This window comes from Neobacillus massiliamazoniensis (assembly GCF_001048695.1).
In the GTDB taxonomy this organism is placed as follows: domain Bacteria; phylum Bacillota; class Bacilli; order Bacillales; family Cytobacillaceae; genus Neobacillus; species Neobacillus massiliamazoniensis.
On record NZ_CVRB01000003.1, the window covers coordinates 692,060 to 804,444 of the forward strand.

General features: G+C 35.2%; 136 protein-coding genes, 1 tRNA gene and 6 pseudogenes (2 of these 143 running past the window's edge). 36 read left to right on the top strand and 107 right to left on the bottom strand.

What is annotated here, in order from left to right:
- The 4 genes from ppsA to BN1082_RS16040 form a co-directional block, all read right to left on the bottom strand.
- Positions 1-532: the 5' portion of a phosphoenolpyruvate synthase gene (gene ppsA / locus BN1082_RS16025; protein WP_090635675.1), read on the bottom strand. It extends 2,069 nt beyond the left edge of the window; the window shows 532 of its 2,601 coding nt (coding positions 1-532); it begins with the start codon at positions 530-532; the stop codon falls past the left edge of the window.
- Positions 533-827: 295 nt separating this feature from the next.
- The gene (locus BN1082_RS16030; RefSeq protein WP_090635677.1) at positions 828-2,369 is read right to left on the bottom strand and encodes an MFS transporter; all 1,542 of its coding nucleotides are present in this window, start codon (positions 2,367-2,369) and stop codon (positions 828-830) included.
- Positions 2,366-2,827: an SRPBCC family protein gene (locus BN1082_RS16035; RefSeq protein ID WP_090635680.1), complete on the bottom strand. Its 462-nt coding sequence runs from the start codon at positions 2,825-2,827 to the stop codon at positions 2,366-2,368. The genes BN1082_RS16030 and BN1082_RS16035 overlap by 4 nt, the downstream gene beginning before the upstream one ends.
- A complete protein-coding gene (locus tag BN1082_RS16040) occupies positions 2,820-3,341 on the bottom strand; it encodes a MerR family transcriptional regulator (protein WP_090635683.1) in 522 nt (173 codons plus the stop codon). Before BN1082_RS16040 ends, BN1082_RS16035 begins: the two co-directional genes overlap by 8 nt.
- A gap of 689 nt (positions 3,342-4,030) precedes the next feature.
- On the opposite strand from BN1082_RS16040, the gene BN1082_RS16045 reads away from it, so the two are divergent.
- Positions 4,031-4,348, top strand: a complete 318-nt coding sequence (locus BN1082_RS16045) for a hypothetical protein (RefSeq protein ID WP_090635686.1) — start codon at positions 4,031-4,033, stop codon at positions 4,346-4,348.
- A gap of 505 nt (positions 4,349-4,853) precedes the next feature.
- Here the strand turns inward: BN1082_RS16045 and BN1082_RS16050 are convergent.
- A complete protein-coding gene (locus tag BN1082_RS16050; protein ID WP_090635689.1) occupies positions 4,854-5,279 on the bottom strand; it encodes a hypothetical protein in 426 nt (141 codons plus the stop codon).
- A gap of 801 nt (positions 5,280-6,080) precedes the next feature.
- Here BN1082_RS16050 and BN1082_RS16055 point away from each other — a divergent pair.
- Positions 6,081-6,746: a TetR/AcrR family transcriptional regulator gene (locus tag BN1082_RS16055; protein ID WP_090635692.1), complete on the top strand. Its 666-nt coding sequence runs from the start codon at positions 6,081-6,083 to the stop codon at positions 6,744-6,746.
- A 219-nt stretch (positions 6,747-6,965) separates the two neighbouring features.
- Positions 6,966-7,586, top strand: coding sequence for a short chain dehydrogenase (locus tag BN1082_RS16060; protein ID WP_218055163.1), 621 nt, complete (start codon positions 6,966-6,968; stop codon positions 7,584-7,586).
- Positions 7,587-7,822: 236 nt separating this feature from the next.
- Here the strand turns inward: BN1082_RS16060 and BN1082_RS16065 are convergent.
- From BN1082_RS16065 to BN1082_RS16080, 4 genes and pseudogenes are all read right to left on the bottom strand, one after another.
- Positions 7,823-8,078: pseudogene (locus BN1082_RS16065) on the bottom strand (VOC family protein); the annotation flags it as partial.
- Positions 8,079-8,171: 93 nt separating this feature from the next.
- Positions 8,172-8,333, bottom strand: coding sequence for a hypothetical protein (locus tag BN1082_RS16070; protein ID WP_245640456.1), 162 nt, complete (start codon positions 8,331-8,333; stop codon positions 8,172-8,174).
- A gap of 174 nt (positions 8,334-8,507) precedes the next feature.
- Positions 8,508-8,948, bottom strand: coding sequence for a hypothetical protein (locus BN1082_RS16075; protein WP_245640457.1), 441 nt, complete (start codon positions 8,946-8,948; stop codon positions 8,508-8,510).
- A 2-nt stretch (positions 8,949-8,950) separates the two neighbouring features.
- Positions 8,951-9,325, bottom strand: a complete 375-nt coding sequence (locus BN1082_RS16080) for a GntR family transcriptional regulator (RefSeq protein ID WP_090635697.1) — start codon at positions 9,323-9,325, stop codon at positions 8,951-8,953.
- Between the two features lie 245 nt (positions 9,326-9,570).
- Between BN1082_RS16080 and BN1082_RS27660 the strand changes: the two genes are divergently transcribed.
- Positions 9,571-9,717 carry a hypothetical protein gene (locus BN1082_RS27660; protein ID WP_176699828.1) on the top strand — a complete coding sequence of 49 codons (147 nt, stop codon included), beginning with the start codon at positions 9,571-9,573 and terminating at the stop codon, positions 9,715-9,717.
- A 152-nt stretch (positions 9,718-9,869) separates the two neighbouring features.
- On the opposite strand, the gene BN1082_RS16090 is transcribed toward BN1082_RS27660, so the two are convergent.
- The 6 genes from BN1082_RS16090 to BN1082_RS16105 form a co-directional block, all read right to left on the bottom strand.
- Entirely contained in the window at positions 9,870-10,094 is a 225-nt protein-coding gene (locus BN1082_RS16090; protein ID WP_090635702.1) for a hypothetical protein, read from the bottom strand.
- 167 nt (positions 10,095-10,261) lie between these two features.
- Positions 10,262-10,423, bottom strand: a complete 162-nt coding sequence (locus BN1082_RS27665; RefSeq protein ID WP_176699829.1) for a hypothetical protein — start codon at positions 10,421-10,423, stop codon at positions 10,262-10,264.
- 324 nt (positions 10,424-10,747) lie between these two features.
- Entirely contained in the window at positions 10,748-10,903 is a 156-nt protein-coding gene (locus tag BN1082_RS27670) for a hypothetical protein (protein WP_176699830.1), read from the bottom strand.
- Positions 10,904-11,294: 391 nt separating this feature from the next.
- Complete coding sequence (locus BN1082_RS16095; protein WP_090635705.1) at positions 11,295-11,801, bottom strand: GNAT family N-acetyltransferase; 507 nt, start codon at positions 11,799-11,801, stop codon at positions 11,295-11,297.
- Positions 11,802-11,822: 21 nt separating this feature from the next.
- A complete protein-coding gene (locus BN1082_RS16100) occupies positions 11,823-12,413 on the bottom strand; it encodes a hypothetical protein (protein ID WP_090635708.1) in 591 nt (196 codons plus the stop codon).
- A 129-nt stretch (positions 12,414-12,542) separates the two neighbouring features.
- Positions 12,543-12,800, bottom strand: coding sequence for a hypothetical protein (locus BN1082_RS16105; RefSeq protein ID WP_090635711.1), 258 nt, complete (start codon positions 12,798-12,800; stop codon positions 12,543-12,545).
- Positions 12,801-13,114: 314 nt separating this feature from the next.
- Here BN1082_RS16105 and BN1082_RS16110 point away from each other — a divergent pair, with 314 nt between their 5' ends.
- Complete coding sequence (locus BN1082_RS16110) at positions 13,115-14,362, top strand: hypothetical protein (RefSeq protein ID WP_090635714.1); 1,248 nt, start codon at positions 13,115-13,117, stop codon at positions 14,360-14,362.
- 250 nt (positions 14,363-14,612) lie between these two features.
- On the opposite strand, the gene BN1082_RS28260 is transcribed toward BN1082_RS16110, so the two are convergent.
- On the bottom strand, positions 14,613-15,023 hold the full coding sequence (locus tag BN1082_RS28260) for a hypothetical protein (protein WP_245640458.1): 411 nt from the start codon (positions 15,021-15,023) through the stop codon (positions 14,613-14,615).
- A gap of 281 nt (positions 15,024-15,304) precedes the next feature.
- Between BN1082_RS28260 and BN1082_RS16120 the strand changes: the two genes are divergently transcribed.
- Positions 15,305-15,487, top strand: coding sequence for an aspartyl-phosphate phosphatase Spo0E family protein (locus BN1082_RS16120; RefSeq protein ID WP_090635717.1), 183 nt, complete (start codon positions 15,305-15,307; stop codon positions 15,485-15,487).
- Between the two features lie 214 nt (positions 15,488-15,701).
- Here the strand turns inward: BN1082_RS16120 and BN1082_RS16125 are convergent, their stop codons facing one another.
- From BN1082_RS16125 to BN1082_RS16150, 7 genes are all read right to left on the bottom strand, one after another.
- Positions 15,702-16,139 (bottom strand): VOC family protein, encoded by a 438-nt coding sequence (locus BN1082_RS16125; RefSeq protein WP_090635720.1) that lies wholly within the window; start codon positions 16,137-16,139, stop codon positions 15,702-15,704.
- A 181-nt stretch (positions 16,140-16,320) separates the two neighbouring features.
- Entirely contained in the window at positions 16,321-16,665 is a 345-nt protein-coding gene (locus tag BN1082_RS16130) for a hypothetical protein (RefSeq protein ID WP_090635723.1), read from the bottom strand.
- Positions 16,666-16,747: 82 nt separating this feature from the next.
- Positions 16,748-17,371, bottom strand: coding sequence for a hypothetical protein (locus BN1082_RS16135; RefSeq protein WP_090635726.1), 624 nt, complete (start codon positions 17,369-17,371; stop codon positions 16,748-16,750).
- A gap of 197 nt (positions 17,372-17,568) precedes the next feature.
- Entirely contained in the window at positions 17,569-18,195 is a 627-nt protein-coding gene (locus tag BN1082_RS16140; RefSeq protein WP_090635728.1) for a GyrI-like domain-containing protein, read from the bottom strand.
- Positions 18,196-18,235: 40 nt separating this feature from the next.
- Positions 18,236-18,457 carry a hypothetical protein gene (locus tag BN1082_RS27675; protein ID WP_176699831.1) on the bottom strand — a complete coding sequence of 74 codons (222 nt, stop codon included), beginning with the start codon at positions 18,455-18,457 and terminating at the stop codon, positions 18,236-18,238.
- Between the two features lie 146 nt (positions 18,458-18,603).
- Positions 18,604-18,891, bottom strand: a complete 288-nt coding sequence (locus BN1082_RS16145) for a YciI family protein (protein WP_090635731.1) — start codon at positions 18,889-18,891, stop codon at positions 18,604-18,606.
- A gap of 219 nt (positions 18,892-19,110) precedes the next feature.
- A complete protein-coding gene (locus BN1082_RS16150) occupies positions 19,111-19,725 on the bottom strand; it encodes a flavin reductase family protein (RefSeq protein WP_090635734.1) in 615 nt (204 codons plus the stop codon).
- 233 nt (positions 19,726-19,958) lie between these two features.
- On the opposite strand from BN1082_RS16150, the gene BN1082_RS16155 reads away from it, so the two are divergent.
- Positions 19,959-20,372, top strand: a complete 414-nt coding sequence (locus BN1082_RS16155) for a MerR family transcriptional regulator (RefSeq protein WP_090635736.1) — start codon at positions 19,959-19,961, stop codon at positions 20,370-20,372.
- On the opposite strand, the gene BN1082_RS29015 is transcribed toward BN1082_RS16155, so the two are convergent.
- Together BN1082_RS29015 and BN1082_RS16160 are read right to left on the bottom strand one after the other, a co-directional pair.
- The gene (locus BN1082_RS29015) at positions 20,308-20,547 is read right to left on the bottom strand and encodes a hypothetical protein (RefSeq protein WP_483814925.1); all 240 of its coding nucleotides are present in this window, start codon (positions 20,545-20,547) and stop codon (positions 20,308-20,310) included. The genes BN1082_RS16155 and BN1082_RS29015 overlap by 65 nt on opposite strands.
- Before the next feature lie 290 nt (positions 20,548-20,837).
- Positions 20,838-21,218 carry a hypothetical protein gene (locus BN1082_RS16160; protein WP_090635739.1) on the bottom strand — a complete coding sequence of 127 codons (381 nt, stop codon included), beginning with the start codon at positions 21,216-21,218 and terminating at the stop codon, positions 20,838-20,840.
- Positions 21,219-21,646: 428 nt separating this feature from the next.
- On the opposite strand from BN1082_RS16160, the gene BN1082_RS27680 reads away from it, so the two are divergent.
- Positions 21,647-21,814 (top strand): hypothetical protein, encoded by a 168-nt coding sequence (locus BN1082_RS27680; protein WP_176699832.1) that lies wholly within the window; start codon positions 21,647-21,649, stop codon positions 21,812-21,814.
- Positions 21,815-22,020: 206 nt separating this feature from the next.
- Here BN1082_RS27680 and BN1082_RS16165 read toward each other — a convergent pair whose 3' ends face one another.
- The 7 genes from BN1082_RS16165 to BN1082_RS16205 all read right to left on the bottom strand — a co-directional run bounded on the left by BN1082_RS16165 (position 22,021) and on the right by BN1082_RS16205 (position 29,082).
- Positions 22,021-22,290: a CPCC family cysteine-rich protein gene (locus BN1082_RS16165; protein WP_090635742.1), complete on the bottom strand. Its 270-nt coding sequence runs from the start codon at positions 22,288-22,290 to the stop codon at positions 22,021-22,023.
- A gap of 464 nt (positions 22,291-22,754) precedes the next feature.
- A complete protein-coding gene (locus BN1082_RS16175; protein ID WP_090635748.1) occupies positions 22,755-23,357 on the bottom strand; it encodes a hypothetical protein in 603 nt (200 codons plus the stop codon).
- Between the two features lie 978 nt (positions 23,358-24,335).
- A complete protein-coding gene (locus BN1082_RS16185) occupies positions 24,336-24,536 on the bottom strand; it encodes a cold-shock protein (protein ID WP_090635754.1) in 201 nt (66 codons plus the stop codon).
- Positions 24,537-24,855: 319 nt separating this feature from the next.
- On the bottom strand, positions 24,856-25,500 hold the full coding sequence (locus BN1082_RS16190; RefSeq protein ID WP_090635756.1) for a DUF4241 domain-containing protein: 645 nt from the start codon (positions 25,498-25,500) through the stop codon (positions 24,856-24,858).
- Positions 25,501-25,696: 196 nt separating this feature from the next.
- The gene (ltrA, locus tag BN1082_RS16195; RefSeq protein WP_090635759.1) at positions 25,697-27,004 is read right to left on the bottom strand and encodes a group II intron reverse transcriptase/maturase; all 1,308 of its coding nucleotides are present in this window, start codon (positions 27,002-27,004) and stop codon (positions 25,697-25,699) included.
- 1,358 nt (positions 27,005-28,362) lie between these two features.
- The gene (locus BN1082_RS16200) at positions 28,363-28,671 is read right to left on the bottom strand and encodes a hypothetical protein (RefSeq protein ID WP_090635762.1); all 309 of its coding nucleotides are present in this window, start codon (positions 28,669-28,671) and stop codon (positions 28,363-28,365) included.
- 153 nt (positions 28,672-28,824) lie between these two features.
- The gene (locus BN1082_RS16205; protein ID WP_090635764.1) at positions 28,825-29,082 is read right to left on the bottom strand and encodes a hypothetical protein; all 258 of its coding nucleotides are present in this window, start codon (positions 29,080-29,082) and stop codon (positions 28,825-28,827) included.
- 364 nt (positions 29,083-29,446) lie between these two features.
- Here BN1082_RS16205 and BN1082_RS16210 point away from each other — a divergent pair, with 364 nt between their 5' ends.
- The 3 genes from BN1082_RS16210 (at position 29,447) to BN1082_RS16220 (ending at position 31,316) form a co-directional block, all read left to right on the top strand.
- Positions 29,447-29,935, top strand: coding sequence for a DinB family protein (locus BN1082_RS16210; RefSeq protein ID WP_090635767.1), 489 nt, complete (start codon positions 29,447-29,449; stop codon positions 29,933-29,935).
- Between the two features lie 452 nt (positions 29,936-30,387).
- Positions 30,388-30,639, top strand: a complete 252-nt coding sequence (locus BN1082_RS16215; RefSeq protein ID WP_090635250.1) for a hypothetical protein — start codon at positions 30,388-30,390, stop codon at positions 30,637-30,639.
- A 326-nt stretch (positions 30,640-30,965) separates the two neighbouring features.
- Positions 30,966-31,316, top strand: coding sequence for a DUF308 domain-containing protein (locus BN1082_RS16220; RefSeq protein ID WP_090635770.1), 351 nt, complete (start codon positions 30,966-30,968; stop codon positions 31,314-31,316).
- A 386-nt stretch (positions 31,317-31,702) separates the two neighbouring features.
- On the opposite strand, the gene BN1082_RS16225 is transcribed toward BN1082_RS16220, so the two are convergent.
- Positions 31,703-33,040 carry a radical SAM/SPASM domain-containing protein gene (locus BN1082_RS16225; RefSeq protein ID WP_090635773.1) on the bottom strand — a complete coding sequence of 446 codons (1,338 nt, stop codon included), beginning with the start codon at positions 33,038-33,040 and terminating at the stop codon, positions 31,703-31,705.
- A gap of 164 nt (positions 33,041-33,204) precedes the next feature.
- Between BN1082_RS16225 and BN1082_RS16230 the strand changes: the two genes are divergently transcribed.
- On the top strand, positions 33,205-33,378 hold the full coding sequence (locus tag BN1082_RS16230) for a hypothetical protein (RefSeq protein ID WP_245640459.1): 174 nt from the start codon (positions 33,205-33,207) through the stop codon (positions 33,376-33,378).
- 511 nt (positions 33,379-33,889) lie between these two features.
- Here BN1082_RS16230 and BN1082_RS16235 read toward each other — a convergent pair.
- The 5 genes from BN1082_RS16235 to BN1082_RS16255 form a co-directional block, all read right to left on the bottom strand.
- Entirely contained in the window at positions 33,890-34,354 is a 465-nt protein-coding gene (locus BN1082_RS16235; protein ID WP_090636547.1) for a P-loop nucleotide/nucleoside kinase family protein, read from the bottom strand.
- A 365-nt stretch (positions 34,355-34,719) separates the two neighbouring features.
- Positions 34,720-35,091 (bottom strand): hypothetical protein, encoded by a 372-nt coding sequence (locus tag BN1082_RS16240; protein ID WP_090635775.1) that lies wholly within the window; start codon positions 35,089-35,091, stop codon positions 34,720-34,722.
- A 644-nt stretch (positions 35,092-35,735) separates the two neighbouring features.
- Positions 35,736-36,158, bottom strand: a complete 423-nt coding sequence (locus tag BN1082_RS16245) for a hypothetical protein (RefSeq protein ID WP_176699833.1) — start codon at positions 36,156-36,158, stop codon at positions 35,736-35,738.
- Positions 36,139-36,612 (bottom strand): MerR family transcriptional regulator, encoded by a 474-nt coding sequence (locus tag BN1082_RS16250; RefSeq protein ID WP_090635777.1) that lies wholly within the window; start codon positions 36,610-36,612, stop codon positions 36,139-36,141. Before BN1082_RS16250 ends, BN1082_RS16245 begins: the two co-directional genes overlap by 20 nt.
- 580 nt (positions 36,613-37,192) lie before the next feature.
- The gene (locus tag BN1082_RS16255) at positions 37,193-37,447 is read right to left on the bottom strand and encodes a hypothetical protein (protein ID WP_090635780.1); all 255 of its coding nucleotides are present in this window, start codon (positions 37,445-37,447) and stop codon (positions 37,193-37,195) included.
- 182 nt (positions 37,448-37,629) lie between these two features.
- Between BN1082_RS16255 and BN1082_RS16260 the strand changes: the two genes are divergently transcribed.
- Positions 37,630-38,091, top strand: coding sequence for a DUF1569 domain-containing protein (locus BN1082_RS16260; protein WP_090635782.1), 462 nt, complete (start codon positions 37,630-37,632; stop codon positions 38,089-38,091).
- Between the two features lie 217 nt (positions 38,092-38,308).
- On the opposite strand, the gene BN1082_RS16265 is transcribed toward BN1082_RS16260, so the two are convergent.
- From BN1082_RS16265 to BN1082_RS16310, 10 genes are all read right to left on the bottom strand, one after another.
- Positions 38,309-38,470, bottom strand: coding sequence for a DUF3934 domain-containing protein (locus BN1082_RS16265; RefSeq protein ID WP_090635785.1), 162 nt, complete (start codon positions 38,468-38,470; stop codon positions 38,309-38,311).
- Between the two features lie 447 nt (positions 38,471-38,917).
- Positions 38,918-39,118, bottom strand: coding sequence for a cold-shock protein (locus BN1082_RS16270; protein WP_066399688.1), 201 nt, complete (start codon positions 39,116-39,118; stop codon positions 38,918-38,920).
- A 352-nt stretch (positions 39,119-39,470) separates the two neighbouring features.
- On the bottom strand, positions 39,471-40,313 hold the full coding sequence (locus BN1082_RS16275) for a GNAT family N-acetyltransferase (protein ID WP_176699834.1): 843 nt from the start codon (positions 40,311-40,313) through the stop codon (positions 39,471-39,473).
- Positions 40,314-40,508: 195 nt separating this feature from the next.
- On the bottom strand, positions 40,509-40,784 hold the full coding sequence (locus BN1082_RS16280) for a CPCC family cysteine-rich protein (RefSeq protein WP_090635790.1): 276 nt from the start codon (positions 40,782-40,784) through the stop codon (positions 40,509-40,511).
- Positions 40,785-40,956: 172 nt separating this feature from the next.
- Positions 40,957-41,412, bottom strand: coding sequence for a hypothetical protein (locus BN1082_RS16285; RefSeq protein ID WP_090635793.1), 456 nt, complete (start codon positions 41,410-41,412; stop codon positions 40,957-40,959).
- Positions 41,413-41,496: 84 nt separating this feature from the next.
- Positions 41,497-41,649, bottom strand: a complete 153-nt coding sequence (locus BN1082_RS27685; protein WP_176699835.1) for a hypothetical protein — start codon at positions 41,647-41,649, stop codon at positions 41,497-41,499.
- Positions 41,650-41,947: 298 nt separating this feature from the next.
- A complete protein-coding gene (locus BN1082_RS16295; RefSeq protein ID WP_090635798.1) occupies positions 41,948-42,400 on the bottom strand; it encodes a hypothetical protein in 453 nt (150 codons plus the stop codon).
- Between the two features lie 310 nt (positions 42,401-42,710).
- Complete coding sequence (locus tag BN1082_RS16300) at positions 42,711-43,091, bottom strand: VOC family protein (RefSeq protein ID WP_090635801.1); 381 nt, start codon at positions 43,089-43,091, stop codon at positions 42,711-42,713.
- Positions 43,092-43,110: 19 nt separating this feature from the next.
- Positions 43,111-43,521, bottom strand: coding sequence for an SRPBCC family protein (locus BN1082_RS16305; protein WP_090635803.1), 411 nt, complete (start codon positions 43,519-43,521; stop codon positions 43,111-43,113).
- Between the two features lie 288 nt (positions 43,522-43,809).
- Positions 43,810-44,379 carry a dihydrofolate reductase family protein gene (locus BN1082_RS16310; protein WP_090635806.1) on the bottom strand — a complete coding sequence of 190 codons (570 nt, stop codon included), beginning with the start codon at positions 44,377-44,379 and terminating at the stop codon, positions 43,810-43,812.
- Between the two features lie 353 nt (positions 44,380-44,732).
- On the opposite strand from BN1082_RS16310, the gene BN1082_RS16315 reads away from it, so the two are divergent.
- Both BN1082_RS16315 and BN1082_RS28580 read left to right on the top strand, forming a co-directional pair.
- Positions 44,733-45,719: a helix-turn-helix transcriptional regulator gene (locus tag BN1082_RS16315; RefSeq protein ID WP_090635808.1), complete on the top strand. Its 987-nt coding sequence runs from the start codon at positions 44,733-44,735 to the stop codon at positions 45,717-45,719.
- A gap of 256 nt (positions 45,720-45,975) precedes the next feature.
- Positions 45,976-46,038, top strand: a pseudogene (locus BN1082_RS28580) (HU family DNA-binding protein); the annotation flags it as partial.
- A gap of 114 nt (positions 46,039-46,152) precedes the next feature.
- Here BN1082_RS28580 and BN1082_RS16320 read toward each other — a convergent pair.
- The 7 genes and pseudogenes from BN1082_RS16320 to BN1082_RS28930 all read right to left on the bottom strand — a co-directional run.
- Positions 46,153-46,524: a DUF3862 domain-containing protein gene (locus tag BN1082_RS16320; protein WP_176699836.1), complete on the bottom strand. Its 372-nt coding sequence runs from the start codon at positions 46,522-46,524 to the stop codon at positions 46,153-46,155.
- A gap of 390 nt (positions 46,525-46,914) precedes the next feature.
- Entirely contained in the window at positions 46,915-47,097 is a 183-nt protein-coding gene (locus BN1082_RS27690; RefSeq protein WP_176699837.1) for a hypothetical protein, read from the bottom strand.
- A complete protein-coding gene (locus BN1082_RS28925; protein WP_090635814.1) occupies positions 47,039-47,233 on the bottom strand; it encodes a DUF6980 family protein in 195 nt (64 codons plus the stop codon). Before BN1082_RS28925 ends, BN1082_RS27690 begins: the two co-directional genes overlap by 59 nt.
- 101 nt (positions 47,234-47,334) lie before the next feature.
- Complete coding sequence (locus tag BN1082_RS28270) at positions 47,335-47,682, bottom strand: phosphotransferase (protein ID WP_245640460.1); 348 nt, start codon at positions 47,680-47,682, stop codon at positions 47,335-47,337.
- A 226-nt stretch (positions 47,683-47,908) separates the two neighbouring features.
- A pseudogene (locus BN1082_RS28275) lies at positions 47,909-48,097 on the bottom strand (aminoglycoside phosphotransferase family protein); the annotation flags it as partial.
- A gap of 254 nt (positions 48,098-48,351) precedes the next feature.
- Positions 48,352-48,510, bottom strand: coding sequence for an AAA-type ATPase lid domain-containing protein (locus BN1082_RS29020; RefSeq protein ID WP_483814927.1), 159 nt, complete (start codon positions 48,508-48,510; stop codon positions 48,352-48,354).
- Positions 48,484-48,703 (bottom strand): annotated as a pseudogene (locus BN1082_RS28930) (helix-turn-helix domain-containing protein); the annotation flags it as partial. The pseudogene BN1082_RS28930 and the gene BN1082_RS29020, both read right to left, overlap by 27 nt.
- A gap of 140 nt (positions 48,704-48,843) precedes the next feature.
- Here BN1082_RS28930 and BN1082_RS28585 point away from each other — a divergent pair.
- Entirely contained in the window at positions 48,844-48,969 is a 126-nt protein-coding gene (locus BN1082_RS28585) for a hypothetical protein (protein WP_281177022.1), read from the top strand.
- Positions 48,970-49,435: 466 nt separating this feature from the next.
- On the opposite strand, the gene BN1082_RS16350 is transcribed toward BN1082_RS28585, so the two are convergent.
- The 3 genes from BN1082_RS16350 to BN1082_RS16360 form a co-directional block, all read right to left on the bottom strand.
- Positions 49,436-50,995 (bottom strand): carboxylesterase/lipase family protein, encoded by a 1,560-nt coding sequence (locus BN1082_RS16350; protein WP_090635817.1) that lies wholly within the window; start codon positions 50,993-50,995, stop codon positions 49,436-49,438.
- Between the two features lie 256 nt (positions 50,996-51,251).
- On the bottom strand, positions 51,252-52,538 hold the full coding sequence (locus BN1082_RS16355; RefSeq protein WP_090635819.1) for an MFS transporter: 1,287 nt from the start codon (positions 52,536-52,538) through the stop codon (positions 51,252-51,254).
- Positions 52,539-52,668: 130 nt separating this feature from the next.
- Positions 52,669-54,957 carry a glycoside hydrolase family 3 C-terminal domain-containing protein gene (locus BN1082_RS16360; RefSeq protein ID WP_090635821.1) on the bottom strand — a complete coding sequence of 763 codons (2,289 nt, stop codon included), beginning with the start codon at positions 54,955-54,957 and terminating at the stop codon, positions 52,669-52,671.
- Positions 54,958-55,119: 162 nt separating this feature from the next.
- On the opposite strand from BN1082_RS16360, the gene BN1082_RS16365 reads away from it, so the two are divergent.
- The gene (locus BN1082_RS16365) at positions 55,120-56,358 is read left to right on the top strand and encodes a helix-turn-helix domain-containing protein (protein ID WP_090635824.1); all 1,239 of its coding nucleotides are present in this window, start codon (positions 55,120-55,122) and stop codon (positions 56,356-56,358) included.
- Positions 56,359-56,693: 335 nt separating this feature from the next.
- Here BN1082_RS16365 and tnpB (BN1082_RS27980) read toward each other — a convergent pair whose 3' ends face one another.
- From tnpB (BN1082_RS27980) to BN1082_RS27695, 5 genes are all read right to left on the bottom strand, one after another.
- The gene (gene tnpB / locus BN1082_RS27980; protein ID WP_090635827.1) at positions 56,694-56,948 is read right to left on the bottom strand and encodes an IS66 family insertion sequence element accessory protein TnpB; all 255 of its coding nucleotides are present in this window, start codon (positions 56,946-56,948) and stop codon (positions 56,694-56,696) included.
- Positions 56,878-57,066 (bottom strand): IS66 family insertion sequence element accessory protein TnpB, encoded by a 189-nt coding sequence (gene tnpB / locus BN1082_RS28935; protein ID WP_090635830.1) that lies wholly within the window; start codon positions 57,064-57,066, stop codon positions 56,878-56,880. The genes tnpB (BN1082_RS27980) and tnpB (BN1082_RS28935) overlap by 71 nt, the downstream gene beginning before the upstream one ends.
- On the bottom strand, positions 57,063-57,257 hold the full coding sequence (locus BN1082_RS16380; RefSeq protein WP_090635833.1) for a hypothetical protein: 195 nt from the start codon (positions 57,255-57,257) through the stop codon (positions 57,063-57,065). Before BN1082_RS16380 ends, tnpB (BN1082_RS28935) begins: the two co-directional genes overlap by 4 nt.
- A gap of 506 nt (positions 57,258-57,763) precedes the next feature.
- Positions 57,764-58,210, bottom strand: coding sequence for a carboxymuconolactone decarboxylase family protein (locus tag BN1082_RS16385; RefSeq protein WP_090635836.1), 447 nt, complete (start codon positions 58,208-58,210; stop codon positions 57,764-57,766).
- 216 nt (positions 58,211-58,426) lie between these two features.
- A complete protein-coding gene (locus BN1082_RS27695; RefSeq protein ID WP_176699838.1) occupies positions 58,427-58,645 on the bottom strand; it encodes a hypothetical protein in 219 nt (72 codons plus the stop codon).
- Positions 58,646-58,727: 82 nt separating this feature from the next.
- Between BN1082_RS27695 and BN1082_RS16390 the strand changes: the two genes are divergently transcribed.
- Positions 58,728-59,513, top strand: coding sequence for a CsxC family protein (locus BN1082_RS16390; RefSeq protein ID WP_090635839.1), 786 nt, complete (start codon positions 58,728-58,730; stop codon positions 59,511-59,513).
- A 472-nt stretch (positions 59,514-59,985) separates the two neighbouring features.
- Here BN1082_RS16390 and BN1082_RS16395 read toward each other — a convergent pair whose 3' ends face one another.
- The gene (locus BN1082_RS16395; protein WP_090635842.1) at positions 59,986-60,531 is read right to left on the bottom strand and encodes a GNAT family N-acetyltransferase; all 546 of its coding nucleotides are present in this window, start codon (positions 60,529-60,531) and stop codon (positions 59,986-59,988) included.
- 185 nt (positions 60,532-60,716) lie between these two features.
- Here BN1082_RS16395 and BN1082_RS16400 point away from each other — a divergent pair, with 185 nt between their 5' ends.
- Positions 60,717-60,962 carry a hypothetical protein gene (locus tag BN1082_RS16400; protein WP_141650876.1) on the top strand — a complete coding sequence of 82 codons (246 nt, stop codon included), beginning with the start codon at positions 60,717-60,719 and terminating at the stop codon, positions 60,960-60,962.
- 216 nt (positions 60,963-61,178) lie between these two features.
- On the opposite strand, the gene BN1082_RS16405 is transcribed toward BN1082_RS16400, so the two are convergent.
- The 5 genes from BN1082_RS16405 to BN1082_RS16425 all read right to left on the bottom strand — a co-directional run bounded on the left by BN1082_RS16405 (position 61,179) and on the right by BN1082_RS16425 (position 65,519).
- Entirely contained in the window at positions 61,179-62,291 is a 1,113-nt protein-coding gene (locus tag BN1082_RS16405; RefSeq protein ID WP_090635847.1) for a PepSY-associated TM helix domain-containing protein, read from the bottom strand.
- Positions 62,292-62,621: 330 nt separating this feature from the next.
- Positions 62,622-62,852 (bottom strand): hypothetical protein, encoded by a 231-nt coding sequence (locus BN1082_RS16410; protein WP_090635849.1) that lies wholly within the window; start codon positions 62,850-62,852, stop codon positions 62,622-62,624.
- Positions 62,853-63,045: 193 nt separating this feature from the next.
- The gene (locus BN1082_RS16415; protein WP_090635852.1) at positions 63,046-64,326 is read right to left on the bottom strand and encodes a purine/pyrimidine permease; all 1,281 of its coding nucleotides are present in this window, start codon (positions 64,324-64,326) and stop codon (positions 63,046-63,048) included.
- Positions 64,327-64,453: 127 nt separating this feature from the next.
- Positions 64,454-64,903 carry a cyanase gene (gene cynS, locus BN1082_RS16420; protein WP_090635854.1) on the bottom strand — a complete coding sequence of 150 codons (450 nt, stop codon included), beginning with the start codon at positions 64,901-64,903 and terminating at the stop codon, positions 64,454-64,456.
- A gap of 34 nt (positions 64,904-64,937) precedes the next feature.
- Positions 64,938-65,519, bottom strand: a complete 582-nt coding sequence (locus tag BN1082_RS16425) for a beta-class carbonic anhydrase (RefSeq protein WP_090635857.1) — start codon at positions 65,517-65,519, stop codon at positions 64,938-64,940.
- Between the two features lie 167 nt (positions 65,520-65,686).
- Between BN1082_RS16425 and BN1082_RS16430 the strand changes: the two genes are divergently transcribed.
- Positions 65,687-66,118, top strand: a complete 432-nt coding sequence (locus tag BN1082_RS16430; protein ID WP_090635860.1) for an Lrp/AsnC family transcriptional regulator — start codon at positions 65,687-65,689, stop codon at positions 66,116-66,118.
- A gap of 627 nt (positions 66,119-66,745) precedes the next feature.
- On the opposite strand, the gene BN1082_RS16435 is transcribed toward BN1082_RS16430, so the two are convergent.
- Positions 66,746-67,498 (bottom strand): SDR family NAD(P)-dependent oxidoreductase, encoded by a 753-nt coding sequence (locus tag BN1082_RS16435; protein WP_090635863.1) that lies wholly within the window; start codon positions 67,496-67,498, stop codon positions 66,746-66,748.
- A gap of 48 nt (positions 67,499-67,546) precedes the next feature.
- Positions 67,547-68,845 (bottom strand): MFS transporter, encoded by a 1,299-nt coding sequence (locus tag BN1082_RS16440; protein ID WP_090635865.1) that lies wholly within the window; start codon positions 68,843-68,845, stop codon positions 67,547-67,549.
- Positions 68,846-69,321: 476 nt separating this feature from the next.
- Here BN1082_RS16440 and BN1082_RS16445 point away from each other — a divergent pair, with 476 nt between their 5' ends.
- Positions 69,322-70,782, top strand: coding sequence for a LuxR C-terminal-related transcriptional regulator (locus BN1082_RS16445; RefSeq protein WP_090635867.1), 1,461 nt, complete (start codon positions 69,322-69,324; stop codon positions 70,780-70,782).
- Positions 70,783-71,190: 408 nt separating this feature from the next.
- Here BN1082_RS16445 and BN1082_RS16450 read toward each other — a convergent pair whose 3' ends face one another.
- Positions 71,191-71,934, bottom strand: a complete 744-nt coding sequence (locus BN1082_RS16450; RefSeq protein WP_090635870.1) for an SDR family NAD(P)-dependent oxidoreductase — start codon at positions 71,932-71,934, stop codon at positions 71,191-71,193.
- Between the two features lie 360 nt (positions 71,935-72,294).
- On the opposite strand from BN1082_RS16450, the gene BN1082_RS16455 reads away from it, so the two are divergent.
- The gene (locus BN1082_RS16455) at positions 72,295-72,729 is read left to right on the top strand and encodes a tyrosine-type recombinase/integrase (protein WP_281177028.1); all 435 of its coding nucleotides are present in this window, start codon (positions 72,295-72,297) and stop codon (positions 72,727-72,729) included.
- Between the two features lie 1,110 nt (positions 72,730-73,839).
- Here BN1082_RS16455 and BN1082_RS16460 read toward each other — a convergent pair.
- Positions 73,840-75,114, bottom strand: coding sequence for an IS110 family RNA-guided transposase (locus tag BN1082_RS16460; protein ID WP_090635876.1), 1,275 nt, complete (start codon positions 75,112-75,114; stop codon positions 73,840-73,842).
- 421 nt (positions 75,115-75,535) lie between these two features.
- Between BN1082_RS16460 and BN1082_RS16465 the strand changes: the two are divergent.
- A pseudogene (locus tag BN1082_RS16465) lies at positions 75,536-75,780 on the top strand (hypothetical protein); the annotation flags it as partial.
- Here BN1082_RS16465 and BN1082_RS16470 read toward each other — a convergent pair.
- The 7 genes and pseudogenes from BN1082_RS16470 to BN1082_RS16500 form a co-directional block, all read right to left on the bottom strand.
- A complete protein-coding gene (locus BN1082_RS16470) occupies positions 75,764-76,054 on the bottom strand; it encodes a hypothetical protein (RefSeq protein ID WP_090635878.1) in 291 nt (96 codons plus the stop codon). The pseudogene BN1082_RS16465 and the gene BN1082_RS16470 sit on opposite strands and share 17 nt — an antisense overlap.
- Before the next feature lie 217 nt (positions 76,055-76,271).
- Entirely contained in the window at positions 76,272-76,823 is a 552-nt protein-coding gene (locus BN1082_RS16475; RefSeq protein ID WP_090635881.1) for a hypothetical protein, read from the bottom strand.
- Positions 76,824-77,183: 360 nt separating this feature from the next.
- Positions 77,184-77,639: a hypothetical protein gene (locus tag BN1082_RS16480; protein ID WP_245640463.1), complete on the bottom strand. Its 456-nt coding sequence runs from the start codon at positions 77,637-77,639 to the stop codon at positions 77,184-77,186.
- Between the two features lie 235 nt (positions 77,640-77,874).
- Positions 77,875-78,330: a hypothetical protein gene (locus BN1082_RS16485; protein WP_090635884.1), complete on the bottom strand. Its 456-nt coding sequence runs from the start codon at positions 78,328-78,330 to the stop codon at positions 77,875-77,877.
- Between the two features lie 194 nt (positions 78,331-78,524).
- On the bottom strand, positions 78,525-78,779 hold the full coding sequence (locus BN1082_RS16490) for a hypothetical protein (protein WP_090635886.1): 255 nt from the start codon (positions 78,777-78,779) through the stop codon (positions 78,525-78,527).
- Positions 78,780-78,821: 42 nt separating this feature from the next.
- Positions 78,822-78,989, bottom strand: a pseudogene (locus BN1082_RS27045) (sunset domain-containing protein); the annotation flags it as partial.
- A gap of 159 nt (positions 78,990-79,148) precedes the next feature.
- Entirely contained in the window at positions 79,149-79,301 is a 153-nt protein-coding gene (locus BN1082_RS16500) for a type II toxin-antitoxin system CcdA family antitoxin (RefSeq protein ID WP_090635890.1), read from the bottom strand.
- A gap of 95 nt (positions 79,302-79,396) precedes the next feature.
- Here BN1082_RS16500 and BN1082_RS27700 point away from each other — a divergent pair, with 95 nt between their 5' ends.
- On the top strand, positions 79,397-79,570 hold the full coding sequence (locus tag BN1082_RS27700) for a DUF8096 family protein (RefSeq protein ID WP_090635892.1): 174 nt from the start codon (positions 79,397-79,399) through the stop codon (positions 79,568-79,570).
- Positions 79,571-79,575: 5 nt separating this feature from the next.
- Here the strand turns inward: BN1082_RS27700 and BN1082_RS16510 are convergent, their stop codons facing one another.
- From BN1082_RS16510 to BN1082_RS16540, 6 genes are all read right to left on the bottom strand, one after another.
- On the bottom strand, positions 79,576-79,830 hold the full coding sequence (locus tag BN1082_RS16510) for a hypothetical protein (protein WP_090635895.1): 255 nt from the start codon (positions 79,828-79,830) through the stop codon (positions 79,576-79,578).
- A 430-nt stretch (positions 79,831-80,260) separates the two neighbouring features.
- Positions 80,261-80,479, bottom strand: a complete 219-nt coding sequence (locus tag BN1082_RS16515) for a hypothetical protein (protein ID WP_090635898.1) — start codon at positions 80,477-80,479, stop codon at positions 80,261-80,263.
- A 301-nt stretch (positions 80,480-80,780) separates the two neighbouring features.
- Positions 80,781-81,350 (bottom strand): recombinase family protein, encoded by a 570-nt coding sequence (locus tag BN1082_RS16520; protein ID WP_090635900.1) that lies wholly within the window; start codon positions 81,348-81,350, stop codon positions 80,781-80,783.
- 581 nt (positions 81,351-81,931) lie between these two features.
- Positions 81,932-82,372: a hypothetical protein gene (locus BN1082_RS16525; RefSeq protein ID WP_176699839.1), complete on the bottom strand. Its 441-nt coding sequence runs from the start codon at positions 82,370-82,372 to the stop codon at positions 81,932-81,934.
- 238 nt (positions 82,373-82,610) lie between these two features.
- On the bottom strand, positions 82,611-82,868 hold the full coding sequence (locus tag BN1082_RS16530) for a hypothetical protein (RefSeq protein ID WP_090635905.1): 258 nt from the start codon (positions 82,866-82,868) through the stop codon (positions 82,611-82,613).
- A 584-nt stretch (positions 82,869-83,452) separates the two neighbouring features.
- Positions 83,453-83,782, bottom strand: coding sequence for a P-loop NTPase family protein (locus BN1082_RS16540; protein ID WP_090635910.1), 330 nt, complete (start codon positions 83,780-83,782; stop codon positions 83,453-83,455).
- Between the two features lie 1,005 nt (positions 83,783-84,787).
- Here BN1082_RS16540 and BN1082_RS16550 point away from each other — a divergent pair.
- On the top strand, positions 84,788-85,594 hold the full coding sequence (locus BN1082_RS16550; protein WP_090635915.1) for a CsxC family protein: 807 nt from the start codon (positions 84,788-84,790) through the stop codon (positions 85,592-85,594).
- 520 nt (positions 85,595-86,114) lie between these two features.
- Here the strand turns inward: BN1082_RS16550 and BN1082_RS16555 are convergent.
- From BN1082_RS16555 to BN1082_RS16580, 6 genes are all read right to left on the bottom strand, one after another.
- Entirely contained in the window at positions 86,115-86,507 is a 393-nt protein-coding gene (locus BN1082_RS16555) for a terminase small subunit (protein ID WP_090635918.1), read from the bottom strand.
- Positions 86,508-86,573: 66 nt separating this feature from the next.
- Complete coding sequence (locus tag BN1082_RS16560; protein ID WP_245640464.1) at positions 86,574-87,107, bottom strand: ERCC4 domain-containing protein; 534 nt, start codon at positions 87,105-87,107, stop codon at positions 86,574-86,576.
- Entirely contained in the window at positions 87,107-87,523 is a 417-nt protein-coding gene (locus tag BN1082_RS16565; RefSeq protein WP_090635921.1) for a hypothetical protein, read from the bottom strand. Before BN1082_RS16565 ends, BN1082_RS16560 begins: the two co-directional genes overlap by 1 nt.
- 150 nt (positions 87,524-87,673) lie before the next feature.
- The gene (locus tag BN1082_RS16570; protein WP_090635923.1) at positions 87,674-90,049 is read right to left on the bottom strand and encodes a bifunctional DNA primase/polymerase; all 2,376 of its coding nucleotides are present in this window, start codon (positions 90,047-90,049) and stop codon (positions 87,674-87,676) included.
- A gap of 12 nt (positions 90,050-90,061) precedes the next feature.
- Positions 90,062-90,256, bottom strand: coding sequence for a helix-turn-helix domain-containing protein (locus BN1082_RS16575; protein ID WP_090635925.1), 195 nt, complete (start codon positions 90,254-90,256; stop codon positions 90,062-90,064).
- Position 90,257: 1 nt separating this feature from the next.
- Positions 90,258-90,452: a hypothetical protein gene (locus BN1082_RS16580; protein WP_090635927.1), complete on the bottom strand. Its 195-nt coding sequence runs from the start codon at positions 90,450-90,452 to the stop codon at positions 90,258-90,260.
- 133 nt (positions 90,453-90,585) lie between these two features.
- Here BN1082_RS16580 and BN1082_RS16585 point away from each other — a divergent pair, with 133 nt between their 5' ends.
- Both BN1082_RS16585 and BN1082_RS16590 read left to right on the top strand, forming a co-directional pair.
- The gene (locus BN1082_RS16585; protein ID WP_090635931.1) at positions 90,586-91,761 is read left to right on the top strand and encodes a hypothetical protein; all 1,176 of its coding nucleotides are present in this window, start codon (positions 90,586-90,588) and stop codon (positions 91,759-91,761) included.
- 29 nt (positions 91,762-91,790) lie between these two features.
- On the top strand, positions 91,791-92,969 hold the full coding sequence (locus BN1082_RS16590; protein WP_090635934.1) for a tyrosine-type recombinase/integrase: 1,179 nt from the start codon (positions 91,791-91,793) through the stop codon (positions 92,967-92,969).
- 131 nt (positions 92,970-93,100) lie between these two features.
- Here BN1082_RS16590 and BN1082_RS16595 read toward each other — a convergent pair.
- Positions 93,101-93,172, bottom strand: a tRNA-Val gene (locus tag BN1082_RS16595).
- Positions 93,173-93,468: 296 nt separating this feature from the next.
- On the opposite strand from BN1082_RS16595, the gene BN1082_RS16600 reads away from it, so the two are divergent.
- The 5 genes from BN1082_RS16600 to BN1082_RS16620 all read left to right on the top strand — a co-directional run bounded on the left by BN1082_RS16600 (position 93,469) and on the right by BN1082_RS16620 (position 98,097).
- Entirely contained in the window at positions 93,469-93,693 is a 225-nt protein-coding gene (locus BN1082_RS16600; RefSeq protein WP_090635936.1) for a WYL domain-containing protein, read from the top strand.
- A 104-nt stretch (positions 93,694-93,797) separates the two neighbouring features.
- Complete coding sequence (locus BN1082_RS16605) at positions 93,798-94,520, top strand: alpha/beta hydrolase (RefSeq protein WP_090635938.1); 723 nt, start codon at positions 93,798-93,800, stop codon at positions 94,518-94,520.
- A 121-nt stretch (positions 94,521-94,641) separates the two neighbouring features.
- Entirely contained in the window at positions 94,642-95,154 is a 513-nt protein-coding gene (locus tag BN1082_RS16610) for a YjcG family protein (protein WP_090635940.1), read from the top strand.
- A 6-nt stretch (positions 95,155-95,160) separates the two neighbouring features.
- A complete protein-coding gene (locus tag BN1082_RS16615; RefSeq protein WP_090635942.1) occupies positions 95,161-95,583 on the top strand; it encodes a GNAT family N-acetyltransferase in 423 nt (140 codons plus the stop codon).
- Positions 95,584-95,787: 204 nt separating this feature from the next.
- Positions 95,788-98,097: a UvrD-helicase domain-containing protein gene (locus BN1082_RS16620; RefSeq protein WP_090635945.1), complete on the top strand. Its 2,310-nt coding sequence runs from the start codon at positions 95,788-95,790 to the stop codon at positions 98,095-98,097.
- Between the two features lie 98 nt (positions 98,098-98,195).
- On the opposite strand, the gene spoVIF is transcribed toward BN1082_RS16620, so the two are convergent.
- The 7 genes from spoVIF to BN1082_RS16655 form a co-directional block, all read right to left on the bottom strand.
- Positions 98,196-98,453 carry a sporulation-specific transcription regulator SpoVIF gene (gene spoVIF / locus BN1082_RS16625; RefSeq protein WP_090635947.1) on the bottom strand — a complete coding sequence of 86 codons (258 nt, stop codon included), beginning with the start codon at positions 98,451-98,453 and terminating at the stop codon, positions 98,196-98,198.
- Between the two features lie 128 nt (positions 98,454-98,581).
- A complete protein-coding gene (locus BN1082_RS16630; RefSeq protein ID WP_090635950.1) occupies positions 98,582-98,722 on the bottom strand; it encodes a YjcZ family sporulation protein in 141 nt (46 codons plus the stop codon).
- A gap of 107 nt (positions 98,723-98,829) precedes the next feature.
- Complete coding sequence (spoVAE, locus tag BN1082_RS16635; protein WP_090635952.1) at positions 98,830-99,186, bottom strand: stage V sporulation protein AE; 357 nt, start codon at positions 99,184-99,186, stop codon at positions 98,830-98,832.
- A 4-nt stretch (positions 99,187-99,190) separates the two neighbouring features.
- Entirely contained in the window at positions 99,191-100,216 is a 1,026-nt protein-coding gene (spoVAD, locus tag BN1082_RS16640; RefSeq protein WP_090635954.1) for a stage V sporulation protein AD, read from the bottom strand.
- Entirely contained in the window at positions 100,217-100,696 is a 480-nt protein-coding gene (gene spoVAC, locus BN1082_RS16645; protein ID WP_090635956.1) for a stage V sporulation protein AC, read from the bottom strand.
- 20 nt (positions 100,697-100,716) lie between these two features.
- Positions 100,717-101,187, bottom strand: coding sequence for a YhcN/YlaJ family sporulation lipoprotein (locus BN1082_RS16650; RefSeq protein WP_176699840.1), 471 nt, complete (start codon positions 101,185-101,187; stop codon positions 100,717-100,719).
- A 320-nt stretch (positions 101,188-101,507) separates the two neighbouring features.
- Positions 101,508-101,864 (bottom strand): DUF1360 domain-containing protein, encoded by a 357-nt coding sequence (locus tag BN1082_RS16655; RefSeq protein WP_090636559.1) that lies wholly within the window; start codon positions 101,862-101,864, stop codon positions 101,508-101,510.
- Between the two features lie 140 nt (positions 101,865-102,004).
- On the opposite strand from BN1082_RS16655, the gene BN1082_RS16660 reads away from it, so the two are divergent.
- On the top strand, positions 102,005-102,517 hold the full coding sequence (locus BN1082_RS16660) for a CotY/CotZ family spore coat protein (protein ID WP_090635958.1): 513 nt from the start codon (positions 102,005-102,007) through the stop codon (positions 102,515-102,517).
- 39 nt (positions 102,518-102,556) lie between these two features.
- Here the strand turns inward: BN1082_RS16660 and BN1082_RS16665 are convergent, their stop codons facing one another.
- Entirely contained in the window at positions 102,557-103,027 is a 471-nt protein-coding gene (locus BN1082_RS16665) for a CotO family spore coat protein (RefSeq protein WP_090635961.1), read from the bottom strand.
- A 110-nt stretch (positions 103,028-103,137) separates the two neighbouring features.
- Positions 103,138-103,905, bottom strand: coding sequence for an enoyl-ACP reductase FabI (gene fabI / locus BN1082_RS16670; RefSeq protein WP_090635963.1), 768 nt, complete (start codon positions 103,903-103,905; stop codon positions 103,138-103,140).
- Between the two features lie 327 nt (positions 103,906-104,232).
- On the opposite strand from fabI, the gene prpE reads away from it, so the two are divergent.
- Positions 104,233-104,973 carry a bis(5'-nucleosyl)-tetraphosphatase PrpE gene (prpE, locus tag BN1082_RS16675; RefSeq protein WP_090635965.1) on the top strand — a complete coding sequence of 247 codons (741 nt, stop codon included), beginning with the start codon at positions 104,233-104,235 and terminating at the stop codon, positions 104,971-104,973.
- 20 nt (positions 104,974-104,993) lie between these two features.
- Here prpE and BN1082_RS16680 read toward each other — a convergent pair whose 3' ends face one another.
- From BN1082_RS16680 to BN1082_RS16695, 4 genes are read right to left on the bottom strand one after another with little or no spacing between them, the layout of a single operon-like run.
- Complete coding sequence (locus BN1082_RS16680; protein WP_090635967.1) at positions 104,994-105,899, bottom strand: RluA family pseudouridine synthase; 906 nt, start codon at positions 105,897-105,899, stop codon at positions 104,994-104,996.
- Between the two features lie 16 nt (positions 105,900-105,915).
- Positions 105,916-106,710, bottom strand: a complete 795-nt coding sequence (locus BN1082_RS16685; RefSeq protein ID WP_090635970.1) for an NAD kinase — start codon at positions 106,708-106,710, stop codon at positions 105,916-105,918.
- A 32-nt stretch (positions 106,711-106,742) separates the two neighbouring features.
- Positions 106,743-107,381, bottom strand: a complete 639-nt coding sequence (gene yjbM, locus BN1082_RS16690) for a GTP diphosphokinase (protein WP_090635972.1) — start codon at positions 107,379-107,381, stop codon at positions 106,743-106,745.
- Positions 107,382-107,400: 19 nt separating this feature from the next.
- Entirely contained in the window at positions 107,401-107,763 is a 363-nt protein-coding gene (locus BN1082_RS16695; RefSeq protein WP_245640465.1) for a UPF0738 family protein, read from the bottom strand.
- Positions 107,764-107,880: 117 nt separating this feature from the next.
- Here BN1082_RS16695 and BN1082_RS16700 point away from each other — a divergent pair, with 117 nt between their 5' ends.
- Both BN1082_RS16700 and BN1082_RS16705 read left to right on the top strand, forming a co-directional pair.
- Positions 107,881-108,468, top strand: coding sequence for a CYTH domain-containing protein (locus BN1082_RS16700; protein WP_090635979.1), 588 nt, complete (start codon positions 107,881-107,883; stop codon positions 108,466-108,468).
- Positions 108,469-108,687: 219 nt separating this feature from the next.
- On the top strand, positions 108,688-109,551 hold the full coding sequence (locus tag BN1082_RS16705; RefSeq protein WP_245640466.1) for a ClpXP adapter SpxH family protein: 864 nt from the start codon (positions 108,688-108,690) through the stop codon (positions 109,549-109,551).
- Between the two features lie 1,126 nt (positions 109,552-110,677).
- Here the strand turns inward: BN1082_RS16705 and pepF are convergent.
- Positions 110,678-112,385, bottom strand: the 3' portion of a protein-coding gene (gene pepF, locus BN1082_RS16710; RefSeq protein WP_090635980.1) for an oligoendopeptidase F. The gene runs 110 nt beyond the window's last position; the window shows 1,708 of its 1,818 coding nt (coding positions 111-1,818); its start codon lies beyond the right edge, outside the window — the gene reads right to left on this strand; it ends in the stop codon at positions 110,678-110,680.

Here is a 112,385-nt window from a genome sequence, read left to right on the forward strand (position 1 = left end):
ATAAATAAACTTGACTGTGGTCAAATCCATTTTGCATACGGTAGATTACCGCGCGATCCGTAAATAGGGAAGCCCAACATTTGCTGATATGCTGCAAGATGGCTTCTTTTCCGATGATATTTAAATAGGTGTCTTGTTGACCAGCAAAAGAGGCATGTGGTAAATCTTCAGCAGTAGCACTAGAACGCACTGCATAAGCATGTTCATTGCCAAACTGGGAGAGATAGTCAGCAACTGCTTGCACAACATCGGAAGGAATTTCTACTTCCATAATAATTTGTCTAATCTTCCTGCTGATTTCACCAATTTGATCTCGATCCTCTATTTTTAGCGTTTTTAGTTGATCCAACAAAGCTTGAAACGTTTCGTTTTGTTCGATGGCTTTTTGATATCCTACTGTTGTAATACAAAATCCTTCTGGTACATGTATTCCTTGAATTTTTGATAATTCCCCTAAATTTAACCCTTTTCCGCCAACGAGCAAAAGCTGTGTTTTTTCTATCTCCTGAAAACCGAGAACCAATGAACTCATTCACATCTCTCCTAACCATTAAGGTTCTTTTGATTTTAGCAGGAGTAAACGAGAATAAAAAGTCTATATTAACCATTTTTTTAATGCTATAATTAAATTAGGAAGAGTTCAAAAAAAATAGCTAGACCTTACCATAAAGTAAGCTAATGACCAGGTTTATCCCCTCGAAAGCAGTTTAATAATTTTATATTCTTTGTTGCGTCAGGAAAATGCGAATTTATAACATTAAGGTAATCCATATATAAAAGCCTAATTTCTCGTTTACAACACGAGAAATTAGGCTTTAGTTAATTTATTAACTGCTTTGGTTATCCGTAGATCCTGTGCTGAGATTTACATGTCTAAGCATGGTCACAATGATTACTGCTACAACAAACAGTAGAACAGCACTTACTACTGCAACAGTGTTCATACCAAATGTGAAGGCTTCCCGTGCTATAGTTAGCAGTGAATGGCCTAATGAATTTGGAATATCTTTTGAAACTTCTATTGCTCCTGCGATGTTGTCCCGTGCTATTAGTGATGCTCTATTCGGTAGTTCTTGTGGAATTGAGTCGGCCATCCGATTTCTATATACTGCAGTACTGATACTACCTAAAACAGCAAGTCCCAAGGCGAAACCAAATTCGGCGCTAGTCTGAGATAGCCCACCAGCTGATCCTGCCCTCTCAGGTGGCGCTGATCCAATAATCATATTAGGAGATAAGGTCATCAATGGACCTGAGCCAATGGTGGTGAGAGCATAACCGATTACTAATAAAGTCAATCCAGTATTCATTTCCACTTGAGAAAGCAATAAGAGACCTGATACAGAAACGGCAAGTCCTCCCCCAATCAAATAGGCAGGGCGAATTTTCTGTGCAATCATAGGTGATATAAGAAAACTAATCATTTGTGTGCATACTGCAGGAAGCATCCATAAAGCTGTTTGTAAGGGGGGGAGCCCTTTAACTAACTGAAGGTACTGCGTGACAAGCAGCATGATGATACCCAAGAGCATAGTCCCCGCCAGTTGTCCTCCAATCGCTGTGCTTAAGATTCGATCTGAAAATAGTCTTAGATCAAGCAATGGGTTTGTTAACGTACGTTGTCGCTTTACAAAAACGACACTGATCCCCAATCCTGCCAGGATTAACAAGAAGTTCAACAGATTCCACCCATAATTAGCTATTTCCTTGAAACCATAAATTAAAGGTAAAATAGAAGCCAAAGATAGAAAAACGCTAAATAAGTCGAGCCGACCGGCATTTGTATTACGGTATTCAGGTAGAAGTACTGGACCTAGCAAAACTAACACGATCATGGCAGGTACACCAAGCAAAAATACCGACCCCCACCAATAATTCGCTAGTAGAACACCTCCAATCAACGGACCTATTGCGGCCCCTCCCATGAATCCGGCCATCCAGATACTAATAGCGATTCCACGTTGTTTAGAATCGGAGAACATGGTGCTAATCAGAGCTAACGTGGAAGGGGCAATGGTAGCCCCAGCAATTCCGAGCAAAGCTCTAGACATAATTAACATCTCAGGATTTATAGAAAACGCTGACAGAACGGAGGCCAAACCGAACGCCGTTGCCCCAATCAATAGCAACTTGCGCCTGCCGATGCGGTCTCCAAGTGTGCCCATTGTAATTAGGAATCCAGCAAGCATGAATCCATATATATCCATGATCCATATTTGTTCAACACTGCTAGCCTTTAAGTCTATACTAAGGTATGGTAGCGCTAGAACAAGTACAAATAAATCGATGGACACAAGCAAACTGGCAAAGACCAAGACAGCAAGACCAAGCCATTCCTTAGCGTCTGCCTTCTTTTGAATCACTTTCATTGATTTTTCTCTGTCATAGACTCGTGTTTCAACACTTCACCCAGCTTATCCAACATGATCTTCGTACCATGTTCTCGGGCTTCTACTGAATCATGTCCATCGAGGAAAGTGCCCTGTTCAGTAAATATCAACCGAGTCTCTGATTCCTCTTGTTTAAATTCAACAGTGGTCACCGATACAGAGATACGTGTTTCACCCATATCCATGGTGTAAGTATAGACAATGCGCTGATTCGGTACAATTTCTTCATACCGTGCGTTAAATCTGTAAACAGGTCCCCCTGGTGGCCCACCTTGGTTAGTCTCCAGTCCTCCTACACGGAAGTCAAATTCTTTTGCCTTCTGAAACCATTGGGACTTAATAGTTGGGTCCGACCATGCCGCAAAAACACGATCACGATTGGTATTATAAACTCTTTCTACAACAAAGGTATCATGCGTAGCAAATCGATTATTCATTATTTGTTCCTCCTTTTTCCGCATCATTCGGATATCTGACAAGAAAATTGCCGAGTCGGTCTAAATGGCGCTCTACGTTCTTTTGTCTTCCAATAAAATAGGATTGATGACTTTTTTTCATCATACCAAGTAACTTTGTAAAATCTTCAACCGTTACAGTTTTGTTTTTTTGCAAAAGACTTGAGATATTTTGTAGTTCTTTTAATAATTTTTGCTGCTTACTGATATTTTCCTTCAGACGACTTATTTGAAGAGATATCACTTCTTCTGGATTATAGTCCTCCTTATCTAGAACAGATTTGACTTCCTCTAGTGATAGTCCTAATTCCTTTAAGGCAAGAATTTGCTGCAATCGTAAAAGATCTGACTCATTAAATAGCCGGTATCCTCCTTTTGAATAGTCTGATGGAGAATACAAACCAATTTGGTCATAATAACGCAAAGTCCGAATTGTTAATCCTGTCAACTTAGCAAATTCTCCAACTTTCCAGTTATTCTCCTTAGAAATAATCATCCCCTCGTTTCGCGCGTATCTTTTACCGGTATTTCCATAATAAACCATTACGTTACGTTAGAGTCAAGGCTAATAAATTATTATTTCATAATCTTATTTCTACTTTGGAATAAGGTTGGTTAACAATTATCCTCTGATAAGGGGGTAGAACCAGCATCTGAGACTTAAGGGCAACGTAACCATATGATGGAAATGAGCGACAATAAAGTTATTTAATTTTAAAACCGCAAACACACATAACCCCGTCTTAAAACCAAGACGGGGTTAAAATAAAGTTGTTTTATTCCACAATTGCGCCCTTTAATGGAATAACTGGAATTAAAAATTTTTTATTAGGGGTCCAAACAACTAAAAGCTCAAAACATACGTTAAGAGATTGTTTAAAAAACCAAGGATTGCTGAACACCATATTAATATAGGATTTATTAAGGACTATTCCTTTTAAAATGTCCAATAACTCATTCCATAATCAATGTTCAATAACTATTACGATATTAAGTTCCTGAACGTGTCTAATGCGATAGCGTATAAAAACACATAAATTCGCTTGTCGAATTTTGCGATTTCCGCGAAATGTTGTTGAGACCCCTTATTAGCCAGTAATTAAAATGTTAGCATTTTGTAACTGTACTACTGTTGATGTTAGGAATCCGAAAGTATAAACTTTACTTACTTGAGGAGTGATTAAGATGGGAACAGTATCAGTGGATATGCTAAAATTCAAGAAAAAATTATCGACGATTGAGCAATTTGCAATCAAAGATTTCTTGTTTAAATGGGTAGGTGAACCGATAGAAGGACTAGATGATTTTCTGCCACTTGAGTACACAGAAGGCGTCTTTGCGAAGATGGAGACAAAACTGGTACCAGGCTTACTCATTCATGGGGATGAACATTTCAGATATGCGACCATAACAGAATCTAATCAAATTGTTATAGCAGTTTTAGATTCGAATGAAGAGTTAAAACATAGAATTATTTCTCTAGACGAGCTTTTAATTATGTAAGCACTTTTAAGGTGCTTGCCGCAAGCTTTTCTCTACCCAATTTGTTTACTTCCCTGTAAAGTTTTTAATTAATGCTTCAGTTTTATTAAAAAAGATTATTCAACCATCTGCAATGTGTTTACAAGCCTTTGCAATCTCTTCTAAACTTTAATATATGTCCAATTTCCTTTGAAGATGTTGTTGAAGAAAATGGCCCTAAACATAAAGAAAGAGCACAATTCTTGCTAAAGAATCGCACACGATTGCGGAAAATCAAGATAATTATTATTATGACAGCTACTTTAGCTTATTGAACCCGTTAATTCAGTAACCCGTCAAAATCTTAGGTGATTAAATAACCATTGCTGGTAAGATGCGTCTTGGCTTTTGTTTAGGCTGGTTCAAATGCTTCTTAATTCCGCTAACATATCAGCAATTTCTTTTTTCTTATCTGTAAGTTCTTCATCAGGGATCGATTAAAAGTAACGATTAGAGTAGAAAAGAAAGAACTGTCCCTTTAATCTTTTCAGACTTTTAACAGAAGTTTATCCAATTCACGTACTTGATCATATGCTTTTAATAGATATTCAGGGACCAGTATTCTTCCTAATCCCCAAGCATTCTCTTCGATTTCTGCTAACAACTGTTCCTTTTCTTCTTCTTCACCATAAATGAGAGTCTTTAAAACTCGTGTATTTTTCCTAAATTCTAAATAATAACCGAGCTCATGATAAAGAATAATTTTAACAAAGTTTTCATCTGTTTCTCTAATTTTAAAGTTAATTTTGGCGTTATATCCGTTAATTTGTATATAGTTAAACTTGATCGTATTTGTCGATACGTTATAAGTCATCGGTGCAGATAGTTTATCGCTGAATTCAACATTCATATTTAGTTTGAGCTCTTGTAATGTATTTTTAACTATCTTCTCAATATCCCATATATAAAGCATTTTTCTTTACCCCTTCCTAAAAAACATTTTCATCAATCGCAAGAAACCTTTACTTGCTTCAATTTATTATATCCTCACCAAAAAGTGGTTTAATCTATATTGAAGCATTTTATCTTTTTTAGTAATTTCTTAAGCGAGTTTTTAAGTAAGCTTCCTCAGATCCACACAATATGTCATTCTGATTTTAATCTTCTATATGTAACCCTTCTGTTGAATTAAACTACATAAACAAAGTAAATATAAAATTGTTACGTTGAAGTCGTTTTAATATTATAATACGCTGCATAATGTAACAAGAGCCATTTATCATAATTGTTATTGAACTAAATGGGCCGATTGTTGAAAAAAAGCTAATGACGATTGTTCAACTAACCTGCCCCTTTAGCACAAAAAGGAAATGAGCTGCCGCTGCAACTCATTATGTTCTTGAACTCTTGCACCCGTTAGCTTAAGAACATTACTTCACAAACTTTTTCAAGTTTTAAGCTCTTTAAAGAATATTGCATATTACTTTGCATCCTTTTATACGTTGGTCATATAAGCAAATGGATATGCTATCCTACCAGGGCGTGGCACCTTTTGTATTAATTCTATGTTTTTATCCAATTAACGAACACTGTACTTTACGAACGGTGTTCGGTGTGTTATAAATAGAACAATTAATCCAATAATATATAAGTTGTGATAGATGTTAGGAGGAAAAAACAAAGTTGAAAAACGAATTGCGATTATTGCACATGTAAAATTTTATAACTCAACGTGCTGAATAATAATAAAAAACACATTTAATAAAGGAGAATTATGGAAGGGGAACCGAATATGACGGATAGTCGCCGTTCGCGACCAGCAAAAGGACCACTAAGCAAGGAAATCATTGTGAAGACTGCTTATGAACTTTTAGAGTCTGAAGGTATATCAGGTCTTAGTATGCGTAAAATTGCGAAGGTATTAGATACAGGGGCATCTTCTCTATATGTATACGTTAAAAATGCCAATGAATTAAGAGCGTATGTATTTGATTATGGGCTAATGAAAGTTGAAATAACAAATTTGAAAAATGAATCGTGGAAAAAAGAACTATTCGAACTTTTACATTCATATTTTCGAATTCTATTCGACTCTCCTGGAATGTCGGAATTAGCTTTAATGACTATTCCAATTGGTCCAAATTCTTTAGCTATTACTGAACAGATTTTGCATCAATTAAACGTAGGTGGAGTAGATGCAAAAGCATCAGCATGGGGAGTGGATATTTTACTGTTATATGCTGCTTCATTCGCATATGAGCAAGTGGCTCGTAAAGATAAGGGAAGAAACTGTAATGCAGTTCGTACTTCGTTTGAAACATTAGATACAGTTCGATATCCAATGATTGTAAGTTTAAAAGAAGATATGTTATCTGGTGAAGAAGAAAGATTCCAGTGGGGATTAGATGTGATTTTACAAGGGATTTTGCATTCGAAATAATAAACTTTATTTATAAAAAATACAGCGCTAGCCCAAGTCATAATATAGCAAATGCTGCTATTCTTCATAGCGTGGTAATAAATTTATTAAAGTAGGAAGGTACTTAAACTCTCATTGGTTTACCTTGTAAGCGATAAGTATTCAAGTTATACCATGACGCCGACAAGATTACTGGCAAGATAGTTGGGAATCTTGTCGAATACGAAAACAATTTGAAAGGTGATAAATTTTATGAAGGTACTTATTATTGGCGGTACAGGAACTGTAGGAAAAGCGGTTATTGAGGAATTAAACGGACGTCACGAAATCATTGTCGCATCTCGTACTGGAGGGGATATTCAGGTAGATATCGAAAATGAAGCGTCTATTGTCGAAATGTATAAAAAACTACCAAAGCTGGATGCTGTTGTAGTTACAACAGGAGGTAGAGGAGGACATGTCGCTCCGCTCACTGAAATGAGCGTGGAAGATTATCGAGTTGGTCTCGATTCTAAGTTACTTGGACAGGTCAACGTAGTCTTGAAAGGAATTGAATTCATGAATGAAGGAGGCTCATTCACACTGATTGGTGGCGCTTCTGGTGCACAAGATGTTGTTCCGCAGCTTAGTAATTTCTTTATGGTGAATGCTGCACTAGAGGGTTTTGTGACTGCAGCAGCAACCGAATTACCTAAATCTCTACGAATTAATGCTGTCTGTCCTACAGTTATAACTGAATCTATGCCAGCTTTTGGTAGCTACTTCAGAGGTTTTTCTTCGGTTCCATCCAGAGAAATCGCCATGGCATTCAGTAAAAGCATCGAAGGGGTGCAAACAGGACAAAACTATAATCTAAGTTAATTTAAGCTTTCAGTAATGTGTATACATTATAAGCTGAACAAAAACGAAGTTTGCAACTAGACTTCGTTTTTGTTTTATATGAACCTTTTTTACATTCCTTCACAAGCTTGAAACTTATTTACATTTATTATAGGAATGCTGCCCATAGGTCAAACAAGAAAAAGGGGTCGCAACTACAACTCCTTGTTTCGCTCAAGCACCCGTTTATTCAACAAAATATGAATAATTACAACCCGTTATTTCTCCCATAGCTCAACCAGTCTACCTTCAGGATCTTTAATCCAAATAAACTTACCAAATTCACTAATCTCTTTTTTCCTTTACAAGAGGTACACCAATTTGTCCAAGATGCTTAATAGTCTCGTTTAGATTATAAACTTGGAAATTTAACATCACTTGCTGTTCTGTTGGGAAGTAAAGGTCATCTTCAGAAAAGAAAGAAAAGATAGTTTCATTCCCTGAATGGGGTTTAATAATAGTCCCATTCCAATTAAACAAATTCCTTCTTCAACCAATCTGCAAAAAGATGGGATCTCCGAAGAATCCCATCTTAAACTAAAGCCCGATTGCTTAATAACTTTTGAACTAATCACTGAAATCCTTAAATAACGTCTCAATCTCTTTGACATCATAAATGTCTCCATCACTTATGAACTTTTCAATTACTACAGTACCATCTTCCATAAACTCGACTTCCCACCGTTGTCCTGGAACAGCGATTTCAACCATAATAGCTTCATCTCTCACTTTATTAAGCTTATAGAATATACTACTGTCTTCCAATTTATTGAGAAAACTTATTAACTCCTTAATCTCCAATAAAATCACCCCGAATATTACAGTTTGAAGAAGAAAAACGTTTTCTTTTTTCAAGTAAAGCACCCGTTAGCTGAAGAACGAAAGAATTTATATCGGTATTTGTTAATTTTCGGTGCATTTGTTCCAATTAAAAGGCTTTAGTTTAAGCCTAGCTGCATTGTTTTCATATACTGACATAACAACCCAAACTTTACCCTTTTTATGCAATTCCTTCAGCACATTATTTCCGTCGATTCTTTTATAAAGAAAATAACCCTTCGTACCTTCTAAGCCATTCTCTAAGAACAATCTCATTGTTCCAATACTTGAACCTACAAATAAATGCTGTAAGGAAATTTTCTCAGAATGGTCATTAAGGTTATCTCCTACTTTTAAATTTAAGTCATCGTGCGTAAATTCTTGATAGCCAGATAAATCAAGGTTAAAGCTTCTAACAGTATCTTTTAACACTCTGTTATCTCTATCAAGGGTAATATTAATACCTTTTAAAGAAAAGTTTTTGTAATTCTTCTTTAAATTGGTGATTTCCAAAATTCTATCCACATTTACCACCCCTCATATATTATTTTGAGCATATCTTGCAGCTCTTCTAAAGTTATGCCAACCAGTTTTGCTGTATCGATTGCTTCTGTTATTTTTTCTTCAATCATTTTTACTTTGGTTTCTAGAAACATTTCCTTGTTAATTGCTGCAACATACGAGCCTTTTCCAGCGACAGTAACGATAAATCCTTCATTTTCAAGTTCATCATAGGCTCTTTTGGTTGTTATAACACTAATTTTTAGTTCCTTGGCTAGATTCCTAATTGATGGGAGCGATTGAGATTCCAACAAATCTCCTTTAACAATATGTTCTTTTATTTGATTCACAATTTGTATATAGATTGGCTCATCAGAAGAGTTTGAAATTAATATATTCACACCATAACATCCCTCACATAGTTATAACTGTATATAAACAGTATATACAGATGTAACACTGATGTCAAATTCTTCTTTTTTCAATTGCTTACTTGAGTTAATTGTTAATTTTATGATATTAATATAGACTTCCAAGCTATTTGGAGATCTATTAACCAAGCATAGGTTTTACTTTTATAGTTGTACTTTTTTAGTAACCGATGAATAAGAAAAAGGACAAACCTCTGACTAATTACAATTTCTGTTTGCCTTATAAGACAAAGGAAGGAAAGCAAAAAGTCATTACTACTCCTGAACAGCGGTTAGGAATCGCTAAAAAGGTTTTCGACATAAAGGATATTTTAAATGCTAAAATAAATGCAAAAGAGGTGCTAATTGCACCTCTTTTTTAATGGTTATTTTTAATTTTGTACTTCAAATCCGAACCCGTTAACTTAATATTCCACGAGGAATATTTGTACTCTCTTCTTCAACTAAACTGCCACGTTAGTCGAATAAGAAAAAGGCTGCCGAAACAGCCTTACTTCCTGAACTCAAGCACCCGTTAGTTGAAAAAGAATGTCTTAATAATAACGAATATATTAAGCCCAGATACAAGGAAAAATAAATAATTAAGAGGCTTTCGTTTTTCTTGCAAACCCATTATCAATAACATTACTCCTAAGCAGAAAAACATATAAGGCATTACAACAAATCTATCTGTTATTAAAGCATATACCGCTAAAACAAGTCCAAGTAACGCAAAAACTTTTTGTAATATTTTTAACAAAGAATTACCTCCTTAATAAGTTCTCCATTTACTTTATTAATAGTTTATTTCTCCATTTATTTTCTTAATCCTTTTTCAACTAATCTGCCTCGTTAGCACAATAAAAAAAAAGCTGCAGCAACGACAGCACTCTTCTTCAACTCTTGCCCCAATTTGTTTAATTCAGGTTAATCTTTTTTCTTAGCTAAAAAATAGGAACTACTCCCCATTATTATTCCTCCGCCAACCGCAAGAAATATTCCGATTCCAGCCCAATAAACTGATAAATATATACCTAACATAAACATTGCTAATCCAATAATAACGAATAAAACTGTCCCCTTGTTCATATTTTTCCTCCCAAAAATCCTTCTTCCATAATCCTGCCCGTTACTTGAATAAGAAAATAAACATACCATATTTTTCCTATAATAACTTAATTCTACAACATCTATAAAAACTCCTTCTTCAACTATCCTGCCTCGTTAGTCGAATAAGAAATAAAGATCGTAGCAGCGATCATTCCTGAACTCAAGCACCCTTAATTTCAATAAGGTCATTCATCAAAAGACGAGTCTAAAACTTCCATAAGCAACAGTCCCATAGCGACCTGAACCAAAATCTCCGTACTCTTTCTGTTTTTTCCCATTTCTACTAAAATAGGTAGTTAGTGACTACTTGAAATACCATAAGCATAGGGAAGTGATCGTGAGAGCTGCCCAAATACCCATGTTTATTTTATTCGAATTCTTGCCAGCTTTATTTGTTACAATGAATGATGCAACTGAACCAACTGCTAAAAGTAATACCATGATTGCAAAATTACTCATGATCTGTTCCCCTCCCCCCTATTTTGAAGATTAAGTATATTTATCCAGATTATAACATCATTTTTCAGAAAATAGAAAGAAATGAAAGACCTCCCATACTTCCGCCCAAAAAATTTCAAAGATGTATAGTGACAAATTTGTTAATACTATTATGCGGGGGCGGACTGGAAATGAAAGTACCCTTTTAGGGGCCACCCAAGGGTACTCTTTTGTTTTCGAATGTAATAAAAAGGGGAGGATCCAATATTATTTACTTTCTGTTCTCTTCTTGAACTATCGCACCCTATAGTTCAAGTGCATTTTTTCACAATCTCTTTTTTTGAAACGGGAACAGACGAAAAACAAAGATATCAACTTTTATACAAGAATACATTCTACACTTAGACCATCATTATATAGTTCTGCAATATCTCAAAGTTACATAACTTTCATTATCCATATTAGCGAAACTAGTTTGTTCCTGGACAAATTGAAATTGTCTTGCCTCATAAAAAGGGATTCCTTTTGCATTTCCTTTGGCAACTGAAACCCACTGCTTTATTGCACCATTACTTCTTTGAATCTCTGTTATGGCTTGTAAAATCTTTGTCCCAATTCCCTCTCCCCGACGGTTTGGGTCTAAATAAAGCACGAATATTTCACTTTGGTCTTTGCTGATAAGACCACCACCTATTGCTCCAACAACGATGTTTTCTTCTGTCGCTACATACCATCCATCCCAGCCACTATTTGTATGTGTTACTTCATTATGAATCCGTTCATAATTGTAAAATTCATTGATAATTCTTTCTATATATTCATTTGAATGTGTTTCCATATATGTATCTCTATAACCTTCTGAACAGACCTTGATAATTCCGTTTATATGTTCAATCTCAGCCTTTTTCACTTCTATCATAAAAAACACCCCATTTTGTCACTAGTCTGTTATGTACTTTGTTTGGACAGAGTTACTTAATGTAGGAACTGAAAGTAATTCGGTTAATCTGCTTAAATATAAATAATGCTTATCACTTCGTAACGATTCAGGTATTGTTACACCTTTATGAATCATTTCTAACATCGGCGAGGTAAGAAGAACTTCAACAATTAGTAAGCCTGATTCTTCAAAGTTTATTTTGAAACCTGCAAATACGTCTTGTTTTATGTCTTTAACTGTTTGAATAACATTTTGTAACTTAATACCGCTAATTGTTATTTTTATTAAAGGAAAACACTTTACCATAGGATTCTCCACTAACTTTCTATTCCTATAATCATAAACGAAATAGAACATATCCTCATATTGTTTCAGTTTTTGTAGTTCATTAGTTAGAAAGTAATATTGGTCAGTAAGTCCAGCAGATAATGGTGACTCTTCTTCACCAACAAATAAGGTCAGATTTTCTGGGGAAGGAATTGATATCGTTGTTATTGAGTTTTTTGAAAAGTTGGAGGCAAATTCCATTATTTCATTTAGCTGATGATTTGATAATTCACCTTTATGGATACCTATCAAGTATTGGTTCATATTAAATACACTCCTTATATACTTACTAATTAAATATGATGTGTATAATGGAAAATCCTTCTTAAACTAAACTGCCATTTACTTCAATAAGAAAAAAACATCCCTTATTAAAGGAATGCACCAGTTAGCTTATTTCACAATGTTATTATATTTTTTTTCTTTATACCTTTTTATCGCATAGTAACTCAAGTAAAATATCACTACATAAATAACCCATCCAAGAATACTGCCGCTATGAATATTAATACCATTAGCACGAAGACACGCTAAAGTTAAAACTGAAAGAACAACAGAAATTAGTGAAGAAATTAATACATCTTTAGAAGTCATATCCTTCTTGGTTGGTTCCCCTTTTTCAAAAAAAAATTCTAAAATTCGCATTAGCATTAATTACACCGCCTTTATTTAAAATAGCTTTAATAAATCCAATCCTTTTTATATTCTTAATTCCCATTATATTGCATTTTTTGATTTTTAAAAATTAATATTATTGTCAAATTACTTACTATCTTTATTCAACTATCCTGCCACGTTAGTTCAATAATTTGAACAAAAAAAGCGTAAATCCTATTTGTGAGGCCCCCTATTATTTATTGCATAACTTCACAAGTTAAGGACACAAGCAAATTCATAACAAAATTGCCCCAACTTAGATAACTTTTTCCAACCCTTTAAGGTATTATAATATTGAGGTGTTTAACATGAAATTTAAATTCGAACCTGCTGGATTAAAGCAAGAAATAAAAGATTTACTTAAGTTTTGTGAAGAGCATAAAATAGATTGTTATTTTGATGGTGAAGAATTTAGTGAGATTGATGATGATGATGATCATCATTATCATGATGATGATGATGATGAATTTTTATTTAATTACGAATTGGATACTGAAGTCTATTTACCACGTGTTGAATATGATATAGATCCTTCTCCGCTTTCTCATATTTTAGAAATAATAGATGAGGCAAAGGATTGTAGATTAATTGACGACTCAAAATTGATAAGTGGAAATAAAGCATTAATTCGAATATCTACTGATAAGAGGTCTGTACTACATGATTTAAATGATATAAGTACAGAAATATTTATTTCTGATAAAAAATTTGAGATTGACATGATTGATGGTATTACAAGTTTTCACATTAAATTAACAATAGAGAATATGTACAATAAATATGTCCCTCCATATGATGATAATGATTTGTTCATTCAAATTATTTCAAACCAACAAATAGAAGAGAAGGACCTAAATATCATTTTTGATTCTTATAGTTTTGAACTTAAGTCGACTTTAAATTTAGAAATTGATGAAAGTCCTTGGGTTTATGAGTTATGGGATGATGAAGATAATGAAGATTTAGATAAAAGCATAAAGCTAAGACCCTTACTTTATGGGAAAGGGGTTCCAGAGTTATTAGCTCTCTACAATTCATCAAATACGAACTCTTTGCCTGAACAGAGAATTTTAACTTATTGTAGGGTTATTGAATATGTTTCCCAAACAGTGATAAGAAAAGATCTTATTGAAAAGACAGTAACAAAGCTGTCTAGTTCGAGAGTCTTGACGCCTGATGCAAACTACGTTTTAGAGTTAGGGAGAATATTTGAAGATCATAGAAGTCAGAAGAAAGATTATCTTGCATTTAAAATAACAATTGGAACCTGTTCTGACCTTTATGAATTAGTAAACTATGCACCTAAATTCCTAAAGAAAACAAACAAAATAAGATTAGAAACCAATAATGATGAACAGCAAAAAGCATTGGACGAAATCGCAAGTTCAATTTCCTCTACTAGAAATATGTTTGCTCATGCAAAAACAAATTATGAACTGAAAGGTGACGAATGTCCTCCTGATCAGTTATTCGAGTTTTCCCTACTAATAGATAAAGTTGCCCAACAAGTTATTAGATGGTTTTCTAGACAACATGAAGATACAAGGATTATATAAAAATAAGACTACACTATAAGTTAAATATATTTAAGATGAATTATTACCGAAGAATAAAGCCTGTACACTAGATTACAAAGTAATCACAGCTACAGGCTTTTTAATAGTGTCTTCAAAAAACTAATTCACCTAATTATTGAAGAAGTCTTATTAAACTATTCTGCCCAGTTAGTGGAACAAAAAAAGAGTAGCCGCAGCGACTCTTTTATAAACTCTCGCACCCAGTTAGTTGTACAACATTATTTAAATATCACCTTTTTAAAATAAACCTTTGGGGAGGACCATAGGATTGTTCTCCCTGAAAATATACTAGTTTATTGGGGATACAAGAAATGATGAATGGCATTCCACACCATATTAATTTTTCTAATACTTCAGCTAGCGGCAACTCTTTCCCGTCCATATCACTTATTATCGAGGTCATTACATAGCACATTTTTCCCGCACCTTGTTTTCTTAGTATCTTTTCGATTACTTCTGGGTCTGAATTAGGTTTTGGTATCTCAAAAATTAAATCTTTACGAAAACAATCTAAAGGGTCTGTTATTCTTGCTATCCTACTATGACGGTACTTGTTTGAAGTTAATTCGAATAAAGTCCTTTGTTGAATGCCTTTTATGAAAAACGTTTTAACAACGATTTCTTCGATTTCCTTGTTCATCCCAACCCCTCCCACAACTTAATGTTACCATAAAACACCATATGTGGCGGGTGGTTCTTATTGAACTAAACTGCCACTTTAGTTGAAATACAAAAAAGATGGGATCTGGCATTAATCCCATCTTTAAGTATATTTAGTTCACATTTTTCTCGAAAGACGACATTAATAACTCATGTCTAATTTTGTAATCATTTGTCGAATCTGTTTCAATATTTTATAAATCTTTTATAATATTTGAGGTGACATTTTAACTATCATTTTCCTAGGAGTTTAGTCTAAGTATGAACAATTGTTTTTTAGAAATATCCCTTTTAAAACTTATAAATGAAAAAAAGAAAAAGCTTATAAAAATAGCTGAGAAGAACGGAATTAACAGTTCATCAACTGTAGCATGTAGCCAAGAGTTAGATAGTTTACTTAACGAATTTAGGAAGTTAAAAACTAATAACAAAATCAATCCATAAGAGATCTTTAGTGGATAATTTTATATTTAATTACTTCGCAATATAGGTCAATTGCGAAGTTAATAAACAACTTCTTCTTCAACAATTCTGCCCCTTTAGTACAAGAAGCAAAAAGATCGCCGCAGCGATCTCCATCTTTAAATCTTGCACCCGATAGTTTAAGAAGAAATGTTTAAAGTTGGAGATCTAAATCATTTAAAGTCCCTTTCAATATTTATCTGATTTTCTCCGCCAACTCTAAAATAATTCCCTCTGGACCACGGACGTAGCATAACTTATAACTTTCTTCATATTGCTGTATCTCACTAAAGATTTCCGTGCCCTTCTTTTTCAACTTTGAAACAATAGCTTCAATATCTTCAACAGCAAAACAAATATGTCGGATACCCAGCGTATTTGCAAAAGGTTGCTGAATATCTTTTTCATCTGACGGCGTATAAAATTTGACTAGCTCTATCCATGCCTGACCATCTGGCATCCCCAATCCTACACATGCCGTTTTAACATCATTAAGCCCAACTATTCTGTCCAATTGTTCTCCATCCAATTCCCATTCCGCTTGCACTTCAAGTCCTAAATCAAGAAAAAACGCTTTAGCCTCTGAAAGATCATTTACGTTTATACTCACATGATCTATTCTATTGATCTTCATATCTCATACCTCCTATGTTCCTGTTATTTTCAATACCTGTGTTCGTGTAAGGTTTGTTTGAAATTCTAATTCGCTTAAAACAGGAAAATATCCTTCTTCAACAAACCTGCCACTTTAGTGCAATAAAAAACGGGCTGCTGTACCAACCCAATTGTTCGACAAAAGCATCCTTATTTGAAAATTAAAAATCCAAACGTGCGTACATTCTAGCCGATGAAGAAGGAGAAAATCTCACTTTATATTTAGTACCAAGTTCTTTCTTCACTTTCTCTGTTAGCTGTTTCCCCATTGTATTGTGTTTATTTTCCAATTTATTTCCACTTGGACGCAATGTATCTTTATTCCATTCAATCCATTCACCATACATCATTCCCCATCTCATAAGTTCTTCTTTTAAATCATCTGAAATAGGAACTTCATCAATATCAAAGTTACACCCACATAGATTGCACCAAATTGGGTCTGTATCAACATCACCTTCAACTTTTAAATCATATGTTTCTTTATTTTCACAAAAACATCTCATAACCCTACTCCTTTATGCCTCCGTTTTTAGAAAAGCTACCCGTTACTAAAAGAAGAACAACAAGGTTAGAGACGTAAACAAACTAAAAAACTTGGAGTACGGTCTTTAATTCACCGTTTTCATCATCAATAAATACATATACAGTTGCCTTATCATGAAAGAAATTATTTATGTTTTGCTGACAAAGAAAAGTTAATGGTTTTTTATTTATAATGAGCCATTCAGGGTTTTGTAACCAGCGAGGCGGTGTTGACGCATATTTAAACATTTCTTTTATTCTGTTCTTTAGCCATTTTTTTAGTTCGCTTTTCTTTAGTTGTGGAGCCTTAGATAATATCTCCTCATAAAAAAAGTCTTCATCAATATCTAACCAGCTAGGTTGGGTGTCCAGTATAAGGTTGTATTTTTCACTGTAAATGTTACTAGGAGTGAAGGTGATGACTTTCCTGGTTAAGTGCTGACATATTGCTCCGTGAATATTTAACTGACCACCTATGCGTTGCCATCCGTTTTTGATTCCATTTCTGTCCTGACCTTCTTGGAGAATAAAATCATAGGTATTGTCACCAATATAGGTATCTTTTTTGAGATTAGGATCATCTTTTAAAAATTCTTCAATAGAAGGATTATTTATAAAAATTGTTTTAAATTCTTCGATGGTCATTTTTCCTTCAACAAAATCGACAAGTATTTGTTCAGCAGACATCAAGTTTTATCTCCTTAAAATAAATTCGCTAGAGCATTTCTAAAAAAATCCTGACTAATATTATTCTCCACTCACACAATGAATCCTTCTTCCACTAACCTGCCACTTTAGTACAAGAAGCAAAAAGATCGCCGCAGCGATCTCCATCTTTAACTCTTGCCCCCTTTAGTTCAAGAACTTTTAAAATAATATTAAGACTATTTTCTTGATTTAACTTTATATCTGAGAACTGTTTTTAACTTTGCTGGTTCAACTTTTCTCGCATCTGAAAGATAAATTTCTCTATGTCTTAGAGTTGCTATTTCTAGATGATTCTCTTCTATGAATTCCTTCATTTTTTTAAAACTTTGTGGTTCATTATCGTAAGAGCCGATATGAAGTATTTGAACGGATAAACCATCTTTAATCGTATCAAATGATACTTCATCAAGTAGTGGGTTGGGTTTCTTTTTTCTTACGATTTCAAATGCTCTATCTACTATTTCTTTTGTTACAAAATCTGGTTGTCTAATCATAATAGTATATAATAACTCATCTTTATCAAGTGTATCTAACTTTCTTCCCTCTTCTGTTAGATCCCAGAGTCCTTCAAGTGGATATACTGTATATTCAAAATATCCTTCTGGAGTATATCCCTGCTTCGGCATCATTCTGATGGCATAAGCTAATGAAAAAAGAACTTCTATCCTTTTTGAAAATTCTTCACTATTTGGATTTCCTTTTCCCTTAACTGTAATAAATTTTTGTTCTGGAACTGTTACTAATTCAGGTTTTTGTTTCGGTATGTACAAATCCTTTTCTTGTTTTCTCCATTCATACTTCATATTTGCATCTCCTTTTTAAGTTGTAGGAATAATCTAAAATTTAATTCGGGTTGTTTACGTCAGTGGTCAAAGACGGAGCTAGGGCGCCGATCCATGTCGGCAGCCTATTCTTAGTTGGAGATTGAACTATCGTCTTGGTTAATACTAACATGCATAATTCGTTTAGCATTAAAGCCCCTTTCCACCTAATACTTGCAGTTTGTCTCGTTCCATACTGGAAATCAATGGTCTCCTCGTTGGATAAGCGTCTTCGTGATCTCAAGTGTCAGGGATGTTGCATGTGACGCCTCGTCTTTCCATATATCTGTGACCCAGATTGTATCCGAGACTTTATTCGAGATGCTTACTACGTACAATTCGCAGCCAGCGACTGGTTGCATGGAATCAGCAGCTTATTGCAAGTTGATGCTAATCAACGAAACAAGAAAATCGGGTGTCATACTTTGTCGGCTGGAATTCAATCACTTCGTATTCTGCGATGTTGTGCTTGTGGAATGGATCTTCGCGGATTATATATTCCACCTCGTCTCGGGTATTAACATGCATCAAAATAACTCCGCCAATCCTTGGGTTTCGTCTGCCTGAGAATATAAACTTCTTCTGGCTATAATACTTATCCAAAAATTGAACGTGATCGTCCAAATAATGTTCTACTTCTTCGAGAGGTTTGACATATTTCAGTAATGTTATAAACATTGAACATCTCCTCCATTTGTTTTGTGTAGCATTTACTTCTTATGAATTCATCATCGTTCTTCGTCAGTCATCTAAACTAGATCAGAGACCAGGTCAAGTCTTGACTATAGCCTAGTTAAAGTGCCGGTTGCCAGAACAATGCAAGGATACAATTGCTGATCGCTCGCCTGTTCCTGCTTTCGGTAATAAATGATTGGTTTCCTTCTTCTTAAGACCCCGTCAGCATCGTTGGGGGCTTTTCAATGTAAATAAGCCCGACAATTTCGCATAATAGTCCCCTGAGAGACGACCTACCGGCTTAAGGTTGGCTAAATCTATTTTCCCATCCTTGTATAGTGCATCTTCGATGTGCATTTTAACGACACGACCAATAACGAGGTTTGATGATCCGGCTCCTTCCCCAAATGCCAGCATGTTCTCCAACACACATTCCATTTGTATGGGACTTTCTTTAACTCGATACGGCATCACTTTCGAGCTGGGAATAGGTGTTAAGCCGGTCTCTTGAAACTCATCTATGTCGGGTGCAAATTCTATGGATGTTTCGTTCACTTTCGTTACAATGTCCTCTGTAACGATATTGACAACAAATTGTCCCGTCTCTTCAATGTTGCGTGTGGTATCTTTCTTCGTACCATCTTCGGGTCGAATGATGGGGGCAAAAGCTACCATAAATGGCCAAGGACATACGCCGCAAAAATTACTGAAAGGCGCAAGATTAGGAATACCTCCCTTTGATATCGTAGAGACCAAAGCAATCGGCCTAGGCAAAATAGAGCCTGTATATAATTTGTAGCTGTCTTTCCACGTAAGGTTTTCAGGGATAATTTCCACGCTGATTTCATCCTTTCTTGATTATCTCTTATATAATATTGATTGATCAATGACCTATACATTCAGATATCATGGCAATTCCTCCTAGACTGTTATGGCTGCAGTATACAAATTAGAGCCGACTCGAAGTCAAGGGGGGATTTTATAAGATTGGGATTCTAAATACTTGACTTCGATCTAGCTCTAAGGTGTACGATAACTTCAAACCAACATTACAAAGGAGGATGCATCCCATGCTCACCATTAGCCAAGTGTCAGAAAGGACGGGTTTAACCCCTTATACATTGCGTTATTACGAGAAAATTGGAGTTCTGAAGGGACCGAGTCGCAGAGAAGGTGGGGCACGGACCTACACCGAGAGCGAGGTTTCGTATATTCAGTGTTTGAATAATCTAAAGAAGTTAGGTCTATCACTTGAGGAGATCACAGAGTTTACTCGCGACGGTTGTGTGATGGAAAAAATACAGCTAGGGGAAGACCCTGCCAATTTTACTCCCACATTAAATAAGCGAACCGAAATACTTTCGAAATATCTGTTGGATCTGGAAGCCAAGCAGCAGGAATTAGATCACATGATTTCACTTACAAAAGAGAAGCTAGCCGTTTATCTCGAGCTTTCCAAAGGAAGTTACGAAGCTCCAATATAAGTATGGCCTTGAGCTTAATGAATTGCTCTACCTTGAAACTTGTCGCCACATAAGTTGCGACCCTTTGTGGTTCTCCCATAGGAGTGTTATAGCTTGTTTCATAGTATGGAATATGTTTTTTGAGACTTTCGCAGAGACAACTTTCTAGTTTTTTTTTAGTTTTTGAACAAGTCATTTAATTCTCCTAAATTTATTATTACGTCTATAATACATTCGTATTTTATTATTGCATACCTAAGATAGGAATTATTTCTTTATCATAGTAACCCTACTTAACATATACTTCTTTCTTCATTACTTTAATGTTATTTGTTGATTCTAGTTTTTCTTTCTTCCACTATCCTGTCCGTTACTTGAAGAAGAAACCGTTTTTCCAGTAATGCACCCGATAGTTTAAGTATATTCATTCACAATTTAACAATTATTGTGTTTAAGCTATCTATTCTTTTTAAGATTCTAGCGATATTATTTCTTTTCTTCAATTCCTACACTTTTTGCCCAAAATTCTAACCTTTGTCCCTCATCAAACTCTAAGTAAAAGTAGCCTTTTTCTCCTAAGCATTCTTCTAACTCACCATCAATTTCCACTCTTCCACGATACACATTATCAATTGTTAGGTTTTTTGAATTATTAACATTGAAAAACTCAAATTGTTTTAATTCAACATCAGTAAATATTAAGCTAAGACTGTTCCCATTTGCTTCTTGTTTAAAGTTGATGAATAAAACATCATCTTTTAATGCTACACTTTCACAATCGTAGTCATTGTGCAAATCGTAATAGTGATAGTCAAATTCATACTGGCAAAGATTCTCAAAAAGTTCTATTGATTTTGCTAATAACAAGACTATCATCTCCTTTTGAAATGTCCTTCTTATTTCTTGTTTATTTCTAAGGATAATTATAACATTCTTATTCAACTATCCTGCCACGTTAGTTGAACAAGGAAAGAAGTAATTTAAAAAAATGATTTCTATTTAAATAGTACCTAAAATACATTTAATAAATTTAACCTTAACCCGAAATCAAAATGTAATTTTTCTGTCACCGTAATACAGTTGTTGTTAAGAATGTGAAAGTATAAACTTTACTTACTATTTGAGGAGTGATTAAGCTGAAAACAGTAACCGTGGATGAACTACAATTCAAGAAAAAATTATCTATGATTGAGCAATTTACACTCAAAGATTTCCTATTTAAATGGGTTGGTAGACCAACAGAAGGATTAGATGATTTTCTACCACTTTAGTACATAGAAAGTGTCTTTCCGAGGATGGAGGCAAAACAGGTAACAACCTTACTCATTAATGGGAATGAACATTTCAGATATGCGACAATAACAGAAGAAAATCAAATTGTTATAGGTGTTTTAGATTCGAATAAAGAGTTAAAGCATAGAATCATTTCTCTGGATGAGGTTTTAATAGGAAAGCACTTGTAAGGTGCTTTCCTATTAACTTTTCTCTGCCCAATTTGTATACTTTCCCATAAAGTTTTTACTTAATTCTTCAGTTTAATTATTAAGGCTTCTCTTCACCATCCTCCTCCATTAGTCAATAAGAGAAAGCCTCCAAGAAATAGCAGCTGGGTCTTCAAGTATTGCACCCATTAGTTGAAGAAGAAAATGCATTTTTTATCTGAATTCCCTTATAGAGGTTTAAAGTTTTCATCTTTTAGAAAACCCTCAACACTTGGATTTACAACATTATTCTTAAACCTCACTTCACTTACTCCATACAATTTGAAATTCCTTTGTGCTTGTCTTAAAGATAATTCATTAGCCCCACCTTCATAATCTGGGTCCTCATTCTGTACGAAATCATCTTCCCAAAAACAAACTTTACAAATTTCATAGCTGTCCCTAGTGCCTTCTTTTAGGGTTTTATATCCACAACATTGGCAATTAAACAGTTCCATTATTTCACCAGTCCAATCTCCCTTTTACTAAATTATATCAACGATTATTCAACTAATCTGCCCGTTAGCACAAAAAGAAAAGCTGCCCCGATGACAGCCACGATTTTAAACTCTTGCACCCTATAGTTGAATAAGAAAATAGCGAAAACAAGCTTATTATGAGTTAAATAAAATAATAAATAAAATATCAATTACCACGGTAAGAATTAAAGAAATAAGCTTACTCCACCATTTTTCTTTAGAGAATATAAAGATTACAGCAGCAATCGTAAAAAACAACCACTTTGATGCAATTACACTAAAGTGGAATGTATTGGGTAAGATAACAATAGTTGAATAAAGCACTACTGCTAAAATTAATGAATTAATGATAATCCTTAACGCCACCAAAAAAATCACACTACCTTTGTTGTTGAACTCAAGCACCCGTTAGTGTAAGTACAATATTTCACAATCTAATTTATTTAATTTTTAACCAATCGTTTCTCCCACCGTTTAAATGAACGGGATAGTTCCTCTTCATTACCCTCACCTTTAGAATACCTGACCGATAAGTTATACACTGCGGATAAAACATCATACATTGATTTTTCCCCACCAAATATAAAATCAGATATTGCAGGCTTATTAACATAGGAAATATTTTTAGGATTTGTGACAAACCCCCATTTTGCCGTATGATTATTTTTTATAAATGTTTCTCCTAAATAAATACCTATATCTTGAGATATTGCAGTTAAAAGAACACTTAATTTTGGGTCATCAATATAATCGTAAATAAACGAACCTTCATTTGGTAATTCATCCTTTGATACATCCCGCCCTAATATTTGTTGGGAGTATACATTTATTATTCTTGTAAACCACACCCAGACTTTATTTAGTGATTCAAGGGTAAAATCAAGTTCCGTTTTATTTAATCCTTCCAATTCATAAAGCATTTTAAGTAGATTTATTCTTTCAGGGATTTTACTTATAAACCATTCAAACACTAATTTTGTTTCCTTCTTCGATAACTTAGAGAAATTATCAAATTTTATTGGTGGTTCCATTAAGTAATATTCCATTTCTTTTCACCTTCATTTTTTCTCTAATTAACTATAAGTTCTGTAAGGAGTAAAAATATCCTTCTTGAACTAACCTGAACTTTTAGTTCAAAAAGAAAAAGCTGCCTCGGCGACAGCTCCGATCTTTAACTCTTGCACCCGTTAGCGTAAGTACATTATTTCACAATCTTCATTTTAAAAACAAGATTGCAAATATAATTATCACTAAATAGGTTAACAATACAAAAAACATCCGTTTAAATGTTTTTCTCCAATTATTTTTCATCTTTTCTGTCGAATTTCTATAAGAAATAAAGATACATATTGGAAACAAGGAAAAAAATAATATCATCCCATATAAGAAGATTGGTCCTGCATAGGCTATATGATAATAAGTCATAACACATCCGACAGTTCCTGAATACAGCCAAATTACAAATATTAGTAGTCCCCATTTATGTGGGAATGGTACTTTCACAGTAATTATAAAAAAAATAGAAGCACCTATAAAAAGAATCAATGCAGCTATTAAGGGAGGTTGATGGGGAATATACATTTTTTCACCCCTGATAAAAGGAAATTAGGAACAATTGATGATTTATCATAAGATAAATATTTTAACTAAGAATATATTCTATATCCTTCTTCAATAAACCTGCCCATTACTTCAATAAGGAAAAATCGATCTTCGTTATTGAAGGATCGCACCCATTAGCCATCCATGAAACAGGGCTTCACCACAGAAAATGTAAGAAAAAATCGTTCTTACATTGTAGTTTGAATTACACCAAAAAGATTGAATTTTAGCCAATCTCTTCAAAAGCACTATATAATGTTTATTCAAAGTTAATTAGGAGAATTCATGATTATGTGATACACTTTGTTTACCATTTGATTTACTGTTTCATATGCCCCACTCATTCGTGAGTGGGTTTCCTTGCTTTTAAGATAAATAAAAAAACAGACTCTATAAAGAGCCTGCTTGAGTTGTTTTTCTTATTAAGCTCTACGCACGTTAGCTGCTTGAGCTCCACGTTGACCTTGTTCAACATCGAAAGTCACAGCTTGACCTTCTTCTAAAGTTTTGAAACCCTCGCCTTGAATAGCTGAGAAATGAACAAATACGTCTTCTCCACCTTCACGTTCGATGAATCCGAAACCTTTTTCGCTGTTAAACCATTTCACTTTACCATTTTCCATTTTTTGTTTCCTCCTAGTGCGTAAACACACACATTGTGTTACTATCCTTGCTCTCAGTGATCATGAAGACGAAAAGTTCTACTAATACTATCCTTTACACCGAACAAAAATAATTCTTATGTATCTTAACATTTTCCAAAAGTGTTTGCAAGAAGACAATAAAGAGCGACCATTTTAACAACTCATGAATTTATTCATCTGTTATTGCCTTCTTTGATTGTTCTTATTCAAGTAAAGCTACCCGTTAGCTTAAGTGCATTTCTTCACAATCTTATTTAAATATACTCCACTAAATAGTGGAGCTTACATCATTTGTGAATTAATCAGTTATAAGAAAGTCAGTTACTAAACAAGCTACATCTCCATTTTCATCCAGACCCCAAAAACTTGGGTAACTACCATCTCCCCAGCCACTAGAGAACATTGAAATGCTTGCTTTTTCTTTAATTGTGGTAACTAACCAACTTCTTGTATCTTTGTATGTCTTATCAAACTCGTCTTCAAATTCGAGATAAATATAATAATCTGAATTCTCATTTTGTCGTTCTTCTTCATAAGCAAGAAGAGTATTCAGCGTTTTCTTATCCATAAAACTTCCAGTTCCGGAGTCAACTCCATAACCAAAAAATTCGTCATCTTCCAGCTCATCTATCCCCTGTCCATGTTGCAATGCCATCTCCCAAGTATTAACTTTATTTTCGTTGAATTTAATTATTGCAAAAGCAATACGTTCATCTTCATTTTTATATCGAATAATGTTCAAAAGAACTGGATATTTTCCAGATGTAACTTGTTTGGTAAAAGGTTCTTCTTCCATTCCGATAAAAGGGTCACAAGCTACTATTTGTCCACTTGGTAGTTCTATTTCTCCAATTTTTTCACAAAAAATTTCGCTTTCTTCTGGCATTGTCCTTTTTTCTCCATCATTAAACAACAAAAATTCAGGGTTAATTTTATACACCATTTAGCCCGCCTCTCAAAAGTTTTTCATTTTATTTGCTATATTTTTTAAACAATTTGCTCCTTTAATAAAAAATGTATTTGTTTATTATAGAAGTCGAGTAGAAGGGAGCCTTTTTACCTTACGGTAAATTGAACTCCACCCCCCTCACAGAACCGTGCTTACACTATTAATGCACACGGCTCCTCCTAATTATCATTTACAGAATGTAGCTAATTTCTTTTCTTAAATCATATATATTCACTTTTATTCTTGGTGAAGGTAGTGGATATTTATTAAGAAAGAGTCTGAATTTATCCCATATAAAGGATTTCCTTTGACTTCTTCTATTGAGCCATTTAAACAGTAAGTTTTCGATTTTGTCTTTGAAGTTGTTAACATTTTGGGTATTATCAGTGATGCAATAATAGTTGTAATAACCTATAAGTGAACGTTTAAATCTATCCATAATCATATGAATATCTTTATTTCTATTATTCTTCAGCCATTCTTTTGTTTCTTTTATTTTGCCTTGGACTTTCTTCCTGCTTGATTTCCGTTTCACACGACCACAGTAGTGTGTGAAACCAAGAAAATCAAAGGTTACTGGTTTACTTCTCCCCTGTTGATTTGCATTTTTCTCTGCAAACCTTCCGAAGGGAATAATTTTGGTTTTATCCTCAGCTATTTCTAAATTAAATTTCTTTAATCTCAACTTTAATGAATGAAAGAATTGCTGGGCTTCACTTTTATATTGAAAACAACAAACAAAATCATCTGCGTATCTCACTATGTATGCTTGTCCCTTGCACTGTTTCCTAACCCTTTTCTCAAACCATAGGTCGAGGACATAATGGAGGTATACATTGGCTAATATCGGAGATATTACTCCACCTTGCGGTGTGCCATTGTCTGTTTTATATTTCTTTCCTTCCTCCATGTATCCACCTTTAAGAAACCTACCAATTATTCTTAGTAGGTTAGGGTCAGCGATTCGTAGTTTTAAGAACTCCATCATCCATGTGTGGTCAACGTTGTCAAAGAATCCTTTAATATCTACATCTACTACATAATTTACTGACCTCTTTTCAATATAGTAGTTCAGTATTTTCAAAGCATCGTGGCAATTGCGATTTGGGCGGAATCCAAATGAGCAATCTAGAAAGTCATTTTCATAGATGGTATTTAGTATCTTCGTAATGCATTTTTGAACAATCTTATCTTCATGTTCCGGAATTCCCAATGGTTTTTTCTTGTTTGAATTGAGTTTTGGAATATACATTCTCCTTACTGGAACAGGACGATAACTTTTGCTTTTGAGCCTACTTACTAAATCCTCTATGTTTTCTTCTAAACTCTCACCGTATTGCTCTTTGGTTGTACCGTTAATCCCAGCTGCTTTCTTGTTGGGTAGTTCAAGATGACATTGAACTAATGCTTTCTTATTTAATAGATGTGCAAGAGATGTAAATTTCATTTTAGGTTCAGATTTTGCTAATTCTGCTATCCTTAGTAGTTTTGTTTCCATTTATTATACCTACCTCTGTGTGTAGTAAATGTGTCCCTAGTAAGGGTGATAACTGGTAGCTAGCCTTTCCTCCATCGGCATTACCCAACTTCATTGGTACTACGCTGCTATCCGACTCCCTACACGGCATTTGGTTTCCTTGCTTGTTATCGCTTGTAGACCATACTCTTCTAAAAAAAAGAAAAGACCGATAGGGTCTCCCGAGTTGCCGTATCATATCAATGTATAACGTGCCAAGGTCTCTGACTCCAGAGAGGTTTTACCCTTCTTGCCTTTAACGAAAGATAAAATGTAGCTTTCTGCTGTGCGTAAGGCATCAGCCCTCTCGATCTACTAACATTATGGAGCTCAATCCCTTCAACCACTTGGCTTTCGGCCCGCCGTCGGGTAGAAAACAGGCGCGCGCAGTTGTTTAAAACCCACGTTTCCAGTAGCCCCCCTACGATCCCGGACGGTCGAATTTCCCGAGTCCGGTTCTGACCTTGGATTAATCACCTACAACGCCTTCCCAATTAACCGTAGGTTTAAATGTCGGTACACATATTCCCCCATCAGTTAACGGTTTACCTGTAAGCTAGTTAGAATATTGATATTAGCTCTGAGTCTTTATCTTTTCTAACATTCCAAGTGCCCAGAGGTCCTTCGCTTTATCATAGGTGTTACCTAGATAAAAGTGTAATTTCCTTACACTTAGAAAGGCATTACCCTCCCCTCTTAGCTACTACGACCTCATGCGCCAGTCCTAAATCATCTTGCCATCTTCTATTGTGCCTCATATATGACAAGTCTTTATTGATTAGTACCTTCTCAATTTGAAGTAGGACCTTCCCGTCGTTATCTCTAAGAATCTTTCCACAGATGCCAGAACCCGTACCCCGGCTGCTCTTACGGTGCTATTGACCGTTTCTTCCCGTAAGACATCGGTCTTCCCTCGTTAGATAAAGGTCGACGCAAGGCAAATTATCCCTCCAACAGTTTCTTTGAGGGGCGTAGATTTCGGGATTGCAGTATTCGTTAAATCCTTCTGGCCTCCGTGTTTGCTCGCCACACAGACTGTTCCGACCTTATTCCCTCTGTGTAGAATAGGCCGCCGTGACTTTTACTTCCAAGCAGAACGCAGTTCGTTACCTCCCCACGCATTGGATATGCTAGTCATCCGAATCGGTCAATTGATGACAGGAGACTTTCACTCCATAAGATTCTCAGCCTTGACGGCTGCTCCACCTAACTGTCTACGCTTAAAGACTAAAGTTACCTTTAGCCCTCCAAGACTCGCTACGAGCGAATGGCTAGTTCTTACTCGACGGGAATCCCACCCGCTATATGATACGACCTAAGCTCGGCCGCACACGCACCCGTTAGCCATACATGAAGCCCAAAAAACTCGTAATAAGCACCAATATACAAGTAGACCAATTTATTAATTGCATATATTTTCTTTTACTTTTTTCCTCTAATACATCTTTGAATAAATCTAGTTTTAAGATTAATGTATTTATTATTAACCACCAGGTTAAAAAAATAAGCACACATATTACTAGAAATTTAACCCCCTTTTCTATTCCTCCTATGTATTTCAATAAAAATAAAATTATCATTGTTAAATTAAAAGCTATTTTAAAACTTTGTTCTTTAAGAAATTCTCTGATAGTCATTGTTTGTTTCATTTATATCACCTAATTTTTTATAACGTTCATTTTATTATATCAACTGAGTAAGTATTTGTAATTTTGGGGAATTGTCCCTTCTTATTGTACTAACCTGCCTCTTTACTTCAATAAGAAAAAAACATCCCTTATTAAAGGAATGCACCAGTTAGCTTATTTCACAATGTTATTATATTTTTTTTCTTTATACCTTTTTATCGCATAGAAACTCAAGTAAAATATCACTACATAAATAACCCATCCAAGAATACTGCCGCTATGAATATTAATACCATTAGCACGAAGACACGCTAAAGTTAAAACTGAAAGAACAACAGAAATTAGTGAAGAAATTAATACATCTTTAGAAGTCATATCCTTCTTGGTTGGTTCCCCTTTTTCAAAAAAAAATTCTAAAATTCGCATTAGCATTAATTACACCGCCTTTATTTAAAATAGCTTTAATAAATCCAATCCTTTTTATATTCTTAATTCCCATTATATTGCATTTTTGGCTTTTTAAAAATTAATATTATTGTCAAATTACTTACTATCTTTATTCAACTAGCCTGCCCGTTAGTGCAATAAAAAAGGATCGCCGCAGCCATCCCAATCTTAAGACAGCTGTTCTTTTACATTTAACACAACATATGATAAAATGTTATTAGAATTTTCTGAATAATGGAACGTTCATTGTTCCATTAAAGGGCAGTTTAATAGCTATATACAACACACCGCAAATGAATTTTGACCAAGGGATTATCTATTAAAGGGATTAAATTGGAGGGAATAGAAAATGGATGTAAGGACACTTTTGTTACAGCAATGGGCAAGTTGCTTAGATCAAGAAGACTGGTTTCCACCACTTGAAAAAGTGCTAGAGGATATCACTTTTGAACAGGCAATTTGGAAACCAGTTGAGGGGGCACATTCCATTTGGGAATTAGTTTGTCATTTGCTTTTCTTTGAAAAAAGAATTCTGTTACGATTTCTTGGTGAAACAACAAATGAACCAAAGGCAGAAAATAATGACGCTACATATCGATTACCAACTGAGACGTCTCAAAATTGGCAGAAAACAAAACAAGAATACTTTTATGTTCATCGTGAACTAGAAAAAATACTAGCAACATCAGAACTAGAAGATTTGTATAGAGAGATCCCTGAAGACAATCCATTAGTGATTGAACTGAAGAGTTTAGCAATGCACGACGCCTATCATATTGGCCAAATTGTATTCCTTAGTAAAATGCAAGGAGCTTGGGCAGCAAAACGCAGTTTTTAAAAAGATTTATTAGCTTTACAGTTATTCCATTATAGGGGGCTTTAAAGGAATAAGAACGGGAACGTCCGATTTGGACGTTCACATATTTTATACCTAACAAACAACAATAATATTTAACAAAACCTATTAAAGTAATCAGTTAAACCTTCTTCTCTCATATTTAACTTCTTCCTAAACTATCCTGCCCGTTACTTTAATAAGAAAGAGCATTTTCCTTGTTCTAGTGTTGCACTTGGTAGTGTCAGTAAATGACTGGTTAATGTAGTTTTTAACAAAACCAATTTATACTAGTTGCGGTTTTATAATCCTCTTCAAACACTCCGTATTTTACAATACCAATAACGTTTTAGATTTTTTGGATTTTTTACACAATTTTAACATCATGAATAAAACAAATAATGGTATAATTTTTGAAAAGGCTTACAATCGCTGAAGTTTGAGGTGAATAGATAATGGATTTCTATGAAAAGTTACCTGTTGATTTTTTAATTCATTTTTATAATGAAATTATTAAAAATATTGAAAAAGATATTCTTACAAAAAATATGTATTATGAATTAGGCATAATTATTTCTGTTGCTAATCGGAGAGGAATTTCCTTAGACCATCCTTCTGATTTTAATGAAGTGATTAATCAGAAAGTCTTAAATGATTTATTACAATCGGGACAAGTTGGTACAGGGGGGTGTTCTCAGATTGCCTAAACCTTATAATTTTATAATTTCAAAAAATGTACTTCTATTAATAAAAACTGACTTTAAATAATAAAAATAGGTGCTACCAGATAAGGTAACACCTTTTTTATGCCCAAATTTTTAGTTAAAGCACCCGATAGTTTAAGTACATTTTTTCACAAACTTCATTATTAAAAAAAGGCTGTTTGCGCAAAGTTTGTTGTTTTTAAAAAGAAGGCTCTGTTAAAGAACATAGTTGAAATTTAATATATATGTATAATATGGTAAAAGAAACAAATGGATAGATTATTTTAATTAAGTGAAACCTTGTTTTTTTAATAGAGGAGGTCAATTTTATGAAAAAGAAAAGATTTACATTTAGATTTGGATTTGGAATCAGTTGTTTAGCAATAGGTGTATTAGGATTAATACAAGAACTTCATAAAGGTATATTTTCGCCATTCAATAACATAGTCCAATATATTTTTGATATTCTAATTGGGTTATATCTATTTTTACCTAAATTACCTCTTATAAGATTTGTATCTGGAATCGTTTTTTTATCATTAGGTGTTTTGGTGGTAATACAAGAACTTCATAAAGGTGTATTTCTAATTTTTGACACATCGATTTTTTCGATTCTAATCGGAATCTATCTATTTTTATCCACATTTTTTCAAAGGAAAGAGAACAATTATTCTCAATGAGATTATCAACATTTAAATTTAACAGAGCCAAAAAGAAAAGGCTGTTTTCGTTAATATTGTTGCATTATGCCTTATAAAAAATGTTAAAAAAATAGTAGAATTCAACTATTATTAATGGAATAAATTAGGTGTCGTAGGAATGCGGGTTGGAGGGGGTTCGAGTAGCAGGACATTAATATTTCTGAATAAAAATTGTTATCCTAAAGAAGGCAATTCACCCAATTGGGGAGTTGCCTTCTATTGTTATGTGCCCTTATTTTAAGTTACCTGGCACTGATTTCATAATTTTCCCAGTATTATTGTTGTTAACTGGAGATATCGCTGGACGTAATACGCGCATTTTACTCACCTCCTTCACCATGGTTAATTGTTAGTGAAACCAGCTATTAAAAGTTTTTATTACAACTATTTTTCCATATTAAATTTAATACTTTTTTAATATTTCGTTTTTCGTAGGGGCAAGGTCTTTCCCCAGTACGCATCCGATATAATGGACAATGATTGCCTTGGCATGCAGGACGGTAGAAGCAGGATTGGCAAACTGCATCTGTTTCCTCTCCTGAAGTTACCCAACTAGCGATTTTATCATAATCAAGTTCTAGACTGCCATCTTCATGTATTTTTCCGACCTTATTAAATTCTTCATTTAGAGAGAGGGTACACTTGTACAATTGCCCATCAGAACCGATAACTAATGAGTGTGGTTTTGCTGCATAGCAGACCGATGCAGAGGGCATTAATGACGTAGTTATCATGGGGCTCATACTTAATCCTTGTGTTACAGCTTCATCAGTTAGCTCCCAAATCTTTTTGTTAGCCATTGTGCGGCTACAAACAGGGAGGTCATCATCGTTTTTTCCACCCCATCTTCCAACCGGTTGAAACATGATTCCGAAGCGCTTATCCCCTGCAAAATGTTCTTTTAAGAACTTGGTTAATTTGGATGCTTCTTGTAAATTACTTTCATCAAAATTTGTTCGAATGGTGATATCAAATTTATCTGAGACTTCTTTTATTGCGATTAGATTACTGATGATTTTATCAAATGATTTACCACCACCTGATAAATGCCTTCGGCCATCATGTACCTCCCCAACTCCATCAATCGTTATCATAAATTGGTTAATATTCCAAGATAGCAATCTTTGAAAAACATCTTTTGTTAATAAATAGCCATTTGTAACAAGATCACAAGAGTAATGTATATTGTTTTCCTGTGCAATTGATAAAAAAGAATTGGAAAGTTCCTCAATAACATCTAATGAAATTAATGGTTCACCGCCAAACCAACTAATATGTAAGTTAGATAAATTTGTTGCCTTTTCTTGTATGAATGCTTTAATACCATTTATTGTTTTACGATTCATTTTTCCACGTTCGAACGTTTCATAACAATACGTACAGCGGAAATTGCAGGATTCGGTTGGTAAAAGCACAAGGTGCATTATATCTGTTCGATGTAACGACTGGTGAAGAAATTGTGCCCTTCTCTTTTCATCAACAATGCTAGAGACAAAAAAACCATTATTAAATAATTCTTTTTGTATTTCGTTTTCTAAGATCTCTGTACCAGCCCTTTTTAAAGAAGTTAAGACAGCATCTTTTTCTTCATCTGAAAAATAAGCAACGGCACCAGTATAACTATTAAATAGTACAACTCCATTGTCATCTGTATGTGATAGAGCATTAAATCTAGATGGAACATATCGACTATTTTTTTCCATGCTTATTCAAACCTCCTTTGAACATAGTTTGATAGTCAATAACAATTATAAGAATTAAAATAAAAGTATCAAGTGAGATGCATCACAAATTGGGGGATAGATTGTTAATAAGGATTGATTGAATTTATTGATAATCCAATTTTATTTTTAAGGGGGTGCGGAAAATGAATATTAAGTTTTTTCATTCATTGGAAGGGGAAAATATCTACTTCAAAGCAATAAGTATGGATGATGCACAAGAGATACATAAATATGCGTCAGATAAAGAGGTTTCACGATTTATTGTGATAACATATAAAAACCAGCAAAATGGAGTATTCGATGCAGTAACAGAATAATTAAATGAAGAATTAAATGAAGAATTAAAAAGTCTTATTTTAGAAGGTAAAAAAATTCAAGCAATTAAAAGATTCTAAATGGTTACTGGACTTAGTTTAAAGGAATCTAAAGAATACATTGATTCTTTAAATAATAATGATACAAAGAAGTAATTGAAATTTTCTATTAAGGTAACGGCATTGACTCTTTTGTATAAGCTGTTTTCTAAAAGATTGTTGCTACAGGTAAAATTATTTTAGAAAACAATAGAAAAATATAACATCTAATGTACAATTGTCGTAAAGAAAGTTATATCGGAGGTGATTGTAGTGAAACAAAATCAAAATTTCTTTAAAAAAGCTTTTATAGAATCCATTATTCTAACATTAAGTGCCTTATTAGGCGTAATAGTTTTTTGTGTTTATACAAAATCTCCAGTGCCTAATCTATTATCCTTTATTATCGGTGGTTTTTGTGGATGCTTTTTTGTGGAGTTTATATTTTTTTGCCTAATGAATAAGAAAGCTCTTCTTAAAATTCAATTACAATTTCTCCTTCTCCTTTTGGAACCTCGAATTCATTAAGGAAGGATGTTAATATTTCCTCTGTTATTGGAAAAGCAGCATTTGCATCAAACCGGTTACTTCTCATCTTTAGACGTTCACGCAGATCATTAGGATTAACTTTCAAATAAATAAGACGCCATTTACCTCCAGCAGTTTCAATTAGCTGCTTATATTCAACCCTTTCAGACTGTCTCCAAAAACTAGAATCAACCACTACTTGTTGCTTATTAAGAATTAACTTTACTAGTTTATCACGCAATCTTAAATGTGCTTTATCCAAATACTCCCTATATTTTTCAATCGGATAATCTATTCCGTATCGACCATTAGTAGACCAGACTTCTTCATCTATAGAAAGACGTACAAACCCCGCCTTTTCTAACTTTTGTGAGAAGGTAGTTTTTCCAGAACCTGCTATTCCACACATCATTACAACTAAAGGGTCTAAGTCATCTTTTTCACGATTAAGTTTTTCTAAGACATTTTTTTCAAGCACCCATATTCCCCCCTTATAATGATCCTATCCCCAAAATTATTAAGATATTCTGTGCTCCCTTATAATATTCCTTCTATCAATAACCTGTTTCGTTAGTGGAAAAGAGACTGTTAAAATTGAACAATCGCACCCGTTTGTTTAAGTACATTTTTTCACAATCTTACATTTTTTAGATTTAAGTAAGGTCGTACCACCTTTAGTTCAATAAGAAAAAACGACCGCCGCATCATCATCAGGTTACCTACTTGCCGAAAACGCATAATTAACTCAAGTCCTTCCCCATTTGTTCAATAAAAACCTTATTGAACAGTACCTTTTCCAATATAAGCGTAAGTTGCTACATCAGCATATACAAGCATAATGTTAGGTTGACCAATAAAGGTTGTAGGAAAAACAATTTTATATACTTCTTTTCCTACATATGATTTATCTTTAATCCAAAACGCCATTTCTTTTGTTAAAACGTCTTTAGACATCACCTTTGCGTCTTTCCAAGTCCCTTTAATTCGTTCTTTATCTGCTGTTGGTAACTGACTCCAGACAACTTCCCTAACATCTTTTGAAGGGGCTTTACTTTGTTTATTGTAACTCAATGCTGTACTTTGGTTTGAACAAGAAATCAGAATTAGAGAAGCAATTATTGAAGCTATAAATAGAATTGACTTTTTCATAAACGACACCTCCGCTTATTAACTATAAACGAATGTTTTACTAATTTTTTCCATAATATACATTTGAATTCAAAAAGACTTAAACTTTGTAGTGAAAGATTATTGAGCTAAACTGCCACGTTAGTCGAATAAGAAAAAGGCTGCCGAAACAGCCTTACTTTCTTGAACTCAAGCCACCCTTTAGTTTAAGTGAAAATATTCACAATCTTTTTTTACCTTAACAAAATCTAATCCCTTAATGTGTAGGGGCATATCAAAAAGACGCTTTCTTACTAAAGAAAAGCGCCCTTTAATTGAATAACCATGTACTTAAACAGTCCATATAGCCCTTGAAGGTACACTGCTTTCTTAACGACTTTTTTATTACTCAACAACACCTTTTAACCTTGTATCATTCAATAATAACGAACTCCAAGGGTTCGTTCCCTTTCGCAGGACTCCAAATAGCACAAAGGGACAAGCCCTTGACCTCATCGCTGCCAACGATGCGCTATCCTACCTTGGTTAGTTACACGACTTTGAATATGCAACTTTGATTATAAACATATTGGATTAAGAAAGACCAGAGATTACTTACTATATAGCTTGAGCGAGTCTGCAAGTTAGAAGACAATTAGGACATCTTATCTCTGTTACTGAAGCTGCTAACCATCGGATTGTTTTGTTTTCATAGTTGTGCCCAGTATGATCAGGACAACATAGATTACGATGGCAATCGAATCTATAAACGTATCCGTAAGAGCCGAAACGTCAAGTAATGCTGTTACGCCAAGAATGACCATCAGTCGGACGATCAGTATCGCCACGATCATCCATGCGGCAAACCGGATCTTCGAACGATCACTTTGGAATGACATGGAAATGAATGTGATGCCGAAGACCAGATTTTCCGCCGTTATAATGTGCCATACATACGTGAATACCGTACGGGTATCCATGGACATCGCTTTAATGTCGAGCATCGGCAGCATAACGGATTGGCCGTTCCATGCATGCGTGACGGCAAACAGCATCGCAAGAACGCCTGCAATCAGATAATAAAAATTCCTAACCTTGATGTTGATCACAACCCTCCTTGGAAATTCCCGGTTCATTCACTCGGATATCCTTGTAAAGCTCGCGGACGAATTCTGCCAACCGTTGGTCGCTTTCATTATTAAGGTCCCTTAACGTTTCGGCTGCCATGTTGAGCAGCCGACTGACCTTTTCCAGATGGTTAATCTTCTTGCGCGTTTCTGCGTTTTTAGCATCGAGGAACGCAGCAACCTCTTCGCAGTAGGCGGAATCAATATTTTCCATCTTATGGAAACCAAATTTCCCCTTTATTTCGTCTAGAGAAAAGTCCGCATACCGCATGATCTGAATATTCATCAAGTCTATGAGGTCGTCCTTCGAATACATGCGGTACCGATTGTCTTTCCGGGACGGCGAAACGATCCCAATCCGGTCATAATACCGAAGTGTATCCTTGGACATCCCAAGTATCCGCGAAACCTCTTGTATAGAATAAAGTTTTTCCATGAATCCAGAATAGCATTTGAGTTGACTCCAATGTCAAGTCGTTTTTGACTTTTTTCTCGATATGTGAGCTCTAACGTGCGGATGAAGTGAACAGACGGCCATTGAGAAGCTTGTTTGCGAACCATGTTGCTTTAAATAAAGTTTGATCAAAAATTCTTCAAAAACCGGCATTTTACGAAAAAAGATTGATAAAAGTGGATTCTTTTCCACTGGATTTAAGTTTGGTTTTTATATAAAGCTCAATCATTTTTTATTCTTGTGTTACTCAACAAAATGGCCCGATTGTTGAAGATCATTGCAAAACCTAATTGAACTAAATTGCCCTATAGTTGAATAAGAAAAAGGGATCGCCGTAGCTATCCCATCTTTAACATAAGCACCCTTTCGTTAAAGAAGAAACTATCAATACTTAACTATATTTAGCCATTGACCATCGGGACCAACGGTTATATGAGAAACCTTATTTAATTGAAACATTTTGTAAATGTCCAAATTCTTCTTGGATAATTTACTTAATTGTTCTGATACATCAGTCTCGGAAAAAATCAGATAATCCATTGTAGTAGACCGTAAATAAAATTCATAAATATATCGTTTTTGATTGTCTTTCACAACCCATATAGCCCATTTCCCTTGGAAAAGTTCGTGGTAACGGGAATTTATTAAATTCAATAAAGTTATTTGAAAGTTCATTTAATAGGTCTTGTTCATTTTCAGGAATAATCGCATAGATATAACAATCTTGCTTGTAAATGCTATTGATTATGCTAACAAACTCTTGTTCATCAATTTCTTCATCGAGTAATATTTCCTCTTTTTTCGGAATGCTTCTCAATGCCCAATCACCCCTTTTTTATGATTATACAATTAGACTGTAACCTACCAGTTAGCACAATAAGAAAAGCTGCCTCAATGACAGCTTTGATCTTCAACTCTTGCACCCGTTAGTTGAAGAAGGATTAAGTGCAGATGAGGATGAATATAAATAATAGTCAATATGTAAAGGGGATTACGCTTATGAAAAATATTTTTAATCATTTGCATACAGAGGAAATTTTAAACCGTATAGACAAGTTAAATCCGAATTCACAACCGCAATGGGGAAGAATGGATGTTGCTCAAATGCTAGCACATTGCTCATCGTTCCAAGATATAGCAATGGGGAATTCTTTTCCCCCGAGAGGTTGGTTAGGGAGATTAATAGGGAGATTAATAGGAAGATTTGTAAAACCAATTTTGTACAATGACAAGCCGATACCTCACAATATGTCCACTATTCCGACCATTTTGATAACAGATAAAAAAGAATTTGATACAGAAAGAGAAAAACTGAAACAAAAAATTATTGCATTTCAAAATGATGGACCAGAGAAATGTACAACTCATCCACATCCTTTTTTCGGCAAACTTAGCTCCGAGGAATGGGGGAAAGGAATTTATAAGCACCTTGATCATCATTTAAAGCAGTTTGGAGTTTAGTCATCTAAATCCCAATTTTGTCCATCAGAATTTAAATGGTACTGCTCCCCTGTAAAATAGTGTACGACGAAAAAAGGAGATTACAACTTTGCTATTGCACTAACCTGCCACGTTAGCTGAAAAAGAAAAAAGCGAACTCCTTTAAAGGAGCTCGCACACGTTGGTTCACTAAATAATTGTATTTATTCAGTATTCGCTATATTTCGGTTAAGTGACTTTAACTATTGCTCGTGGGGTCATTTTCAACATCCGTTTTTTTTGTACCTTTACTTATATAAGGTTTTTCACTCTTTTTTTTGTTTGAACTAGCTTGCCAACGATTCCACCCCTTCTTGTCCGTTCCTCTCCCTGTTCCACCTTTTCCTTTAGCTTTACTCATAAAATCACCCCATTATTATTCTAGATTGAGTTACCTATCTGGTTAGTTTTAATCATTTTACTCGGTTATTAACCAAGCATTTTGCAATAAATAACATCCTTCCAGTCACCCATACTATTGTGTAGAAACATTAACCTAATATCGACTTCACGGAGTTTCCTTTTTTCACCAAACTGCACGTTAGCACAATAAGAGAAAGCGAACCAAAGTTATTGAAGCATCGCACCTGATTTGCTTCTGTCTGTTTCTATGTTGCCAACAGAGTTTTTCTCTTTGTAAAAAAAACAAAGAAATTAGGAAATCCACAATTTATATGCTACACTTGGTTTACCATTTGATTTACTGTTTTCAAGTACCCTGCTCATTATTGAGTAGGGTTATTTGTTTTTTTAAGAAAAATAAAAAAACAGACTCTAAAAAAGAGTCTGTCCATGTTTGGCATAATAATTAAGCCTTACGAACGTTAGCTGCTTGTGCTCCACGTTGACCTTGCTCAACATCAAAAGTCACTTCTTGACCTTCTTCTAATGATTTGTACCCTTCGCCTTGGATAGCTGAGAAATGAACGAATACGTCTTCTCCACCTTCACGTTCGATGAATCCGAAGCCTTTTTCGCCATTAAACCATTTTACTTTACCTTTTTCCATGTTTGTTGCCTCCTAGTGTGTTAGCACACACAATGTATTACTATCCTTGCTCTCAGTGATCATCAAGACGAAAAGTTTTACTAATGCTATCCTTTACACCGAACAAAAATAATTCATATTTAGAATAGCATTCTTTGAAATTGTTTGCAAGGAACCCTAATTCTTTACCTTAAGCTACCCTTTAATGGAATAAAAATGATATGTCTGAATCCTAAGATCACTTAATTGTACTTAAACTAACGCTACCCTTTACTTTAAGTACAATTTTTCACAATCCTTTTAGTAAACCGAAATAGTAAAAAGTTAGGATTTCAAACTACATTAAGGGGACAATTTCGATTTTTCAATGTTTCTATTTAAAAAGGATCACGATTGAATCCATTATCGCTTCATATCCAATTTGAATATATATTTTATTGGAAGTAGGATTATTAAGATCAGTGTATAGACTTGTTGTTTTATAACCTCGATCTAACAATGATTGAGTGAATGCTGAAACACAATCAGCAGCATATCCCTTTTTTCTTTCACTAATCGGTGTGTAAACATAGCTGATTGTAATATTATTTTGGGTTGGACGTGTAGCATAAGCCATAGAAACCAATTCTCCGTTCACTACCCACGCAACGAAATTCCCTTTATTTATCATTATTTTAGCTCTTTTATCTGCTTCATCTAAACTTATAGGTTGGTTGGTTTCATAGCAAAATAGATATACCCATTCTTTTATTGTGCGATGATCCTTTTCTATAATTCTCCGAAGCATTCCATTTGTATTGGCTTTTTTCACAACTTTTTCTAGTTTATAAATTTTTTGGTCCATTATGACACTTGCTTGAATCCCTTTTAACTTCGAAATATACATAGCTAAATCAGTAGTTAATTTTTTTTCACCAATAAAGCCCGGTATTTCTTGAATTGTGTTACTCAACTTTTCTCCTATAACGTGTATTTCCTTGGACGTAAAAGAAACTGATTTTGATAAGATTATTTGACTTGGATGTGTTTGTAGTAAGACCAACCCAATGTCGTTGTGTTTTCCTACCGTTGCCATTAAAAGAGGACTATCCTCAATTTCACTTAGAGAAAGCAAGACACCTAAAATTAAATTGTTTTCAGCTTCAAATTTTTCTAAGAAATAAATCACATCTTTCTTAAATAATGTCAAATCATCATACTTTACAAGTTTTATCAAACAAACCATCCCCTTTGGGTAGTTCTTGAAAGTTTAAAAAGAATTTCTAAAATATAAATACGCTTGAAAAACTAATTTATCCTTAACAATAAATAGTTAATATGAAATCTTTATTATACTAATCTGCCAGTTAGTTGAACAAGCAAATGGCGATGCCTCTTTTAAGCATCGCCCTATTAGTTGAAGAAAGGATAATTATTTCTTAGCTAATGGTTTCCAATTTATATCCCTTGCTTCTTCGATAGTTGGTTTTCTTACATTCTTTATAAATCTTTCTTCAATAGCTCCAAAGCTCAGAAAATTCTTTTGACTATCCCTTAATTTTAGTTCGTTTGCACCACCCCAATAGTCAACATCTTCTGCTTGAACATAATCATCATGCCAAAAACAAACTTTACATATAATGTCCGTTCCAGGAGGTTTCTCGTCTAAAGCCTTATAACCACAACAAGGGCAAGGATACTTTTTCATTTATCTTCACTCACTTCATACTAATACTTCTTACTACTAAGAAATTCTTATTCATAACTTAAAATTACTACATTTTCATTTGGATTCCTTCTTACACTAAACTACCCGTTACTTCAATAAAAAAATGCGTCTCCACTTATTGTGGAAACACCCCGTTGATTAAGACTTATCTTCATTCTCTGTATAAGTAACCTCCATTACTAAATTTATGATTATTATCGACTTTGTCTAAATAGCCATTTATTTGAATACGCGGATCATCTATTCTGAGCAATGATTTATCTCCCATGCCTTCCAACGGCATAAATGCTTTTAATGTAATCGTTTCTCCTGGTTGAATATCTAATTTGTTTCCCTTAACTTCAACTTTATATTCGTTACTTTTAATAACATTTGTTGTAGTTATTATTGGATAAGAAACAAATACATTATTTTGCTTAATAACAAAATCACTGCCATTAATCAGTTTTATGGAGTATACAATAACTCCTTCCATTGTTTGTTTTTCAATAAATCCCCATTGAATTTTATTTACTTCGTTTGGGGAAATTGCTACTTTATTTTCATTAACACACCCTGCTAGTAATGCTAAGGTTAACAACATTACAGACAAATATTTAATTTTCAAAATAAACCAGCCCCTCATTTACATTTTATTGCTATTTTATCATAAAAAATCCATTTTTAGTTTTTTTAGTCAAAAACCCTTTATTCAACTAACCTGCCACTTTAGTGCAATAAGAAAAGCTGCCAAAATGACAGCTTTATCTGCAACTCTTGCACCCGTTACTTGAATAAGAACTTTTATTGAAGTCCATATTTTAGTATCTGTTGTCTGATAACCTCGTTGCCAAATGTGAACCATATTAAAAGTAATAAAACTATAACGCCCATCACCAGACTAAACCAAGCAAAATATTTATTTTCCTTATTTATTATAGGGTATAGAACAATTAGCAATGCCCCAAAAGCTAGAGTAATTATTACTGAAAGTTGTCCAGTTAATGTTTCAAAAACCATATACTCCCCCCTTATCCATAGTAATATTTTAACATTATTTTCTAATTTCTTGTTGAACTATTCTGCCCATTTAGTTCAATAAGAAAAGCAGCCAAAATGACAGCTGCATATCAACTATAACAATATAAATATACATTAAATATTTAGAAGGGGTAGCGTTCCAATGATAAAACTAAGTCTTTAAGCTCCTCTAATTCTTCGTCAATCCAATTGTTCCGTTTAGCAATCCTAAGTACCTTATTCGAAACGGAAAGTAAACTCTCTCTAAGCTCACTAATATTGCATACGACCGTAATCTCTTTCCGACGTTCCGCACTAAAGAAAAAGGTCATTTCTACAATATTTGTTTCTATCTTCTTTCCCAAAACAATAGGAGTCCCATCCATAAAGTCAAACTCAAAAGTTTTTCCAGCATCAGAAATAATTAATCCCTTAAGAGACTTTATCCACCAAGAAAGAATGATTACCACAAAATCTGACCATCTATGGTCAGGAAAGAAACGATGGTAATCAATTGAGAAATATATATTCCCTATAATATGATTTTCTTTTTCTAATGACTCCAAATCAACCTCAATTGAAACGTTCTGTACCATATGATCATTCCTTATACTCTAGGCTATCTTTTTAGAATTCGCCTTCTGATTAAGATTTCCTTCTTGCACTAACCTGCCACGTTAACTCAATAAGAAAAAGCCCCTAAAAAAGCAACTTGATTCTCAACTCTAGCACCCGTTCGCTTAATTACATTATTTCACAAACCTTTTAAAAAGAGGAACCTTTGCTTGTTCCGTTGACAAACCCATTTCAAGGGATGTGGAATAGTCTCCTAAGATCACCTTCAGTTTATGGTCCAACTACAAGTACATATCAAAGAATATAAAACTTATGGAGTTTAACAATAGTTTAGTTCAAACGGTGAACAATTTCATATTGATTTCCACAAGGATCTTCAAAATAAACTGCATAGTAAGTAGGGCTAATGGGAAATTGTTGAGGTCCAGAGGTAATTTTTCCGCCAATTTCTTTAATCAGTGTAGCAAGTCTGTCAACTTCATCACGATTTTCTACCCAAAATCCAACTAGATTGCCGTTTGGTTTATGCAAAGGATCTTCAGTGATGGCAAAATAGGCTACACTTGGAAGATTCCCATTGGCTGCAAACACCTTCCACTTATCACTATGGAATGTTTGAATAAAGCCTAATGCGGTAAGAAAACCCTCATAGAATGGTAAATTTTTCTCTAAATTATTTACTCTAAGGTCAATGTGACTAAATGGGTTCATAACTTATCCTCCTTTTAAATTAAATCCCTTCTTCTATTTGTTTAAGAATTCTTTCCCAGTATTGCTGCATTTCTTCTCTCACATTCTGATCAGAGAGATTTTCTTGGTGAAAGCTAATGGTCGTTTTTGTATTTTCTTTTGGTATGATCCGAACTTGAATGGTAGAAGTTTTATCCCATCCTTCTTTTTTCCAAGCAAGTCGAAGTTGTTGTAGAGGTTTAACAATTCGAATTTCCCCTTCCCCCATTTTTGTACAGAATTTCTGACCTGGTTGAAGATTTATTTTGGTGCTTTCACCTAACCATAATTTTAATCCATCTTCAGATGCGACAAATTCCCAGGCTTTTTCCTGTGAAATTGGAAAGGTCCTTCTAATTCCTACTTGGAATCCAACCGTTTTAGTTTGACCAACAATTCTCCGTGTGTCCATTTCTTCACCTCTCATCTAAAATACAAAATTTAAAATTCTTATATTAAAGTTCTTGATATCTACTAATAATTCCTTTTTTATCCAAAGTCTTGTTTAACTAAACTGCCATTTTGTTTAAGTACATTTCTTCACAATCTTCTATAAGTTATTCCACAATCTGGACCTTTACATAAAGAAAGAGCACAATTCATTCTGCAGAATTGCGCCCGATTATGGAAGAAGCGAAAATTACTTTCGAGTATTTCCTAATGATTTAAATGTATTTTTTCTTTGGAATGTGCAATATTATTAATTCCTATTCAAATGATAGATTAGTTGCACAACGCCCGACGAGAACGTTCTTGTATTAACCATTTTTAAATTAAATCTCTGGTTTATATCAATAAACAACGGTTTTCCTTCTCCCAAAATAACAGGGTGAACAGATAATCTAAATTCATCAACAAGCCCTAAATTGATAAAAGTTGTTATAAGATTGGCTCCACCATATAGCCAGATATCTTTACCAGACTTATTCTTTAATTTATTTACTTCTTCAAGAATATTATCATTTATGAATACTGCTTTATTATCTGTCTGTTTTTGCGTTTTGGAAAACACGTATTTTTCTTTACTATGAACTAATTCCCAAATTTCTTTTTCAGTATCAGTATCTTCATTTTCTGGAGTAAATTGGCCCCATAAATCGTAACTTTTTCTCCCATATAAAATAGTATCAATTTGATTTAAGAAATTAATAAAGCCCAACTCAGAGTCCATGATACACCAGTCAACTTCCCCATTCTTTCCCTCAATAAACCCATCTAAAGTTACTGCTAAATCTAAAATTATTCTTCTTGGTCCTACGTTTTGGGACATAATTCTTCCTCCCTTTAATCAAATAGATATGGCCTTGGTGTAGCAATGTAACCAAATATTACTTTAATTATTAGAGGACATTAAAACGAGAAAAAGTAATAGTGACCCTCCATTTTTTCTGCCGTGCCCCTACATACAAGGAGAAATTTTGACTTCATATCCAATTACCTAGGTAGAGTATGTCCCCTAAGTAATATTAGTAGACATCGCAAATAAAAGTCAGGCTTGTATGTCCGCTAATACATATTGCTTAAATAAGTTACTTTGCTACATATACACATAGTATAATACTTAATGATGACATCTATTGTCATAATTAAATATCATTAAAATAATCATTTAGGTGGGTAGTTATGCGCGCTGATAGGCTTATTTCCATTTTACTTTTGCTGCAACATAAAAAAAAATTGACAACAAGAGAATTAGCCAAGGACTTAGAGGTAACTGAACGTACCATTCATCGTGATATGGAAGCATTGAGTGCAGCAGGTATTCCTGTTGTGGCTGAACGCGGTAAGGCAGGAGGGTGGAGATTACTTAAACAATATCGAACAAATCTAACTGGTATGAAAGCCAATGAAATTAAGTCTTTGTTTATTTCACCGTCATTCCAGTTGCTCACAGACTTAGGATTAACAAAAGATTGGTATGAAGCACGACAGAAAATACTTGCTTCAATTCCAAGCTCCTTCCAAATAAATGCCGATGATATATGGAATCGAATCCATGTTGATACAAGTGCTTGGAGACAGTCAACTGAAAAAATGGAGTCATTCAAAATTCTGCAACAAGCCATTTGGGAAGATCGGAAATTACAATTGAATTATGAACGGGCAGACGGGGAGTATGTTGAACGAGATGTTAACCCTTTGGGATTGGTTGCTAAAGGCAGCACGTGGTATTTAATCGCGTTATCAAAAGATCAAATTCGAAATTATCGAGCATCCAGAATCAAATCTGCTCTATTAATGAGTGAAACATTTACGCGACCAAATGACTTTAATTTAGCTCAATATTGGAATAGCTCAACACAAGAATTTATTAAAAACCTACCAAGATATGAGGTAGATGTTGAAGTATCTCCTATTATCGTTCAAAGAATTAAGTTCACTGGACGTTTTGTACAAATATTAAAAATTGAATCTCCCATAGAAAATGGATGGACTCCAATAAAGCTGTGTTTTGATACAGAACAAGAAGCCAAAGAGTATATTCTGGGCTTTGGGAATCAGATAAAAATCATAAGACCTAACACTTTAAAGCAAGTTATATTTGATATGGCAAGGGCTGTAATCGATTTTTATGATCAAGAGAATCAAATGGAAAATAAAATGTCCTGAAAGTAGAAAGACATTTTATTCTACTTTCCTTTTGTTAAAAAGCAAACTTATAAACACTTTTTATTTCACAAAATGGAACTAAAATGGAAAAAGCACTTTCCTTATTACAGGAAAGCGCCCGATTGTTGAATAAGAAAAAGCTGCCGCATCAGCTTTCCTTTATTGAACTCTTGCTACCCTATAGTTTAAGTGTAGTTTTTCACAAACTTTACTTGCTTTATTTGGAGCTTTCATAAGTTAACGTGCAGATTGAACCGGTCGTAGCCCACAAACAGGGGAGGAAATTCAGATCCCTGCTTCTAAAATTCTTAAGTTTTAGACGCAATATTGACCGTATTGGGCCTCGTTTTTAGCTTAGCCATTTAGACTCCTATTATTAGTGATTAATTATTATAATAATCTGTGTCTACTATAGACTAAAAATCAATATCGTCTATTTTAAACCTGTTTGCGTTTTACCAGAAGCGTATCCATTTATGAACGTAACCATAATTGAATTAGGACCTGCATTTGTAGCAAATGTATAACCTTTTATCTCCAAATTTCCTGATTTTCCTTCTGTTTGGGTAGTAGGCTGCCCAAGTATTTTTTCGACTTCTGCTATCGTCATGCCACCTTTTCCTGTCTTTGCATCTCCTACCCTAATTTTGTCGTATTCAGCTTTTCCAGGCAAAGAAGAAGCACTTTGATGTGAATTACTCACTCCATTTCCCATAATAGTAACTCCGTTAATCACACCTACAATAATAAAAATTAAAACAACTGAGGAAACAACTAGCATCCCTAATTTAAATAATTTTCCCACATTCATTCTCCTTAACGCTAACTATGTCTTATTTTTCCCAACAATCATTCATTCCAAAAAACCATTATAGCAAAACCAATAATTTGATGGCTAATTTTAACGCTTTGGATGATATCATTATTAAATATTTCTACTGTCAACCAAGCCAAATGATAAAGATAAACGAATGGTTTTTACAACCGCCCCTTATTAAAAGAGAGGAACCCGGAACATATAAAAAAAGGCAATTAACCTCGATGTGTAGCTTTGAAATAAAGTTTAATCAAAAATACCTCACAATCCCAAGTTTTACGATAAATAAAAAGAATCCATTTTGAAAAAAGATTGATCAAAACGGATTCTTCCCTATCAGTTTTAAGTTATGGGTTTATAAAAAAGTTTAATCACTTTCTAGCTTAGATCTTCCAGAATCGCGCCCTTTAATGGAATAACTAAGATATGGCCTTTACTGTTAAAATCAATTAATTTTTCTTCAACTAACGCACCCGTTAGTGCAACAAGAAAGTACTTAATTTCAAAGTTTCGAACCACACCAAGGACAATAATCGATGATAATACACGACGTTCCACCATCATGTATTATCAAACCATAGTCATTTTTTCGGTTATCAAAAAAGATTATTTTGTCAGGACATTCAAACGGATTCTCATGTATTTCACATTCGAAATTAACATGATAAGCCATATCCTCACAACAATGTTTTTTCATAATTTCATTACTCCTTATTTAGTTAAAGCACCCTTTAGTTTAAGTACATTTATTCACAATAATTAAGCTCATCGAATAAATATAACATCCTTATGTAGGGTTTACGCATCATTTAGAATTGCATCAACAGTATAACGAGCGTTTTCACTTATTTTTTTATCAAGGCTATTATAGGTAATTAATGCCTTCCATAATGCCCAACCTTTAGCACGATTCCAGGTACCTTTATCTAAATTCATACTTTTAATAAATACTTCTCGACTATCTTTATCAAAAAATGTCCATGCCATAGCTAGGTCACAAGAAGGATCTCCTGTACCTAAGATTCCAAAATCAATAACACCTGCCAGATGTCCATTTTGAACCAATAAGTTTCCTGGAGCTATATCCCCATGTACCCATATAGGCTCACTTTCCCATTTGCTTAAGAGAGCTTGCTCCCAAATCAACTGACACTTTTCTATATTAATTTTTCATTCAAGTTTATCCAAAGCTTCCTTTGTTTCAGAGTCATAGACACTTAAATCTCCACCCCTATAAAAATTATGAGGACCAGCGATTGGTCCATTTGAAGCATTAATACTTTCAAATTCCAATAAAAAGTTCGTTAATTCCTCCGCAAATAATGATAAATTAATATTATTTTTATTAACTGTATCCCCTGATAACCATTTATTAATAGACCAAACAAAAGGATATTCGGATAGTTGGATGCCCTTTTGCCACAGGTTCAGTAATTGGAAGAGCTAAGTTCTTTGCTAATATAGGTAACCATTTTGCTTCTTTTTGTACTTGAGGTTCATATGATTTTCCACTGGGCAATCTTACAGTCATTTTTTCACCCAAATGAAATGTACGATTATCATGTCCGCTGTTTTTGACGTTCTAAGCGGTTACTTTATGAATTTATGTTAAAGCTATTTCAAAGAGAAGATACAGAACTGGGAAGAACGCATGTTTAGCAAGGGTTCTTCCCCACTTTCCACCAAAAAATGTGCGTCATTTATGATACGGTTCACCGCAGTGCATTTAAATGAGGTTTTCCATTTTAGAATTAAACCTCCGTAACTACTTTTCAATCCCCCATTTTTTCATTTTCCAAATTAAGGTTGCATGGCTTAATTGCAAACGGTAGTAGTATTTACGCAAAGCATTTCAACCAAATTCCTCAATTCTAGAATATTACCGGGAAAGGGATATGTTTTTAAAATTTCTAATGTCTCATTTTTGAACCATTTCTTTCTCTTGAGGCTTGGAAGTTCTTTTCTGAGTTCAATCGCACGTTCGAGGACGTTTGAATCGTGTTTTTGAAGACTGCCTTTCTTTTCTCTAATCTGTGGCTTCAATGCTTCAAACCCACCATGTTCGTAGGCGTGCAGGTATCTTTCGAGTGATCGAATACTTATAGTCGTTTTCTCACTGCCAGGAATAGCGTTGTTTAGCAATTTCCTTCAAAAGTGCATACCTCTCCTCGGATTAACCACTTTTTCTACTAATTAGCAGGATATTGATTGATTTATATCTTATAATAGAATTAGTAATATATAGTAAGAAGTGAATTTGAATTTGGGAAATATAAAAATACTTTTGGATTAAACAATTTCAAAACGATGAAAAAAACATCAAAAGCTGTTGAATTTAAAAATATTGTAAATGATGAAGTAATTTATTTACTTCCTAATAAAGAGATTACTATTGTTTTAATCCAAAAACAGTTGAAGAAAATAAAGAATTAGCAGAAAAATCTACTGGTTTAAATCAAAATACAGCTTTCCTAGAATTCCCCAAGAGAGAGCACACTGGTAATGGACTGATTTGCTATGGGTGCTTATAAATTTAAATCAGAAGATGAATTAGATGTTTTTTTTACGTGAGTTAATTAAATAAATTGCCTCTTGCAAAAATGATGTCATATAGAAATTTGTCAAATTCGCTCTAAGAGTAAGAACCATTGTCGATATTTTCATATGCATTAAAATCAAAGAAGACGGCACACCAGTTATTCATTACCGATTTACCGCCCCGACATTTGAATAGAAGCAGGTTTTCCCTTTAATGGGAACCTGCTTCTTCTTTTAAAACTATCTGCGATAAGCACTCATCGTGTGTTTTGATAGAAAGATGATACGAATACGCATTATAATGGTGGTAATGCTTCTATTCAACTTAGCCGGTATCTCATGTCCAGCACGGCACTTTTTCTTAATGCTGAACGTCCTGTGCGAATAAATCGGCAAGACTGATAGGACCGCATACCTCATCAAACAAATTCATCAATTCGTCATCATAATTGTTACGGAGCTTGCAATCTCGGTCAAAAATCATGGTAGGCTCGTCCTCTGGTTTCACAGCTGGCCACTCAGGCAGTCCTGGGTGATTTGGATTACCTGTATTTGCAAAATGAATGACTGCTTGGAATATCTTTTCTTCCAGTTCATCTGAAACGCCATCAATATTACATATTTCAACTTTATCTGTATTATGGAAGACAAAAGGAATGTCCGAACAATGCCATGCTGCCTTTCCATGAGTAATAGGAAATTCTAGAGTGAAATGATACAAGAAAGCAGGAGCCTTTCCTCCTTCTGCCAGCAGTTTTGCCAGTTCTTTAGAAGGCATACGGAAAATTCTATCAAGTGATATTAAATCAATCGCTTTCTTTTCAGGATAAGCTTTAGCAAACAAATCGATAAGCTCCTGTGTATGCTCACAAAAACGCTTACCAAGCATTTCTCTTTCTTGCTCATCAGAAAGCTCATATTTATTAAAAGTCGCTGGTTTAAAGGCAAACTCACCAAATACAGAACCTACCATCAGTGGAATGGTCTTTGCGTGTTCGGTAAATCCATGTATGAGAGGTTCTCCATAATAATAATCATTTTTTAATGGCGCACAGCCCATATATCCGCCCTTTTGCATAACCATTGGACATACCTTTCCATAGACCTTTACCAGTTCATTGTAAGGAAGCGTTTCTAGAACTTCTACTTCATTTTCTGAAAGTCCCATTTCTTCGAGCATGGCTGTTACAATCATTCTTCCATCACCTTTTGGTTGAGGCATCAGCCTACCATCGTCAATACCGCTCATAACAATTCCCTTATGGAATAGTCCATCCGCATCCGGTATCTGCATCAGACCGGTAATTTTCATACCGCCGCCAGACTGTCCGAACAGTGTAACATTTTCAGGATCTCCACCAAATTGGGCTATGTTTTCATGAACCCATTTCAAAGACGCTACAAGATCAGCATGACCGGCGTTTGCGGAATTTTTATATTTCTCTCCAAAAGGGGAAAAATCCATATATCCAAGGATATTGAGACGGTGATTCACACTCACTACCACTACGTCCCCATAATGACTCATATTAAAACCGTCATATGCTATCTGTTCAATCGATGATCCAGCGGTAAATCCGCCACCGTGAAGCCATACCAAAACTGGTTTTTTAGCATTCTCATCAAGAGCTTTCGTCCAGATATTCAGATTCTGGCAATTTTCATCCTGAGGCCAGTAACGGTGTGGCACCATCAGTTCTGCAGTTGGATTATCCTGTTGCATCAGGGGACATACATATCCATATGATGTAGCATCTTTTATACCTTCCCATGGAGTTACTTCCTCTGGCATCTGAAATCTTTTTGCCTGTGCATAAGGAATTCCTTTGAAAATATGAACTCCGTCATAAAAATAACCTTTTAATTGACCTGCTTTCGTCTGAACAACAGGTACTTCATCAAATACAAATTTTTTTGCCATCCTTTTTCCCTCCAATATCAAAAATCCGCCACCGTAGAAAAACAACATTGACATCATTTTGTCTGATAATTACTTGTAAACCTTTAATACTCTAGGCTCAAGGTCACCATCAACGTCAAGATCGGGAATCTTTTTGACCACCATGTCGATTCCCTAGCAGTCCACAACATCTTTTTTGGTTGCAAGAACATCCACAAGTTTCCGGTAAGCACCGGCAGTAGTTTGTGCTTCTGAAGAAACCATATAACTTACCTTCTTATTTTGTTTCCACTACCGTTCCAGCAAGGATATTTGTTTCCGGTTCTCTTTCAGACTTCAGCTTATGACCTACATCTGGTATTGGCATAATGGTGAAGATACATATAATCGGCATGAGTGCAAGGAATATATAAAAGAAGGTCCAGCCTCCAATCGAAAGAAGTAGCGGTGCTATTGCAGGCACCAGCGATTGTGGTAGGGTATTGGCAACGTTCATGATTCCAAAGTCCTTGGCGGTATCCTGTTTATTAGGCAGCACGCGGGAAACCATAGCCGTATCCACAGCCATAAAGCAGCCTCCGCCTAGGCTAATCACAATACTTGCGATAAAAAAGGCCTTTACGTTCGGTATAACGTACAACACAATACCGATTGCGATAATCACGCTAGAAATATAAAGAAAGATTTTTTGTTTTCTGGCTTTGTCTGATAAAACGCCACCCACAAGGCTGGTAATAGCAGTAAAAACAAAGCTCACAATCATGATTATAGAATAAGTGGATGTGATCTTCGCCGGACTCATATGCATACGGTTACCCAGCATAACTGTTAGGTAAAAGGAACTGCAATATCCCATCATCAGTAAGAACTTTGAAAACAAAGCCCATGAAAACTCAGGATATTTTTTAGGACTCGGGAAAATATTGCTGATCTTTTCACCAAAGGATCTATTATCGCTCTTTTTGACGAATTCCACCTTGCCTTCTTTTATAATAAACAAGCTGATGATTGGTCCGATAGCGCAAATACATGCGAACGTGGTGAATTTAACTGCATCGGTAGCATGGACGATAATATTAATCAATATCATTCCTGCAGTCAAAAAAACAGGCATGATAATACCAAATATACCCGACATGGTACCACGTTTGGATTCCTCAACCTGATCTGGAATCAAAGCGGTAAAAGCCGCCCAGCTGAAATTAACGAAAAACTGTGCTGCTGACCATGCTATCACGACGCCTAAAATGGTTTTCGAGAATAAAATACACATGATACAGATTGAACCAATTAGTGAACCCAATAAAATCCAAAGACGGCGTCTTCCGAAAGCCACAGTGCTTCGGTCACTGATGGCACCACCGATTGGGTTACCGATTAAGGCAAAGATTGCGCTTACACCTGCCACCAGACCATAGGATGCGGCGTAACCCTTAGGGTCGATAGCCATAACCTTGAGTGGCACCAATAGTGCACCGGTGGTCAAGAACCCCATGAGCATCAGCCCAAAACCAATTACGATACCCGCAGCCAATCGCGGAAAAGGTGTTTTAATCGTTTCCATAATATTTCCCCCTAAAAATAGATGAAACCGTTTACAATGTTTTGTAAAAATAACAGAGGACATTTCCAGCATCTTTAAAAGCTAATCCCACTATCTCCATCTAAAATGGAGATAGTGGAATAAAAATCTGTTAATTTACTTGTTGTCCATTTAAAAGCTCTATCATTCCACTTAGCATTTCTTCAGTAAATTGCCCCTGGCTAAAATTAACCAATGCGCGCAAAGGCATATGTTGCATCATTGCAGCCATCATTTCGGATGCTTCGCTTTCCATTTCAGCCATATTAATTAACGGATTATTTTCGTTAGCTTTGGCTAAAAGTTCTTTGGCAATCGGTGCTAAAACAGGGTCAGAAAGTAAATCGCCAACTGTCGTATTACGATGAACTGGTTTTCGAATTGAAACGGTTGATTGAACATGAACACTGTCTGAAAGAACGATCTCTCTTGAAGATTTTCCGATTAAGATCTCAAATTCACCCGTTTCCACATGCCAATCTTTCAAATCAACGTTATAGTAAGCAAATGACCTTTTATCTAATGTAAAAGTAGCTTTCTTTTCTTCACCTGGTAGTAATTCCACTTTTTCAAAGCCCTTCAACTCTTTTTCGGGCCTTATTACAGCGCTTACTGTATCCTTTACATAGAGCTGAACAATTTCTTTTCCAGCGACACTGCCAGTATTTTTTACGTTTACACTAACCAAAACACAATCAGTATCTTGAATTTCCTTTTTATCTATTTTGAGATTGCTATATTCAAAGCTTGTATAGCTTAAACCAAAACCAAATGGGAATAACGGCTCAATATTCTTCTTTTCATAGTAACGATATCCAACGAACACGCCTTCTTTGTATTCTACTTTATCCCCTTCACCAGGAAAGTTTAAGTACGATGGATTATCGCTTAAGGCTTTCGGGAATGTTTCCGCTAATTTCCCGCTTGGATTCGCATCACCAAATAATAAATCGGCCATCGCACCCCCAAGTGCTTGTCCACCTAAATAGCCTTCAAGTATTCCTTTTACCTTACCCATCCATGGCATTTCAATTGGTGCACCATTACTCAAGATAACCACGATATTACTTTGAACTTCTCCAATAGCTTCAATTAATCGAACGTGATTTTCTGGCATCCTTAAATGTTCACGGTCATAACCTTCGGATTCACAGCGATCAGGAAGACCAACAAAAAGAATCACTGTATCCGCACCAGCTGCTACTTCTTTTGCTTCACTAATTAGGTGATCATCTACCTCGTCGCTGTTTAAGTTATAGCCTTGGGCAAATAAAACAGTTGTATTCTTACCCGAAACGGTTTCAATTTCTTCTAAAATGTTTTCAAGTTTTGTAGGATTTATATGTGAGCTTCCACCACCTTGAAAACGTGGTGTTTTAGCGAATCCACCAATAACTGCTACTGTTCCTGCTTTTTTTAATGGAAGAATAGAATCTTCATTTTTTAATAGAACCATACTTTCTCTTGCGACTTCACGTGCCAGCTGATGATGGGCTTCTTGATTGAAGACTCCATTTTCATTCCTGTTATCAACAGCTTTAAAAATAATGGTAAGGAGTCGTTCTACTGCTTGGTCAAGCTTTTCTTCTGAAAGCTGACCACTGTTTACTGCATCGACAATCTTCTTCTCACCGATTCCATAGCTTGAGGGCATTTCTAATTCCAGCCCATTTGCTAAACTGGCAACACGTTCATTTACAGCACCCCAGTCAGAAACGACAAAGCCTTCAAATCCCCATTCATCTTTTAAAATATCCGTTAACAAATAATTATTTTCAGATGCATATTGACCATTTATCTTATTGTAAGCACTCATTACCGTCCATGGCTGTGCCTGCTTAACAGCGTCTTCAAAGCTTGCAAGATAGATTTCCCGCAATGTTCTCTCATCAACAATCGCATCGGTCGACATTCTGCGGTGCTCCTGATTATTAGCAGCGAAATGTTTTAAAGATGTTCCTACTCCTTGACTTTGTACGCCGTTAATATGGTTTGCTGCCATTTGAGACGATAAGTAAGGATCTTCGGAAAAATATTCAAAGTTTCTTCCGCAAAGCGGAGAACGCTTAATATTGGCACCAGGCCCTAGGAGAACAGCTACATTTTCAGCCTGACATTCCTCGCCTAATGCAACACCCACTTTATTTATTAATTCTTTATTCCAGGTGCTTGCTAATCCTACTGCTGATGGAAAACAAGTTGACGGGACACTGTTATAAATTCCTAAGTGATCTGCTCCCTCTGCCTGTTTCCTTAGCCCATGCGGTCCATCTGTTACCATGATCGAAGGAATTCCTAATCGTTCAATCCCTTTTGTATGCCAAAAGTCTAATCCGGAACACAGACTTGCCTTTTCCTCAATAGTCATTTGTGAAATGATTTTTTTAATATCCCTTTCCATCATAAACCTCCTACAAATAGTATTTAGAAAGCGTTTTCTTACAACTATTATAGTTTTTATTTTTTTGATACTATGGTATGTTCTATAGAAAAATAGTAAAAATTACAGGTAATATCCCAAGGAAGTCCGCTAAATATTTACAATATGAGGGAGGGTGTGAGGATGAATTTCTCCAAATATAAGGATTTAGAATATATTTGCAAGTTAGTCTTTGACCTGTATCAAATACCTTTCTATTTTTTGGACAATAATGGGGATTTAGTGTTTGAAATCTCAAACAATTTTCAGCAAAACCCCTTGTTTTCTTCGAAAGAGGATATATTAGGCCAACTATTTACGGAAAATGATCCGCTGCATTTTCCAGTACTTCGGGAAACGGTCTATCTTGAAAACTACTTCTCGATCGGCATCTGGTCAAATAATCAATTTAACGGGAAAATCATTGTCGGGCCAGTCCTTTACTTCAGGCTACCGGAGGAATCAATTAAAGGTATCCTGAACGATTTTTTTCAAATCAAAATAAACAAGGATGAAATGGTTCAGTATTTTCATTCCCTTCCCGTTGTAAACAATTTAGATTTTATAAATATAAGCTTGATCTTTTATTACATGCTTTATCAACAAAAATTGGACTTGGTTGAGATCTTCCAGCATAATAACCTACCTGTAAAGGAAAGGTTTGAATTGGAACAGCCCGATGTTCAAATATCAAAACGCCGTCAAGATATATTGACTCATGCCGATCCACTAGCTGAGAAAAAAATCTTCGAGTGTATTAAAGAAGGAAATAAGGATGATTTAATTAATAATCTAAGGACACTACATGAATCAGGGGAACCAGGGGTGCTATCCAAAACAAGCCACTTACGGAGCCAAAAAAATTTAGCAATCGCAGGTATTACACTTGCGACAAGAGCGGCCGTAGATGGTGGTCTTTATCCTGAAATTGCCTACACCCTTAGTGATTTATTTATCCAGAATCTTGAGGAACTAAACGATAGTAAGACTGTAATCAAATTTTTAGAAAATGCCTTATTAGAATTCACCGATCGTGTTAAAAAAGGGAAAAAACATAAATATTCCAAACCGATAAGCACTTGTCAAAATTATATTTTTACTCATCTTTACGAAGATATTACCCTTTCCCATCTAGCAAAATTGACCGCCATGAATCCTAGTTATCTATCTGTCCTTTTTAAAAAAGAAGTGGGAATTTCTCTGCGCACATATATTCAACATGCTAAAGTAGAAGAAGCAAAAAGCTTAATGACTTATACGAAGCATTCTTTAACGGAAATTTCCAGTTTTTTAAACTTTCATGACCAAAGCTATTTTACAAAAGTCTTTAAAAAATTCACCGGCATTACACCAAAACAATTTATTAATGGAGTTGTTGAATAACATTGATTTTCAAACAGGACAAAAACTGGATAACTTTTTCAACCATTCAAATTTTAGATGCAGAAGACAATATGAATAGAGGAAATTTAATAATTCTTTACAAAAAATATATTTGTAAGATTATAATAAAAAACTGGATCTTCCGTAGATTTGAAAGAAGTAAGCCCGAATTATAAAAAATAAGCGTACCTTTCGGTACGCATCACAAATAGCCGTAAATTCTGATTTTTTCAATCGAATTACGGCTTATTTCATTTATTTGCTACATTCCCGCTGAATCTTTTCGGTCTTGTTCTTCCTATTAAACTAGTTCGAACAGCGGAATAAAGATAAAATTAGTAGCTTAACGAATTTAGAACACACCTTTTGATAAAAGTTGAATCGCCTTTGACTAACTGGATCGATAACCATTCAAGGAGCCAGTGAAGCTCCTGCTGTGAAAGATTGCGTACTTCATTTTCATCTTTGGGCCATTGCAGTTTGCCGTTATCCAAACGTTTATAAAGCATGCCGAATCCATCACCATCGAAATACAAAATATTTGTAACGGTCTTTACTCCACCCTGAAAATAAGATAATGGAATCACCATAGGGATCAAGTTCGAAACAATCTTGAATCAGTGTTGCTAGCCTATCAATTCCTTTTCTCATATCTGTTTTACCACAAATGATGTAAATGTTTTTTACACTTGTATAATCGTACTTCATCCATTTTTCAACTCCTTCATAACGGTTTTAATGATGCGCTCATCTACGTCGTTAAAGAAAGAATTTTCAGTATTACCGGTTTTGATTGTGCAAATAGGATATGAGGAAGGCATCGATGGATGTTTTGCAGAAGTATTTTCGTTTTCGGTATGTAATGTGACGGGGACAATTTTTAATCTTTGATGTGGCATATGAAAGCACCTCCTTAAATTGATAGATTTATCATACCGGGAGGTGTTGATGCATTAAATGCGTTGTTTGAATACGGGCTTACTGAAAGAAACCAAAAAACCTCATTTACTTATGATACGGTTCACCACTATTAATGCTGGACTATATCCTCTACAACCTGTCCTAAACATAAAACAGGCACGCGCGTTCATCTTTCGATAATCGCGCCCTATAATGGAATAACAAAAATATGGTCTTAGACCTAAAATCATTTAATTTTTGTTGAACTAAAGCAACCCGTTACTTTAAGTACAATGTTTCACAATCTTTCCTGTGGATTAGGAATAAAGGCGACCTTCATATTGGAAAACTATAAAAAATTTTGAAATGACATAAGGAAGACCAAGCAAGGCGAGATTTATATACTCTATATAAATAATAGAAAGAAGCATCCAAGTTGGTTCATTTGGATGCCTTTTGTCTACAACCTGTGACGAACACCCATATGATGTTCGCCCGAGAATAATTATTTTTCAGTTGCTGTCATCCCCATTGCAATAGAAATTCTATTCCAACTGTTAATTTGATTAACTATTAGAACAAGGTCAACATACTGTTTTTCGTCATAGTGTTCACGCACTCTTTGATAAAGCTCATCTGGAACACGTTTTGTCGGTATTAATGTCACATGCTCTGTCAACTCTAAAGCTACTTTTTCTGCTTCTGTATAGAATTCACACTCTTGCCAAGCACTAATACAATATATTCTTTGTTCTGTTTCACCCATTTTTCGAGCATCTGCTGTATGCATATTCAAACAATGTGCACAGCCGTTTATTTGAGAAGCCCGAATATTTATAAGATCACGAAGTTTACGGTCTATACCTGTAGTTTTCGTGTACTTCACCATTTCCATCATTATTTTATGTGCTTCTGGTGGAGCTACCTTGTAAATATCAATTCGTTGTTCCAATTTAATTACCTCCTAAAAAAGTTTATTTAATATCTTATTAAACTACCTAAAAAAATATTATCTAATCCGATTAATATCTCCTTCAAACTTATTCAACAAATCTGTTCTGTTAGTCGAATAAGAAAAAGGCTGCCGAAGCAGCCTTACTTTCTTGAACTTAAGCACCCGTTTGTTTAAGTACAATTCTTCACAATTCTTGACTTTACTCGAGTCCATTTAATTGTGATAAGTAATGTGTAAAATGATAGAACGGTAAGGATACATGCCGTTGGTAACTAACGAAATCCTCCCATGTCGTGTTTTCTCTTGGATTGTAGTGACTATCAGTTCTCTATTAATCGTATCTTTCTCTTTTGGTTGTTCCGTTTGACCTGGCTGCTCGCCCAAAAAGCCCATTTCTATAAAAATATGTGAACGACTATTATACTTGTCCATTCTTTAACTTGTCCAAAGAATACTTTAACAATGTAAAACCTAAAAAAATTATAATGAAATGAGGTGTTTTTAATGGGATGTAATGATAATCTTCAACCCAATCAAGCAAGTCAATCCATGGACCCCCCCTGGTCCTTGTTCAGTAGCAACAACACCATTAACACCATTTACGAGTGCAAATACCGGAACAGCGAATGCATCACTGGTTAATAGGATTAAAGTTCCTGTTGTACTAGCAGAACCAACAATCCAAATTCCTTTAGAGGCAACATTTTCTCTTGGAATTGGTGCATCTGAAATTAAAAGAGTGAAAAAAAATGTATTTCTGGATCAAGTGAAACTTGTTCCGGTTGCACCATTTGCACGTGTTGATGGCACTGACTTTTTTACCTTTTCAAGAGCTAAATTATTTATATCAGGGCATATTCGTAAAAATATTGAATATACTACGGCTAATCCTGCGGCATGTACTGTAGAGCTTACAGATCAAATTGTCGATATTCCATTCACCGGCTTTACAGAACTTAGTACATCTGCTGGAACGCTCATTAATCTACCAATCTTAGGTATTAATGAATCTTCGGAGTCTAGTTTCCTTAGTGATGTAAACAACTTAAATGCTCGCTTGGATAAATTCTTCTTCAACAATCTTGTCAAATTCAATGAACAGCCATTTGGTGAGTTAGTAGCCGCAAACTTCTTTGAACTTGATTTTGCGCCAACGGAACCAACGCCTGAGGGACTTTTTTTCACGTTGACTGAAAAACTCGTCCTGGAACTTACTGTAAAAGTATTACAAACTCAGCAGCTTGCCATTACAGCAACTTCAGTCGTTCCTTTGCTTACTGGACTTACTCCTCCAGTTTAATGGATGTTCATATGTAAGGAAAGAGGTTCTGTTTCTTGTAAATAGAGCCTTTCCTCCAATTCAATCCTTGTATAACACTCAAATAGTCCTAAAAGATGCACACGATAAAGAAAAAATCATAAACGAATTAAATTTTTCTGAAGAAGGTAAAAACGCTTCAAAAAAGTAGAAGAAATATTTTTTAAAAATGGGATTAAAATATTAGGTTCAATTCAAACAAAAGATAGTATTCCTTTTCAGTTAATCTGTTTTGATTATGAAACAAATCCAAACGGTGATTTTATTTATAGAGATGTTCGTTTTATTTAATTGATATTCTTACGTACAAAAAGCTAGGGGATTAAATCTTAGCTTTTTTTAGTCCATAAAAATAGTCCTTCTTCAACTCCCTGCCACTTTAGTGGAATAAGAAAAAAAGCCGCCGAAGCAGCTGGTGATCTTAAACTATATCCTCCGATAGTTGAAGAAGAAATTAAACCCATTCATTCTCTAAAACACTAAATAATAAGGAATCACGCCATTCATCTTTCATCAATAAATCTCCACGAATTCTTCCTTCTTTTGTCATCCCAGCCTTTTCCAAAACTCTAATTGAACCTATATTTCTTGGATCACAGGTTGCATAAATACGATGAAGTTTTAATTGATGAAATCCAAAACCGATTATAAGTGTTGCAGCATCCGTTGCAATCCCCTTTCCCCAATATTCTGGATTAATTATATAACCTATCTCCCCTTTTTTATTATGGGCATCCCTAATGTTTAATTCTCCAGCTCCAATTAATCTATCTTCTTTATTATTAATAGCTAATGCATATCTTGTTCTTGGTTCTTTTGCTGAATCAACTAAAACTTGTTTAACAAATGATTGAGATTCTTTTAACGAATTCGGTCCCCAAGGCTGGTATCTACATACCCTTTCTTGTGATGCGTATTTATGTACTTCCTGCCAATCACTTAACTGGAATTCTCGTAAATAAATTCTCTCTGTTTTTAGTTCTGTGCTTGCCAACCTCATCAAAATCTCCTCCCAGAATTAGAATATCACTTTTTCACTTGTTCAATTAACCTGCCTTTTTGTTTAATTACAAATAGATAATGAAATTCTTATGTATGTATTGCAAAAAATGTAATTCATGAGATATTCTACGAGTAAAGGAGAAATTACATGCACATATCAATCATTAGATGGGAGATGAGATTATGAAAGAATTTAAAGAAGTAAAAGTTACAAAAAAAATACCTACAGCGATTACCTGTAATAAATGTGGAAAGACCTTAGCATTAACTGAATACGGTCTAGAAGAAAATGAATTTCATTCTTTCAACATAGTTTTTCCTTATGGATCAATGTATGATGAAGAAAGATGGAAATTTGATATATGTGAGACATGTCTCGTCGATTTTGTAAGAACTTTCAAACATTCTCCTGGTATCTCTGGGGCCTAGCTAATGCTGGGCCTTTTATAGTGAATTCAATATTTTATAATTAAAAAAAGGACCATTTTGGTTCCTGAACATCTTCTTCAACTAAAGCCCCCATAGGCTTAAGTACAATAATTCACAATCTCTCTTTGGACATTTTTATATCCGTATATTTTTAGTGCAAAAAGGTATGATTAACAAATTTGAGTTGATTGATACTTTTATGCTTCACCTAGATGATTATGCGGCATGTACCGATCTATTTTTTTGGTTTCTTTTTTTCTTTTTATACAACCACATATAAGTCCCGGTGAACATTAGAATAGATGGAGTAAGACCGCCAGCTGCATATAAAATTTTGGTAAATATTCCTCCAAAACTACCTGTATGTAATGGTAGATGCCATATTTGATATAGGAGCCCGCTGTTTTCTTTTGGATCTAGTTTACCAACTATTTTTCCGCTAGACTGATCTAACCATAAACGTATGTTTCCATTCCCCGGATCGTAAGAACGACTAAGACGAATTTCAACAGCCCCTTCAGACAATCCTTTCCCCTTATTTCCTGGTATTATAACTTGCTCAATTTTTCCCTTAGGTACTTCTTTTTCAGCAATACGTAAAAGTTGATCTAGTGAAAGCTTCCCCGTTGGAAGAGGTTTAGAAATAAGGTTCTTTTGTGGAGGTGACACCTTGGCATGTAAGCCAAACCAACCGAATATTGTTTCATCGTATGCAAACAGAGCACCAGTTAATGAAACAATCAAAAGAAATGGAATGGACACTCCTCCGATGACTTTATGTACATCATATTTCTTTATATATGCGTTTTTACTGCGTCTCATTTTAAAACCACTTTTCCACTTTTTTATCCCTGGCCACCATAAATATATTCCTGACAAAGTGATAAAGAAGAATAGAAATCCAATGATACCGACAATATTTTCACCATAGAAATTTTCTAGGAGAAGAGATATGTGAAAATAAAGGATAATATTAAAGAATGATTTATCTCCCACTGTTCCATTTATATGACCTGTTCCTGGATCCACATAGATTGTTTCCTGTTTAGGACCTTCTTTAAGTTGAAATAAGAAAACACCTCTAGAATCTGGTGCATTTGGTGTATATACTCGATTAATATCACCTTTTGGAAATGAATGTGATACAATTTTCAAGGCTTGTTGATACGTTACTTTTTTGCCTTCTGTGACTTTATACAACTCAGGATGTAACAGGGAATTTATTTCAGGTTCAAATACGAGTAAACTTCCTGTTAGTCCAATTAATACGATAAAAATGCCTACGAACATGCTCAACCATAAATGAATTTTTCCAATGACTTTACGCATTTTACAAAAAACCAACTTTCCACAATATATTTATCACCAAGTAATTGTACTCACCATCAGAAAGGAGAGATGTAGTAATCCCACTCACATCCTTTCCATCGCCCAGCTTCACAAATAAAAACGAATAAAAAGTGAGGTTTATTCGGTTTACCCATTTTAAGGGTTTTTTTCGACTGTATGTGAAAAAATATCCATTTGATTATTCTTTTTTGCTTGAATCTAATCGGTTTTTTTGTTGCCGAAGGATATAGATCATAACAGAACTTTGCAAGCCATAAGTAGATTAACAAGAATCACTTAAATCAACAGCAATAGGTAAAGGCTGTGCGATTAATTATTGAGCAATGCAATCCATTCGCAAACATTAAGTGTGAAACTAACTAATTTGTTATCATTCTTTGATTTCCCTTCTTCAACAAACCTGCCAGTTACTTCAATAAGAAAAGCATTACCGTTGTACAAGTAATGCCCCGCTAGTGAAAAAGAGATTAATAAATCAAACTTCACTTTAATAATGCCCATTGTGATAACCGTTCCTTCGCCTTCAGATTTATTTGCCAATTTCACTCTGCGAGAGTTGAGTAAATATTGTAGAAAAGGAGATTTTTTGAGAGGAATGTTAATCAAGGATATTCAATTTTTGACGGTGCCTGTCAACACCCAAATTTTATCTAAGGTTGTAGTTTTTATATTCTTTGACATACCCCAAGCAACTACCTCTTACCAAGTCCTTCAATCACTTCATCCAATATATTTACTCTTTCCAAAACTGTTCCAGTAGAATGACAATCATGGTACCTACCAGTAATCCATTACTTAAAACATATTGTAAGGAAGAAGGAATTCCGCTAAATGCACTTTCTGGAAGAAACATGATACCCAAACTGATTAATAATGTAATTCCTAATATTGTTAATCGACGTTGATTTAATTCTTCACGTAAAATCGATTGAAATGAAATTCCTATCATTTGGACAAATGTTGCTAAAAGTGCGGCATTAGCAATAGGACCTGGTAGCAAGGATATAAAGCTTACAATTAAGGGAATAAAAGAAATTCCTGCTAATATGAGACTTGCTATAAGGAACGACTTCACTTTTTTTTGTCCTGTTAGTTGAATAAATCCTGCTGATGCAGGTAATGGTACAATTCCAATTGTAGAGAACAAAGACGAGATAACATGTGATATACCTCCGACCCATATACCACGGTTCAGTGTTTGCTTTTCATTTTCTTTAGATAACGGAGCCACTTGTTTAACAGCCGAAATAGCAGCAATCGTATTTGCAACTAAAAGAAATGTAAATAAAGTTGCAGTTAGAGTCATTCCAATATCGAATCTAGGTGTGCCCCAAGCAAATATCTCTGGTAACTTAACTAACGGTGTATGAGAAGGCATATGAGACGATTTTCCTAAAAAAGCATACAAAAGCCAACCACATGAAATTCCAAGTAACACAGCGTAACTTTTCATCCATCCTTTCCCTTTAATTGATAAGAAAGTAATAATGGCAAAAACAAAGAGTGCAATAGTAGCTGTTGTATAATCAGGATGAGTTACAGCTCCTTGTAATCCCATCATTCCTTTTAGTAACACACCACTAAGCTGAAGAGCTAAGATTAAAAGAAAAGTTCCTGTAACCAAAGGTGTAAATAAACGTAGGATTCGATGCACAAGCCCTGTTATACCAAGAACGAAGAGTAATATACCTGCAATAATTAATCCACCTTCTAAAAGTTTTAATACATCTTTTGCACTTTGTCCCTGCTGCATAGCTATTTGTCCCAGTATGACAAATATACTTACCCATGAACCGGCTGGACCATCCGCAATGGGATAGCGATGCCCCAACCAAGCTTGTATAAATGAACTTACTCCCACAACTAAAAAAGTTCGCTGCATTAATGTTGAAATATCTTCTATTGATAAATGGAATATACCACCAATAATGATAGGCAATGCAATTGCATTTGCTAATAAAAACAAAAACCACTGTAGGATACTAAAGCTGGTATCAAAGTATTTTTTATTCATATTATTTCCCCTTTTAGAAAAAGAATCTCATAGTAAAAATCCATCCTTTCTATACATAGAATAAAAAAGATGGATTTTTTAGGTTTATAAAATCATTTAAACTTTATAGATAGATTTTTTTAATTAATTACCATGTACGGAATGGTAAGAATTTTCCGTTAAGTGTAATAACGATACGAGGGTCGCCACCTTTTGGATCTTCTTGTGTGTCCACACCTAGGTGGAAGTTAATTGCACTCATTACACCTTCGCCAGCTTTTTCTAGGATTAATTCTCTAATAGTTGGTGCGTATTGTAACATCATTTCATATAATCGATATAAGATTGGGTCAGTAGGAGGCATTTGCATTACTTCACCTCTAAGTGGAACTACTGTTAATGCTTGAACTACTTCTTCAGCTAACTCTAATAGTTCACCCATTTTTTCTGCTTCTGAACGTGTCATTGTAGCTTGTCCTAATAACGCTGTTACAACCCAAGTCTCAGAGTTTTCACTTACCTTTGAAATTTCTTCCCATGTTAAACCTTTTGCAATTTTTGCTTCCATAATTTTTTGCGTAGCTTCTTTTCTATTCATATCTAATAACTTCCTTCCATTTAAGTAATAATAATTAATTTTTCACACCATTTAATGCTTTATATCCATCAACTAACAAATCTAATTTACCTGTGTGAGGATCAATAACTAAACCATGTACAGGTACGTCTTTAGGAATTAAAGGATGATTTTTTACTAAATTAATATTAGCTTGAATTGAATCTTCGACATTATCAAATCCAAATAACCACTTTTCAAGGTCAATTCCAGCATATTCAATAGCTGATAAAATTTCTGGTGATGCCACTCCACGATCTAATATTTTTTGTAATGTCCCTTTCGGGTTACTTTGGCTCATACCACATGCATGGTGTCCAATAATATAAATTTCATCTGCATTAAGTTCATATACAGCAGTAACGATACTACGCATAATACTGCCAAATGGATGAGTAATAGTTCCACCTGCAGTTTTGAGGATTTTAGCATCACCATTGTGGAGATCTAAAGCTTTAGGTAGCAGTTCCACCAATCGAGCATCCATACATGACACGACAACCATACGTTTTTGAGGCATTTTTGTTGCTTCATAAGGAACGTATTCCTTATTTTCTACAAATTGCTCATTGTACGATAAAATTTCTTGTAGTAACATGTTTGTAACCTCCTTTAAATCTAGATGTATTTTTTGGTTACGTCCTCTATGTTATTAGTAAATATAACTGATAAATAATGTGATGTAAGAGGATAAACTAAGTATAGTGAATTGTATCGATAAGCAGAATAAGTTGGCGAAACACTTTCTGGCTTTCTACTTTCACGATGAAAGGATTGGTTTATATCATTGATCAAACAGATTTTGAGATACTGAAATTATTAGGAGAAAACTCAAGAATACAATGGAAAGAACTTGGTCAAAAAATACATATGACGGGGCAGGCTGTAGGAAATCGAATTCGAAGATTAGAGGATTTAGGGATTATTGAACAATATACAATCGCAATAAACCGAATCAAATTAGGACAAATAGTAACTGCATTTGTTACTTTGTTCGTTATAACAGCTAATCATCAAGAGTTTATGAATTTCTTTCAAGAAGAAGAAGGAATTTCTGAAGTACATCGTATAAGTGGTGATGGATGTTATTTATTAAAAACACATTTTGCTTCCAATGAAGAATTGGATAACTTTCTAGGCCGACTATTAAAGTACGGGAATTATCGTGTTAACCTATCAATAGGAAAGTTAAAATAAGATCGAATATGTCTTAATTGCAGGCACAACCTAACATCTAACTAACTCAGAAAACTCCTGATGCTTGTATCGATTCAATTTCCTTCTATATGTTTCGTGGTCAAAATGTGGTCAAAGATTACATCATGCCGTCCGTAAGGTGAGGGTGTGTAATATCTTACATGCAGTGTGCGAAAAGTGCGGTATATTAATTTTTTACCATTTTTTGTCTGTAACGTCTTTAACGGGATTTTACCTTTTTTAATCGGATTGCGTTAGCAAAATGTTAGCAATTTCAAGCAACAAGTATATTAACCGTTGTTCGCACACTCCACATGGCTTGGATAGTGATGGCAGATAAACATAGATGTAGTAGTGTTTACTTTTAAAATTTGACTACGTAAAATTAAACGAATTAGAGAAGACTCTTATCTTTTTTAAGAATTGTTGTTTAGTCGTGTTATGTCTGCCTTTTGAGAGTGAATCGTAGGAAATAGATCACATTATATAAAAAAGGGAGTCAAGCCATGGTAGCTTAACTCCCTAAAATAGATTTTGTTTGAAAAGAGTATTAATTTTGTTCAGCAAAGACTATCAAAATAAATTTCTGTAGCTTAAAGGTATATTCACTTCAGGAATCATCTCGAATTATCTTGCAGTAGCTCCACCATCAATAACGAACTCTGCCCCTGTTGTGAAAGAAGATTCATCAGATGCAAGGAATACAACTGTATGTGCAACTTCTTCAGTATTGCCCATTCTTCCAAGTGGATACGCGTTATTTAATTCCTCTTTCGTACGTCCAGTTGCTTCTGAAGCATAATCTGTCATTGCAGTTTCAATAAATCCTGGATGAATAGAGTTTACACGCACACCTTTGCTAGCGAATTCAATAGCAGCATCTTTTGTCATGATGCGAACCGCACCTTTACTTGCCCCGTAAAGAACATGTCCAGGAGCTCCAAATAAACCGGCAATTGATGAAGCATTAATTACAGAACCACTCTTTTGTTCTGCCATCACAGGCATCACATGCTTCATACCAAGGAAAACTCCTGTTACATTTATAGACATTAAACGATTCCATTCATCTAATTCTATTTCTGCAAGAGGTTTGATGATATAGATTCCTGCATTATTAAATAATACATCGATTTTATTGAAATGGCTTCTCGTTTCACTAACAACCTTTTTCCAATCGTCTTCGTTGCTTACGTTATGTTGTACAAAAATGGCTTCAGCACCCATTGCTAGAATCTCTTTAGCAGTGTTCATACCCGCTTCTTTATTAATATCAGTAATGACTAACTTTGCCCCTTCTTTCGCAAATTTTAATGCGGTCTCCCTACCAATTCCAGTTCCTCCGCCAGTAATAATTGCAACTTTGTTTTGTAATCTCATAATAAACCCTTCCTTTCTTTAATTAGATGTCTATATCAAAAAAAATAATTAAGCCTGCTTTTTTAAATTCGGATTAACAAACAACAAAAATAATAATGAACATAATAGAATTGCACCTGACACGATTAAAATAGAATTATTATATCCTTGAATAATATTATCTTTTGATAAACCAATGAGAAATCCAGTGGCTACAGGAGCTATCATTCCACCTACATTTTGAAATGACATTAAAATACTTGCCATAAGACCACTTCGCTCCGGTACTAGCGTCATCATGATTTGTGGAGCAATCGCAAAGTTTGCACCCGTTAAACCATATGCCACACCAAATGCAATGATATTCCAAATAGGATTTGGTATAAACACTACAGAAGCAAGTAACATACTGCCAATAACAGCTGATACGCCCGTTACTACTACACGGGATAAACGCCAATTTTTAGTTTTTGCTAGCACTTTATCAGATACCATCGACACTAGAAAAATGATTGCAGCGGAACTTATTCCAACTATTGATACAGCTACCCCCATCTGACTAGAAGTCAGACCTGTCACTTTAGTTAAAAAGTTCGGCATCCAAATTGCCGTCCATACGACGAAAATAAAAGAAGAGAAGGCCAGAAATAATGTGAAAATAGAAGTTGGTGAAAAAATTGCCTTTACTACTTCTTTACTACTTTTCTTTTGAATACTATTTTCAACCGTATTTTTTGTTGCTGCCTTTTGCTCTATACTGGACGGGCTTTCTTTTGTAGTGATCATAAATAGGAGAAACCAAATTACACTTACTCCTCCAAATACGGCAAAAGCAACTTTCCAGCCAAATGTTGTAAGTCCAACAATTACAGGCGCTAAAACTAATCCTCCTGTTGTGGCTCCTAAAGTAAATAAAGAGCTTGTGACTCCGCGCTTTTCAGCGGGGAACCACTTATTGATATGACTTAGTGCCACTGGACCAAATGGGCCTTGAAAGATTCCTAATAGGACTCTATATAGAATCAGCGCACTAAACCCATTAATCGCTAGAGCCCCAAATTGTAGGACGCCCCACGATAACATAAGAATGGAAAGGATTTTTTTCGTTCCAAAACGATCAGAAAATGCAGCACCGATAATCCCGGCAATTGGAAATATCCAATAATAAGCACTTCCCACCAATCCCCATTGGCTAGAATTCAAACCAAAATCTTTCATAATTAATTCCGCTGAATAGCCGACAATATTTTTTTCAGAGAAATTAATTAAATTCCCAAAAAACAAAAAAGTAATGATTCCCCAAAGAACCCAGCTGTATTTCCTACTCGATTCTAATGGCTTCTTACTCATTAGTAATGACTTGTCCATCTAGATGTCCATCCCCCTAAAACATTATTAATGAAGTTAACCTCTTATTAGGTATAATAGAAACAAATCTTTCAATTAGAATTTGGATTCACTCCAATTTTTTCTTTTAAGGTCGTTTGATAAACCGTTTTCAATTTGATTGGGTTCCATCACATATTTTCTAATTGGCAAAGCGTTGTTGCCGTATAATAGAAATAGGGTATCTCTCCACCACGCTAAGGATTATGTGGTATTTTTCCATATTAAAATCGCGGAGGTCCAATATTTTTTATGTTTAGAACCACTAGGCCCAAGGTCTATAAACGATGGAAATTTACTCAAGAGTGATTCCGTATTTTGAAAGTTGTCACAAAATCTTCACATTTTTATTTTACAATTTCACAGCCAACCAGAACTATCCTTTATATTGATGGTTAATCCTTATTTCACACCCTCAATATATAGGTAATTATTCATTAAAGGAGTTACTTTAATTAATGAGACCTGATTTATTTCCCCATAACGATATATCATTTGAGGAATTTAAAATCTTTCTAAAAACAAATAAATCCCAACTTCAAATGAACATTAATGTGCAAATAAGATTAGAATCAAATCTATCCAAAGAAGAGCAGTCTATTATTGAGTTTCTCGCAAGTTCATTTTTGCAAATTTTAACTGAACCAAATGAAACTAAGGCTCAAACCGACTTAGACACACTTTTAAATACTTGGATACAAACGTATTCAATGATTTTGAATTATCATTACTTACACCGATTCTACCTTACTCTGGAAAAGGCTTTTGCCAATTTATTAAAAAATTCAAAAGACGTAAAGGCTTATTCCTATATGTTGTACTTACCTAGTATTGCTTCAAGAATTTCCAACATATTTTCTAATTGGAATAATACTACTAAAGAAGAGTTTCATTTCCATTCTTCACAGAGCTTGTTACTTTCATATTTGGAGTTATTTCCAATTCAACAAATTTATCTCGTACAGGATCATATAACTAACCCGGTCATTTTTGGTTGGGGCAGATCAGAAGATGAAACAAGCCGAGGTATTCCTTTTTATCCGATTGTCGATTCAAACAAAGGTCAATTAATCGAGTTATTTGAGCAGTCACTACGCTTGAAATTTGGTGAAACTAGCATATATCTATACCCAAAAACAACATTAGAAAAGGAACAAGAAGAAACAATCAGTAATTATCTGTTTCGTTTTAATATTTTCGCTAGTAATAATGCACGATATGGAAAAAATTCACTAAATAAACTTAAAGTTCTAGATGAATTTAATAAAGTTCTCATAAGCTGCACTGGAAGAAATGACTTCATAAAAATAATAAAGGGATGCGAAGAGCTGCTTAACTATAAAAGATGTGTTTTCTATGCATATATCCCTTGGTCAAATGAGTTTAAAGGTGTTATTGGTAAAGAATTATCAAAAGTTCAAAAAACACAAGGATACGTATATCCAAATCAGTTGTTTCATACCATGATAATTACAAGAAAGCCAATATTTATTAAAAACCCCGTAAATACGGTAAAAAATGAGACAATTGAGTTATTCAATCTATCTTCACTAATTGTTGCTCCAATATTTCATTACGAAGAAGTTCTCGGTTGGATGATTTTTGATCAGGTGGGAAAAGAGTTTGACTGTACGCAAGAGGATTTACAACTTATAGAGGAAGTTTGTAACAGAATAGGATTATTTCTAAAGAATATCGGTCATAATGTTTCACCAAGTAATAAAATCGAATTAACTGATCGCGAGTTAAGTGTATTAACTCTCCTAGCAGATGGATACGATAATAAGAAAATGGGAGAGTTCCTCCATCTAAGCGAGCATACAATTAGAGACTACATAAGCAGTCTTATGTTAAAGTTAAAAGCTAAAAATCGTACCCAAGTTGTTTCATCTGGGTTCCGTCTAGGATTGTTAACCTAATTTCTAAGCAATTCACTTTTTCATGATTAATATTAAATAAAGTGCCTGGTTCTCCTTCGAAGAGTGGTGACATCGTACTAATATCACGTAACATTGGTACGCTCCTCAACTCGGAAAGCCATTAATGCCGCATACAAGCAAAAGGGCAGTCACTCATTAGTGATCTGCCCTTTTTAATAGAAGTTGTGCGACACATGTTTCGGAATTTGCACAACTCTGTTCAAATTATTTAGCTGTTAAGCGGTAAAAAGAAAACCCCTAAAAAGTGGCATCAACAGCGATATAATCTTACCTTTTTATTCGGATTTTATTTACTTCATGTGTATGAAGGACAAAGATGACCTCATGATCTAATGTAACGAACAAACCGAAGTCCTTTTGAAGGATCTTCCATTTCCCTGATTTTTCTTATTGAGCAGTGTAACCTCCATCTATCATTAAAGAACTACCTGTGACAAAGTCATTTTCACTCAAGAAAATAATTGCGTGTGCAATTTCATCGGATCTTCCAAGTCTTCCAATCGGGTGCTTCGCAACTAGCTCATCATAGGCTTCACCCATTACTTCTTTGTTAACCAGGCCGCTTTCAACATAACCTGGGCAAACAGCATTTACTCTAATGTTATTTTTTGCGTACTCAAGAGCAACTGATTTAGTCATAATATTAACTGCCCCTTTACTTGCATTATAAGCAAACACTCCTGATTTTCCAACGTGCCCTAACACGGAAGCTGTATTCACAATGGAACCGCCACCATTTTTTAACATTTCACGAATTGCATATTTCATTCCAAAAAAAACACCGTCTTGGTTAATTCGAATAATTCTATCATAATCTTCGAATGATAATTCGTGAGTAGAGGCTTTTACCGCTACTCCGGCGTTATTCACCATTACATCAACTCGACCATAATGTTTAACCGTTTCAGAAACTAGGTTTTCTACAGATTTTTCATCGCCAACATCGACCTTCACAAACAAAACATCTGCACCAGTAGCTTTCAATTCTTGCTCAAGACCTTTACCGCCTTGCTCGTTAAAATCAGCGATAACCACTTTAACCCCTTTAGCTACAAAAGCCTTCACAGCAGATAATCCGATACCTGAAGCACCACCTGTTACAATTGCAACTTTGCCACTTAAATTTGTCATAAGTAATTCCCCCTTTGATTATGCAAAATATTAATATATTTTGTTTACGCTAAAATTATTTCCTCATTTTAAAATCTACTTAAGAGCGATTTTGCATTTTGGAAAATGCCACAAAATCTTCACATTTTTTATTTTACAATTTCACAGCCAGCTAGAACTATCCTTTATATTGATGGTTAATCCTTATTTCACACCCTCAATATATAGGTAATTATTCATTAAAGGAGTTACTTTAATTAATGTGACCTGATTTATTTCCCCATTACGAAATTCATTCGAGGAATTTAAAATCTTTTTAAAAACAAATAAATCCTAATTTCAAATGAACATGAATGTGCAAATAAGATTAGAATCAAATCTATCCAAAGAAGAGCAGTTTTAAAAGACGTAAAAACCAAAAGTTCAAATAGAATTAAAGTTATATCAGATTATGTTCTGCAGATTCTTCAAGATCGAAAGAACAAACAGCAAATAGTGCAACAAAATCTTGGATGCTTTAATAAGGATAATGATTTAGTAAATTGCACAGATGACGGTAAGCCAATTGAACCAAGAAATCTTTTGCGCCAATTCTATCGGCTGTTGGAAGAAGCTGATGTCCCTAAAATAACCTTCCATGATTTACGCCACTTACATGCCACAGTCCTCATGGCATTAGGAGAAAATGCAAAAATCGTGGCCGAACGGATGAGGCATTCCCGGGTACAGGTTACTTTGGATACCTATTCCCATGTTAGCAACGAAATGCAGCGAAAAAGTGCAAACCGATTTGAGGATGCCATCCTGCAAAATTAAAATAAGTTGTGTTTGTGCAATAAATGTGCGATTTCACCTGAAAGGTGGTTGGGTCAAAAAAATGATTGAAATAAAAAAAAGCGTGAAACCCTTGTCACACAAGGATTTCACGCTCCTAAAATTGATGACCTGTGAGGGACTTGAACCCCCGACCCCTTCCCTGTCAAGGAAGTAAAGTAAATCGGATTATAACAGTTTGAGTTTGAAAGTGTTGATTTAATAAGTTTTTATTAATTCTATTTCGGATTTAAACAGGTGTTTTTGGTGGCAGGATGCTTGATTTTGCCACCAACTTGCCACCAGCCACCATTATTCCATAACGCTCAGAAGGTTTACACCCATACAAAAGCCGAATACACAGTTTATGATGACTCTCTACTTTAATTCTTGTTCAACTAAAGCACCCTATAGTTTAAGTACAATCCTTCACAATCTCCTTTATTCCTTTCTTTTTGAAGTATATATAATTTCAATGGTGTTTTTTAGTATTAACGGCTTACTACCGGGGTGTCAAGTGTTGCATAAAGTGTAATAATTCCAATAATGGTAAGGAGAAGCAAAATTATCCCTATCCCAATAAAGAATTTATGTATTGTCTTCATTTTATATTTTCTCCTCCCTTAGATATTCATATTGAGTGTATATAATTCGTCACTAAATATTATTTTCCTTCTTCAACTCCCTCAGTTTAATACGATTTTCTCACGAATACTCGCTTATTCGCAGGATTTCATATCCCTTTAAATAGAGTTTACAGTTAAAAGAAATACGTTCAGATCATTATGGCTTCGTGAAGGCATAGTGGAATAAAGGAGTTGATTAGAACTCCATATTTTACCACATGATGTACATTCTCCACGCCGCCCCTGGAGGCTTTCCCTCCCATGTCTCAACGGGTCAATCGCCCTATCATTCCTTCGTCATGCCTATCCAAGGGGTGGAGGCCAGTTATGCTATCCTAATGGGTCAGCGCCCTTATGTTGAAAAAATCTGGTACTCCGTACATATTTGAAATCCTACGAATAAGCCAACATTCGGTCAATACAAGTTTGCAATATGATATATTTCCATACAAAAAGAGGACGGATAATCTTCGATTATTAAGTGTTACTAGGCCGCCATCGGTGATAATGATTGGAGTTTATCAGGACAATAGGATTCATTACGTCGAGAAATACCCACAAAAATCCTTGCTAACTTGCCAACTAACTTCATTATTGATTTCATTTTCTTCATTTTCTTAACTTTAACATTATGAGTGTGTAATGTTTTAAATTCTGGATTGTTCGCTACTAGACTCATTGTTGCTAAGAAGAGGAAACGCCGTAGTCTAGACCTTCCACGCTTCGAAATGACAATTTGTCCTTTCCACTTACCTGAACTTGCTTCGGCTAAGTGTAAACCCGCATGGCGAAGTAGAGAATTACCATGAGAAAAGCTACTTAAATCTCCAGCCTCACCTAATATGCCAGCTAAAGAAATTTCACTTATTCCTTTAATGGTAAGTAGCTTTTTAGAGAATGGGATTTTATTTAATACTTCTGTAACTTGTTTTTCAACTCTTTCGAGTTGCGTAATAGCCAAATCATATTCCTCTAATAGTTGCTCAAGATGAAATTTATACGCATCAAGTGCTTGTCTAGTGCCAACGGATTTCCTAGCTACTTGGAGGAGTAAAATGGCCTTTTTTAATCCAGGCTGCCTCTTCATAATTGATTTCCACCCTCTAATAATGTCGTGAGGCTGTAAAGTTTCTAATTCCACTGGCGATGGGAATAGTCGGAGAGTTGCGATTGCCCCTTTAGCTTTAATATCTTTAAATACCTGTCTCAGTTCTGGAAAAACAATATCTACCCAACGATTTAATTGATTAATAGAACTAACGAGGCGTTTAACTACTACATCACGATTAGACATAAGAACCCTAAGTTTTTCGAATGATTCCGATGTGTACCTAACTTCAGAGTAGTAACCGTTCTTCACCATATCAGCGATAACTAAAGCATCCTTTTTATCGCTTTTTGATTGAGAATTATCACGATTTTCTTTATTCCTTTTTACTAGATGTGGGTTTACTGATACTACCTCAATATTCTGTTTGGATAACCATTTTGAAAGGTTAATCCAATAGTGTCCAGTTGGCTCCATTCCAACTATAGCTTCATCTAGGTTGTTTAATCTTTGTAGATTTTTAATCCATATTAGTAAACTTGCAAATCCCTCTTCATTATTTTTGAATGCAAGTGGATCTCCAACCACAATTCCACGGAAATTAACAGCTCGAGCTACATGTAATTGTTGTGCTATATCCACACCTACAATAAGATGTTTAACGGAAATTCTTTCTATTAGTTGATTTTGTTTGTTTTGCATTTTAAACTTCATAGTAGGGTTCCTCCTAAAGTTGTGAGTTAGAGTGGTGTCTATACTCATATCTTACTGGGGAGCCCTATTTTTTTCAAAGTCGAAAAATAACGATCTACAGGAATGCTATCCTGCCCCGTTAGTGGAACAAGCAAAAAGCCGCCGAAGCAGCTGGTGATCTTCAACTCTTGCTACCCGTTAGCTGAATAGGACTCCTCTATTTCATACACATTATGTACCTGAATTGTATCATTAACATATTCCAAAAGTTCTTCAGGGAAAGAGATAAATATTATAACCCCATTTGTAGCATATATTTTTAGTAAGCCTTCATCCAATGCAAGTTTACAATAATCAGTGTCAAAATATTTATAAATCAATTTTTTATATGGTTGATTGCCAGGTATATAGCTATCCCATTCAGTGCCTATTCTGTACCAATCACAACCAGCACGTTAATGGTTATCATTAACGTTTAAAAAAATGGTTGGATAGATTTCAAGGAGTTGCGACCAAGTATCTCACAATTACCTTTTTTGGCATCGGTTCCTTGAATTAAACAAAAAAATGCCATTTGACAAGCGTGTGAAAGACATACTGCTTAGTTCCTGTCAGAAAGTGAATTATACCACCGTTGAAAGTATTAGAAGGAGCGTATATAACTCTCCTTCTAGGGCATTGAACTGACTGTAAACTCGATAATAAGTGCAAAAAAACCTAATAGTACGGTGATTAATGTTGAAGTAAATACAATTCTTTTGGTGACTACAATGCTTTTTTCTGCGGTGTTTAACCTTCGATACAAAAGATAAATTATTACGCCCAAAAGAATTGAACTTACCCAAACAATTAATCCTGTTTCTGTAACTAATTTTTTCCAATCAAATATCCAGAAGTACAGAATGAATAATTGAACAACCACCAAAGGTGCTGAAACTATTGATAAAAGGCTCTTTGACAATATTACCACTCCCAAACATAATCATACTATTATTCTTGGAAAATTTACCAATACCTTTTGTGTTGAATAACAACAATCTAGAGCCTTTGTAAAACACAATGGAGAAAAAGAAAGAATCGGAAGGTACGGATTCTTTTTTTCTCATTTTTGAATGGAGATTGTCTAATTAGGTTCAATTTTTCGAAGAAAATGCTGTATAAGAAACTTTCTGCAAACTCTAATTAACTTCAAGTAAATCTAGGTTAATGTGATCTAATACTCCTGCTTGTTCAGTAAAAAAGAACTCAATAGTTTGTTTATTAGATTTGTCGATATATCCTATAACTTTATATCCAAGTTCATCAGATCGTTCAAAATATTTTTTTCCATAGCCTCTAATGATTTCATCTCTTGTTGACATAGTCGAAATACCCTTAGAGGTTTTAAAGGTGGAATCATTACTAGGTGTTGAGATTCGAACAATTTCTTTCTTTTTATTGGTTGCAATAACTAGATTGTTATTAAGCTTATAGTAGTTGTATATAGAATTTGGAATAGTTTCTAGTTTCGTACCAAATTGCTTGACAAAATCATCAGACTGGATAGAATCTAATAATTTAATTTCATTGATACTTTCATTTTTTATATTAGTTGTAGGCGTTTTTGAAATCTTTGATGATCTATCACCAATACACCCCCCAAGGAGTAGTAGAACGAAGCTTGTAATGAGTAGCATAATACACAATTTTCTTAAATTAAAAAGTTGGGATTCAAAAGCCACATTCTCCATCTTTTGTATTCACCCTTGTCATCTTTTTTAATCGTTCAATCATTGCAGCTTGACCTAGCTGATTTTTTTCCTCTTTTATCCTCTTAATTCCCATTCTATTACACTTTTTGGATTTTTTAAAATTATTATTATTGTCAAATTACAACTATCTTTATCCAACTAAACTGCCCCGTTAGCTCAAGAAGAAAAAACAGGATCGCCGCAGTCCTTTTGTTGTAAGAAATGCCCCCGTTACTAAATTAACGGGTTCAGTTAGAAGGTGGAAAATTTAATTTGACAGATATTTTGACAATAAAATTGGCAGGTATAAGAAACAAATAAAACAATAAAAGGATGTCATTTGACATCCTTTTTGGCTTATTATCGACTATTTCTTTTCTTTAAAAATAAATAAATGATACCAATCAACAAAATTGCTCCAATAAAATATGGTAATAAAATTTGCCAATTATATTCGCTATTGACTTGTTTACCGCTAGCACCATACTTTCCGTTATAATTAACTTTTATAAATAACCCTTCGCTTTTCTTAACTGCGATTGCATCTTTTGTATTAACACCTTTGATTTCGTAGTATTCAGTACCCTTGAGAAACTGATTTGAAAAATTTCCACTATAAGTGCCTTCTCGGTCTGAATACTCAGTTACCTCACCTATTTTCTTACCGATTTTATTGGGTTCGATATGAGTTTCTGAAACAATATAGGAATTACCATCGTAAACTACAAAAGCGTATGCCCAATCAGCATAAGTTGTACTAATAAGCAAAGTACAACCAATTAGAAAAACGAAAAATAGACTTATTATCTTTCTCAACTACATCCCCCCTATAAAATTAAACGAATTCAACATTAATATCGTTTCTTCGTTTATCTATTATTTGACTTTTTAAACTATATCCCTATCACAACAAAAATATCACTACTTTTAAATTTCCCACCTCAAACATTTTAATGTTCAGAAAACCTTCTTCAACTAAACTGCCCGTTACTTCAATAAAAAAATGCGTCTCCACTTATTGTGGAAACACCCCGTTGATTAAAACTTATCTTCATTCTCTGTATAAGTATCCTCCATTACTAAATTTATGATTATTATCGACTTTGTCTAAATAGCCATTTATTTGAATACGTGGATCATCTATTCTGAGCAATGATTTATCTCCCATGCCTTCCAACGGCATAAATGCTTTTAATGTAATGGTTTCTCCTGGTTGAATATCTAATTTGTTTCCCTTAACTTCAACTTTATATTCGTTACTTTTAATAACATTTGTTGTAGTTATTATTGGATAAGAAACAAATACATTATTTTGCTTAATAACAGAATCACTGCCATTAATCAGTTTTATGGAGTATACAATAACTCCTTCCATTGTTTGTTTTTCAATAAATCCCCAACTAATTTTATTTACTTCGTTTGGGGAAATTGCTACTTTATTTTCATTAACACACCCTGCTAGTAAGGCTAAGGTTAACAACATTACAGACAAATGTTTAATTTTCAAAATAAACCAGCCCCTTATTTACCTTTTATTACTATTTTATCACAAAAATCCATTTTTGGTTTTTTGAGTTAAAAACCCTTTCTTCAACTAACCTGCCAGTTAGTTTAAGTGCAAACATTCACATTCTATCTACCAAATTTAATAATAAAAACATTTTATCTTTTAAGGCATAACAAAACCCTCAAATTTGAGGGCTAAAAAGGTAAATCATCTACTGCTTCATTCTTTTTTCTCCATTCCAATATCTCAAATTCCATCACTTTTTCAGTGATATCCAGTTCTCCATTTAGGATTACTTTTTCTAACACTGCGTGGTAAGACATATCCTTTTGTATTTGCTGCCAAAATTCTAAAGCCACTTGTTCAACCTTTTTTCCGCGCAAATAAAAAGTACCGCCTTGTGTTAGTTTACTATCTCCTTTGTAGTGAATCTGGATTGATACGTTCATTTATTTCATCCTCTTTTAGTCAAGTTGCAAATTTTTTTCTTATTATCTCATACTCTTTCTATATCCTGCAGCTTCAGCATCTTCTTCAGTACAAAACATTTCTTCTGCTATAGTTTTATCATAGAATTGACCACCAGGAACATGATAAATTTTTTCGCCATTATAAGTTGTAAGATTACCTTTTATTTTTGGATCATCACAAGTACCACTGATATTTTCTGAGTCGGCAATAGTATTATTACTGCATGCTGTCAAAATGAGCAAAGACAAAACAAATAAACATTTTTTCAATTTATTAATCCTCCTCTTTAATAACAAGATTGTTATTGAAACGTTTATGTTTTTAACAATCGAATTATTATAAATAGTTTAGGATTTCATTTTTAAATATCCAAGAAGATACTCTTCAACAATTGCACTTATATTGACTTCCTTTTCCTTTAACTGATCAACTATTTCTTTTGTGATGGATAAATTTATGTTTATCTTTTTCTTCGTTTCTGGTAATCTCTTTCTCCCCATTATAATTCCTCCATAAAAGTATTTCCTTTTATTGACTTTTTACTATCTCTTGGTACAATCTACTAGGTAAAACTTTTAGAAGCTGGTGAAACGTTATGACTGAAAACCAAAACAAATTTGATCTAACTAAAATTTATGATTTCAAAGAATTACCTGATAAAGAAAGTGGACGTTGTGACAATTGCGGTCAGGCACACTTTAAATCAACAGTTGGTAATGGTAAGTTTATTCGTGAATGCAGTCATTGTGGCATGAAGAAGAGTATTTAATACAATTAAATACAATTTATTAGGATCATAAAAACAAATGGGATTCCAAATCCAGAAGCAACTTGAATTATAAACTTACCCTCTAACTTCCTAAAAATTAGTAAAGAGACACAGAAATAAACAATCAAAACCTCCGTAAACATAAGTGCTATATTACCTAAAATACCATCAACAAAATTATCAAACATTTTAGTCGCTAATGATCCGAATAGAAAACCAAGAAACGGAATGATTAGTAGAAAACCGTCTTTAATTTTCATAAGACTAAATCCTTTCTATCCTTTTTAAATATTGCTTTATTCACTCATCAAAACCCATTCTTAATGAGAGGGGGCTTTTAGTAATCTTTTCTTAGCTTTTTCTGAGGCCTCGTGTATACTGCTGCCAAACTCTATAACTGTGAATCTCCCAACTTTTGCCGATACTTTTATTCGGTGTTTTTTCAAGTGATAGACCTTATATAGGATTCCAGCCTCTTCGTAACTATAATTAGCATTTATCTTCACTTTTGTTCACAGCCTTCCCTTCTGGATAAATTCACCAGGAAAACGGAAAGTCCTTGTGAACGTTGTGTGAATAAAGAACCCCTCAATAAAGAGGGGCTAAAAAGGTTATTATGTTTAAACTGTCTTTTTTGAACAATCGCTCCCGTTTGTTTAAGTGAATTTTTTCACAATTTTTTCATTATTTTTAGTAGGAGAACATAGTTGCAATGAAACTCAAAAGGATACCTAGCAGAACAAAGAAACTCGCTAATAATAACCTCTTGTTCTTATTTTTCAAAAAGTCATCAGGAAGAGAGTGTACATTTTTAAAATTTTTTATTTGTTTTTTTACAAAATAAATATTTAAAACACCTGTAACCCAAAAGATTAATCCTACTAAAGCTAAATATCTATACCATTCCATTAGAACTATCCCTCGTCTCCAATGACCCCCAATTATTGAAGTTACTTAAAATTACATAACTTTTATTAATTTTACTACTATAATGGCTTTTTTTCTGTTAATTCTTATTGAACTAACCTGCCACGTTAGTGGAAGAAGGAATGTGATTTTTAAAAAATTCTCCGCGCACATTATTATTTTTGAAATGGCGAGCACACATACCCCCCCACCCCCTTAACTATTGATGAGGAAACAAGCAAGTCCTTTTAAAAAAAAGAAGCTCTCATTTCCGAGAGTTTCTCTACATTTTTCGGTTACGTTTTCATTGTTTCCCTTTATCTCTCTCTATAGCGTTCTTCGCCCGTATCAGGGTGCTTTTACTTATCCCTGTTGTTTCCTCAACTTGCTTATATGAGTGTGTTTCTAGAAGTTTAAGAGCCAATTCAATTTGTGCCTTTTTAAATTTCTTCGGTCTTCCTTCCTTAAAATCACCCTTTTGCTTTGCGATAGCTTTCCCTTCTTTAGTTCTTTCTACAATCAAGTCCCGCTCAAACTCTGCAAATGCCAAGAATATGTTTAAAATTAACCGGCCCGTTGGTGTATCCTCAATGATCCCCATGTTCAAAACGTTCACTCTTACCCCGCGTTCAAAGAGTTGTTTGATAATGGCAATTCCATCAATCGCAGAACGAGCAAACCTGTCCAGTTTTGTTACGATTAATGTGTCACCTTCCTTTAAAGTTTTCAGTAGCTTTTGAAATTCTTGTCGCTCAGCTTTTGTTCCAGTAAACTTTTCAGAATAAATCTCTTCGCATCCAGCACTTTTTAAATGTTCCAGCTGCCCTTGTAAATCCTGGCCTTGAGTACTTACTCTTGCATATCCATAAATCATCATTTTCACCCCTTTACTTTTGGACCTAAGTTATGGCACCTGTCAATACCTTGATTTTATCACTTCCATAATTTGGTGTCAAAACTTTTAAGTTATGATACCAAGAAATCAAAAAAGCCGATTTCCAAATGCAATCGACTTCAAAATATTCTTTAACTAAAGCTACCCGTTACTTTAAGTGTAATCCTTCACAAAGTTGAGATGTAACGGGTTAGTTTAAGATGTGTTTCAATCGTGGATTAGAAATAAAAAGAAGTTTAAATCACATACTTTTATGTAATTCCGTATTAAGTTTCATCCTTTAGAGGACTTTTACAATCGCACAGAAGCCAACCAATCCTCATCTTTTTTAATCCTATGTTTCCCCTTCTTATTTTTGATTAAATAAAGAAGCCTTAGCAGGCTTTTACCGTCCTTTGTAGTTCTTCTCTTACTTTTTTACTCCCTGATCCTATAGCTCTATAAAATACACCAGTTTGCAGCAGTCAATTCTTTTATGAAAAGTAACCATTTGTTGAATAAGTAACAAGCGTTTCTACTTATTGTAGAAACGCAACTAGACAAAGCTCTAAATTTTTCTATCAATGATACGGGTACGATGGATAAGGGTAAGGGTAAGGATAATAGTATGGGTAAGGGTAGCCGCCAATGCCTGGTCCACCAAAACCAAGACCTGGATAATAACCAAGTCCAGAGCCTGGTCCACCTAAACCAAGACCTGGAGCAAAACCAACGCCAGAGCCAGGTGCGCCTATACCAGGACCACCAAAACCAAGTCCTGGACCAAAACCAGCGCCAGAGCCTGGTCCACCTAAACCAAGACCTGGAGCAAAACCAACGCCAGAGCCAGGTGCGCCTATACCAGGACCACCAAAACCAAGTCCTGGACCAAAACCAGCGCCAGAGCCAGGTGCACCTATACCTGGACCACCAAAACCATGACCTGGTCCGCCTAAACCATGACCAGGGTGATGGCCAATCCTCTCATATGTTGGACTATAAGCATTATAATTAAAAATCACGTTCATCCTCCTCATTTAATTTACATTAGAGCATATGCATTTTTGGGGATAAATTCTTGGGCATTCATCCTGATTCTTTAAATATCATATGACAAATGCGGATAGGGTAATTTATTTAAGCTAACCTGCCACGTTACTTCAATAATAAAAGCCGCCTAAATGGCAGCTGGATCTTCAACTATTGCACCCAGTTAGTTGTACAAAACACACTTGAAGCGACCCCTCTAAAAAACAATAACTAGATAAGTCGTAAAACAGTTGTATAAGTAAAATAAATCATCAATCCAATACAAAATATCATTATTTTTTTATTTCCTTTTTCCTTAGCAGAAAATGTCATCGCAAGAAGAATGGAATTAAACGAAAAAAAACCAATGATTCCAGAACCTTTATAAGTGAACGGTTTAAATTGAGCAACTATTGCACAAACAAGAAAAATCATTACACCTAAACACCATAGTATTGGTACTTTATATTTTTTTATAAATGTAAACAACGTAAATTCATCCTCCAATTATATTTATTAATATAATCGAGACAATTATATCTATAAAATCGTTTCCTGTAACTTGGGGTAATTTAACCTTTTTTATAAATTTACTCCTCCTTATTGAAGTAAAGCCCACATTAGTGAAGTAAGGGCAGTCTGACTTTGTTAAAACATATGTAACAAAAATTGCAACCAAAAAAAATCAAAAATCATAAGGATGCCTATCCCAAACAAAATGTAAGCGGAAATTTTGTGTTTTTTCATATATTCTTCAACCCCACCCACAATGACACCACAAAAAAAGAAAAGATAGCCCAATCTGGTAAGCCATATCGTAAACGAAGTTTCAGGGGTGACTAAGGATGAGTGGATAAGGAACATAACAGTTCCTATTATCATCAACAAATACCAGAAATGCCGCTTGAGTTGATTCAATTTATTCACCCTCACTTACATTTTTATTAGAATAAATTTATAATTTCTTAACAAATAACTGTTTTCTTTAGGCTGTTTTCGTAAACTTTGTTGTTTTCAAGTGGTCTTGATTTACAAGATGCACATAAAGCTCAAAAATATTTAGTTTCGTTTGACTAATACAAAATTTCATTTAGAAGATTAACAATTAGGTCAAATCTTTTGCCATCTAAATTATATGAATTATTTAAATCACTTGAAGGTTTAGCGGTAATCTGGATACCATCCTCAATTAGCACTACGCATATGTCTATTATTGTAAAGTCTTTGAAGTATGCTTTATGATATGTTATTTCAAAGTTATTCTTAGTTTTTCGCTTTAAGAAAAATCCATTTTCTCCCCAGTGTACTATTCTTTTTATATAAGTGTTTTTGTAAGTTTTACTACTTAGTTTATTGTGGAATTTTTCTATGTCCATTTGTGAAATCCACGTATATTCTTGCATACTTACACCCCAAATATAAAATATCTTTGCGTGTGTTATACCTATTGATGAAACATTTAGACCTATTGATTTACAAAAGGAAGTTGGAAGTTGAAAGTTGAAGAGAGATTCAGGCTAAAATTTCCTGATGCAATTAACCTGCTTCGTTAATTGAACAAGCAAAACCTTTTATTTGCAAATTGTTGTCGTATTACTGCTTAACTCTTCTAAATATGACTGGTGCGAAGTTAAAGTAGATAGAAGTTAAAAATGCACCAACAATAGTACATATATAGTTGTGTTGACCATATTTATCATTTAGCAATTCTTTTCCGTACTCTAATAACAAGGTTAAGAAAAGTACCATTAAAATCAAAATAATTCTGGTATATTTATACTTTTGAGGTTTGCTAAATAATGTGTTATGCACATCTGTCTTTTTAATTATCCAGCTAAAAATAGCAAAAAAAATCAAAAAGATTATAAAATACGTAAGAAAATTCATTTTTCCATACCTCTACTCAAGCTAACTTTTTTGTTATGAATAAGCGTATTCTACTATATCCATCATTTTTTACATACGGAAATTTAATCCTTATTTCATATTCCTTGTTCAAGTAACCTGCCAGTTAGCACAATAAGAAGAAGCTGCCGAAACGACAGCCCAGCTCTTCAACTCTTGCACCCGTTTGTTTAAGTACAATTCTTCACAATTCTTGACTTTACTCGAGTCCATTTAATTGTGATAAGTGATGTGTAAAATGATAGAACGGTAAGGATACATCCCGTTGGTAACTAACGAAATCCTCCCATGTCGTGTTTTCTCTTAGATTGTAGTGGCTATCAGTTCTCTATTAGTCGTTTCTTTCTCTTTTGGTTGTTCCGTTTGACCTGGCTGCTCGCCCAAAAAGCCCATTTCAATATAAATATGTTAATGACTATTATACTTGTCCATTCTTTAACTTGTACAAAGAATACTTTAACAATGTAAAACCTAAAAAATTATAATGAAATGAGGTGTTTTTAATGGGATGTAATGATAATCTTCAACCCAATCAAGCAAGTCAATCCATGGACCCCCCTGGTCCTTGTTCAGTAACACCAACAGCATTAACACCATTTACGAGTGCAGATACCGCAACAGCAGCTGGACCAACTGTTAGTAGGATTAAAGTTCCTGTTGTACTAGCAGAGCCAACAATCCAAATTCCTATAGAGGCAACAATTCACCTAGGAGCTATAGCAACTGAAATTAAAAGAGTGAAAAAAAATGTATTTCTGGATCAAGTGAAAATTGTTCCGGAAGCACCATTTACACGTGTTGTCGGCACTGACTTTTTTACCTTTTCAAGAGCTAAATTATTTATAGCAGGGCATATTCGCAAAAATATTGAATATACTGCGGCTGGCGGTTCGGGTAACCCATGTACTATACCGCTTATAGATCAAGTTGTCGATATTCCATTCACTGGATTTACAGAACTTAGTACAACGGCTGGAACGCTTATTAATTTACCAATCCTCGGTATCAATGAAACTTCCGAGTCTAGTTTCCTTAGTGATACAAACAACTTAAATGCTCGCTTGGATAAATTCTTCTTCAACAATCTTGTCAAATTCAATGAACAGCCATTTGGTGAGTTAGTAGCCGCAAACTTCTTTGAACTTGATTTTGCGTCACCGGAACCAGCACCTGAGGCAACTTTTACTTTTTCCACGTTTACTGAAAAACTCGTCCTAGAACTTACTGTAAAAGTATTACAAACTCAGCAACTTGCAATTGCTGTAACTTCAGTAGTTCCTGTGCTTCCTGGTCTTACTCCTCCACTTTAATGGATGTTCTTCAGCATATGTAAGAAAAAGGGTTCTGTTTCTTGTAAACAGAGCCGTTCCTCCAATTCAATCCTTGTATATCACTCAAATAGTCCTAAAAGATGCACAGGATAAAGAAAAAATCATAAACGAATAAAATTTTTCTGAAGAAGGTAAAACGCTTCAACAAGTAGAAGAAATATTCTTTAAAAATGGGATAAAAATATTAGGTTCAATTCAAACAAAAGACAGTATTCCTTTTCAGTTAATCTGTTTTGATTATGAAACAAATTCAAACGGTGATTTTATTTATAGAGATGTTCGTTTTATTTAAATGATATTCTTACGCACAAAAAGCTAGGGGATTAAATCTTAGCTTTTTTTAGTCCATAAAAATAGTCCTTCTTCCACTCCACGTTAGTTTAAGTACATCTTTTCACAAACTTATATTTTTTTAATCCAACTAATTGGCTTGCTGTAAATAAAAAAGCCCAGCAATTATGCTCGGCACAATAAGAATAACCACAATTGTTTTTTTCTCTTAATTCTCCTCTAAGGCGGGATCTATAAAGCCAAAAGTTATTTTCCCATTAAAACCACCCTGTAATTCCTTTTTATCTATAAAAGCTCCATTTGTTTTTGCAATATACTCAGACGCCTTTAACCTATCCTTCAAATCTGCATCTTCATCCCGCATAATCTCCGTCCAAAACCGCTTAGTTTCCGTGATATCCGCAATAAATTCTACATCCAATTGTTCATTCCGTTCCTTAATGTACTCTAAAACCTTAGCATTTCTTAGCAGGCGACTGGCGTTTACTTCTGCAGCATTTCCTTCGGCATGGTATCCAGCCCTTAAATAGCTTTCAGTGGCATTTCCTGTTTCGATATAAAAATCTGCAAATCTCTTTTGCTTAATGTTTAATTCAGCCATGAATATCACCTCTTCTATTTCTAGAACGTACATTCCCATAGTTTTTATTATACCATAAAGAAACGCCTATATTAGCGCGTTCCTTATGGTGTAATAGAAATGGTGGTAAATATAATTTCCGGATGTCAGTGGGGCAACAAATACCGTTTGAAATCCATAACGTGCCTCAAATGCTTTCAATGAACCCAATAAAGCACGGGCTTGATATTTGCTTCTGTAATTACCCTTAATGATATTTTCATATCCGTTTGGATCTTCCACTAGTAAGAGAAACGGGAACCGCTGCGCCCGAATCAATTCATTTTCAAAACGTGTTCTTTCTTTTATGGTAGCCGCCAGCTCTTCTACGCTGTTTTTCCTTTCAATGGTTGCTGGAAAGAAAAGGTTTCTATGAATACCTAACTCTTCATTTTTAGGTAAATAAGCCGAATAATCACCGTAATCTAACTTTTTTGATTCAAATGGAATCTTCTTTGACTCAAAATAATCAATAATATGCTTGTTTTCTTGCTCCCTCGTATCAATTAACATGACAATTGAAGAAAGCAATGTTTTAATTTCTGTTTCAGTGTATTTGTACTTAACGGTAACATCCTTCACTAATTACTCCCCTCCTTTATCCTTCCAATATAATCGAAATAGCTTTTAGCCTTTAACAATACCAATTCAAATGTTCCAGAAGTGAAAATATGCTTGCAACTGACCGCTTTTTCTTTATTACTTTGATACATTTCCCTCCACACCTGCCACTGGTTCCCTATTCTTTCGATATATACCACGCTCACCTTGCTTAATGTGCTAGTATAAAGTTCACCCGGTAACGCAATAATAAAGCCAGCCATTTTTGCTTTATCATCCCTATCCATTATTTTTAGGACTGAGCATTTATTTGTTCTCAATTCATTTATTAAGTAATCTGGAAGACGATTGCTGTTAAAAATTCGAACATTCTCACCTTCCGCTTGTAAAAAACATCCAACTTGCTCTATTGACTGGATTAATTGGACCGGTTCCATTTGAAAAATCGCCTCTTTTTTTTATAAGATCACCAATTATTTACATTAACTACATTGTTTACATAGCCCTTTTAATGAGGCGATTTTCCCCGTGTAGATAATGTTGTTATCAAGATTTCCCTCATCAATCATCTACACGAGGAAAAAAATCTACACTACTTCTACACCATCAAAAAGTTGATTTTGTGGGCTTTGTGTAATTAATGTTGATGATGAAGATGTTTCTCCTTTTTTTTCAAACTTGAGAATGGATCCAGTGCTCTTTCGTCCTAAATCCGTAAATATAATACCCTTAGCTCTTAACGCAGGTGCTATCCTTCGCAATCGTTCTTTTAATTTTCTGGATGTCGGCCACGCATTGGTATACTTTGTTTTTTCGTCACCAACAAAACTAGTCAACTCGGTTAACGTTTTTTCGACTGTATCTTCCCAAAAAAACCGGTTTTTCATAAATGCCTGAACCGCCACACCAACGGGGTCTGATTCTAATCCTTGTTCTATTGCTTCATTTCTATTTTCATCATATACCGCCATAAACGAACCCTTTGTCCATTTTAGGGCTGACTCAGCTGCTGTTACCCATAAAGCAAAGTCAGCCATTCTTGGCTTTGTAACCAGTTTAATATTAGGAAGCTCTCGCAATGCCCCGCTAACGACATCGAATAATGCACCTAACACACGTGGCTTAACCTCATCAAAATTCACCCAAAAAGTTTTTTCATCTTTTCGTTCATTTGGTGGAATTGCTGGGAGAAACAAAACCAACGATCTGTCCAGCAAGTCTTGCCTTTTAGCAATGTCGTCAATTCCATTCAATATAACCGGCCGCATAATATTGAAAATTGTTTCCTCGTCATCGCTATAAAGCTTTCTTGTGGAAAGCCCACCGCCGGTTGATAATTTGCAGAATGCATCACTCATCCCATTTGACAAACCAGATAAGTTGTCAAAAGCTAAAACCCATGAATTTTTAGCCGCTATTGCCAAATCACGTTCATTAGTTGGTATGGTCCTTAAAGGTATCGCAGACGGATCAATAAGTGAGCTTAAGATTTTAGTATTCGTACTCTTGGCACTCCCTTGCTCACCCTGAATCGTTAGAATTGGGTAAGGACTTCCTGGTCGTAAAGCTGCCAATAACCACGCCACAATTAACTTCCATTCCTTTTCATTTCGAAAATTGATAAATGGCTTTAATTCTTCTAAACTACCATCTCTGGCAGGTACCGGCATTGCTACCATGTTACTGGAACGATGAAATATAACAGGCGGATTGGATACCACTTTCCATCCTTCAGCAGTAATTTCTACTGCTTCCCAGTTTTCATTACAGAGGTCAACATAAATTGCATTGCCATGTTCCGCTACCCTTGTATAAATGTTATACTGTTCACCATCAAACACGCCTTTTGCTTCAAAAACACTCAACGCATCTGCTAATGCCTGAGATCCAGGTGGCCTTTGGAATTCTTGATAAAATTCCTTTGTAAGCCACAACTTAAAACCTGAACTCTTTATTGAACGTGTTTCAATATGATTGTTAACTTTGTAATGTGCAAAAACTTCCCCTTCTTTTGTATGAAAAAATTCAACATCAGCACCGATTTCAATTAATAATTGGGCTTGTGTTCTCTTTTCATCATCAACTTCTGAATTCTCATTTTTCTGAATCGGACTTAAGGATTTTGAATACACGGCACCACTTGGTACATGTTTTGATGCGCTTTTGATAGTGTTATTAAATTCATCCTTATCCAAGGGCGGCAGGAAAAAATTTTGGTTAAGAAAAGATAAAATGAAGGCTATTTCAACCTTTTTATAACCAAACTCAATTAATCGGCAGCAGTGATTATACAAAACATCATTTCTTCCATCTAAGGATTCACGGACAGGTATCGGAAACGGCCTGTCCTCTTTGTTTGCCTTTTTTATAGAATCAAAAAATATAGGCGTTTCCGATAATTCCTTGTTACAAATATGGATCCAATTTCGCCCAGGTGTATTTCTGGTTGGCAAAACAATCTGTCCCTTTCCACCAAGCCTATAATCTCCAATAAAACCACCTGCCATTAAAAATGAGGCCCTTTGCTTTGAAATCCGTCCTGACGATTTAAAAATAAATTGGTATCCATTTACGGTTTCAATAGCTTGAAAGTTTAATGTTGCTTCCTGCAACGCTTTAAATATTAATTGTCCTTCTTGCTTATCATCAATATCGATGACATCAATTCCTGTAGGAATAACCAAGCCAATCCACCCGTTTTGACTAAGCCAGTTTTCTATTTCAGCATCTGTAAGGCCTGGTTTTGTTAAATCATTAAATCCCTTTTCAACCGGTGCCTTAGCTTTTTTATAACGTAATGGTTTATCCTGTTCATGATTCAAAGCTGAATATCCTATCAGCTTAATAATCTTTGTATCTGGAAAAATATGTTTTACAATTTTAAAATTAGGGATATTTGGTATAATATTTTTAGGAAAACTGTTTTCAGCGCTACTGCCAATGGCGCTTTTTTTTTTGCTCATATTGTTACCTCCTTATCTTTCATAAATCAGCACATGATTTTTTTCTTGCATTTGCATCCAACTGTCGATTGTTTCTTTTCTAAACAAAATTCTTTTTCCAACCCGGACATATGGAATACTGTTTTCCCTAACCAAAGTGTAGATTGAGTCCTTTGAAACCCCTAAATATGCTGCGGTTTCAATTACTGTTAAAGTATTGCGTTCCATACTAATCCTCCTCTTCTCGCTCTTTTTCCCTCTTTACTTCATCAATTGCAGCTAAAACCCTTAATTTTTTTTCTTCCGACATTTCTGTTCTCATCCAACGAATTAGGGTAACCTCGTGTATGGCCAGTTTTTGTGAAATCAGCCAGTAAGGGATGAATCCCTTGGCTTTTAGGACATTTTTATTTGCTTTTATCATTTATTTCCACTCCTTCCTCTTGCAAACTCGCTTTTTAAAAGCTAATATTAGTTTATAGCAATGTTCACGTTTTATAAAATTAATTACAAAACGTGAAACGCCAGACATTAGATAAAATAAGGGGTTTAACACATTGGAAAAATTTCATTTATATACCTTACAAAACGTGAAGCATACTTTACTAGCCTTCGGGGATAACATGGAAATTTTTAGGTTATACACTCGACCTGACCATTACTTAGCCCAAAATATTGCTGAAATAAAAGAAAGAAACCGACCTGGAATCCCTGAACAAGATCCATTTTGTCAGCTAATACTTTCAAAAGGAGCTAGAGAAAAAAAGCATCCTTTACCAATTGTTAATGCTTTAAGTAAAGAATTGTTTAAAGAATTAAAAATTGATCCCAAGAAATTTTTACCTGGGAATCACAATAAAGATGAACTCGCCTTAACAATCATTAAAAACGCCTATATTTCTGTTGGGATTGATTACGATCTGGCCTTTTGGAAAATGGAGGATTATTTCTATTCATCAAAAATGAAAATAAAATTTAAAAAAGGCGAGCTAAGCTTTATGAGAGAAATATTCGCGGTAATTGATTATGCTTTATCAAATTCTCCTGGTGAACCACAAATTAATTTTGAATTTAGTGAACTAAAAGTAAAGTATGATCAATTTTTCGAAAAAAAGTATGGAGAATCATATTCATTTAATTTAGAGGCCTTAATGTTTAGGGTGGCAAGCACTGAATTTACACCTGCCTTTATCGTCGAAACTACTGTTAAATCCGATGCAGATGTTGCTGATAAAATTGATGAGGAAAGTAATCCCGATGATGATGAAAATAATCCTGATAAGGAAAGAAAATGGTTTAAAAAAAAGGAAATGATACCAATTCAAGCTGCTTATACAGATAATCCGTTTGGATATGCATGGCTTGAACTCTATTTTTCAGAAATATCAAAAACAAAATTTAGCATCTGTACTTTTTGTGGTGAAACATTTTCTCTACAAGGAAAAAGAGGAAATGGATTAAATAAATCAGTTTGCGGGAAGGAGAAATGCAAAAAAGAATTAAGAAGACAAAATGATGAAAGAAAAAGGTTGATTAACCCTGAGGAGGTTACGAAAAAAGCTTTAATAAGAAAACATAAATCACTGGCATACAAAGAAATTGTTGTTCAAAAAAAAACAAATGTAACAGATTTTGCACAAAGACATGGGTATCCAAGTAACGAAGTTGAAAAATGGATAGCTGATAGGAAAATCAAAGAAAATCAAAAAGAAAAAAGGCAAAAAAACAAATAATTAATTACCAAACCAAAGGGTGATATTAAATGGGCTACATTGAAAAGCGAGGCCAAAATTCATACCGATTAGTTGTTAATGCTGGTTTTGATACTGATGGAAGTAGAATTCGTCGTACAAAAACTGTAAAATGCAAAAATCAAACAGAAGCCAAAATAGAACTAGCCAAATTTGTTACTGAAATTGAGGCAGGTGAATACATCACTCCAGAAAAGATGACATTTGCAGCATTTATCATTGAGTGGAAAGCAAAATATGCCTCAAAACAACTTGAGGCTAGCACGTATGAAACATATAAAACCTTATTAGAAAATCAAATATTACCTAAATTTGGTCACAAACGTATGGATCAAATAAATACCATGCAGATTTTAAATTTTCTAGAATCCTTAAGTCAAGAGGGAATGAGGTCTGATGGAAAACCGGGAACATTATCATCAGCAACTATACAGTTTTATCATCGAGTCTTGAAAAATATTTTTAGTAGGGCCGTAGACTGGAAAGTAATAAAAGAGAATCCGGTTGCCAACATTAAAAAACCAAAAGTCGATTCAAAAAGGGCAAAAGTATATACAGAGGAACAAGTTGGCATGCTTATGAGCTATATTGCCAATGAAGATCCAAAGTGGAAAATGATAATAACCTTAGCCATTTCCACTGGAATGCGGCGGGGTGAAATTTTAGCAATTGAATGGAATCACGTGGATTTAGAGAAAAGGAAAATCCATATACAGCAGTCATTAACTTATACAAAAGAAAAAGGCTACACCTTCAAAGAACCAAAAACCAAAAATTCAATTCGGACTATATCATTGTCACCTATCGTTACTGAGCAATTACGACAGTATAAATTATATAAAAATAAGCAAAAATTACGTTTGGGAGATAAATGGAAAGGAAATGAGCGAAATTTACTATTTTCCACTTGGGATGGCCAACCGATGTATCCTTCATCAATTTCATCATGGTGGCGAAAAAGATTAAAAATGTATGGACTTCCGCAAATTACCTTCCACGAGCTTAGACACACATCTGCAACTCTTTTAATAAACGAAGGCGTTCATATGAAAACTATTAGCGCAAGGCTTGGCCATTCAAAAATCGGTATTACCATGGATTTATATGGACATGCCCTAGAAAGTGCTGACGAAGCAGCAGCAAACAAATTCGACCACCTTTTCCAACAAAAAAAACAAGAAAATATCTAAATCAAAATTAATTTAAGATAAAAATAAAATCTGCCACCAATTTGCCACCAACCTATCTGTTATATTGAAAAATCTAGTCTGTAATAATAGAAAAAGCCTTGATAACTCAACGTTACCAAGGCTTTGTTTGATGACCTGTGAGGGACTTGAACCCCCGACCCCTTCCCTGTCAAGGAAGTGCTCTCCCACTGAGCTAACAAGTCTTATTATTTAAGGTACATATCTAATTATATTCATGAAAACCTATATGTCAATAGCTTTTATCCAAAAACATCTTTACTACAGCATTATTGCTCCAAAAGAGGATTTAGATCAACACACTTTTTCAAAAAAAAGTGGCCAAACAAAAGTTCAGGCACTAGCCCTAACTCCTCCAGTTCGCTTGGACTGGAAGCTAAACTAAGTTATGAAAAACGGAACATAAGTTCTTATTTTCCATTGAATAAAGAACTAATGTTCGGTTATAATAATAATAAAAGAATAGAAAGGCGGGATTAACATGGATGGGCTTTTACAACGTTCCATCGAAGAAAATATTCCATTAGAAATGATTTATCTTTCTGAAAATCAAGAGCTATCTCAACGTAAATTGATCATAAAAGACCTAAATGATGAGTATATTATTGCCTATTGTCTGCTTCGCAAACAAATCCGTACTTTTCGCCGTGAGAACATTTTATCAATTATGCCTGAAAACCGTTCAAAACGGCCATTCCTTCATTAAATAATCCTTCCAACAAACTTTCTCTTATCCTTCTAAAAAAAGCAATTCCATCATGGGTATGATAAAATAATTGTATTATATAGAATTTTGGGAGGAATTCACCTATGGACTATCCAAAAGGAACCATTAAAGAACTTACCCTATTTAGTAAAGAACTAGGGGAAGAAATTCTGCTTCTAATTTATTTACCTGCAAACTTTTCACCTCTTTATAAATACTCATTGTTGATTGCCCAGGATGGACGCGACTATTTCCAGCTTGGCCGAATCGGCCGTTTGGCAGATGAATTACTTTATAATAGGGAAATTGAAAATATAATCATTGTTGGGGTACCCTATAAAAATGTTGACGACCGTCGCAGGAAATACCATCCTGATGGCGACATGAATCAACCATACATTCGTTTTCTTGCACATGAATTAGTTCCATATCTCGATCAGACATTTCCCACCTATCACATGGGTTCCACAAGAGCCATGATTGGGGATTCACTTGGAGCAACCGTATCGCTTTTGACAGCCATACAATATCCGCACACTTTTGGTAAAATATTGCTGCAATCACCCTATGTAGACAACCATGTCCTAGACATCGTCAAAGGCTTTACAGAAGCGCAGCTTTTAGAAATATATCATGTCATAGGGAATCAAGAAACAACGGTTCACACAACGGATGGGAAAATAAGTGACTTCTTAACTCCTAATCGGATTTTATCAAGCGTAATTTCAGAAAAGCAGTTTACGTACTTTTATGAAGAGTTTAATGGTAATCATACTTGGACTTACTGGCAGCCTGATTTAAGACGAGCACTGAAAATGTTATTTTAAGCAAATATTCTCTTTACCAAGTTATTTCATATAATCAGAAAATTTGCTATAATACCAAGGAGGCTAATTGTGTTTTTTCTTTCTAATTGAAAATATTTTATGAATACGGAGGTATATGTAGATGAAATTTGGAGTTATCATTTTCCCATCTAAAAAGCTTCAAGACTTAGCGAATTCCTATCGAAAGCGGTATGACCCGCATTACGCCCTAATTCCTCCACACATTACCTTAAAATATGCATTTGAAGCAACAGAAGATGAAGCTTTGCAATTTGCTGAAAAATTAAGGCACATCGCCGGAAATAGTCACCCATTCTTATTAAAGACTTCTAAAATTAGCTCATTTAGCCCCGTGAATAATGTTATTTACTTTAAAGTGGAACCAACAGAGGAACTTACTTACTTGCACGCTGAAATAAATAAAGAATTTAACCAGCAAAATACCGAATATGCCTTCGTACCCCATATTACCATCGGTCAGCATCTATCTAATGTTGAGCACTCAGATGTGTATGGATCATTAAGGATGACAAATGTAGACCATGAAGAAACGGTTGATCGTTTCCATCTTCTTTATCAATTAGAAAATGGATCTTGGACTGTTTATGAAACATTTCGGCTTGGAAGGGAATAAGAAACGGTGAAACTAAAAATTGTTGAAAATCAAAAAGAACTTGAAGATGCCTTCATTGTTAGGAAAACCGTATTTGTTGGTGAACAAAACGTCCCTGCTGAAGAAGAAATCGATCAGCATGAAGAGGAATCTACTCACTTTGTTCTTTATCAAGGTGAATCTCTTATTGGGGCCGGAAGATTTCGACTTGTTGATGGCTACGGAAAAGTGGAGCGCATCTGTGTATTAAAAGAGGCACGGAAAACTGGTGCCGGGAAGAAAATTATGGTTGGAATTGAAGACTTCGCATTTAAACAAGGGATTCATAAATTAAAGCTGAATGCTCAAACACAAGCAATTCCTTTTTATGCTGGCCTTGGTTACGAGATTGTTTCAGAGGAATTTTTGGATGCAGGAATACCACATAAAACGATGATGAAATATATTTAGTAAAGCATAAAGCACTTGCCTTTTAGCAGCAAGTGCTTTTTTCAACTTTTCGAATTCGGTATGTTTTGTTATGATAGAAAATGTCTTTATTTAAGTTTTAATATATTCCTAGATTGGATTTGCACATATATCTCAAATTCACACATGTGGAAATGAAATACTTATCAAACTAGTCTCATTTCATTAATAAAGGATAAATGTCTTATGAAAATAGCAATTTTTCACGATAAAACGATTGTTCTTGACCACTTAGATCGGGACAAGTACCAACAAATATATATGGCCGGAAAAAACGGTGAATTGCATTGCCCCGTCTGCAAAAAAAAAGTCCAATTATTCCTCGGAATTCAGGAATCACCTTACTTTTTTCATATTCATTCACCAATTGATCATTGTCCTGAACCTGTCTCAGTTGATGTAAAAACCGAACAGACCCAGACCCAGGAACTAAACGGCTTTCAACTACCAAAGGGCAGAATGATTACAGAAACACCCAAATCCGTGGAAGTATTTAGACCTGCAAAAACAATTGAACCTACTGTTATATTTACAAAAACGGCTGTCAAAAATAGTCTTGATGGTTCACCTTATTTGCAGCAATTAGCGGGAAATGGTGTCGTTCTCGACGATAACCAAGCTGCTGCCGTAATGGAAACCAAAGGCTCTTTATTGGTTCTTGCCGGGGCGGGAAGCGGCAAGACTCGGGTTTTAACAGCACGAACCGCATATATGCTTCATGTCGAGCAAATCGACCCGCGAACAATTATGCTCGTGACGTTTACATCCAAAGCCGCTGCTGAAATGAAAAGCCGCCTTCTGACTTATCCTAATATAAATAAAAGTAATCTTAATCAGCTTGTTACAGGAACCTTTCACAGTATCTTTTATCGAATTCTTATGTTTCATGATGCGATGAATTGGACCTCTGACAAGCTACTTAAAAAAGAATGGCAGAGGGACAGAATTCTCAAAGAAGCTGGCAAAGAGCTTGACTTATCAGAAAAGGAATTTGCCTATGATTTAGCCCTTCAGCAAATTGGTTACTGGAAAAATTCACTTCTTCTGCCGCATGAAGTGCAGCCATCTTCGGATTTCGAGGAAAAAACAGCCTTTTTGTATCGAAAATATGAAGAAACGAAACAGCGAGAAAATCTTTTTGATTTTGATGACATGCTGATTGGCTGTTACCAGCTTTTTATGTCATCCCCTGCCCTTCTTGAACAATATCAAAATCGCTTCCATTATTTTTTAATTGATGAGTTTCAGGATATTAATAAGGTACAGTACGAACTTATCAATCTATTATCAGGAAAGCATAGAAATGTATGTGCTGTGGGTGATGACGATCAAAGCATTTACTCCTTTCGTGGGAGTGACCCAAATTATATACTCGAATTTGAAAAGGATTTTCCTTATTCAAATTTGGTCACTTTGGAGCAAAACTATCGTTCCTCTCATGAAATTGTCACGGCTTCCAATTCTATTATTGCCGCAAATAAAATGAGAAGAGCGAAAAAAATGAATGCACAATTCTCTTCGGAAACACCGCCCAAGATGTTTTTCCCTTTTGATGAAGAGGAAGAAGCAACAATGATTGTAACAGACCTTCAAGCGCAGATTGCTCAGGGGGCAAATCCATCTGATTTTGCTATCCTATTTCGTACAAATGTCAGCTCAAGGGCCGTATTTGAAAGGCTGGCAAGCTCTAATTTACCATTTAGAATCGATTTGGATTCAGAAGCCTTTTACGACCGTTATATTGTAAGAAGTGCCCTTTCTTTTCTAAAAATCAGTTTAAATGAAGATGACAGCAAAGCACTTGCCGACATTTTACCATTACTGTTTTTAAAACAGGCTGCATTAAAGGATTTAAAAGCCATTAGTATTCTTCAGGATTGCAGTTTTCTTGAAGCCATTTCTCATTATAAAACTGCACACCCTTTTCAAGAAAAAAAATTAAAAAAGGCCGTTACACTTATCCGAACGTTAAAGCATTTTTCCCCGCTGACAGCGATTGAAAAAATCGAAAAAGACCTCGGATTTATGGATTTTCTCAAAAAAAGAGGAAATGAATCGAATATGCTTGAAAAAGGTTCGGACGATTTAAAGGATTTAAAAGTTGCTTCTAAAGGTTTCAACTCGATTGAAACTTTGCTGGCCCATGCTGATCATATGACAGCTACTACTAAGGAAATCAAAAATCTAAGCAAGCATTTTACCGATGCGATTACACTAAGCACGATCCACCGGGCAAAGGGGCTTGAATATTCAACCGTCTACCTAATCGGAGCTGTAGATGGCAGCCTTCCACATGACTATGCATTAGATAGCTTCCGAAATGGGGACTTTTCAGCTCTCGAGGAAGAACGAAGACTTATGTATGTGGCAATGACACGTGCAAAACAACAGCTCTATCTCTCTGTTCCACAATACAGGAGAGGGAAAAAGGCAAATCGCTCAAGGTTTCTTTCATCCATACTATCTAAAAAAAATAAGACCTATTTCTGTCAATAGGAAATAGGTTCTTTTCATAAGATTATAATTAATGTCATTGGACTTCGAGAATTGTCTAGCTCCATGAGATTTAGCTTCGGAAGCGATACCTCGTTTTTTTATTTTTTATTATTCATCATTTTTGAAATGGTATTAAAATCAAGCGATTTCCCATCCTTAATGATAGTTTTAACAATTTGATCTTCCAGATCCCTGCTTACTGGTTTATTTGCAATTTGGGAAACCCTCTTAATAACATTTCGGACGGTTTTTTCATCTTTAAAGTTAGCATTTTGGAGGGAATTAGCTAAATCAAAGATATCCTGCATATTTACGCCCGTTTTCTTTTCAATGTTTTTAAAAAACCCATTATCCATGCTTCGTTCACACTCCTTCATAAAAACTACTTTATTTTATGAAGGATAGGGAAAAAGGTGATTGATTCACAAAGAAAGGGCTGGCCAATTTTTGACCAACCCCTTCCTTTGGTGCAGGCTACCATTTATTAAAACCAGCTAGCACCAACAATGATTAATAAGATAAACAATACGACGATTAATACGAAAGCTCCACCGCCGCCGAAACCGCCATAGCCGAAGCCGCCGCAGCCGCAGCCGCCGAAGCCGCCATAACCAAAGCCCCACATATACCAGTCACCTCACTTGTGTTAATCTCATTAATAACATATGAAATGACCATATAGTTTGTATAGGCAACGTCCTAAATCTAAAACGGGCATATCGAAATGGGGATTTACCCTTTTGGCCGAAATAGTAGAGCTCCAAGAAACCCAAATATGATTGCAGCAGAAATACCTGAGCTCGTCACTTCAAACATGCCTGTTAGCACGCCAACAAGTCCATGTAATCGAGCTTCTTGAAGGGCACCGAAAACAAGAGAATTTCCAAAGCTCGTAATTGGAATGGTGGCCCCTGCTCCGGCAAAATCAATAAGTGGTTCATACCAGCCAAATCCCCCTAATACCGCACCGATAACGACAAGCAAGCTTAAGGTATGTCCGGGTGTCAGCTTTGCTACATCAAACAATAATTGCCCAATTACACAAATAAGCCCCCCAATGACAAATGCCCAAAAAAACATTGAGAGCATTAAATCACCCCATTTCTCCATTCATTTCGATAGCGACAGCATGAGCAATACATGGAATCGTCTCGTTTTGCTGAAAACTAAGCGGCGATAATAAAGCACCAGTCGCAACGACTAAAATTCGCTTGTATGTACCTTTTTTCATTTCATTTAATAGATGCCCATAAAGTACAGTTGCCGAACAGCCAGCGCCGCTTGCCCCTGCTTGGACCGGCTGATCCTTTTTATATATTAATAATCCGCAATCCTGAAATTGTTTTCTTTCTAATTGCAGGCCGCTCTTGTTGATAAGTTCAAAAGCAGTATCATGACCGATTCGACCAAGGTCGCCAGTAATAATTAAATCATAATAGGATGGTTCCAATTGTAAGTCGCGAAAATGAGCCATGATCGTATCGGCCGCTGCAGGAGCCATGGCTCCCCCCATATTAAATGGGTCAGTTAAGCCCATATCGATTACTTTACCAATGGTTGCAGATATGGTGACAGGCAGATTTCGCGAGGAGTCATTGGGCGTGATCAATGCTATTCCTGCGCCTGTTACAGTCCACTGTGCAGTAGGCGGCTTTTGTCCGCCATACTCAGTTGGATAACGGAATTGTTTTTCAACTGCCGCATTATGGCTTGATGCCCCAGTTAGAACGTATTTGGCCCCGCCATGATTAACGACAAAGGAAGCAAGGGCAAGACCTTCTATAGAAGTTGAGCAGGCACCGAAAAGACCAAAATAAGGAACCTTCATCGTCCTAGCTGCAAAGCTTGTCGGAGTAATCTGATTAATCAAATCGCCAGCAAATAAGAATTGAACTTGTTCTTTTTCCACCTTTCCCTTAGTTAAAGCTGTTTTAATCGCCTCCTCAATCAGGACACGATGAGCTTTTTCGTAAGTCTTATTTCCCATCCATAAATCCTCGTGGATAATATCAAAATCTTTTACCAGATTTCCATTCCCTTCAAATGGTCCCCCGGATACACCCGTTGACAAAATCATCGGCCGATTTGGAAAAACCCAAGATTGATGCCCTTTTAACAATTACAAAACCCCCCACATTACCAAAAGCGTTTTGATTATTGCCACGACAAAGGCCGAAAATACACCGAAGACAATAACAGCCCCTGCAAGTTTAAACATATTACCTCCTACTCCTAAAACAAACCCTTCGGTACGGTGCTCAATAGCCGCTGAGATGACCGCATTTCCAAAGCCGGTAACAGGTACAGCACTTCCTGCCCCAGAAAATTGACCCAAGCGATCATAAACTCCAAATCCCGTTAACAACATGGAAAAAAAGACCATGGTAGCAACCGTCGGATTCCCGGCTGTTTTTTCTGTAAAATTAAAGAAGTAAATGTAAAAATAGCTGACAGCCTGCCCAACCATACAAATGAATCCGCCTACAAAAAAAGCTTTTATGCAATTCAATAGGACCGGTCTTTTTAATTCGTGCTTTTGTTGAAGCAACTGATATTTTTGCTGCTGAAGCGTTAGGTTTTTTTGTTTTTTATTTGCCATTATATCTTCTCCTTTTCCGATTACGTCATTTCCTTTGTCATTTCGATAATCTTTTGTAGCTGTTTTTCAGCTTTTTGTTTTGAAAATTTCTTATCAGACTTGATTTGTTCATTTAGCTTGACTGCTTCAAGGAAAATTTTATAATCACTTGAAACGGTAAAGTTTTCGTTCGGATATTTTTTTTCTAGCAATTTATTGATGTTTCCCTCAATTTTTTTCATTTTCATCCGCTTTAAATGCTTTACCTTATACGCAACAAGAGTATTTTTTTTCCCCTCTACAACTGCCACATCATAGATTTCCGGAAAAGAACTAACATCTTTTTTTATCCTTTCCACATTTCTCGACTTTTGATTCTTATCCGTCGTCACCGGGCTTGGATTTGTCGTCTTCAGTAGTGCCAATTGACTATCCTTCGAATTCTGTTCTTGATTACAAGAAGAGAGTAAGAATAAGCAAGTGATGAGTATCAATCGTTTTATGTTTGTCATATGCTTCCCTTCCCTGGTTCGTGATTAGAAAAGATTCCTATATATTAGTTTTTTCGACAGAAGGTTAAATTATGTCTAAAAGGAAACTGCCAACAAAAAAAAACTGCCAATGATCTGGCAGTCTTATCGATTACTTATTCTTTTTTTTGTCACAACCGCAGTTGTTTTTCTTAATCGGTTTCGATGGTTGGAATATTTTTGTTTTTGGGGATGATTTCTTTTTTTGCTTATCCAATTTGCCTCTCTCCCTTAAACTCATTGCTTATAATTAGAGTATGATTAACTTGAAAAGTTTGTCTAAGGCAAAGAACTCGATATCTCTATTTTTCAAGCAACTGCTGCACAATGGTTTCAAAAAAGGAGGCAAGTCCTGCAACTGCTAAAATTACGATAATGGGTGTTGAGTAAAAAGGAAATAAATAAAAGGAGACGACAACGATTACAGAAGCCCATATTCCTGTACACCAATAGCAACTAAGCAATTCTCCAAAAAACTTTTTTAATCCCTTCTTTTTTGGAAGGTAATAAATCTCTATAACTCCATTTTCATCTTCTTCTTCTATTTCATCAAAAAAAGGCGTCCGAATCCATTCGGTAATCTTATCAAAAACAATTAGTCTTGTCAGTCGAAAGCTAGCCAACCCTAAAATCAATAAGTTTAAAAATGTTATTTTCATCCTCATTTTTCCTTTCTTATCATGACCTTTCATTATCCGCCTAATTTTAGGAAATAAGGCAATTGTCCGTAACCCATAAGGGCTGTGTGAAATATCTTAGTAATGTAAGATATATATCACGGATTAAGGAGGAAAATAATATGGGTTGTGGACATAAACATGACGAATTTAGCACCGTAAGCTGTGTATGCGAAGTAGTTCGTGCCATAAAAGATATCCAAGATACAGCTGTCTCACCAGAAGAATGTTCAGAGTGTGCCAGTTGCTTTAATGAGCCACTTGGATCATTAGGATCTCCAGTTAGGAGAGATCCTGTAGATACACGTGTGTTTGTATTAAAAACAGCAGACGGCACGCCATTTCATGCATTCTTTAGTGGTGAAAATTGTGCTTGTATTTCAATCTTCTTTCGCGTAGAAGATGTATTCGATAACTGCTGTGCAACACTCCGCGTTCTTGTACCTGGCAAAAGAGAGGGCGGAAACTTTGTTCCGGTGAACCTAATTTCCAGCCACGATCGATGCTGCATTAATCTCGATCGTGTATGCCAGGTAGAACGTTTTCGCGCGAGCCATGACTGCATTACAGTAAATTTAAGCTCCTTCAGTGCAGTTCAATGTATTGCCGATGTTAACTTAGGAATTTGTGAATAAAAAAAATTCGCCAGTCGGTAAATCGGCTGGCTTTTTTTTTTATTTATTTTTTATACCGATCATGACGACATTCTTTAATTCTTTAAGGGAAATTGTTTTTTTGGTCTGATCATGAAATTGAATCGTTACCAGATTATCCTGATATTCGCTCAGATAGCCTTGATAGTTTTGGCTATCCGTATAAAACACACACGGTACTGGAGGGAGCATCTTTGGAAAGTGAACTAAATAATCTATCCGTTCCATTAGGTCCATATCCTTGAAACTTTTAACTTTTTTTAAGGAAGTATGTTGTTTTTCTTTATGCTCTTCCTCTTGCACGGAAATATCTATCGGTACTAAATCTTCTTCCTTTGTGGCGACAGTCTTTCTCCGTTTCTTTTCTTCTTTGATCTTTTCTTCTCTGATTTCTTCTTTACTCCTAAATACTTCTTGCATATTTTTGACAGGAGTCGTTGTAATTGGTTGATGAATAAAAAGTCTCGGTCCCTGTCCCTTTGTACTCGACATGTAAAGCACCTCCTACAAATTCCTACACTCTATATGTATGCGAGATGCAAATACTCGTTCACCAAAATATTAAAATGAAAAAGCCCGCTTGCTTCAGCGGGCTTTTTTGATTATAAGATGTGATATCCAGAGTCAACGTGGATGTTTTCACCGGTAATTCCACGGGAAAGGTCACTGAATAGGAAAACGGCTGTATCTCCAACTTCTTCCGGAGTCGTCGCTCTACGCAATGGAGCTTTCTCTTCAATTTCTTTAAGGATGGTATTAAAATCTCCCACGCCTTTGGCAGATAATGTTCGGATCGGCCCAGCAGAGATGGAGTTCACACGAATATTTTCTTTTCCAAGGTCTGCTGCTAAATATCGTACGCTTGCATCCAGACTAGCTTTGGCAACCCCCATCACATTATAGTTTTGAATGGCGCGCTCGCCACCTAAGTAGGTCAATGTCACAATGCTTCCACCCTCAATCATTAAGGAGCGTGCTTCTTTTGCAACTGCAGTTAAGGAATAAGAACTAATATTTTGGGCGAGCAAGAAACCGTCTCGTGTAGTGTTCAAGTATTCCCCTTTTAATTCTTCTGTTTTGGCAAAAGCAATACAGTGTGCCACGCCATGTATGGTTCCTACTTCCTCTTTAATTTCTGCAAAGCACTTAGCAACTTCTTCATCACTTGTTACATCACAAGGTAAAACTAAAGTTCCTTCTGCTTCTAATGTATTGGCTAATTCACGGACACTGCTCTCAAGCCTTTCACCAGCATATGTAAAAATTAAGCGGGCACCAGCATTATGAAGTGAGCGAGCAATTCCCCATGCGATACTACGTTTATTGGCAACACCCATTACAACAAATGTTTTTCCAGCTAAAGAAATCATTTGAAAAATCCCCCTTGAAATATTACGAGTTATTAGTACTTGGTACTAATTTTACACTAATTCACTAGGAATGAAAAGTATATACGCTTTTTTGCTAAAGTTTTTCGATTCGGTGGAAAGCCACAAATCATGGTACACCAAATTGAAGCCGATTTTCCTATGAAGAGACCCCATCATGCTTTCCGTCACAACTACTGGTATAATTTAGTCTAGGTTAATGGATCGGTGTAAGAAATGCGATTGTGACCACAATAAGTAAGGTAATGACAGAAATCTGCTTTACCATTTAAGTCCCTCCTGGAAAAATACGAAAAGGGGATTGAGGTTATGAAAATTGATATTATCGGAGATATCCATGGATGTTTACAAGAACTGAAAAAACTAACAAAAAACATCGGCTATAATTGGGATGAAGGTATTCCGTTACATCCAGAAAATAGGGTTCTTGGCTTTGTGGGTGACTTAACTGATCGCGGTCCGGAATCGCTGAAAATTGTTGAAATTGTATGGCGGCTTGTAATTGAACGCGGGAAGGCGTATTACACTCCCGGAAACCATTGTAATAAACTATATCGCTTTTTCCTCGGCAACAAGGTGCAAATTATGCATGGTTTGGAAACAACCGTTGCTGAATATGAATCATTAAATAAACATGATCAGCAATCCATTTGTAATAAATTTATTGAGCTTTATGAAAAAGCCCCACTTTATTTAGTTTTAGACAACAGGAGGCTCATAATTGCTCATGCAGGTATTAAACAAGAATATATCGGTCAAACCTCAGCTAAGGTGAAAACCTTTGTGCTTTATGGCGATATTACCGGTGAAAAGCATCCTGATGGATCTCCTGTTCGCAGAGATTGGGCGAAAAATTATCATGGTGAAGCCTGTATTGTCTATGGGCATACACCCGTCAAGGAACCAAGAATCATTAACAACACCTATAACATTGACACAGGTGCAGTTTTTGGAGGCAAACTAACTTGCTTACGCTACCCCGAAATGGAATTCGTCTCAGTTCCTTCTACTATGCCATATGTTGCAGAAAAATTTAAACCATTTGATTGATAAATTAATAGAGGCTTACCCTACCTTATTGGATTAGCCTCTATTATTCTTACCATATCATCAGGTAACGGTGCCGAAAAAGTCATTTCCTCACCGAAAAACGGATGAATAAAGTTGATTTTTTTACAATGCAGTGCCTGCCGGTTGATCAAGGCTGTCTCTCCACCGTACAAATCATCACCTAACAGTGGATGTCCAATAAACGACATATGAACTCTAATTTGGTGGGTTCGACCGGTTTCAAGCTTTAGCAAAAGCCTCGTAAAAGTCCCAAATCTTTCAAGAACAGAAAAATGGGTACAGGCATATTGACCGTCAGCACGAACTTCCCTTTCAATGATGCTATCTTCCTTTCGGCCAATTGGCTGAACAATGGTTCCGGAATCCTCGAAGATTATTCCACCCGCTAATGCTTCATATGTCCGCTTTACCTGTCCGCTTTGCTGCGCTTTGCTAAATAAGTGATGTACGTGACGATGTTTGGCAATTAAAACAATCCCTGATGTATTTCTGTCCAGGCGGGTGACGATATGGGAGGTAGCTTGGAGACCAATTTGTTCGTAATAACCAACCAATGCGTTTGCCAGGCTTGCAGATGGATGTTCACGAGAAGGAATTGTGTTCATGCCAGCTGGCTTATTGACCACAAGCAAGAAATCATCTTCAAACAGAATCTCAAGCGGAATCTTCTCCCCCTTCACCCCAGCACTAGGTTCTTCAGGAGGAAAAAAGATCGTTAGTTTGTCCCCTTCTACTAAGCTATACCGGACATTGACTTCCTCATTATTCACGAAAATGCTCCCGCCCTTAAATTTTATATCGGTTAGAGCAGTTCGTGAGATTTCCTTTTCTTTAAGAAAATCTTTAATTTGAATTCCAACATTTTGATGATTGACGATCCATTCCATTTTAAATTGAGAAGACATAATGTTCCTCCAGTGCTTAATCCGAAATAAAGGAATCGTGGACTCTTTTCCAAAATGGGAATGGCCGAAAACGGGCAAAACGAATTTTCTCTTCCGGCACCCTAAATTGAATCGATTTAACGTCCTTATGAAGATGGGTTAAATGGTCAATCGTTACCTGAAAATCAAATCGTTTCACAGGTTTCAGCATACATGTATGATGCGAAGGCAGAATAAGCGGTGAACCGATTGTTCGAAAAACCTTATTATTAATGGACGCCATTTCTGCTACCTGAATGGCAGAGATGGATGGATGGATAATGGCTCCTCCTAGTGCTTTATTATAGGCTGTACTTCCAGAAGGAGTGGAAACACATAAGCCATCACCACGAAAACGTTCAAATTGCTGGCCGCGAATTTCAACATCCATGACAAGCGTCCCCTCAATACTTTTTACAGTAGATTCATTTAATGCCAAAAATCTTGATTCCTTGCCTGCATGCTGGTAACGGATGATGACTTCAAGTAATGGATATTCAACGACTTGATAAGGAGTTTTTGCAATGGCAATGACAAGCTTTTCAATCTCATCTGGAACCCAATCCGCATAAAAACCGAGATGCCCAGTATGTATTCCAACAAAAGCTGTTTTATCTAAACGACTGCTGTAACGATGAAAGGCATAAAGAAGCGTGCCGTCTCCACCGATGGAAATCACAATATCGGGTTGGTCCTCATCATATTTAAGATCAAAATCAAGTAAATACGTTCTTATTCTGTGCATCAAAATATTTGATTTTTGATCTCCCTTAGAAGTAATCGCAAATTTCATATTAATAAACTCCTTGGTATGAAATACTTTTGTTAGTTTTTCTCTTCTTGTTTTTGCTCTTTTTTCCTCGTGAAAAATGCTTGGGCTTCTTGAATTTCACCGCGAATTAATGACATTTCCTCATCAAGACGAAAGGCTGCTTCAGCTGCCCGCTGCAATCTCATCTTTATATCGGTTGGAAAAACTCCTTTATATTTGTAATTCAAGGAATGTTCAATTGTAGCCCAAAAATTCATCGCCAGCGTCCTTATTTGAATTTCTACGAGAATGTTCTTTTCCCCATGAATTGTTTGAACGGGGTAACGGATTACAACATGATAGGACCGATAACCACTCATTTTTTTATGTGAAATATAATCCCTTTCCTCCACAATTTCAAAATCATTTCGAATCCTTAATAAATTTACAACGGTATGAATGTCATCAACAAATTGACACATCATACGGAGACCGGCAATATCCTGCATCTCCTCTTCCAATCGGTCAAGCGGTATCCCTTTCTGATTTGCCTTATCGAGGATGCTTGCAATCGGCTTCACCCTGCCAGTTACAAATTCAATCGGTGAATGGGTGGAATTAAGCTCGAATTGACCTCTCATTCCCTTTAGCTTTACCTTCAGTTCCTCCACCGCTTGTTTATATGGTGCTAAAAATTCGTCCCACTGTTTCATACTCCACCTCAATATATCTCTAAAAAATATCGTCTACTTTCGTAACCATTTCTTCTCCATAATTGCTATTATCCTTAATATTGCTCACTACATATTCTAATTCCTCACGAAATTGAGTTAATTCGACTTGAGTCCCTTCGTTCGAAATCCAAGCTGTATTTTTTTGTTCTAAAGCGGATTTTAACAATGGCCAAAATGGTTCAGGGATGACAATATATGTATACTCTTCTTGATTCTCCATTAAGTAAATAAACGAAAATTGATCAGAATCCACCAAAATTTGTTCTGCTGGTTTTAAATGATCGATAGATTCATTAACATGTAAAAGTAACCGATTTCCCTCAATATCTGCTGATATAATCATTATTCTATTTCTCATCATTTAACCTACCTTTCACCCTTTTATTTTAGCATATTTCACCCTATACTCCTAAAAATTGCAGTACAGAGGAAAAATAGGGATAATGAAATACATAAGCTTCAGAAGGGAAGAAGAAAGATGTCACAACAGATCGAAATTGAATTTAAAAACATGTTAACAAAAGAAGAATACGAATGGCTTCTTCAGGAATTTTCTATAAGTGAAAACCAGATTTTCTCCCAAGAAAATCATTACTTCGATACCCCCGATTTCGCTTTAAAGGAAGCGGGAACTGCGTTAAGAATTCGCCAAAAGGATCATGGATACGAATTAACATTAAAGCGGCCAGCAAATATAGGTTTGATGGAAACAAATCAAATTTTATCTAAGGAAGAAGCAGCACTCGCACTTCAATCCAGCTATCTACCTGCTGGAATTATTCGAGGATTAATTGAACAAATGGGGATATCCTACCCTAAAATGGTCTATTTCGGGTCGCTTATTACCAAAAGAGTTGAAATTGAATACAAACATGGATTACTTGTTTTGGACCATAGTTATTATTTAAATAGAGAAGACTATGAATTAGAATTTGAAGTTGAAAACTTCGAGCAGGGAAAAGATAATTTTAATCTTCTCCTTACACAATTCAATATTCCTCATAGAAAAACGGAAAATAAAATCAGTCGTTTTTATAAACAAAAATATGAATCAAGGCAAAATTAAAAAAGTGATGAATTCACTTGTATTTATAACATGGGTATATTGTTGCATATATTAATAACACCTATAAAAGAGAAATCCTGTTTTTCAAGCTATTTATTTGAGATATAAAAAAGGCATTGTTAAAATAATGGTACAAACAATCTTAAAGGGGTTGTCCAACATGATTGAGAAAAAGCCGACTCAATTTGAATTCATCGGCAAAGAATCTGGTGAACAACAGTGAACCGTCTTTCAAGTTCCAAGCATCCATGCCAATACAATGAAAAAAAGCCGATTGAAATTTATATGTTTATAGACCCACTATCTCCAGAGTGTTGGGCACTTGAACCAATAATAAAAAAGCTCCAAATTGAATATGGGCGCTATTTTTCCCTGAAGCATGTATTATGCGGTCGTATAAACAATTTAAATGTGAGCAGGAAAAAAAATTATGAGCAAATCGCAAATTTTTGGGAAAGGACAGCCAGCAGGTCAGGTATGTCTTGTGACGGTAGTCTTTGGCTTGAGAATCCAGTTGACTTTCCTCACTTTGCATCAATTGCCCTAAAAGCAGCTGAACTACAAGGGCGCCGTGCAGGAATTCGTTTCCTTCGAAAGCTTCAGGAAGTACTATTTTTAGAAAAACAAAATATTTCAAGTAAAGAAGTATTAATAGAATGTGCAAGAGGATTAGGTCTAGATGTAGAGGAATTCATCGCTGACCTCCATTCAGAAAGTGCAGCGAAGGCGTTTCAATGTGATATAAAAATTACCTCAGAAATGGATGTTCAAGAAATCCCTACCCTTGTCTTCTTTAATGAAAACGCGGAGGATGAAGGGATTAAAATAACAGGCACCTACCCGTATGAGATCTATGTCCACATTCTTGAAGAAATGCTCTCAGAACGTCCAATTCCCACTAATCCACCATCGCTTGAGACTTTTATGAAATATTTTAAATTTGTTGCTACAAAGGAAATTTCCGTTGTTTATAACATGTCCATTTCACAAGTGGAACGTGAAATGAAAAAACTGCTCCTACAGCAACAAGTCGAACAGATTCCAGCAAAATATGGAACTTTTTGGAGATATGTAGAAGAATAAGAAAAGCGGAAGCGCCTTGCTCAGGGGCGACAGGCATAAGACGAGCCGGCTTGAAGGTTTTTTTTTAACCTTCATGACGGATTGGCTTATGACCCCGAGCCCCTAGGCGCTGAAGCTAGACAACACGGAGAGCGAAGCTGCTACATTGAAAAACATCAAGACAGTACATCTTTGATTAAGCATTATGAGGCTTTGCGACGAGCTGAACGGTGCTTCTTCGAATTTTCTATGGCGCAGGAGCACTTCGCGAGCCGATGTTGACTTATCTTAGAGAGAAGAGCGAAGTACACTAGGTGCTGGGCTCCTCCTCCGAAAAACTCACGTTTTTCGGCGTGCGAGGTACCGCTCCCGAAGCTAACTCTTATGGAGCTAGACAATTCTCGAAGTCGAACTTTTTACTTTCTTATACGGAAGGCGACAGCCTTCCGTTTTCTTATTTCTCTTATATACTTATCTAATAAAAAAGACCCTGTAGCACCGGTGCTACAAGGTCTTTTTCTATTAATACGAACAAAGGGGATGGGAGAAATCTTTCACGGTCAAACAAAGGGGTATATGTTTGTAGTGATCAACTTCACGTATTTAATATAGCATGGGTTTAAATAGTGGACAATAAGTTTGTGTTTTATTTCACATTATTGTCAAAAAATCATATTATCCTAATACTGCAATAAACTAATAGAGAACCACTTTATATGAGGTGAATCAAACGATGAAGAAATTCCCATTTATCATGTTGAGCTTTTTTTTGATATTTTCGTTTTTTGTCCACATTCTTGCCTTATTAAAAATATTCCCATTCTACATTAGTGTTCCACTATTATTTCTTGCCATTTTTATATTTCTTTTCTTCCTCAATAACCGAAAAAGATTTAAAGGGTTTTAAAAGAGGTGTCCCAAAACTTTTAGGGACACCCATTTTTATTAATGGTCTGTTAAACTTGTCTGTTGATTTCCGCTCTAGTGGCGGTCCGGGGAGCCTCCTCGGCGCTATTGCGCCTGCGGGGTCTCCCCGTACTCCCGCAGGAGTCGAGCGCCTTCCGCTCCAATCAACATTGCGGGAAAATTATCATGAACTGTACCAATAGTGGTGCCTGTCACCTTTTGGGACAGCCTCTCTATTAGCTTATGATAAAAGCTGTTCGAGCTCGTTCAATTTTTCTTCAAATACTTTGCAGGCATTAATAATGGGATCAGCGCTGGTCATATCGACCCCTGCCTTCTTTAATACTTCGATTGGATAATCCGAGCTTCCAGCACTGAGGAAATCGATATAGCGTTTTACCGCAGGCTCCCCTTCCTCAAGGATTTGCTTGCTTAAGGCAGTAGCCGCACTGAAGCCAGTCGCATATTGATACACATAATAATTGTAATAAAAGTGAGGGATTCTCGCCCATTCTAAGCCAATTTCTTCATCAATCACAATATCCTCTTCACCAAAATACTTTTTATTCAATGCATAGTATTCTTTAGTAAAAAGATCGGCCGTTAACGCTTCGTTATTTTGTGCTTTTTGGTGAATGAGGTGCTCAAATTCCGCGAACATCGTTTGTCGGAACACTGTACCCCTAAAGCCTTCTAAATAATGATTCAATAAATAAATCCGCTTTTGCTCATCGTCTATTGTTTTTAATAAATAGTCATTAAGTAACGCTTCATTACAGGTTGATGCTACTTCAGCAACAAAAATCGAATAGTTTCCATATGGATAGGGCTGGGATTTCCGTGTATAGTAGCTGTGAACTGAATGTCCAAATTCATGGGCAAGTGTAAATAAATTATTTACATTATCCTGCCAGTTCAATAAAATATACGGATTTGTACCGAAGGAACCTGAAGAATAAGCACCGCTCCGCTTTCCTTTATTCTCATGAACATCAACCCACCGATTTTCAAAACCTTCCTTTAACACCTTAGCATACTCTTCACCTAATGGAGACAAGCCTTTTAGAACCAAATCCTTTGCCTCATCATACTTTATCTCCATTTTCACATCCTTAACAAGTGGTGTGAAAAGATCATACATATGAAGCTCTTTGAGTCCCAATACTTTCTTACGGAGTTTTAGATATCGATGTAATAAATGTAAATGGTCTTGAATCGTTTTGACAAGATTATCATACACGCTTTCAGGTATATTATTTGATGATAAGGCAGCATGTCTGGCAGAATTATATTTTCTCACTCTTGCATTAAAATTATTTTTTTTCACATTACCGCTAAGGGTGCTAGAAAATGTATTTTTAAATTTCCCATATGTTTCATAAACGGCTTTAAAAGCGTCATGCCTAACCCTACTGTCGGTGCTTTCCAAAAAGCGAATATAACGCCCATGCGTTACTTCTACCTCTTCTCCCTTTTCATCCTTAATGGTTGGAAACTCCAAATCTGCATTATTTAACATACCGAAAGTATTACTTGAGGCAGCCATGACCTCTCCTGCTTCTGCTAACAATGCTTCCTGTTCTTTTGAAAGAACATGTGGCCTTTCTAGGTTGATTTCCGCAATCGCCTGCTCATAAAGTTTCAGTTCAGGTTTTTCTTTCATAAAGTCTACAATTTTATTTTCATCAATGGATAGAAGTTCTGGAACAATAAATGCAAGCTGACTTCCTGCTTGTGAAAACAAATTCTTCATTCTGTCATCGAGGCCTTGATAAAAAGAATTGGTTGTATCTTGGTCGTATCGCATATGTGAATACGTGTAAAGCTTTCCGCCTCTTTCGAGCAGTTGGTCCTGATACTGAAGGGCATTGTAAAGAGTATCCGGACTTTCACCTAGTTTTCCTTCGAAATCTTTAATGCCTGGAATGAGTTTTTTCACTTCTTGAAAT

What these genes read in the sequence shown, in the direction of transcription:
- BN1082_RS16030 (WP_090635677.1), bottom strand. Translation starts at nt 2,369, where the DNA reads ATGAAAGTGATTCAAAAGAAGGCAGACGCTAAGGAATGGCTTGGTCTT.
- BN1082_RS16035 (WP_090635680.1), bottom strand. Translation starts at nt 2,827, where the DNA reads ATGAATAATCGATTTGCTACGCATGATACCTTTGTTGTAGAAAGAGTT.
- BN1082_RS16040 (WP_090635683.1), bottom strand. Translation starts at nt 3,341, where the DNA reads ATGATTATTTCTAAGGAGAATAACTGGAAAGTTGGAGAATTTGCTAAG.
- BN1082_RS16045 (WP_090635686.1), top strand. Translation starts at nt 4,031, where the DNA reads ATGGGAACAGTATCAGTGGATATGCTAAAATTCAAGAAAAAATTATCG.
- BN1082_RS16050 (WP_090635689.1), bottom strand. Translation starts at nt 5,279, where the DNA reads ATGCTTTATATATGGGATATTGAGAAGATAGTTAAAAATACATTACAA.
- BN1082_RS16055 (WP_090635692.1), top strand. Translation starts at nt 6,081, where the DNA reads ATGGAAGGGGAACCGAATATGACGGATAGTCGCCGTTCGCGACCAGCA.
- BN1082_RS27665 (WP_176699829.1), bottom strand. Translation starts at nt 10,423, where the DNA reads ATGAACAAGGGGACAGTTTTATTCGTTATTATTGGATTAGCAATGTTT.
- BN1082_RS27670 (WP_176699830.1), bottom strand. Translation starts at nt 10,903, where the DNA reads ATGAGTAATTTTGCAATCATGGTATTACTTTTAGCAGTTGGTTCAGTT.
- BN1082_RS16095 (WP_090635705.1), bottom strand. Translation starts at nt 11,801, where the DNA reads ATGATAGAAGTGAAAAAGGCTGAGATTGAACATATAAACGGAATTATC.
- BN1082_RS16100 (WP_090635708.1), bottom strand. Translation starts at nt 12,413, where the DNA reads ATGAACCAATACTTGATAGGTATCCATAAAGGTGAATTATCAAATCAT.
- BN1082_RS16105 (WP_090635711.1), bottom strand. Translation starts at nt 12,800, where the DNA reads ATGCTAATGCGAATTTTAGAATTTTTTTTTGAAAAAGGGGAACCAACC.
- BN1082_RS16110 (WP_090635714.1), top strand. Translation starts at nt 13,115, where the DNA reads ATGAAATTTAAATTCGAACCTGCTGGATTAAAGCAAGAAATAAAAGAT.
- BN1082_RS28260 (WP_245640458.1), bottom strand. Translation starts at nt 15,023, where the DNA reads ATGAACAAGGAAATCGAAGAAATCGTTGTTAAAACGTTTTTCATAAAA.
- BN1082_RS16120 (WP_090635717.1), top strand. Translation starts at nt 15,305, where the DNA reads ATGAACAATTGTTTTTTAGAAATATCCCTTTTAAAACTTATAAATGAA.
- BN1082_RS16125 (WP_090635720.1), bottom strand. Translation starts at nt 16,139, where the DNA reads ATGAAGATCAATAGAATAGATCATGTGAGTATAAACGTAAATGATCTT.
- BN1082_RS16130 (WP_090635723.1), bottom strand. Translation starts at nt 16,665, where the DNA reads ATGAGATGTTTTTGTGAAAATAAAGAAACATATGATTTAAAAGTTGAA.
- BN1082_RS16135 (WP_090635726.1), bottom strand. Translation starts at nt 17,371, where the DNA reads ATGTCTGCTGAACAAATACTTGTCGATTTTGTTGAAGGAAAAATGACC.
- BN1082_RS16140 (WP_090635728.1), bottom strand. Translation starts at nt 18,195, where the DNA reads ATGAAGTATGAATGGAGAAAACAAGAAAAGGATTTGTACATACCGAAA.
- BN1082_RS16145 (WP_090635731.1), bottom strand. Translation starts at nt 18,891, where the DNA reads ATGTTTATAACATTACTGAAATATGTCAAACCTCTCGAAGAAGTAGAA.
- BN1082_RS16155 (WP_090635736.1), top strand. Translation starts at nt 19,959, where the DNA reads ATGCTCACCATTAGCCAAGTGTCAGAAAGGACGGGTTTAACCCCTTAT.
- BN1082_RS29015 (WP_483814925.1), bottom strand. Translation starts at nt 20,547, where the DNA reads ATGACTTGTTCAAAAACTAAAAAAAAACTAGAAAGTTGTCTCTGCGAA.
- BN1082_RS27680 (WP_176699832.1), top strand. Translation starts at nt 21,647, where the DNA reads ATGGAGGCAAAACAGGTAACAACCTTACTCATTAATGGGAATGAACAT.
- BN1082_RS16165 (WP_090635742.1), bottom strand. Translation starts at nt 22,290, where the DNA reads ATGGAACTGTTTAATTGCCAATGTTGTGGATATAAAACCCTAAAAGAA.
- BN1082_RS16175 (WP_090635748.1), bottom strand. Translation starts at nt 23,357, where the DNA reads ATGGAATATTACTTAATGGAACCACCAATAAAATTTGATAATTTCTCT.
- BN1082_RS16185 (WP_090635754.1), bottom strand. Translation starts at nt 24,536, where the DNA reads ATGGAAAATGGTAAAGTGAAATGGTTTAACAGCGAAAAAGGTTTCGGA.
- BN1082_RS16190 (WP_090635756.1), bottom strand. Translation starts at nt 25,500, where the DNA reads ATGGTGTATAAAATTAACCCTGAATTTTTGTTGTTTAATGATGGAGAA.
- ltrA (WP_090635759.1), bottom strand. Translation starts at nt 27,004, where the DNA reads ATGGAAACAAAACTACTAAGGATAGCAGAATTAGCAAAATCTGAACCT.
- BN1082_RS16200 (WP_090635762.1), bottom strand. Translation starts at nt 28,671, where the DNA reads ATGAAACAAACAATGACTATCAGAGAATTTCTTAAAGAACAAAGTTTT.
- BN1082_RS16205 (WP_090635764.1), bottom strand. Translation starts at nt 29,082, where the DNA reads ATGCTAATGCGAATTTTAGAATTTTTTTTTGAAAAAGGGGAACCAACC.
- BN1082_RS16210 (WP_090635767.1), top strand. Translation starts at nt 29,447, where the DNA reads ATGGATGTAAGGACACTTTTGTTACAGCAATGGGCAAGTTGCTTAGAT.
- BN1082_RS16215 (WP_090635250.1), top strand. Translation starts at nt 30,388, where the DNA reads ATGGATTTCTATGAAAAGTTACCTGTTGATTTTTTAATTCATTTTTAT.
- BN1082_RS16220 (WP_090635770.1), top strand. Translation starts at nt 30,966, where the DNA reads ATGAAAAAGAAAAGATTTACATTTAGATTTGGATTTGGAATCAGTTGT.
- BN1082_RS16225 (WP_090635773.1), bottom strand. Translation starts at nt 33,040, where the DNA reads ATGGAAAAAAATAGTCGATATGTTCCATCTAGATTTAATGCTCTATCA.
- BN1082_RS16230 (WP_245640459.1), top strand. Translation starts at nt 33,205, where the DNA reads ATGAATATTAAGTTTTTTCATTCATTGGAAGGGGAAAATATCTACTTC.
- BN1082_RS16235 (WP_090636547.1), bottom strand. Translation starts at nt 34,354, where the DNA reads ATGATGTGTGGAATAGCAGGTTCTGGAAAAACTACCTTCTCACAAAAG.
- BN1082_RS16240 (WP_090635775.1), bottom strand. Translation starts at nt 35,091, where the DNA reads ATGAAAAAGTCAATTCTATTTATAGCTTCAATAATTGCTTCTCTAATT.
- BN1082_RS16250 (WP_090635777.1), bottom strand. Translation starts at nt 36,612, where the DNA reads ATGGAAAAACTTTATTCTATACAAGAGGTTTCGCGGATACTTGGGATG.
- BN1082_RS16260 (WP_090635782.1), top strand. Translation starts at nt 37,630, where the DNA reads ATGAAAAATATTTTTAATCATTTGCATACAGAGGAAATTTTAAACCGT.
- BN1082_RS16265 (WP_090635785.1), bottom strand. Translation starts at nt 38,470, where the DNA reads ATGAGTAAAGCTAAAGGAAAAGGTGGAACAGGGAGAGGAACGGACAAG.
- BN1082_RS16270 (WP_066399688.1), bottom strand. Translation starts at nt 39,118, where the DNA reads ATGGAAAAAGGTAAAGTAAAATGGTTTAATGGCGAAAAAGGCTTCGGA.
- BN1082_RS16280 (WP_090635790.1), bottom strand. Translation starts at nt 40,784, where the DNA reads ATGAAAAAGTATCCTTGCCCTTGTTGTGGTTATAAGGCTTTAGACGAG.
- BN1082_RS27685 (WP_176699835.1), bottom strand. Translation starts at nt 41,649, where the DNA reads ATGGTTCACATTTGGCAACGAGGTTATCAGACAACAGATACTAAAATA.
- BN1082_RS16295 (WP_090635798.1), bottom strand. Translation starts at nt 42,400, where the DNA reads ATGGTACAGAACGTTTCAATTGAGGTTGATTTGGAGTCATTAGAAAAA.
- BN1082_RS16300 (WP_090635801.1), bottom strand. Translation starts at nt 43,091, where the DNA reads ATGAACCCATTTAGTCACATTGACCTTAGAGTAAATAATTTAGAGAAA.
- BN1082_RS16305 (WP_090635803.1), bottom strand. Translation starts at nt 43,521, where the DNA reads ATGGACACACGGAGAATTGTTGGTCAAACTAAAACGGTTGGATTCCAA.
- BN1082_RS16310 (WP_090635806.1), bottom strand. Translation starts at nt 44,379, where the DNA reads ATGTCCCAAAACGTAGGACCAAGAAGAATAATTTTAGATTTAGCAGTA.
- BN1082_RS16315 (WP_090635808.1), top strand. Translation starts at nt 44,733, where the DNA reads ATGCGCGCTGATAGGCTTATTTCCATTTTACTTTTGCTGCAACATAAA.
- BN1082_RS27690 (WP_176699837.1), bottom strand. Translation starts at nt 47,097, where the DNA reads ATGGTGGAACGTCGTGTATTATCATCGATTATTGTCCTTGGTGTGGTT.
- BN1082_RS28925 (WP_090635814.1), bottom strand. Translation starts at nt 47,233, where the DNA reads ATGAAAAAACATTGTTGTGAGGATATGGCTTATCATGTTAATTTCGAA.
- BN1082_RS28585 (WP_281177022.1), top strand. Translation starts at nt 48,844, where the DNA reads ATGAAAAAAACATCAAAAGCTGTTGAATTTAAAAATATTGTAAATGAT.
- BN1082_RS16350 (WP_090635817.1), bottom strand. Translation starts at nt 50,995, where the DNA reads ATGGCAAAAAAATTTGTATTTGATGAAGTACCTGTTGTTCAGACGAAA.
- BN1082_RS16355 (WP_090635819.1), bottom strand. Translation starts at nt 52,538, where the DNA reads ATGGAAACGATTAAAACACCTTTTCCGCGATTGGCTGCGGGTATCGTA.
- BN1082_RS16360 (WP_090635821.1), bottom strand. Translation starts at nt 54,957, where the DNA reads ATGGAAAGGGATATTAAAAAAATCATTTCACAAATGACTATTGAGGAA.
- BN1082_RS16365 (WP_090635824.1), top strand. Translation starts at nt 55,120, where the DNA reads ATGAATTTCTCCAAATATAAGGATTTAGAATATATTTGCAAGTTAGTC.
- tnpB (WP_090635827.1), bottom strand. Translation starts at nt 56,948, where the DNA reads ATGGTGATTCCATTATCTTATTTTCAGGGTGGAGTAAAGACCGTTACA.
- tnpB (WP_090635830.1), bottom strand. Translation starts at nt 57,066, where the DNA reads ATGAAGTACGATTATACAAGTGTAAAAAACATTTACATCATTTGTGGT.
- BN1082_RS16380 (WP_090635833.1), bottom strand. Translation starts at nt 57,257, where the DNA reads ATGCCACATCAAAGATTAAAAATTGTCCCCGTCACATTACATACCGAA.
- BN1082_RS27695 (WP_176699838.1), bottom strand. Translation starts at nt 58,645, where the DNA reads ATGGACAAGTATAATAGTCGTTCACATATTTTTATAGAAATGGGCTTT.
- BN1082_RS16390 (WP_090635839.1), top strand. Translation starts at nt 58,728, where the DNA reads ATGATAATCTTCAACCCAATCAAGCAAGTCAATCCATGGACCCCCCCT.
- BN1082_RS16395 (WP_090635842.1), bottom strand. Translation starts at nt 60,531, where the DNA reads ATGAGGTTGGCAAGCACAGAACTAAAAACAGAGAGAATTTATTTACGA.
- BN1082_RS16400 (WP_141650876.1), top strand. Translation starts at nt 60,717, where the DNA reads ATGAAAGAATTTAAAGAAGTAAAAGTTACAAAAAAAATACCTACAGCG.
- BN1082_RS16405 (WP_090635847.1), bottom strand. Translation starts at nt 62,291, where the DNA reads ATGCGTAAAGTCATTGGAAAAATTCATTTATGGTTGAGCATGTTCGTA.
- BN1082_RS16415 (WP_090635852.1), bottom strand. Translation starts at nt 64,326, where the DNA reads ATGAATAAAAAATACTTTGATACCAGCTTTAGTATCCTACAGTGGTTT.
- cynS (WP_090635854.1), bottom strand. Translation starts at nt 64,903, where the DNA reads ATGAATAGAAAAGAAGCTACGCAAAAAATTATGGAAGCAAAAATTGCA.
- BN1082_RS16425 (WP_090635857.1), bottom strand. Translation starts at nt 65,519, where the DNA reads ATGTTACTACAAGAAATTTTATCGTACAATGAGCAATTTGTAGAAAAT.
- BN1082_RS16430 (WP_090635860.1), top strand. Translation starts at nt 65,687, where the DNA reads ATGAAAGGATTGGTTTATATCATTGATCAAACAGATTTTGAGATACTG.
- BN1082_RS16435 (WP_090635863.1), bottom strand. Translation starts at nt 67,498, where the DNA reads ATGAGATTACAAAACAAAGTTGCAATTATTACTGGCGGAGGAACTGGA.
- BN1082_RS16440 (WP_090635865.1), bottom strand. Translation starts at nt 68,845, where the DNA reads ATGGACAAGTCATTACTAATGAGTAAGAAGCCATTAGAATCGAGTAGG.
- BN1082_RS16445 (WP_090635867.1), top strand. Translation starts at nt 69,322, where the DNA reads ATGAGACCTGATTTATTTCCCCATAACGATATATCATTTGAGGAATTT.
- BN1082_RS16450 (WP_090635870.1), bottom strand. Translation starts at nt 71,934, where the DNA reads ATGACAAATTTAAGTGGCAAAGTTGCAATTGTAACAGGTGGTGCTTCA.
- BN1082_RS16460 (WP_090635876.1), bottom strand. Translation starts at nt 75,114, where the DNA reads ATGAAGTTTAAAATGCAAAACAAACAAAATCAACTAATAGAAAGAATT.
- BN1082_RS16475 (WP_090635881.1), bottom strand. Translation starts at nt 76,823, where the DNA reads ATGGAGAATGTGGCTTTTGAATCCCAACTTTTTAATTTAAGAAAATTG.
- BN1082_RS16490 (WP_090635886.1), bottom strand. Translation starts at nt 78,779, where the DNA reads ATGAACGTATCAATCCAGATTCACTACAAAGGAGATAGTAAACTAACA.
- BN1082_RS16500 (WP_090635890.1), bottom strand. Translation starts at nt 79,301, where the DNA reads ATGGGGAGAAAGAGATTACCAGAAACGAAGAAAAAGATAAACATAAAT.
- BN1082_RS27700 (WP_090635892.1), top strand. Translation starts at nt 79,397, where the DNA reads ATGACTGAAAACCAAAACAAATTTGATCTAACTAAAATTTATGATTTC.
- BN1082_RS16510 (WP_090635895.1), bottom strand. Translation starts at nt 79,830, where the DNA reads ATGAAAATTAAAGACGGTTTTCTACTAATCATTCCGTTTCTTGGTTTT.
- BN1082_RS16515 (WP_090635898.1), bottom strand. Translation starts at nt 80,479, where the DNA reads ATGGAATGGTATAGATATTTAGCTTTAGTAGGATTAATCTTTTGGGTT.
- BN1082_RS16520 (WP_090635900.1), bottom strand. Translation starts at nt 81,350, where the DNA reads ATGATTTATGGATATGCAAGAGTAAGTACTCAAGGCCAGGATTTACAA.
- BN1082_RS16540 (WP_090635910.1), bottom strand. Translation starts at nt 83,782, where the DNA reads ATGCAAGAATATACGTGGATTTCACAAATGGACATAGAAAAATTCCAC.
- BN1082_RS16550 (WP_090635915.1), top strand. Translation starts at nt 84,788, where the DNA reads ATGGGATGTAATGATAATCTTCAACCCAATCAAGCAAGTCAATCCATG.
- BN1082_RS16555 (WP_090635918.1), bottom strand. Translation starts at nt 86,507, where the DNA reads ATGGCTGAATTAAACATTAAGCAAAAGAGATTTGCAGATTTTTATATC.
- BN1082_RS16565 (WP_090635921.1), bottom strand. Translation starts at nt 87,523, where the DNA reads ATGGAACCGGTCCAATTAATCCAGTCAATAGAGCAAGTTGGATGTTTT.
- BN1082_RS16570 (WP_090635923.1), bottom strand. Translation starts at nt 90,049, where the DNA reads ATGAGCAAAAAAAAAAGCGCCATTGGCAGTAGCGCTGAAAACAGTTTT.
- BN1082_RS16575 (WP_090635925.1), bottom strand. Translation starts at nt 90,256, where the DNA reads ATGGAACGCAATACTTTAACAGTAATTGAAACCGCAGCATATTTAGGG.
- BN1082_RS16580 (WP_090635927.1), bottom strand. Translation starts at nt 90,452, where the DNA reads ATGATAAAAGCAAATAAAAATGTCCTAAAAGCCAAGGGATTCATCCCT.
- BN1082_RS16590 (WP_090635934.1), top strand. Translation starts at nt 91,791, where the DNA reads ATGGGCTACATTGAAAAGCGAGGCCAAAATTCATACCGATTAGTTGTT.
- BN1082_RS16600 (WP_090635936.1), top strand. Translation starts at nt 93,469, where the DNA reads ATGGATGGGCTTTTACAACGTTCCATCGAAGAAAATATTCCATTAGAA.
- BN1082_RS16605 (WP_090635938.1), top strand. Translation starts at nt 93,798, where the DNA reads ATGGACTATCCAAAAGGAACCATTAAAGAACTTACCCTATTTAGTAAA.
- BN1082_RS16610 (WP_090635940.1), top strand. Translation starts at nt 94,642, where the DNA reads ATGAAATTTGGAGTTATCATTTTCCCATCTAAAAAGCTTCAAGACTTA.
- BN1082_RS16620 (WP_090635945.1), top strand. Translation starts at nt 95,788, where the DNA reads ATGAAAATAGCAATTTTTCACGATAAAACGATTGTTCTTGACCACTTA.
- spoVIF (WP_090635947.1), bottom strand. Translation starts at nt 98,453, where the DNA reads ATGGATAATGGGTTTTTTAAAAACATTGAAAAGAAAACGGGCGTAAAT.
- BN1082_RS16630 (WP_090635950.1), bottom strand. Translation starts at nt 98,722, where the DNA reads ATGTGGGGCTTTGGTTATGGCGGCTTCGGCGGCTGCGGCTGCGGCGGC.
- spoVAE (WP_090635952.1), bottom strand. Translation starts at nt 99,186, where the DNA reads ATGCTCTCAATGTTTTTTTGGGCATTTGTCATTGGGGGGCTTATTTGT.
- spoVAC (WP_090635956.1), bottom strand. Translation starts at nt 100,696, where the DNA reads ATGGCAAATAAAAAACAAAAAAACCTAACGCTTCAGCAGCAAAAATAT.
- BN1082_RS16650 (WP_176699840.1), bottom strand. Translation starts at nt 101,187, where the DNA reads ATGACAAACATAAAACGATTGATACTCATCACTTGCTTATTCTTACTC.
- BN1082_RS16655 (WP_090636559.1), bottom strand. Translation starts at nt 101,864, where the DNA reads ATGAAAATAACATTTTTAAACTTATTGATTTTAGGGTTGGCTAGCTTT.
- BN1082_RS16660 (WP_090635958.1), top strand. Translation starts at nt 102,005, where the DNA reads ATGGGTTGTGGACATAAACATGACGAATTTAGCACCGTAAGCTGTGTA.
- BN1082_RS16665 (WP_090635961.1), bottom strand. Translation starts at nt 103,027, where the DNA reads ATGTCGAGTACAAAGGGACAGGGACCGAGACTTTTTATTCATCAACCA.
- fabI (WP_090635963.1), bottom strand. Translation starts at nt 103,905, where the DNA reads ATGATTTCTTTAGCTGGAAAAACATTTGTTGTAATGGGTGTTGCCAAT.
- prpE (WP_090635965.1), top strand. Translation starts at nt 104,233, where the DNA reads ATGAAAATTGATATTATCGGAGATATCCATGGATGTTTACAAGAACTG.
- BN1082_RS16680 (WP_090635967.1), bottom strand. Translation starts at nt 105,899, where the DNA reads ATGTCTTCTCAATTTAAAATGGAATGGATCGTCAATCATCAAAATGTT.
- BN1082_RS16685 (WP_090635970.1), bottom strand. Translation starts at nt 106,710, where the DNA reads ATGAAATTTGCGATTACTTCTAAGGGAGATCAAAAATCAAATATTTTG.
- yjbM (WP_090635972.1), bottom strand. Translation starts at nt 107,381, where the DNA reads ATGAAACAGTGGGACGAATTTTTAGCACCATATAAACAAGCGGTGGAG.
- BN1082_RS16695 (WP_245640465.1), bottom strand. Translation starts at nt 107,763, where the DNA reads ATGATGAGAAATAGAATAATGATTATATCAGCAGATATTGAGGGAAAT.
- BN1082_RS16700 (WP_090635979.1), top strand. Translation starts at nt 107,881, where the DNA reads ATGTCACAACAGATCGAAATTGAATTTAAAAACATGTTAACAAAAGAA.